The organism is Marinobacter halotolerans (assembly GCF_008795985.1).
Lineage (GTDB): Bacteria > Pseudomonadota > Gammaproteobacteria > Pseudomonadales > Oleiphilaceae > Marinobacter > Marinobacter halotolerans.
This window is the reverse complement of the sequence record NZ_VMHP01000001.1, coordinates 848,563-963,905: the sequence shown is the minus strand read 5'-3', so window position 1 is coordinate 963,905 and position 115,343 is coordinate 848,563. Positions and strand designations below refer to the sequence as shown.

The 115,343-nt window shown below is 57.9% G+C and carries 98 protein-coding genes, 1 tRNA gene and 1 other RNA gene (2 of these 100 only partly in view); 62 read left to right on the top strand and 38 right to left on the bottom strand.

Going from position 1 to position 115,343, the window contains the following annotated elements; genetic code table 11:
- From FPL19_RS04515 to msrB, 6 genes are all read left to right on the top strand, one after another.
- Positions 1 to 1,196, top strand: the 3' portion of a protein-coding gene (locus tag FPL19_RS04515) for a WS/DGAT domain-containing protein (RefSeq protein ID WP_150911010.1). It extends 211 nt beyond the left edge of the window; only the last 1,196 of its 1,407 coding nucleotides appear in the window; its start codon lies off the left edge, out of view; it ends in the stop codon at positions 1,194 to 1,196.
- A gap of 96 nt (positions 1,197 to 1,292) precedes the next feature.
- The gene (gene exaC, locus FPL19_RS04510) at positions 1,293 to 2,813 is read left to right on the top strand and encodes an acetaldehyde dehydrogenase ExaC (RefSeq protein WP_150911008.1); all 1,521 of its coding nucleotides are present in this window, start codon (positions 1,293 to 1,295) and stop codon (positions 2,811 to 2,813) included.
- Positions 2,814 to 2,967: 154 nt separating this feature from the next.
- Positions 2,968 to 4,341 carry a class II fumarate hydratase gene (locus FPL19_RS04505; RefSeq protein ID WP_150911006.1) on the top strand — a complete coding sequence of 458 codons (1,374 nt, stop codon included), beginning with the start codon at positions 2,968 to 2,970 and terminating at the stop codon, positions 4,339 to 4,341.
- A gap of 6 nt (positions 4,342 to 4,347) precedes the next feature.
- A complete protein-coding gene (chrA, locus tag FPL19_RS04500; RefSeq protein ID WP_150911004.1) occupies positions 4,348 to 5,520 on the top strand; it encodes a chromate efflux transporter in 1,173 nt (390 codons plus the stop codon).
- A gap of 22 nt (positions 5,521 to 5,542) precedes the next feature.
- Complete coding sequence (gene msrA / locus FPL19_RS04495) at positions 5,543 to 6,187, top strand: peptide-methionine (S)-S-oxide reductase MsrA (RefSeq protein WP_150911002.1); 645 nt, start codon at positions 5,543 to 5,545, stop codon at positions 6,185 to 6,187.
- 10 nt (positions 6,188 to 6,197) lie between these two features.
- Positions 6,198 to 6,626 (top strand): peptide-methionine (R)-S-oxide reductase MsrB, encoded by a 429-nt coding sequence (msrB, locus tag FPL19_RS04490; RefSeq protein WP_150911000.1) that lies wholly within the window; start codon positions 6,198 to 6,200, stop codon positions 6,624 to 6,626.
- 6 nt (positions 6,627 to 6,632) lie between these two features.
- Here the strand turns inward: msrB and FPL19_RS04485 are convergent, their stop codons facing one another.
- On the bottom strand, positions 6,633 to 7,604 hold the full coding sequence (locus tag FPL19_RS04485; RefSeq protein ID WP_191965214.1) for a calcium/sodium antiporter: 972 nt from the start codon (positions 7,602 to 7,604) through the stop codon (positions 6,633 to 6,635).
- A 220-nt stretch (positions 7,605 to 7,824) separates the two neighbouring features.
- Here FPL19_RS04485 and mqo point away from each other — a divergent pair, with 220 nt between their 5' ends.
- The 5 genes from mqo (at position 7,825) to FPL19_RS04460 (ending at position 15,192) form a co-directional block, all read left to right on the top strand.
- Positions 7,825 to 9,315 carry a malate dehydrogenase (quinone) gene (mqo, locus tag FPL19_RS04480; protein ID WP_150910998.1) on the top strand — a complete coding sequence of 497 codons (1,491 nt, stop codon included), beginning with the start codon at positions 7,825 to 7,827 and terminating at the stop codon, positions 9,313 to 9,315.
- Between the two features lie 145 nt (positions 9,316 to 9,460).
- On the top strand, positions 9,461 to 10,693 hold the full coding sequence (locus tag FPL19_RS04475; protein ID WP_150910996.1) for an ATP-grasp domain-containing protein: 1,233 nt from the start codon (positions 9,461 to 9,463) through the stop codon (positions 10,691 to 10,693).
- A 53-nt stretch (positions 10,694 to 10,746) separates the two neighbouring features.
- Positions 10,747 to 12,777 (top strand): hypothetical protein, encoded by a 2,031-nt coding sequence (locus FPL19_RS04470; protein WP_150910994.1) that lies wholly within the window; start codon positions 10,747 to 10,749, stop codon positions 12,775 to 12,777.
- Positions 12,778 to 12,807: 30 nt separating this feature from the next.
- A complete protein-coding gene (locus FPL19_RS04465) occupies positions 12,808 to 14,490 on the top strand; it encodes an acetolactate synthase large subunit (RefSeq protein ID WP_150910992.1) in 1,683 nt (560 codons plus the stop codon).
- Between the two features lie 45 nt (positions 14,491 to 14,535).
- Entirely contained in the window at positions 14,536 to 15,192 is a 657-nt protein-coding gene (locus FPL19_RS04460; RefSeq protein ID WP_150910990.1) for a hypothetical protein, read from the top strand.
- 65 nt (positions 15,193 to 15,257) lie between these two features.
- Here FPL19_RS04460 and FPL19_RS04455 read toward each other — a convergent pair whose 3' ends face one another.
- Both FPL19_RS04455 and FPL19_RS04450 read right to left on the bottom strand, forming a co-directional pair.
- On the bottom strand, positions 15,258 to 15,701 hold the full coding sequence (locus tag FPL19_RS04455) for a pseudoazurin (protein ID WP_150910989.1): 444 nt from the start codon (positions 15,699 to 15,701) through the stop codon (positions 15,258 to 15,260).
- 178 nt (positions 15,702 to 15,879) lie between these two features.
- Positions 15,880 to 16,833: an MBL fold metallo-hydrolase gene (locus FPL19_RS04450; protein WP_150910987.1), complete on the bottom strand. Its 954-nt coding sequence runs from the start codon at positions 16,831 to 16,833 to the stop codon at positions 15,880 to 15,882.
- A gap of 178 nt (positions 16,834 to 17,011) precedes the next feature.
- Between FPL19_RS04450 and FPL19_RS04445 the strand changes: the two genes are divergently transcribed.
- The gene (locus FPL19_RS04445) at positions 17,012 to 18,622 is read left to right on the top strand and encodes a GMC family oxidoreductase (protein ID WP_150910985.1); all 1,611 of its coding nucleotides are present in this window, start codon (positions 17,012 to 17,014) and stop codon (positions 18,620 to 18,622) included.
- A gap of 9 nt (positions 18,623 to 18,631) precedes the next feature.
- On the opposite strand, the gene FPL19_RS04440 is transcribed toward FPL19_RS04445, so the two are convergent.
- The 3 genes from FPL19_RS04440 to FPL19_RS04430 are packed head-to-tail and all read right to left on the bottom strand — an operon-like array spanning position 18,632 to position 20,925.
- On the bottom strand, positions 18,632 to 19,435 hold the full coding sequence (locus FPL19_RS04440) for a substrate-binding domain-containing protein (protein WP_150910983.1): 804 nt from the start codon (positions 19,433 to 19,435) through the stop codon (positions 18,632 to 18,634).
- Between the two features lie 51 nt (positions 19,436 to 19,486).
- Positions 19,487 to 20,227 carry an ATP-binding cassette domain-containing protein gene (locus FPL19_RS04435; protein WP_225314285.1) on the bottom strand — a complete coding sequence of 247 codons (741 nt, stop codon included), beginning with the start codon at positions 20,225 to 20,227 and terminating at the stop codon, positions 19,487 to 19,489.
- The gene (locus tag FPL19_RS04430) at positions 20,224 to 20,925 is read right to left on the bottom strand and encodes an ABC transporter permease (RefSeq protein WP_150910981.1); all 702 of its coding nucleotides are present in this window, start codon (positions 20,923 to 20,925) and stop codon (positions 20,224 to 20,226) included. Before FPL19_RS04430 ends, FPL19_RS04435 begins: the two co-directional genes overlap by 4 nt.
- Positions 20,926 to 21,043: 118 nt before the next feature.
- Here FPL19_RS04430 and FPL19_RS04425 point away from each other — a divergent pair, with 118 nt between their 5' ends.
- Together FPL19_RS04425 and FPL19_RS04420 are read left to right on the top strand one after the other, a co-directional pair.
- Positions 21,044 to 21,949, top strand: coding sequence for a helix-turn-helix transcriptional regulator (locus tag FPL19_RS04425; protein WP_150910979.1), 906 nt, complete (start codon positions 21,044 to 21,046; stop codon positions 21,947 to 21,949).
- A 166-nt stretch (positions 21,950 to 22,115) separates the two neighbouring features.
- Entirely contained in the window at positions 22,116 to 23,243 is a 1,128-nt protein-coding gene (locus FPL19_RS04420; protein WP_150910977.1) for a putative sulfate/molybdate transporter, read from the top strand.
- On the opposite strand, the gene FPL19_RS04415 is transcribed toward FPL19_RS04420, so the two are convergent.
- The 4 genes from FPL19_RS04415 to smpB all read right to left on the bottom strand — a co-directional run bounded on the left by FPL19_RS04415 (position 23,236) and on the right by smpB (position 26,705).
- Complete coding sequence (locus tag FPL19_RS04415) at positions 23,236 to 24,102, bottom strand: PA4780 family RIO1-like protein kinase (RefSeq protein WP_150910975.1); 867 nt, start codon at positions 24,100 to 24,102, stop codon at positions 23,236 to 23,238. The genes FPL19_RS04420 and FPL19_RS04415 overlap by 8 nt on opposite strands.
- A 146-nt stretch (positions 24,103 to 24,248) precedes the next feature.
- Positions 24,249 to 24,613, bottom strand: a transfer-messenger RNA (tmRNA) gene (gene ssrA, locus FPL19_RS04410).
- Between the two features lie 24 nt (positions 24,614 to 24,637).
- Positions 24,638 to 26,104 carry a wax ester/triacylglycerol synthase family O-acyltransferase gene (locus tag FPL19_RS04405; protein WP_150910974.1) on the bottom strand — a complete coding sequence of 489 codons (1,467 nt, stop codon included), beginning with the start codon at positions 26,102 to 26,104 and terminating at the stop codon, positions 24,638 to 24,640.
- Between the two features lie 121 nt (positions 26,105 to 26,225).
- Positions 26,226 to 26,705, bottom strand: coding sequence for an SsrA-binding protein SmpB (gene smpB / locus FPL19_RS04400; protein ID WP_150910972.1), 480 nt, complete (start codon positions 26,703 to 26,705; stop codon positions 26,226 to 26,228).
- A 180-nt stretch (positions 26,706 to 26,885) separates the two neighbouring features.
- On the opposite strand from smpB, the gene FPL19_RS04395 reads away from it, so the two are divergent.
- The 3 genes from FPL19_RS04395 (at position 26,886) to FPL19_RS04385 (ending at position 29,353) form a co-directional block, all read left to right on the top strand.
- Positions 26,886 to 28,556 carry a sodium-dependent transporter gene (locus FPL19_RS04395; protein ID WP_150910970.1) on the top strand — a complete coding sequence of 557 codons (1,671 nt, stop codon included), beginning with the start codon at positions 26,886 to 26,888 and terminating at the stop codon, positions 28,554 to 28,556.
- A gap of 72 nt (positions 28,557 to 28,628) precedes the next feature.
- Complete coding sequence (locus FPL19_RS04390; RefSeq protein ID WP_150910968.1) at positions 28,629 to 29,075, top strand: type II toxin-antitoxin system RatA family toxin; 447 nt, start codon at positions 28,629 to 28,631, stop codon at positions 29,073 to 29,075.
- Positions 29,072 to 29,353 (top strand): RnfH family protein, encoded by a 282-nt coding sequence (locus tag FPL19_RS04385; protein WP_150910966.1) that lies wholly within the window; start codon positions 29,072 to 29,074, stop codon positions 29,351 to 29,353. The genes FPL19_RS04390 and FPL19_RS04385 overlap by 4 nt, the downstream gene beginning before the upstream one ends.
- Positions 29,354 to 29,362: 9 nt before the next feature.
- On the opposite strand, the gene FPL19_RS04380 is transcribed toward FPL19_RS04385, so the two are convergent.
- Positions 29,363 to 29,689: an outer membrane protein assembly factor BamE gene (locus tag FPL19_RS04380; protein WP_150910964.1), complete on the bottom strand. Its 327-nt coding sequence runs from the start codon at positions 29,687 to 29,689 to the stop codon at positions 29,363 to 29,365.
- Between the two features lie 131 nt (positions 29,690 to 29,820).
- Between FPL19_RS04380 and fur the strand changes: the two genes are divergently transcribed.
- The gene (gene fur, locus FPL19_RS04375) at positions 29,821 to 30,237 is read left to right on the top strand and encodes a ferric iron uptake transcriptional regulator (protein WP_150912392.1); all 417 of its coding nucleotides are present in this window, start codon (positions 29,821 to 29,823) and stop codon (positions 30,235 to 30,237) included.
- Positions 30,238 to 30,318: 81 nt separating this feature from the next.
- On the opposite strand, the gene recN is transcribed toward fur, so the two are convergent.
- The gene (recN, locus tag FPL19_RS04370) at positions 30,319 to 31,998 is read right to left on the bottom strand and encodes a DNA repair protein RecN (RefSeq protein ID WP_150910962.1); all 1,680 of its coding nucleotides are present in this window, start codon (positions 31,996 to 31,998) and stop codon (positions 30,319 to 30,321) included.
- Positions 31,999 to 32,241: 243 nt separating this feature from the next.
- On the opposite strand from recN, the gene grpE reads away from it, so the two are divergent.
- The 7 genes from grpE to greA all read left to right on the top strand — a co-directional run bounded on the left by grpE (position 32,242) and on the right by greA (position 42,142).
- Positions 32,242 to 32,844 (top strand): nucleotide exchange factor GrpE, encoded by a 603-nt coding sequence (gene grpE / locus FPL19_RS04365; RefSeq protein WP_150910960.1) that lies wholly within the window; start codon positions 32,242 to 32,244, stop codon positions 32,842 to 32,844.
- A gap of 120 nt (positions 32,845 to 32,964) precedes the next feature.
- A complete protein-coding gene (gene dnaK / locus FPL19_RS04360; protein ID WP_150910958.1) occupies positions 32,965 to 34,893 on the top strand; it encodes a molecular chaperone DnaK in 1,929 nt (642 codons plus the stop codon).
- A 77-nt stretch (positions 34,894 to 34,970) separates the two neighbouring features.
- On the top strand, positions 34,971 to 36,098 hold the full coding sequence (gene dnaJ / locus FPL19_RS04355; RefSeq protein ID WP_150910956.1) for a molecular chaperone DnaJ: 1,128 nt from the start codon (positions 34,971 to 34,973) through the stop codon (positions 36,096 to 36,098).
- An 11-nt stretch (positions 36,099 to 36,109) separates the two neighbouring features.
- Positions 36,110 to 36,910 (top strand): 4-hydroxy-tetrahydrodipicolinate reductase, encoded by an 801-nt coding sequence (gene dapB / locus FPL19_RS04350; RefSeq protein WP_150910954.1) that lies wholly within the window; start codon positions 36,110 to 36,112, stop codon positions 36,908 to 36,910.
- Between the two features lie 408 nt (positions 36,911 to 37,318).
- Positions 37,319 to 38,443 (top strand): glutamine-hydrolyzing carbamoyl-phosphate synthase small subunit, encoded by a 1,125-nt coding sequence (carA, locus tag FPL19_RS04345; RefSeq protein ID WP_150910952.1) that lies wholly within the window; start codon positions 37,319 to 37,321, stop codon positions 38,441 to 38,443.
- Positions 38,443 to 41,658, top strand: a complete 3,216-nt coding sequence (gene carB / locus FPL19_RS04340; protein WP_150910950.1) for a carbamoyl-phosphate synthase large subunit — start codon at positions 38,443 to 38,445, stop codon at positions 41,656 to 41,658. The genes carA and carB overlap by 1 nt, the downstream gene beginning before the upstream one ends.
- Positions 41,659 to 41,662: 4 nt before the next feature.
- Positions 41,663 to 42,142 (top strand): transcription elongation factor GreA, encoded by a 480-nt coding sequence (gene greA, locus FPL19_RS04335; RefSeq protein ID WP_150910948.1) that lies wholly within the window; start codon positions 41,663 to 41,665, stop codon positions 42,140 to 42,142.
- 75 nt (positions 42,143 to 42,217) lie between these two features.
- Here greA and yhbY read toward each other — a convergent pair whose 3' ends face one another.
- Positions 42,218 to 42,538, bottom strand: a complete 321-nt coding sequence (yhbY, locus tag FPL19_RS04330) for a ribosome assembly RNA-binding protein YhbY (protein ID WP_150910946.1) — start codon at positions 42,536 to 42,538, stop codon at positions 42,218 to 42,220.
- 114 nt (positions 42,539 to 42,652) lie between these two features.
- Here yhbY and rlmE point away from each other — a divergent pair, with 114 nt between their 5' ends.
- The 14 genes from rlmE (at position 42,653) to pnp (ending at position 58,056) form a co-directional block, all read left to right on the top strand.
- The gene (gene rlmE / locus FPL19_RS04325; protein ID WP_150910944.1) at positions 42,653 to 43,273 is read left to right on the top strand and encodes a 23S rRNA (uridine(2552)-2'-O)-methyltransferase RlmE; all 621 of its coding nucleotides are present in this window, start codon (positions 42,653 to 42,655) and stop codon (positions 43,271 to 43,273) included.
- Between the two features lie 112 nt (positions 43,274 to 43,385).
- Positions 43,386 to 45,320 carry an ATP-dependent zinc metalloprotease FtsH gene (ftsH, locus tag FPL19_RS04320; protein ID WP_263656783.1) on the top strand — a complete coding sequence of 645 codons (1,935 nt, stop codon included), beginning with the start codon at positions 43,386 to 43,388 and terminating at the stop codon, positions 45,318 to 45,320.
- A 113-nt stretch (positions 45,321 to 45,433) separates the two neighbouring features.
- On the top strand, positions 45,434 to 46,267 hold the full coding sequence (gene folP / locus FPL19_RS04315) for a dihydropteroate synthase (protein WP_150910942.1): 834 nt from the start codon (positions 45,434 to 45,436) through the stop codon (positions 46,265 to 46,267).
- Positions 46,264 to 47,607, top strand: coding sequence for a phosphoglucosamine mutase (gene glmM, locus FPL19_RS04310; protein ID WP_150910940.1), 1,344 nt, complete (start codon positions 46,264 to 46,266; stop codon positions 47,605 to 47,607). Before folP ends, glmM begins: the two co-directional genes overlap by 4 nt.
- Before the next feature lie 105 nt (positions 47,608 to 47,712).
- Positions 47,713 to 48,471 carry a triose-phosphate isomerase gene (gene tpiA / locus FPL19_RS04305; protein ID WP_150910938.1) on the top strand — a complete coding sequence of 253 codons (759 nt, stop codon included), beginning with the start codon at positions 47,713 to 47,715 and terminating at the stop codon, positions 48,469 to 48,471.
- Positions 48,472 to 48,507: 36 nt separating this feature from the next.
- Positions 48,508 to 48,885 (top strand): preprotein translocase subunit SecG, encoded by a 378-nt coding sequence (secG, locus tag FPL19_RS04300; RefSeq protein ID WP_150910936.1) that lies wholly within the window; start codon positions 48,508 to 48,510, stop codon positions 48,883 to 48,885.
- A gap of 7 nt (positions 48,886 to 48,892) precedes the next feature.
- Positions 48,893 to 48,977: transfer RNA gene (locus FPL19_RS04295), tRNA-Leu, on the top strand.
- Between the two features lie 352 nt (positions 48,978 to 49,329).
- The gene (gene rimP, locus FPL19_RS04290; RefSeq protein WP_150910934.1) at positions 49,330 to 49,791 is read left to right on the top strand and encodes a ribosome maturation factor RimP; all 462 of its coding nucleotides are present in this window, start codon (positions 49,330 to 49,332) and stop codon (positions 49,789 to 49,791) included.
- Between the two features lie 65 nt (positions 49,792 to 49,856).
- On the top strand, positions 49,857 to 51,350 hold the full coding sequence (gene nusA / locus FPL19_RS04285; protein ID WP_150910932.1) for a transcription termination factor NusA: 1,494 nt from the start codon (positions 49,857 to 49,859) through the stop codon (positions 51,348 to 51,350).
- A 17-nt stretch (positions 51,351 to 51,367) separates the two neighbouring features.
- Complete coding sequence (gene infB / locus FPL19_RS04280; protein WP_150910930.1) at positions 51,368 to 53,926, top strand: translation initiation factor IF-2; 2,559 nt, start codon at positions 51,368 to 51,370, stop codon at positions 53,924 to 53,926.
- Positions 53,927 to 54,349, top strand: coding sequence for a 30S ribosome-binding factor RbfA (rbfA, locus tag FPL19_RS04275; RefSeq protein ID WP_150910928.1), 423 nt, complete (start codon positions 53,927 to 53,929; stop codon positions 54,347 to 54,349). It abuts the gene before it with no gap.
- Positions 54,346 to 55,266 carry a tRNA pseudouridine(55) synthase TruB gene (truB, locus tag FPL19_RS04270; protein WP_150910926.1) on the top strand — a complete coding sequence of 307 codons (921 nt, stop codon included), beginning with the start codon at positions 54,346 to 54,348 and terminating at the stop codon, positions 55,264 to 55,266. The genes rbfA and truB overlap by 4 nt, the downstream gene beginning before the upstream one ends.
- A 90-nt stretch (positions 55,267 to 55,356) precedes the next feature.
- Positions 55,357 to 55,626 (top strand): 30S ribosomal protein S15, encoded by a 270-nt coding sequence (rpsO, locus tag FPL19_RS04265; RefSeq protein WP_150910924.1) that lies wholly within the window; start codon positions 55,357 to 55,359, stop codon positions 55,624 to 55,626.
- A gap of 312 nt (positions 55,627 to 55,938) precedes the next feature.
- The gene (gene pnp, locus FPL19_RS04260) at positions 55,939 to 58,056 is read left to right on the top strand and encodes a polyribonucleotide nucleotidyltransferase (protein WP_191965253.1); all 2,118 of its coding nucleotides are present in this window, start codon (positions 55,939 to 55,941) and stop codon (positions 58,054 to 58,056) included.
- Between the two features lie 215 nt (positions 58,057 to 58,271).
- Here the strand turns inward: pnp and FPL19_RS04255 are convergent, their stop codons facing one another.
- The 3 genes from FPL19_RS04255 to FPL19_RS04245 all read right to left on the bottom strand — a co-directional run bounded on the left by FPL19_RS04255 (position 58,272) and on the right by FPL19_RS04245 (position 61,573).
- Positions 58,272 to 59,138, bottom strand: a complete 867-nt coding sequence (locus FPL19_RS04255; protein WP_150910921.1) for an alpha/beta hydrolase — start codon at positions 59,136 to 59,138, stop codon at positions 58,272 to 58,274.
- Complete coding sequence (locus tag FPL19_RS04250; protein ID WP_150910919.1) at positions 59,108 to 60,979, bottom strand: Lnb N-terminal periplasmic domain-containing protein; 1,872 nt, start codon at positions 60,977 to 60,979, stop codon at positions 59,108 to 59,110. Before FPL19_RS04250 ends, FPL19_RS04255 begins: the two co-directional genes overlap by 31 nt.
- Positions 60,980 to 61,105: 126 nt before the next feature.
- Positions 61,106 to 61,573 (bottom strand): DUF3015 domain-containing protein, encoded by a 468-nt coding sequence (locus tag FPL19_RS04245; protein ID WP_225314284.1) that lies wholly within the window; start codon positions 61,571 to 61,573, stop codon positions 61,106 to 61,108.
- Positions 61,574 to 61,847: 274 nt separating this feature from the next.
- Between FPL19_RS04245 and FPL19_RS04240 the strand changes: the two genes are divergently transcribed.
- Positions 61,848 to 62,300, top strand: a complete 453-nt coding sequence (locus FPL19_RS04240; protein ID WP_150910917.1) for a hypothetical protein — start codon at positions 61,848 to 61,850, stop codon at positions 62,298 to 62,300.
- Between the two features lie 93 nt (positions 62,301 to 62,393).
- On the opposite strand, the gene FPL19_RS04235 is transcribed toward FPL19_RS04240, so the two are convergent.
- The 6 genes from FPL19_RS04235 to FPL19_RS04210 all read right to left on the bottom strand — a co-directional run bounded on the left by FPL19_RS04235 (position 62,394) and on the right by FPL19_RS04210 (position 68,383).
- A complete protein-coding gene (locus tag FPL19_RS04235) occupies positions 62,394 to 63,095 on the bottom strand; it encodes an ABC transporter ATP-binding protein (RefSeq protein WP_150910915.1) in 702 nt (233 codons plus the stop codon).
- A 9-nt stretch (positions 63,096 to 63,104) separates the two neighbouring features.
- Positions 63,105 to 63,860 (bottom strand): high-affinity branched-chain amino acid ABC transporter ATP-binding protein LivG, encoded by a 756-nt coding sequence (gene livG, locus FPL19_RS04230; RefSeq protein WP_150910913.1) that lies wholly within the window; start codon positions 63,858 to 63,860, stop codon positions 63,105 to 63,107.
- A gap of 6 nt (positions 63,861 to 63,866) precedes the next feature.
- Positions 63,867 to 65,138 (bottom strand): high-affinity branched-chain amino acid ABC transporter permease LivM, encoded by a 1,272-nt coding sequence (locus tag FPL19_RS04225; protein ID WP_150910911.1) that lies wholly within the window; start codon positions 65,136 to 65,138, stop codon positions 63,867 to 63,869.
- The gene (gene livH / locus FPL19_RS04220; RefSeq protein ID WP_150910909.1) at positions 65,138 to 66,064 is read right to left on the bottom strand and encodes a high-affinity branched-chain amino acid ABC transporter permease LivH; all 927 of its coding nucleotides are present in this window, start codon (positions 66,062 to 66,064) and stop codon (positions 65,138 to 65,140) included. Before livH ends, FPL19_RS04225 begins: the two co-directional genes overlap by 1 nt.
- A gap of 162 nt (positions 66,065 to 66,226) precedes the next feature.
- A complete protein-coding gene (locus tag FPL19_RS04215) occupies positions 66,227 to 67,339 on the bottom strand; it encodes a branched-chain amino acid ABC transporter substrate-binding protein (protein ID WP_150910907.1) in 1,113 nt (370 codons plus the stop codon).
- Between the two features lie 78 nt (positions 67,340 to 67,417).
- Complete coding sequence (locus tag FPL19_RS04210) at positions 67,418 to 68,383, bottom strand: tetratricopeptide repeat protein (protein ID WP_150910905.1); 966 nt, start codon at positions 68,381 to 68,383, stop codon at positions 67,418 to 67,420.
- A gap of 150 nt (positions 68,384 to 68,533) precedes the next feature.
- Between FPL19_RS04210 and FPL19_RS04205 the strand changes: the two genes are divergently transcribed.
- The gene (locus FPL19_RS04205) at positions 68,534 to 69,028 is read left to right on the top strand and encodes a MarR family winged helix-turn-helix transcriptional regulator (protein WP_150910903.1); all 495 of its coding nucleotides are present in this window, start codon (positions 68,534 to 68,536) and stop codon (positions 69,026 to 69,028) included.
- Between the two features lie 47 nt (positions 69,029 to 69,075).
- Here FPL19_RS04205 and lon read toward each other — a convergent pair whose 3' ends face one another.
- Positions 69,076 to 71,526 (bottom strand): endopeptidase La, encoded by a 2,451-nt coding sequence (gene lon / locus FPL19_RS04200; RefSeq protein ID WP_150910901.1) that lies wholly within the window; start codon positions 71,524 to 71,526, stop codon positions 69,076 to 69,078.
- Between the two features lie 187 nt (positions 71,527 to 71,713).
- Here lon and trxA point away from each other — a divergent pair, with 187 nt between their 5' ends.
- From trxA to FPL19_RS04180, 3 genes are all read left to right on the top strand, one after another.
- Positions 71,714 to 72,583 carry a thioredoxin gene (trxA, locus tag FPL19_RS04190; protein WP_150910897.1) on the top strand — a complete coding sequence of 290 codons (870 nt, stop codon included), beginning with the start codon at positions 71,714 to 71,716 and terminating at the stop codon, positions 72,581 to 72,583.
- Between the two features lie 66 nt (positions 72,584 to 72,649).
- A complete protein-coding gene (locus FPL19_RS04185) occupies positions 72,650 to 72,874 on the top strand; it encodes a hypothetical protein (protein ID WP_150910895.1) in 225 nt (74 codons plus the stop codon).
- A 10-nt stretch (positions 72,875 to 72,884) separates the two neighbouring features.
- On the top strand, positions 72,885 to 73,208 hold the full coding sequence (locus FPL19_RS04180; RefSeq protein ID WP_150910893.1) for a hypothetical protein: 324 nt from the start codon (positions 72,885 to 72,887) through the stop codon (positions 73,206 to 73,208).
- Between the two features lie 22 nt (positions 73,209 to 73,230).
- On the opposite strand, the gene FPL19_RS04175 is transcribed toward FPL19_RS04180, so the two are convergent.
- From FPL19_RS04175 to FPL19_RS04160, 4 genes are all read right to left on the bottom strand, one after another.
- A complete protein-coding gene (locus FPL19_RS04175; protein ID WP_150910891.1) occupies positions 73,231 to 74,094 on the bottom strand; it encodes an alpha/beta fold hydrolase in 864 nt (287 codons plus the stop codon).
- Positions 74,087 to 75,217: a helix-turn-helix transcriptional regulator gene (locus FPL19_RS04170; RefSeq protein WP_150910889.1), complete on the bottom strand. Its 1,131-nt coding sequence runs from the start codon at positions 75,215 to 75,217 to the stop codon at positions 74,087 to 74,089. Before FPL19_RS04170 ends, FPL19_RS04175 begins: the two co-directional genes overlap by 8 nt.
- A gap of 133 nt (positions 75,218 to 75,350) precedes the next feature.
- Positions 75,351 to 79,181 (bottom strand): hypothetical protein, encoded by a 3,831-nt coding sequence (locus FPL19_RS04165; RefSeq protein ID WP_150910887.1) that lies wholly within the window; start codon positions 79,179 to 79,181, stop codon positions 75,351 to 75,353.
- Positions 79,182 to 79,293: 112 nt separating this feature from the next.
- A complete protein-coding gene (locus FPL19_RS04160) occupies positions 79,294 to 80,658 on the bottom strand; it encodes a KamA family radical SAM protein (RefSeq protein WP_150910885.1) in 1,365 nt (454 codons plus the stop codon).
- A gap of 583 nt (positions 80,659 to 81,241) precedes the next feature.
- Between FPL19_RS04160 and aceE the strand changes: the two genes are divergently transcribed.
- Both aceE and aceF read left to right on the top strand, forming a co-directional pair.
- Positions 81,242 to 83,911, top strand: a complete 2,670-nt coding sequence (gene aceE / locus FPL19_RS04155; protein WP_150910883.1) for a pyruvate dehydrogenase (acetyl-transferring), homodimeric type — start codon at positions 81,242 to 81,244, stop codon at positions 83,909 to 83,911.
- Between the two features lie 10 nt (positions 83,912 to 83,921).
- Entirely contained in the window at positions 83,922 to 85,649 is a 1,728-nt protein-coding gene (aceF, locus tag FPL19_RS04150; RefSeq protein WP_150910881.1) for a dihydrolipoyllysine-residue acetyltransferase, read from the top strand.
- Positions 85,650 to 85,780: 131 nt separating this feature from the next.
- Here aceF and FPL19_RS04145 read toward each other — a convergent pair whose 3' ends face one another.
- The gene (locus FPL19_RS04145) at positions 85,781 to 86,929 is read right to left on the bottom strand and encodes a DcaP family trimeric outer membrane transporter (protein WP_225314283.1); all 1,149 of its coding nucleotides are present in this window, start codon (positions 86,927 to 86,929) and stop codon (positions 85,781 to 85,783) included.
- 160 nt (positions 86,930 to 87,089) lie between these two features.
- Here FPL19_RS04145 and FPL19_RS04140 point away from each other — a divergent pair, with 160 nt between their 5' ends.
- Genes FPL19_RS04140 through astB form a run of 6 tightly spaced genes read left to right on the top strand, consistent with a single transcriptional unit; the run spans position 87,090 to position 94,869 of the window.
- A complete protein-coding gene (locus FPL19_RS04140) occupies positions 87,090 to 88,544 on the top strand; it encodes an exonuclease domain-containing protein (protein ID WP_150910879.1) in 1,455 nt (484 codons plus the stop codon).
- Between the two features lie 50 nt (positions 88,545 to 88,594).
- Positions 88,595 to 89,812, top strand: coding sequence for an aspartate aminotransferase family protein (locus FPL19_RS04135; protein WP_150910877.1), 1,218 nt, complete (start codon positions 88,595 to 88,597; stop codon positions 89,810 to 89,812).
- A 32-nt stretch (positions 89,813 to 89,844) separates the two neighbouring features.
- Positions 89,845 to 90,861 (top strand): arginine N-succinyltransferase, encoded by a 1,017-nt coding sequence (locus tag FPL19_RS04130; RefSeq protein WP_150910875.1) that lies wholly within the window; start codon positions 89,845 to 89,847, stop codon positions 90,859 to 90,861.
- A 28-nt stretch (positions 90,862 to 90,889) separates the two neighbouring features.
- Positions 90,890 to 92,005, top strand: a complete 1,116-nt coding sequence (gene astA / locus FPL19_RS04125) for an arginine N-succinyltransferase (RefSeq protein ID WP_150910873.1) — start codon at positions 90,890 to 90,892, stop codon at positions 92,003 to 92,005.
- A 36-nt stretch (positions 92,006 to 92,041) separates the two neighbouring features.
- A complete protein-coding gene (gene astD, locus FPL19_RS04120) occupies positions 92,042 to 93,517 on the top strand; it encodes a succinylglutamate-semialdehyde dehydrogenase (protein ID WP_150910871.1) in 1,476 nt (491 codons plus the stop codon).
- An 11-nt stretch (positions 93,518 to 93,528) separates the two neighbouring features.
- Positions 93,529 to 94,869 carry an N-succinylarginine dihydrolase gene (gene astB, locus FPL19_RS04115; protein WP_150910869.1) on the top strand — a complete coding sequence of 447 codons (1,341 nt, stop codon included), beginning with the start codon at positions 93,529 to 93,531 and terminating at the stop codon, positions 94,867 to 94,869.
- A 16-nt stretch (positions 94,870 to 94,885) separates the two neighbouring features.
- On the opposite strand, the gene FPL19_RS04110 is transcribed toward astB, so the two are convergent.
- On the bottom strand, positions 94,886 to 95,536 hold the full coding sequence (locus FPL19_RS04110) for a TetR/AcrR family transcriptional regulator (RefSeq protein WP_150910867.1): 651 nt from the start codon (positions 95,534 to 95,536) through the stop codon (positions 94,886 to 94,888).
- Positions 95,537 to 95,696: 160 nt separating this feature from the next.
- Here FPL19_RS04110 and FPL19_RS04105 point away from each other — a divergent pair, with 160 nt between their 5' ends.
- Positions 95,697 to 96,773 carry an efflux RND transporter periplasmic adaptor subunit gene (locus FPL19_RS04105; protein ID WP_150910865.1) on the top strand — a complete coding sequence of 359 codons (1,077 nt, stop codon included), beginning with the start codon at positions 95,697 to 95,699 and terminating at the stop codon, positions 96,771 to 96,773.
- Positions 96,773 to 99,838 (top strand): efflux RND transporter permease subunit, encoded by a 3,066-nt coding sequence (locus FPL19_RS04100; RefSeq protein WP_150910863.1) that lies wholly within the window; start codon positions 96,773 to 96,775, stop codon positions 99,836 to 99,838. The genes FPL19_RS04105 and FPL19_RS04100 overlap by 1 nt, the downstream gene beginning before the upstream one ends.
- Here FPL19_RS04100 and FPL19_RS04095 read toward each other — a convergent pair.
- The 6 genes from FPL19_RS04095 to FPL19_RS04070 form a co-directional block, all read right to left on the bottom strand.
- Entirely contained in the window at positions 99,822 to 100,853 is a 1,032-nt protein-coding gene (locus tag FPL19_RS04095; protein ID WP_150910861.1) for a succinylglutamate desuccinylase, read from the bottom strand. The two genes, FPL19_RS04100 and FPL19_RS04095, sit on opposite strands and share 17 nt — an antisense overlap.
- A gap of 12 nt (positions 100,854 to 100,865) precedes the next feature.
- A complete protein-coding gene (locus FPL19_RS04090) occupies positions 100,866 to 101,588 on the bottom strand; it encodes an ABC transporter permease (RefSeq protein ID WP_150910859.1) in 723 nt (240 codons plus the stop codon).
- 3 nt (positions 101,589 to 101,591) lie between these two features.
- On the bottom strand, positions 101,592 to 102,296 hold the full coding sequence (locus FPL19_RS04085) for an ABC transporter permease (RefSeq protein ID WP_150910857.1): 705 nt from the start codon (positions 102,294 to 102,296) through the stop codon (positions 101,592 to 101,594).
- 51 nt (positions 102,297 to 102,347) lie between these two features.
- A complete protein-coding gene (locus tag FPL19_RS04080) occupies positions 102,348 to 103,109 on the bottom strand; it encodes a transporter substrate-binding domain-containing protein (RefSeq protein WP_150910855.1) in 762 nt (253 codons plus the stop codon).
- A 98-nt stretch (positions 103,110 to 103,207) separates the two neighbouring features.
- Positions 103,208 to 103,978, bottom strand: coding sequence for an ABC transporter ATP-binding protein (locus FPL19_RS04075; RefSeq protein ID WP_150910853.1), 771 nt, complete (start codon positions 103,976 to 103,978; stop codon positions 103,208 to 103,210).
- A gap of 108 nt (positions 103,979 to 104,086) precedes the next feature.
- Positions 104,087 to 104,860, bottom strand: coding sequence for an FCD domain-containing protein (locus FPL19_RS04070; RefSeq protein ID WP_150910851.1), 774 nt, complete (start codon positions 104,858 to 104,860; stop codon positions 104,087 to 104,089).
- 250 nt (positions 104,861 to 105,110) lie between these two features.
- Here FPL19_RS04070 and dctP point away from each other — a divergent pair, with 250 nt between their 5' ends.
- The 8 genes from dctP to FPL19_RS04030 all read left to right on the top strand — a co-directional run bounded on the left by dctP (position 105,111) and on the right by FPL19_RS04030 (position 113,465).
- Entirely contained in the window at positions 105,111 to 106,244 is a 1,134-nt protein-coding gene (gene dctP, locus FPL19_RS04065; RefSeq protein ID WP_150910849.1) for a TRAP transporter substrate-binding protein DctP, read from the top strand.
- A 98-nt stretch (positions 106,245 to 106,342) separates the two neighbouring features.
- Positions 106,343 to 107,056: a TRAP transporter small permease subunit gene (locus FPL19_RS04060; protein WP_150910847.1), complete on the top strand. Its 714-nt coding sequence runs from the start codon at positions 106,343 to 106,345 to the stop codon at positions 107,054 to 107,056.
- Positions 107,053 to 108,603 carry a TRAP transporter large permease gene (locus tag FPL19_RS04055; RefSeq protein WP_150910845.1) on the top strand — a complete coding sequence of 517 codons (1,551 nt, stop codon included), beginning with the start codon at positions 107,053 to 107,055 and terminating at the stop codon, positions 108,601 to 108,603. The genes FPL19_RS04060 and FPL19_RS04055 overlap by 4 nt, the downstream gene beginning before the upstream one ends.
- 16 nt (positions 108,604 to 108,619) lie before the next feature.
- Complete coding sequence (locus FPL19_RS04050) at positions 108,620 to 109,045, top strand: GlcG/HbpS family heme-binding protein (protein ID WP_150910843.1); 426 nt, start codon at positions 108,620 to 108,622, stop codon at positions 109,043 to 109,045.
- 50 nt (positions 109,046 to 109,095) lie between these two features.
- Entirely contained in the window at positions 109,096 to 110,568 is a 1,473-nt protein-coding gene (locus FPL19_RS04045; RefSeq protein WP_150910841.1) for an FAD-linked oxidase C-terminal domain-containing protein, read from the top strand.
- Positions 110,561 to 111,625, top strand: coding sequence for a glycolate oxidase subunit GlcE (gene glcE, locus FPL19_RS04040; protein ID WP_150910839.1), 1,065 nt, complete (start codon positions 110,561 to 110,563; stop codon positions 111,623 to 111,625). Before FPL19_RS04045 ends, glcE begins: the two co-directional genes overlap by 8 nt.
- Before the next feature lie 163 nt (positions 111,626 to 111,788).
- Complete coding sequence (gene glcF / locus FPL19_RS04035) at positions 111,789 to 112,997, top strand: glycolate oxidase subunit GlcF (RefSeq protein WP_150910837.1); 1,209 nt, start codon at positions 111,789 to 111,791, stop codon at positions 112,995 to 112,997.
- Between the two features lie 30 nt (positions 112,998 to 113,027).
- A complete protein-coding gene (locus FPL19_RS04030; RefSeq protein ID WP_150910835.1) occupies positions 113,028 to 113,465 on the top strand; it encodes a DUF4124 domain-containing protein in 438 nt (145 codons plus the stop codon).
- A 6-nt stretch (positions 113,466 to 113,471) separates the two neighbouring features.
- Here the strand turns inward: FPL19_RS04030 and FPL19_RS04025 are convergent, their stop codons facing one another.
- The 3 genes from FPL19_RS04025 to FPL19_RS04015 form a co-directional block, all read right to left on the bottom strand.
- Positions 113,472 to 114,437 (bottom strand): calcium/sodium antiporter, encoded by a 966-nt coding sequence (locus tag FPL19_RS04025; protein ID WP_150910833.1) that lies wholly within the window; start codon positions 114,435 to 114,437, stop codon positions 113,472 to 113,474.
- 138 nt (positions 114,438 to 114,575) lie between these two features.
- Positions 114,576 to 114,944: a ribbon-helix-helix domain-containing protein gene (locus FPL19_RS04020; protein ID WP_150910831.1), complete on the bottom strand. Its 369-nt coding sequence runs from the start codon at positions 114,942 to 114,944 to the stop codon at positions 114,576 to 114,578.
- A gap of 46 nt (positions 114,945 to 114,990) precedes the next feature.
- On the bottom strand, positions 114,991 to 115,343 hold the 3' portion of the coding sequence (locus tag FPL19_RS04015; RefSeq protein ID WP_150910829.1) for a DJ-1/PfpI family protein. Its footprint extends 217 nt past the window's final position; only the last 353 of its 570 coding nucleotides appear in the window; its start codon lies off the right edge, out of view — the gene reads right to left on this strand; the stop codon is at positions 114,991 to 114,993.

Sequence of the window (115,343 nt, the reverse complement as noted above, 5' to 3'; positions counted from 1 at the left end):
AAGACCCGGTGTTTTCCCTGAACCACCATCTTACCGTGGTGCACGGCCATTTTAACGAGTCGGCGCTGCAATCCTGGATGTCCGCACGGCTGAACCAACCCCTGCCGGACTATCGGCCGCTCTGGAAGTTCTGGTTGGTACCGGATGCCGAAGGCGGCGCAGCGCTGCTACTGCGAGTGCATCACTGCTATGCCGACGGCCTGTCCCTGATGGGCGTGTTCGAGCGGTTGTGCCCGCCGTCGCCGCGACAGGCGCCGGCTATCTATGGCGCGCCTGAGCGCGGGGATCTGGGGCGCTGGAAGCAGGCGGCCGGTGCCTGGCTGAACGAACTGGTGTCCTCGGATGGAGACCGCGCTCCGGATTCCGGCCAGATCCCGGGTAACGGGGCCACGCCGGCCCGCAGCGCCCTGGAAACCGCCGCCTGGAAAAGCGCGAAACTGGTTAACGAGTTGAGCCAGTTCCTGGTCGAGCCGGAAGATACTCCATCCAGCCTCAAACGGGCGTTGCTCGGGCGCCGGCAGTGTCGCTGGTCCGCGCCGGTGGAGCTGAACAGGTTCCGGCGGATTGCCGCCATGACCGGCGTCAAAATCAACGACGTGCTGCTCAGTTGCGTTGCCGCCGCGGTGCGCCGGCACCTTCAGACCGCCCCGTCCCCTCTCGATCCCGCACAGCTTGAAGACGCAGTCCTGCATGCGGCAGTGCCGGTGGATATCCGCAGCCGTCTGCCGGATGACATCAAACCGGGCGCCGACGCGCTGGGCAACTACTTTGGCACGGTGTTTGTGCCCTTGCCGGTGGATGGGGAAAGCGCTTTGGAGCGCCTTTACCGAATCAAGCACGAAACCCGTAGACTCAAGAAAAGCTGGCAGCCGGGCCTGGCCTGGGCTCTGACCGGCTCGGCGGCTATGGTCCCCGAAAGCTGGCGCCAGCCTCTGGCAGACCTGTTCTACCGCAAGGCCAGCGCCGTCGTTTCAAACGTGCCCGGTACCCCTGAAACCCGCTATCTGGCGGGTTGCCGGATAACCGAGCAGATGTTCTGGGTGCCCCAGGCCGGGGATATCGGGTTGGGTGTGAGCGTGGTCAGTTACGCCGGGCAAGTGCAGTTCGGGGTGGTGGCGGACGAGGCGATCATGGCCGAGCCCGAACAGTTCCTGTCGGACTGTCTGCACGAACTGAACGCCTTTTCGGATCCTTAGACCAATGGACGGGTTTTCGCCGCGATAGAGTCATTCTTTTCATTGGGGCGCAGGTTTAAAGTGAAGTGACCAATAACCACAAAAAAGGTCATCCCCATGATTTATGCGAATCCCGGTAAAGAAGGTTCCGTTGTCTCTTTCAAATCCCGTTACGAAAACTACATCGGCGGCGAATGGGTTGCCCCGGTTAAAGGCCAGTACTTCGAAAACATCACTCCGGTCACTGGCGAGGTCATCTGTGAGATTCCGCGCTCCGGCCAGGAAGATATTGATCTTGCTCTCGACGCAGCCCACAAGGCGGCGCCTGCCTGGGGTGGGATGTCCACCACCGAACGCTCCAACATTCTGCTGAAAATCGCTGACCGCATGGAGCAGAATCTGGAGATGCTGGCAGTCGCCGAGACCTGGGACAACGGCAAGGCGGTGCGGGAAACCATCAATGCCGATCTGCCGCTGGCGGTGGACCATTTCCGTTATTTCGCGGCCTGTATCCGGGCGCAGGAAGACACCTCCAGCGCCATTGATGCCAACACCGTGGCCTATCATTACCACGAGCCGCTGGGCGTTGTTGGCCAGATCATACCCTGGAACTTTCCGATACTGATGGCCACCTGGAAGCTGGCGCCCTGCCTTGCGGCGGGCAACTGCACGGTCATGAAGCCAGCCGAACAGACGCCGGCCAGCATTCTGGTACTGATGGAGCTGATTGGCGACTTGCTGCCTGCGGGGGTTATTAACATCGTCAACGGCTATGGCGTTGAGGCCGGCCAGGCGCTGGCAACCAGCAAGCGTATCGCCAAGATCGCCTTCACCGGCTCCACCCCGGTAGGCTCCCATATCCTCAAATGCGCGGCGGAGAACATCATTCCCTCCACCGTGGAGCTGGGTGGCAAATCCCCGAACATTTATTTCTCCGACGTGATGAAGGCCGAGCCGGAATTCATCGACAAGTGTGTGGAGGGACTGGTTCTGGCGTTCTTTAACCAGGGCGAGGTGTGCACCTGTCCGTCCCGCGCTCTGGTGCAGGAAGATATGTATGAGGAGTTCATGGCGAAGGTGGTTGAACGCACCAAGTCCATCAAGCGCGGAAACCCGCTGGATACCGATGTTCAGGTAGGCGCCCAGGCCAGCAAGGAACAGTTCGACAAGATCATGTCCTACCTCGAGATCGGCAAGCAGGAAGGGGCGGAAGTGCTTACCGGCGGCGGTCGCCAGGAAATGGAGGGCGAGTACAACAATGGCTTCTATGTTCAGCCAACCCTGTTTAAGGGGCGGAACGACATGCGCGTGTTCCAGGAAGAGATCTTCGGCCCGGTGGTGGGCGTGACCACTTTCAAGGACGAGGAGGAAGCCCTGGCCATCGCCAACGACACCGAATTCGGGCTGGGAGCCGGGCTATGGACCCGGGACATCAACCGCGCCTTCCGGGTTGGCCGTGGCATCCAGGCTGGCAGGGTGTGGACCAACTGCTATCACCAGTACCCTGCTCACGCCGCCTTCGGTGGTTACAAGAAATCCGGCGTTGGCCGCGAGAACCACAAAATGGCGCTGGACCACTACCAGCAGACCAAGAATTTGCTGGTTAGCTACGACATCAATCCTCTCGGTTTTTTCTGATCGGGAAAGTGAGGATCCGGCACAGGGACGTGCCTCTTTGCGTTACGCGATCGGCGTCAGCTACCGTTATATGGAACGGTTGTCATGGCAGCGGCTGGTAGGCGTAAACTGGTGACAGGCGAACATGCCAACGCCCGAAAGCAAGGAGGACTCAATGATGGACTACCGAATCGAAAAAGACAGCCTGGGTGACGTTCATGTGCCAAAAGATGCGCTCTGGGGCGCCCAGACCCAGCGCGCCGTCGAGAATTTCCCGGTCAGCGGGCTTCCCATGCCCACGGAATTCATCCGGGCCGTCGTACGTATCAAGCAGGCGGCCGCTGATGCCAATACCAGCCTGGGGTTGATGGAAACCCGATTGCGGGATGGTATTTCAGAAGCCGGTGATCGGATTCTGGACGGCGAGTTTGATGACCAGTTTCCGGTGGACAGATACCAGACCGGTTCTGGCACCAGCACCAATATGAACGTCAATGAGGTGATTTCCGCCCTGGCCAACCAGTCGGGGCTGGAAGTGCACCCCAACGATCACGTCAATATGAGCCAGAGCTCCAATGATGTCATTCCCACGGCGATCCACGTCAGTGCGGTGGCGGGTGTTCAGGAGCGACTGTTACCGGCACTTACGCATCTGTGCGGCATGATCTACGAGCGTGAGGGGGTGTTGAATGAGCAGGTAAAAACCGGCCGTACACACCTGATGGATGCCATGCCGGTTACCCTTGGCCAGGAACTCCGAACCTGGCGGGAGCAACTGTTGGCGACCGAAAAGCGCCTTGATGCCGCCGCCAATGACTTGCTGGCGGTTCCCCAGGGTGGAACTGCCGTGGGCACGGGAGTTAACGCGCCCGAGGAATTTACCGAGCAGTTTGTAAAATCCCTGAAAGATAAGACCGGTTATGCTTTCCGCTCAATGGACCACAAGTTTGTGGGCCAGAGTGCGATTGATGCGCCGGTGAATTTGTCTGCCCAGCTCCGAGGGCTGGCGGTGGTGCTGACCAAAATTGCCAACGATCTTCGCTGGATGAACAGCGGCCCCATCCACGGCCTGGCGGAAATCAGCCTGCCGGCGTTGCAGCCGGGCAGCAGCATCATGCCGGGCAAGGTGAACCCGGTTATACCGGAGTCAGTGGCCATGGCGACCGCCCAGGTCATGGGGCTGGACAGCACTAACGCCATTGCGGGGCAGTCCGGCAACTTCCAGTTGAACGTGATGCTGCCACTGGTAGGGGCCAATCTGCTGGATATGATCGAGCTATTGGGCAACTCAATGACCAATCTGGCGGACCGGGCCATCCGTGGCTTTACGGTCAATAGCGACACGCTTGATGCTGCAGTCGGCAAGAACCCGGTTCTGGTAACCGCGCTCAACCCGGAAATCGGCTACGCCCTGGCGTCCGATATTGCCAAGGAAGCGTATAAAACCGGACGAGCCGTTATTGATGTGGCCGAGGAGCGCAGCGGGCTGAGCCGTTCCCAGCTGGAAGATCTGATGGACCCGCTGAAACTGACCCGCGGAGGGGGCTGACATCCCATGCAGAAGCCCAGGGAGGCAGGATCGACGCTAGCAATTTTTCTGTTGTTCCTGCGCCTGGGGCTGACGTCATTCGGTGGGCCTGTTGCCCACCTGGGTTTCTTCTACGATGAGTTTGTGAAGCGCCGGCAATGGGTGACGGAGCAGGCCTACGCGGAAGTTGTGGCCTTATGTCAGATGCTGCCGGGCCCGGCGTCAAGCCAGGTGGGGCTCACCGTTGGCTACCTGCGGGGCGGCTACCCGGGGGCAGCAGCTGCCTGGGTCGGATTTACCCTGCCGTCGGCGCTGATCATGGCGCTTTTTGCCTCGGGAATGGTGCTCTGGCCCGAGGCCGGGTCCGGCGGCTGGGTAACGGGCCTCAAGCTCTTTGTTGTTGCGGTGGTGGCCCAGGCGGTCTGGCAGATGGGCACCAAGCTTTGCCCGGATCGTCCCCGCCGCACTATTGCGGTACTGGTAGCGGCGGCGCTGCTGGTCGCCGGGAGTGTCTGGATACAGGCGCTGGCGCTGGTGGTTGCGGGTATCACCGGCGCCTGGCTCGGGCTGCCTTCCGACAAGGCCGGTGGTGCACTGGATATTCCGGTAAGAACTCGCAAGCCGATGGTGTTCTTCTCTCTGTTCCTCGGGCTGCTGTTGTTAACTTTCCTGCCCTGGGGTGCCGGCGCCCATACCGCGATTGCCGCGGAACTATACCGTGCCGGTGCACTGGTATTTGGTGGCGGCCACGTGGTGTTGCCATGGCTGGAAGAGAGCTTTGTGGCTTCGGGCGCGATACCGGCGGATACCTTTCTGGCGGGTTATGGCGTCGCCCAGGCCATGCCGGGGCCGCTCTTCTCCTTCTCTGCGTTTCTGGGTGGAGTGGAACAGGGCTGGTCCGGTGCTGCAGTGGGTGTGGCAGCGGTGTTCCTGCCCGGCGCCCTGCTGGTGTTTGCAGGCCTGCCACTGTGGCAGTATGTGAGGAATCACGCCGGGGCAAGGTCCGCCCTGGCAGGCGTGAATGCCGGAGTGGTTGGGCTGCTGCTGTCTGCGCTCTACGATCCGGTATGGACATCCGGCGTGGTGTCGCCGGCGTCGGTCGGTTTTGTGCTGTTGGTCTGGGCGGCGCTGTCGCTCTGGCAGGTGCCCGTATGGCTGCTGGCGTTTTTAAGCGGGCTGGTGGGCTTTTGGCTGTTTTAACAAACCGGAACCAGAGGTAGATATGACAACATCTTGCGATATACCGGGAATGAATGTGCCCCGAAGCCGTTTTCCGGATCCGGAGCATGATCTGACTGGCGAAACCGGCGAGCAGCGGGTGGTCCTGGGAGGCGGCTGCTTCTGGTGCGTGGAAGCGGTATTTCTTGCCGTTGACGGGGTTACCGGCGTCATTTCCGGCTATGCTGGCGGCAGCCCGGAAACCGCCAACTACGAAGCGGTCTGTTCCGGTCAGACCGGTCACGCTGAAGTGGTGGCCGTTCAGTACGATTCGGCAAAGGTCAGTTTTGGCGAACTGCTGAAGATATTCTTCTCGGTTGCCCATGACCCTACCCAGTTGAACCGCCAGGGCAATGACCGGGGTACCCAGTACCGCTCTGTGGTTTTCTATGAGACCGAAGATCAGAAGCAGGTGGCCCAGGCCTACGTTAATCTTCTGAACGAGGCGGGCGTTTACAAGGAGCCGCTGGTGACAACGCTGGAGCCGCTGGAAGCGTTTCATCCGGCCGAGTCCTACCACCAGAACTTTGCGGCGAAGAATCCCTATCAGCCCTATGTGATGGCGGTAGCGGCGCCGAAAATGGAGAAGCTTGCGAGCAGCTTTCCTGAGCGCCTGAAGCCTGAATACACCAACGACGACAACGATTGAGGAACCACCCATGAGTACATCTGCTGCCGGGTACGACCTGACCCCGCTCACGCGGGAACAAATTGAAGAAAAGGCAGCCCACCTGTCGGAAGAGGAGCGGCGGGTGCTGCTGGATCACGGCACCGAAAGGCCTTTTTGTGGCACTCTGCTGGATAACAAGAACGCGGGTGTCTACGACTGTCGGCTCTGCGGGCTGCCTCTGTTCAGTTCCGATTCAAAGTTTGATTCGGGAACCGGCTGGCCCAGCTTTTTCCAGCCTTTTGACAAGGAGCACATCCGCTACATCGAGGACAACAGCCTGGGGATGCAGCGAACCGAAGTCCGCTGTCCCCGGTGCGACAGTCATCTGGGGCATGTTTTTCCCGATGGTCCTGCACCCACCGGCCAGCGTTACTGCCTTAACTCGGTTGCCATGGAATTCCGTGAAACCGGCAACTGAGGCCGGTCAGCCAAGCACGGTGGAAATCAGGAAGCCGGCATAGCCCACATAAACCAGGCTGAGGATGGCGCCGTCCAGACGGGTGATGATGCGGGGTTTGCCGCTGAGGCCAAACCCCATAAGCATGAGCCCGAGCGTCAGGGCGGTCATCAGCGTCCAGTCGCGATAGAGGACCTCCATCTCAACCGACAGGGGCTCGATGGTTGCGGCTAGACCCACAACAGCAAGGGTGTTGAAAATACCCGAGCCGATAATATTGCCCAGTATAAGGTCGTGCTCATTCTTTTTGACCGCTGCCAGAGCGGATGCCAGCTCTGGCAGTGACGTTCCGATGGCCACGATGGTCAGGCCGATGACCAGATCACTGACGCCCAGGCTTTGGGCAATGAATACCGCGCCCCAGACCAGCATTCGCGAACTGACCAGCAGCAGGACCAGACCAATGACCAGCCACATAAGGGCTTTGTTCAGGGGCATGGGATGCTGGATGATTTCGGCCTCGGCGTCTCCTGCCAGGGGGTCAGCCTTGCCACGGATTCCCTGGAAGATTGACCAGCCCATCACCGCAGTGAAAACCACCAGCAGGAGCCAGCCGTCGAGGCGGCTGAGCTCACCATCGATCAGCTGATAGCCGGCAAATACCGTCAGGGCCAGCAGCAGGGGCAACTCTTTGCGAAGTACCTGTGAATGCACCGCAATGGGCGCAATCATGGCGGTAATGCCCACAATCACCGCAATATTGGTAATGTTCGAGCCGTAGGCATTGCCCAGTGCCAGCCCGGGGTTGCCGTCCAGTGCCGCCATGGCGGAGACGGCCAGTTCAGGAGCCGAGGTACCAAAGCCGATGATCACCATCCCGATCAGCAGCGAGGGCATGCCCAGATGTTTCGCGGTAGCGGCTGCACCCTCAATGAATCGGTCGGCACTCCAGACCAGGAGAATAAGACCAAACAGGATTGCGAGACCGGCCAAAAGCATAGTAGCGCCCTAGTAGTTGCGAGTCCGCGCATTCTAAACATTTGACCCACTCCCGGCCAGTGCACGTAAAGCCGGGCAGGGTGCGACTGGTTTGGTAACACATTTTATTATTGGTGGAAAAATCGGGATAATCGCGCCACCGAACACAGACAGGCCCGCTGCTGATCGTGGCTGGGCCGCGGTATTCATATAACACCTCACACGATTAGGGTGATTAGCAATGGCCGTTAGACAGGCAGATGTAGTGCTGGTCGGCGGGGGCGTCATGAGCGCTACCCTCGGCATGATGCTCCGGCAACTCGACCCGTCCCTGGACATCGTCATGGTGGAACGTCTTGATCACGTGGCCCATGAAAGCACGGATGGTTGGAACAATGCCGGTACCGGCCACGCCGGATACTGCGAGCTCAATTACACGCCGGAAACGGAAGACGGCGACGTATCCATTGATCGGGCGCTGCAGATCAACGCGTCCTTCGAGGTATCGCTGCAGTTCTGGTCTTACCTGGTGGAGCAGGGCATCCTGCCGGAACCGGAATCCTTCATTAACCGCACCCCGCACCAGAGCTTTGTCTGGGGCGAGAAGAACGTGGAATACCTGAGGCGCCGGCACGAGAAGCTTAGCGCCCACCACCTGTTCCGGGAAATGCAGTTCACCGAATCCCCCCGGGAGCTGGAAGAGTGGATGCCGCTGGTGGTCCAGAACCGTGACCCCATGGAGCGGGTGGCCGCCACGCGCGTTAACCACGGCGCCGACGTGGATTTCGGCTCCCTGACCCGCAATATGGTGGAGTTTCTGGAGACCACGCCCAATTTTGAGCTGATGCTCAATAGCCCGGTGCATTACCTGGCCCAGAGAGATAACGGCCGCTGGAAAGTGCGGGTCAAGAACCAGCTCAGCGGCGAAGTGCAAAAGCTCGAGGCCGGTTTTGTATTCCTGGGGGCCGGCGGTGGTGCACTGCCGATGTTGCAGAAATCCAATATCCAGGAGTCCAAGGGTTATGGTGGCTTCCCGGTCAGCGGGCAGTGGCTGGTCTGTCAGAAGCCGGAGATTGTGAAGCAGCACAATTCCAAGGTGTACGGCAAAGCACCCATGGGCGCGCCACCCATGTCTGTACCGCATCTGGATACCCGTATCATCAACGGCGAACCGGCCCTGTTGTTCGGACCCTTTGCCGGCTTTACAACCCGCTTCCTGAAGCAGGGGTCGGTCTTCGACCTGTTTGGCTCGGTCCGTTCCACCAATCTCCGGCCGATGTTGTCGGTCAGCCGCACCAATATGGACCTTACCCGCTATCTGATCGGCGAGGTGTTCCAGTCCCACAGTGAGCGCGTGGCGTCCCTGCGCAACTACTTTCCCGATGCCCGGGAAGAGGACTGGCGCCTGCAGAATGCCGGGCAGCGCGTGCAGATCATCAAGAAGTCTAAAGACGGGCGCGGCAAGCTGGAATTCGGCACCGAGATTGTGGCGGCCGGCGATGGCTCGCTGGCCGCGCTACTGGGTGCTTCGCCCGGGGCGTCTACTGCGGTTCACGCAATGATTGATGTGATCCAGCGTTGCTTTGGTCAACGTATGCAGTCGCCCGAGTGGCAGGAGAGAATGAAAACCATGGTGGATTCCTATGGTCAGTCTCTGGTGGATGATGAGCAGTTGCTCAACAAGGTTCGTGAGCGGACACTGGAAACACTGAAACTGCAGTCATATTCTTAATTGTTCTAATCGGTCGCGAAGCGCTGGCATCAGGGGCTCAACAGCCTGAGGTGCCGGCGCTTTATTGTTTCTGGAGCCGCCGCGCCGGTTGCCATTTAGTGTCAAAGTATTAGGTTTATAGGTACATGCAACAAGGAGAACGCATATGAGCAAGCAAAAGTACGATCCGAATAAAGGTTACGTTGCACTCCTGGGTTGGAGTCTCAATGCGGTTGAAGCTGCGGACAAATTTGACAGGCGTTACGTTGTAGTAGCCCCGGACTGGGCCGAAACCTATTGCAAGGAACACGACATTCCCTACGTACCCTGGAACTTCGAGCGTCTTAACGACCGTTCCGTGGAAATCGCCCAGACCCTCAAGGAAATGGGCGTGGACGTTGCCATCCCCCTGTTTGAGGAAACCGTGGAATGGGCCGGTGCTATCAACTCGGTACTGATGGATCAGCCCAAGCTGTTTGGCCAGTCCATGCTGTTGCGCGACAAGGCCCTGATGAAGCGCCGTGCCCAGTTAGGTGGCATTCGCGTGGGGATTTTCGAAGAGGCGCACGACCGGGACGACGTCATTCGCTTCCTCAAGCGCGTGAACCAGACGCTGCTGAAGCTGGACGGTGACCCCAACGACCCGATTCACCTCAAGGCCTTCGACAAGGCGGGCTGCCTTGGCCACCGGGTCATCCGCACGCCGGACGAGGTGGATACCATTCCGGAGGAAGAATTCCCGGTACTGATGGAATCGCACCTGGACGGCTGGGAATTCGCGGTGGAAGCCTGGATTCATAATGGCAAGGTGGCGTTCCTGAACATTTCCGAGTATGTGACCCTCGGCTATTCCGTGTTCGTACCAGCAACGCCGGACCTGGAGAAATACCGCGAGCAGATTACCCGGGAAATCGAAAAGCTGATCAAAACCTTCGACATCGAGTTCGGCTTTATCCATCCCGAGTACTTTGTCACCAGCGACGGCACTATGTACTTCGGCGAGGTGGCCTATCGTCCACCCGGCTTCAAGGTGTTCGAGCTGCTTGAGAAAGCCTATGGCTTTAACGCCTATCAGGGCATGATCATGACCTTTGATCCCAAGACCACCGAAGAAGAAGTGAAAGCCTTTTTCCCGAAAGAGGTGGTGGACGCGAAGGGTTACGCCGGATGCTTCGGTGTGTATCCACGTCGCCGCGTGGTCAGCAGGCTGGAAATGCCGGAAGAGACCGAGAATCATCCTTACTTCGAGTCTCACGAGCTGACCCCGCCGCTGGAGGAAACCGTCACCAAACGGACCGCCTTTGGTACCCATTGGGGTCTGGTGTATTTCTTCGGGGACGACGCCTACACCATGCGTGATTTGCTGAAGCATCAGGAAGAACTGGATTTCTATGTATAATCCCGGAAGGGATATACAACAACGGGCCTGGTACAGGCCCTGAGGAAAACAGTTTGAGCACTCCCGACGCTGGAAATCCGGCACCTGTTGTTGATTTCGAAAAGCTGGTTCAGCGACTGGATGACGCAATAGCGGCTCTCGCCGAGAGCCGCTCCTTCGCAAAAGCTGGCAAGCTGCCCCGCGTGTTCGATACCGTTCGCCGGGTGCTGCTTCAGCCCGGAGGTTGCCAAGCCATTCAGGACCGTTCGGAACACCTGGAAAAAGCCGGCGTCTTTCTGGGCACAGACTGGGCCGAGCCGTCCATTCTGTTACCCCAGTTAACCACTTATGCCCTCCAGAGCACGGAACCGGACACCGTCATTGTGGAAGCGATGAGCGAACTGCGCCTGCTTTCAGTGGCTCGGGGTGACTACCTTCACGACTCGGTTTCCGCAGAACAGGCCCACCATTACCTGACCCAGGTTCTGGCGATCAATCTGCCGATGCTTTTCGGCGAGGCCGGTGAAACCGAGCGGGAACAGGGTAAACTGGCGGTGATCAGCCGCACCCTGGTTCAGCACGTTGCTTCCCAGATCGGTTACGAGCATGTGATTGATCGCCTGATTGATGAAATCTGGCGCATCCTGAAACAGCGACCCATCCAGGTGAACAGCGTTCGCCAGATGATCACCCAGATTGCCCTGTGCCGTGCCGACCCCAATGTGGATCTGGGCAGCGCCGGGCAGGGGGCCGAACGCCTGATTTCCAGCCTGTACGGGCCCACCCAGGCCTGCCGGGAAGATCCGGGTGTCGCGGTGTATGAAGAGCGTCTGAGTCATATGGACCAGAGCGCACTACAGGGCGAGGCCACCGGTTTCGCCCGTTCCATGCACGATACCGGGCTGGTGTCGCCCTATCATGCCGCTTTTATGCGGTTCATCCTGGAAAATCAGGATTCGCTGATAGCGGAATCCCTGGGCCTGTCAATGACCGGGCGGGATTGCCTTCTGCGCTATCGGGACCTGGTGCTGACCCTGATTCGCGAAGGGGTGTTCCCGGAGACCTCCCAGGGTATCTATGGGCTGTCGCTGCTGCTGGAGCGGGGAATCCTCTATCAGCCCCCAGTCGAGCCGGCACTGTGGCGACAGACAACGCTTTCGATCTGCCCGGAAGCCCGCTACCGCATCGAGATTGCCTTTGGCTATCAGCCCCAGCCAAAGGCCTGGCTGATACAGGGCGTTCTGAACATGCTGGGCCAGCCATTGGGAGTCGGGCAGGGCAATAATCCTACCTGCCAGTCTGCACGGGCCCTCTCCATGTGGGCGTACAACGATCCGGATTACCTGCTGCAGATGGTTGCCTGGGCCGCCCGGGACAATGAAATCATCATGCATTTCGAAGGTACGCCGGTGTCTTCCGCGACCAGTCGCGGGGGTGTGGCCTCCGAAGTGACCTTCGATCTGGATCCGGTGTCGCTGGTGGTAGTGCCGCATCTGGACCGTATCTACGCCGAGATGGGTCGCCTGTGTATTGGCCGGGAAGGCGATCCCCACCGGTGGGTGAACCCGGAATTTCACGGCTGGTCCGCCGGCCGCGGATTTCGTATCAACGTGGACGTGGCTACGGGTAAGCTGATGGATCTCGAGGAGTTCCTGCGGCACTTCTACGCAAGCTACCACCCGGTTTACAACGGCAATCAGCCGCTGGTCCATCCCCAGCCTGCGGGCGTGGCGGTGACAGACAGCGCGGCCCGGTTTATCGGCTGGCACGCCATCACCATTCTGCGGGTCACACGGGACCCGGAGGGCGTCATGCGGGTGTACTTCTATAACCCCAACAATGACAGCGGCCAGAATTGGGGCGGCGACCTGCAGGTCAGCACGGCCAGCAAGGGTGAGCGGTTCGGCGAGTCGTCTCTGCCGTTCGAGCAGTTTGCGTCGCGAGTCTATATTTTCCACTTTGATCCGCTGGAACGGGGCGAGCCTGCCGACGTCGCCGAAGAAGAGCTGGCGCGGGTCATCGATCGCGTTCACCAGAGCTGGGGCCGTGACAGGCTGCCCGCAGCGGCACTGCAGGCAGAGCCGCCGAGTACCGGGTCTGCCTGAAAGCGCATTTACAATGAGATAGGAGAAAGAATGTCGTCGCAAGCCAGCACGAGTCAGTCAGGCGGTGAAAGTGGCGCGGAACTGTTTATCCGTGCCCTGGAAAACGAGGGCGTTCGCTACATCTTCGGGGTGCCGGGGGAAGAGAACCTCGATCTGCTTGAAGCGCTGCGTAAGTCACGCATTCAGTTGGTCCTGAATCGCCACGAGCAGGCGGCGGGCTTCATGGCCGCGACCTATGGCCGGCTGACCGGTCGGGTGGGCGTTTGCCTGTCTACTCTGGGGCCTGGCGCCACCAACCTGGTGACAGCGGCGGCCTACGCTCAGCTGGGCGGCATGCCGATGATGATGATCTCCGGGCAGAAGCCTATCAAATCCTCGAAACAGGGCCTGTTCCAGATACTGGATGTGGTGGATCTGATGCGACCACTGACCAAATATACCCGCCAGATCAGCAACGCCAATACCATTCCTGCGAAAGTGCGGGAGGCATTCAGGCTGGCTTCAGAGGAACGCCCCGGTGCGGTTCACCTGGAACTGCCTGAAGACATCGCCGCGGAAGTGGCTGATGGCGACACCCATATTTTCCAGCCCAGCGATGCCCGCAGACCCACGGCAAGTACCAAAAGCCTGGATACCGCCTGCGAGATGATCAATCAGGCGAAGCATCCGCTGATCATGATTGGTGCAGGCGCCAACCGGAAGCGGGTCTCCCAGGCGCTGATCCATCTGGTGAACGCCACCGGCATTCCGTTTTTTACTACCCAGATGGGCAAGGGCGTGGTAGACGAACGCCACCCACGCTATCTCGGCAACGCCGCGCTGTCCTCCGGTGACTTTGTTCATTGCGCCATTGACCATGCCGATCTGGTGATCAACGTCGGGCACGACGTGGTGGAGAAGCCTCCTTTCTTTATGAAGCCCGGTGGCAAACAGGTGATTCATGTGAACTTCTCCGGCGCAGACGTGGACCCGGTCTACTTTCCGCAACACGAAGTTGTAGGCGATATCGCCAATAGCGTGGACTACCTGGCCGAGCGCTGCGGGCAGTGCCCGACCCACGATTTCAGCCAGTTTATGGAAGTAAAAGCCTCGGTAGATGAGCACCTGGCCGAGAAGGCGGATGACGAGCGCTATCCCATCATTCCCCAGCGCATCGTCAGTGATGTGCGCAAGGTCATGCCCGAGGACGGCATCATTGCCTTGGACAACGGCATGTACAAGCTCTGGTTCGCCCGCAATTACCCGGCCTACGACAACAACACCGTGCTGCTGGATAACGCCTTGGCGTCCATGGGTGCCGGGCTGCCCAGTGCCATGATGGCCGCTATGCTCTATCCGGAACTGAAAGTGATGGCCGTGTGTGGTGATGGCGGCTTCATGATGAACAGCCAGGAACTGGAAACCGCCGTGCGGCTGAAGCTGAACCTGGTGGTGCTGATCATCAACGACAATGCCTACGGCATGATTAAATGGAAGCAAGGTCAGGAAGGTTTTGAAGATTTCGGGCTGGACTACGGCAATCCCGATTTCCTGAAATACGCCGATGCCTATGGAGCCAAGGGGCACCTTGTTTCACGCACCGAAGACCTCAGGCCGACGCTGGAATCGGCGCTGTCGGAGGGTGGCGTTCACCTGGTGGAAGTGCCGGTGGACTACAGTGAGAACCGTCGGGTGTTTGATGAAGAATTGGTAAAGCTGACCTGCAACCTCTGAACAATGGCGTACAATTGCCGGAAATGGCAGTCGCAGGAAGGCAGAATGGTGAAAAAAAGATGGTTTGCAGTAGTCGTCGTCGCAGCACTGGCGGTTTTATTTGCCGGATGCAGCCGGCCGGAATCTCCGCAACAGGTGGCCGCTGAATTCTGGCAGGCGGTGACTGAAGGCGATGCCGGTGCGGTAACCGACCTGTCCACCCTGACCGATGCGGGCTCATTTAACGGCTTTGGCAGCAACTGGGCGGGAACCCTTCCTGATTTCGGGCGGATCGTGATTGATGCTGATCAGGCAACGATCGTTACCCGGGTAACCACTGAAAATGGTGCCGCGGCAGAGAGACGGGAACTGCTTACTCATCTGGTGCGGATCAATGACCAGTGGCTGGTGGATTACCAGAGTACCCGCGACGCGGTCATGGACCGCCCGGCTTTGAGCGGCCTGATGAACGATATTGAGCGGCTCGGTCAGCAACTGGATCAGGCGGTTGGTGAGACCTCCGACAAGCTGTCGAAACAGGTCGACGAAATGGCCAAAGAGTTCCGAACCTATTCTGAGGAAACCGGCCAGAAGGCCGAAGAAGCTCTTGACGATTTCGGCAAATCCCTGGAGGAACTCAGGCAGAAGATCAAGAAATCGCTGCAAGAAGCGGAGAAGAAACGGCAGGAGACCGGTCAATCCGATCAACTTGAGCAGGTTTAATATCAAAACACAAAAATGCCGGCACTCTGGTTAGGACTGCCGGCATTTTTTTCCCCGAAGGTACTTTATTTTACATTACTGAAGTAGCCAGTCAGACGTTCCTTGTTGGTGGCCGCCGAGGCCGTGAGCTTTTCAACAGCCGCCTTGGCCTGGTCGTAGTTTACCGGCTCGCCTACCTTGATCACGCCCGCCATATTCAGCGGCGCATGGGGTGTGCACTTGTATACGTAAACGCCCTCAGCACCAAGCGTAACGGTGATCTCTTTGTTCATCTCCCCGGCCCAGCTTTCGGTGCCCTCCGGCACTGCAACCGATACCGAGTTATGGGCCGGGTCTACCAGCACAAATTTCACTGTGTCGCCCTTTTCAGCCTCCAAGTATCCTGGTTCGAACACCATCGCGCCGTCCGCGCCGGAATTTTTCATCTTCACAATGTGCTCTGCGGCGAACGCTCCTGTGGAAAGCGCTGCGGCAAGCAAGCCCGCGGTTAATCTGGCAGTCAATTTCATCGCGTTATCTCCTGCGAGTGTGTAAGTTCATGAGGTATTACGGGGGGTGTCAGGGGGTAGACCGCTGTTAAAGGTCGGGGGATGTACTCATGGGAATTGAGAATCCGCGGCTTAGTAAGGGGCTCCAAGCCGCGGAAGAGCAGCCCCTGGACGTCATGGCAACGGCCGGGGCGCGGTGTTAAAGCTCGCTGTCGTAGTTCACGGGAATAAACTCATAGCCCTTGTCCGCACCTTTCAGGCGGCCAAGGCCCGGGAATGACAGGTGGGAGGAACCGATCAGGTAGCCTTGCTCCTGTGCATCGGCAAAGACTTCCGCGCGGGTTTTCACCGCGGTCTCACTGTTTACATCAAACTGGATGGCAACGTCAGGCTCTGGGAACTGCACCGCTGCCACGTGGATCAGATCGCCCCAGAGCATCATGGTCTGCCCCTGGCTTTGCACTTCGTAAATGCTGTGACCCGGTGTGTGGCCCACCGCTGCAATCGAAGAAATGCCCAGAGCCAGTTCCTGGTTCTTTTTGAAGGGCTTGAACTGGCCAGCCTTTATGTACGGGTTGACCGATGCCATGGCGCCCTTGAAAAAGCCCTTGGCATCTTCCGATGCCGCTTCCAGATTGGCTTCGCTCAGCCAGTAATCTGCATCCTGCTGGTGGGCCCGGACTGTGGCGTTGGGAAAAACGATTTTGCCCTCAGACACGAGGCCACCGACGTGGTCCGGATGCATGTGGGTAATGTAGATTTCGTCCACCTGGTCGGGGGTGTAGCCCGCCGCCTTCATGTTCTCGATCAGGAAACCCAAAGTTGGGCCGAACAGGCTGCCAGCGCCGGCGTCGATCAACACCAGCCTGTCGCCGGTATTGATCAGGTAACTGTTCACCGAGGTGGCCAGTGGCGCGGAGAGAAAGTTTTCCGCCAGTGTTTCATGTACATGCTGTTTAGTGGTGTTCAGCAGCAGGTCATCCACCGGCAGCTCAACCGTGCCGTCAGACAGGGCGGTAACGACAAATTCACCCACCATGATTCGGTGATAGCCCGGTGCCTGCTCTTTCTTCAGCGGGGCTTCCGCCTGGGCGCCACTGGCCATCGTTAACGCGGTCAGTACGGCAAGAAACCATTTGATCGTCAAAGGCATAGTGTTCGCTCCGTTTACTTGTTGTGGCAAAGATGCATGATTGATCAGGAGTGTATCATTCGTAAGAGAATCTGGTTTGGACTTGTCCAGAGCCTTTGGGGAAACATTATGGCTGGACGTGATAGCGTGATCAGTCCTTAGCGTAACAACGCAATAACAACAAATAAGGGAGCGGCGAATGATCTTTGATTACGTAATTGTTGGTGGCGGGTCCGCAGGCGCGGTGATGGCTGCCAGGTTGAGTGAGGATCCGGAAGTGAGCGTTTGCCTGTTGGAGGCGGGAGGCAAGGGGGATCATCTTCTGATCCGCGCGCCGGCCGGAGTGGTAGCGCTGATGCCCGGCCACGGCAAAATCAACAACTGGGCCCTGCTGACTGAGCCCCAGCAAGCACTGAACGGTCGCCGGGGATTTCAGCCGCGGGGGCGGGGTCTCGGTGGCTCGAGCCTGATCAATGCCATGCTCTACGTGCGGGGGCACAAAGACGACTACAATGCCTGGGCCCAGCAGGGTTGCGAGGGTTGGAGCTGGGATGATGTGCTGCCTTATTTCCGCAAGGCCGAATGCCATGAGAAAGGTGCCAGTGAATTCCACGGTGGCGACGGCCCGCTTCACGTCAGCAAGCAGAAATCTCCCAGACCTATTTCCAACGCCTTTGTTGATGCCGTCAAAGAACGGGGATATCCGCTGTCCGACGATTTCAACACGGGCGAAAACGAAGGTGCGGGCCTCTACGAGGTGACCCAGTTCCACGACAGTCAACGCAATGGTGAGCGCTGTTCAACGGCGTCGGCCTATCTGCATCCGGTGATGGGGCAGCGGGACAACCTCAAGGTGGTTACCGGTGCTCTGGCCACACGGGTTCTTTTTGAGGGCAAGCGGGCCGTGGGCGTTGAATACCGCGTAAAAGGGCAGACACTTGTTGTCTCAGCCCACCGAGAGGTCATTCTGGCCGCGGGGGCCTTCGGTTCTCCGCAGCTGCTCCAGCTGTCCGGCGTGGGCCGTCGGGAAGACATCGAACCCCACGGGATCGACATGGTTCACGAGCTGTCCGGCGTGGGCCAGAATCTTCAGGACCATCTGGATTTCATCCTGGCCTACAAATCCGGCGACAAGGACAACTTCGGTTTCAGCCTGAAGGGTATGGGCAATATGCTCAGCCATGTCCTGCGCTGGCGCAAGGATGGCACCGGCATGGTGGCGTCGCCTTTTGCCGAGGGCGCGGCGTTTATCAAATCAGACCCGGCTCTGGACCGGGCAGACCTGCAGCTTCATTTCGTGGTGTCCATTGTCGAAGACCATGCCCGTAAACTGCACTGGGGCCACGGTTTCAGCTGCCACGTGTGCAATCTAAGGCCGAAATCCCGGGGGCGCGTCTTCCTTCGAAGTGGCGACCCTATGGCCGAGCCCGCCATTGACCCCGGATACCTGTCGGATCAGCAGGACCTTGAACTGACCATCAAGGGCGCGAAAATCACCCGGGAGATTCTGAAAGCCGAAGCGCTCAAGCCCTTCCGTCAGTCGGAAATGTTCGGCATTCACGATGGCATGAGTGATGAAGAGTGGGCGCAGCATATCCGCGAACGGGCGGACACCATCTACCATCCGGTAGGCACCTGCAAGATGGGTGTGGACGACCTGGCAGTGGTTGATCTGGAGCTGAAGGTTCGGGGTGTTGAGGGGCTTCGTGTGGTTGACGCGTCGGTTATGCCCACCCTGGTGGGCGGCAATACCAACGCGCCAACGATCATGATTGCCGAGAAAATCGCGGACGTGATGCGCCTCGGCTAGCGCAGTAATTTATTTCGCGTTGGGGAAGAACAGTTGCTGACCATCGATCGTGTGTCCGGCAATCGCCGCCTGGCCCTCATCTGACAGCAGCCACTGGTGCCACTGGTTGGCCAGGTCATGTTTGAGCCCCGGATGACGCTCAGGGTTGATGAGAACGCTGCCGTACTGGTTGAACAGCACCCTGTCACCCTCGAACAGGACCTTCAGATCCTGCCGGTTCGAGAAGTTGAGCCAGGTGGCGCGGTCTGCCATTACATAGGCATTCATCCCTGCGGCGGTGTTCAGTGTCGCACCCATACCGCTGCCCAATTCCCGATACCAGCTGCCATCCGGCTCGACGCCAGCGTTTGACCAGAGACGCTGCTCGGCGCGGTGGGTTCCGCTGTCGTCACCGCGGGACGCAAACGGTGCTTCGGCATTGGCGATGCGGGTCATGGCATCCGCCGCCGATTTGGCATTCGCTATTCCTGCCGGGTCGCTGGACGGCCCTATCAGCACGAAGTCGTTGTACATGACATCCTTCCGTTCGGTGCCATAACCCTCGGCCACAAACTTTTTCTCCCCGGCGGTGTCGTGCACCATCAGGCTGTCAGCGTCGCCGGCCCGGGCAATCGCAAAGGCCTGGCCGGTGCCGACAGCGACGACGCGAACATTGATGCCTGTCTTTTCACGAAACTCAGGGATGATATGTCCGAAGAGGCCGGATGCCTCGGTAGAGGTGGTCGATGCCAGGGTAATGTACGGATCGCCTGCCTGCGCCGGTGCGGCGAGGGCCAGCGTCATCAGTGCAATTGCAAACAGTCGGATTGTCATTGTTGTTCTCCTTCCGGTTGATAGTGGATCTATGTGAATCGTGCCGAGCTCCTACCAGATAAGCTCTCCACGAATAAAAGCAGCCGCCTCAGCCGTCTGCGGCGACTCAAAAAAAGCAGGGGCCGGCGTGTGTTCATGTACCCGACCGCGAAGAATAAACACCACGTCATCCGCCATTCGCCGGGCCTGGTTCATGTCGTGGGTGCTCATGACGATACGGGTGCCCAGCGCCTGGAACGCAGTGACTGCCTCTTCCACGGATTTGACCGCAGCCGGGTCCAGCGCCGAGGTGGGCTCATCAAGAAACAGGATCTCTGGTTTCAGTGCCCAGGCCCGCGCCAGGGCGAGGCGCTGTTGTTCCCCGCCGGAGAGCACCCGCGCCGGTCGGGCATGAAGTTCCGCCAATCCGAAACGTTCCAGCGCGTCCATTGCCGGGCCGATTCGCTGCGAGCGTTTGATCCCATGAAGCGCCAACGCGTGACAGATATTGGCCAACGCCGAACGACGCAGCAGTACCGGACGCTGAAACACCATGGCCTGTCGCTGACGAATGGAAGCAATCGAGGTGTCATTCAGAGCCCAGCGAACGTTACCCGAGGTGGGTTGCAACAGTCCGTGGCAGAGCCGCATCAACAGGCTTTTTCCGGCCCCATTCGGGCCAAGGATCACTGTTCTGCCAGAAACGCCGAGATTCAGGTTGATGTCCTGCAACAGCGTCTGGTTGCGATGACGGAAGCAGACATTGTCCAGTTGCAGTGGCAGCAGCCCCCGGGTGACGCTCATATCGTTCATCCGAGCCTCCGTTTGGCGGATTCACCCATTAGATAAGCGCCGCCGTTGATCAACGCCACCAGCAGCAACAGTACAATGCCCAGCCCCAGAGCCAGTGGCAGGTTGCCTTTACTGGTCTCCAGTGCGATGGCTGTGGTCATCATCCGCGTCACGCCGTCGATATTGCCGCCGACAATCAGCACGGCGCCAACTTCCGCGCTGGCACGCCCAAAACCTGCAAGCACACCGGTGATCAGCGAAAAGCGTGCATCCCAGAGCAGGGTCGGAATTGCCCTGAGACGGTTGCAGCCGAGGGATTGCAGTTGTTCCCGATATTCTTCCCACAGATCTTCGACCACCTGGCGGGACAGCGCCGCAACAATAGGGAACACCAGCAGTGTCTGGGCCACCACCATGGCAGTGGGAGTGAACAGCAGGCCCCAGGAGCCCAGCGGCCCGGCACGCGAGAGCATTAGATAAACCATCAGCCCTGCGACTACTGGCGGCAGCCCCATCAGCGCATTGAGCGCGGTCACCAGAACGCCGCGACCCGGGAACCGGAACAGGGCAACGGCAGCGCCCACTGGCAAAGCGAGTGCGGCCGCCAATAGCACGGCGGTCAGGCTCACCTGCAAAGACAGGGAAATAATCTGGGTCAGTGTCGGATCCAGGGAAAGAATCAGGTTCAACGCCTGGTCAAAAGGGCCACTACTGCTCATTTCAGATCGCTTTTAACGGGTCAGTACTGCATATTCTGTGGTTGCTCGCGGAAATGCACGTAGCGCTGTAATATATGCAACTTAAAACAAGATAAGTGCACACCCAGAAGCGGCCGTCATGAAAACAAACGGAAATAGCACCACGCGCCATGATCTTCTGACGACTTCGGAAGTTGCCGACTACCTGCGCCTTAAGCAGCGCAAGGTCTACGAGTTGGTTCGTGAGCATCAGATTCCCTGCACAAAAGTCACTGGAAAGCTGCTTTTCCCGCGGCAGGCGGTGGATCGCTGGATCATGAGCCATTTAGAGGGCGACACGGGCAGTGGCGCCACCATCGCGCCCATCCTCGCTGGCAGCAACGATCCCTTGCTGGAATGGGCTGTACGCGAGGCCGGCAGTGATCTGGCTCTGCTTTGTCATGGCAGTGGCGATGGCGTCACACGCCTGCTGGATGGGCGCGCGATGCTGATTGGCATGCATCTGACCGACCCGGAGACCGGCGCCGGAAATGATCCGCTGCATTGCGGGTTGGGCGGGCTGCGCGACCTGGTGATGATTCACTGGGCACGACGACGGCAGGGCCTGCTATTGTCACCGGGTAATCCCAAAGGCATCGGCAGCCTAAAGGATCTGTTTTCTCCCCAGGTTACGATGGTTAGGCGACAGCCCGGTGCCGGCGCTGACTCGGTGCTGACCTGGCTGCTGGAAAAAGAACACCTGGATGCCCGCAAGCTCAAGACCTCACCGCACCCCGCTCTTGGCGAAGATGATCTTGCGCTGGATGTGCGCGAAGGACGCGCGGATTGCGGTCTTGGTGTTGAAACCTCAGCCCGACGACACGGTCTGGATTTCATCCCGCTGCATACGGAATCCTTTGATCTGGCCATGCGGCGTCGCAGTTATTTCGAGCCTCAGTTTCAGGCTCTGCTTGCCTTTTGCCGTGGCCAGCATTTCCGCGAACGGGCCGAAAGCATGGGGGGGTATGACATCGATCAGCTAGGCAGCGTTTGCCACAACGCCTGATCACCGGGCCGGCAACTTGCCGCCCCGATGATCTTGGTCTAGGACTTTATTGGAAATCCCGTCGTATAGATTGGGGTTGTTCATTACAAACCCGTGATGGAACAGCAGGTTTTCTCAATGAGTGATTCCCCGCCGGGTACAGGCGCGGAATGCAGAGTCAGTTTTCATGGTTTCATCGCACAATCGTTTACTGAAAGAGGCCAACGGGGCGCTGGGTGACCTGGGTACCCTTTTGCCGCTCAGCCTGGGGGCTATCGGAGTGGCGGGATTGGCCCCCATACCCGTGTTGTTAGGGTTTGCCCTGTTCTACATCGCAACCGGGCTGTATTACCGCCTGCCAATTCCGGTCCAGCCGATGAAAGCGGTGACGGCAGTGCTGCTTACAAGCCAGATAAGCGCCGAGAGCCTGGTGGCCAGTGGCGTGATGATCGGGGTTGTTCTGTTGCTGTTGGGATTTACCGGCTGGATAAACAGTCTGGGCCGGCTTATACCAAGATCCGTGTTGAGTGGCCTTCAGCTGGGGCTGGGGATTCTGCTGGCTGGCATGAGCGTGGGGCTGCTTGCTACCTCCCCAACCGTGGGTATCGCCACCCTGGCTGTGCTATTGGTTGTCCCATTGCTTAGGCCGCAGTTGCCCTCGGCGCTTCTGGGCCTCTGTGCGGCAATCGCCGTCGGCCTGGTGGTGGGAGCCCCGGGGCTCGCCTTTGATGCAGCGGATTCTTCCATTTTCTCTCTGCCCGGATTACCAAGCCCGGATGCCATCCAGCAGGGCTTTGCCCTGGTAACCCTGCCCCAGCTGGCGCTGACGCTGACCAATGCCATCGTGCTGACCGCGTTAATTGCAGAGGATTATTTTGGCGACAAATCCCATCGCGTGACCCCGGCCCGGCTGTCGGTAAGCAGCGGCCTGGCCAACGTGCTGATGGTTCCATTGGGCGCGCTGCCCATGTGCCACGGAGCTGGCGGCCTGGCGGCCCACTATCGCTACGGTGCGCGCACGGGCGTGGCCCCGGTATTGCTTGGCGTGGTTCTGTTTATTGTTGTCCTGGCACCGGGCGGCCTTGCCCTGATTGCAGCGATTCCCACTGCCGGGCTCGGCGCCCTGCTGTTACTGGCAGCCACCGAGTTGGCTTTCAGCCGGCGCCTGACAACTGCAAAACCATCCTGCTGGCCGGTTATCGCGATAACGGCGCTGGTTACTGTCCTGGCCAACCCGTTTACCGGGTTGCTGGCCGGGGTGGCGGCCGAAACCTTCAGGGCAGCCTGGGTACGCAGCCAACAGACGGCTACCTGAGCCCGTCATCGTCCTCGTCGTCACGCATGCGTTCCTGGCGCTCAGACTCTTCTTCTTTGGCGGCCTCTATCACCGCCATCAGCTCATCTACATCAGCGCTTTGGGTATCGTGTTCGAAGCAGCCTGTCAGCTCAGTGTCCGGGTGCAGATCACCACTTTCGTAAAGTGCCCAGATTTCCTTGCCGTAGTCGGTAATCAACAGTTCCGGGGCGTATTTGCCAAAATAGCGGCGCATGTTGTCCACATCCCGCTCCAACATGCGCCCGGCGTTATTGTTGCCAGAGGCATTCACCGCCTGTGGCAGATCTATGATGACCGGACCCTCCGGTTCCACCAGCACGTTGAACTCGGAAAGGTCACCATGAATCAGCCCGGCACTGAGCATCCGGACCACCTCGCCAATTATCATGTCGTGATATTCCAGGGCCTGCTCCGGTGTAAACATGACATCATCAAGCCGCGGCGCGGCTTTGCCATCGTCATCGGTCACCAGTTCCATCAGCAGCACGCCGTCAACAAACCCGAAGGGCTCCGGCACGCGCACACCGGCCGCTGCCAGCCGATAAAGGGCGTCCACTTCGGCATTCAGCCAGGCGTCTTCCTGCTCTTTCTGGCCATAGCGGGTTTTCTTGCTCATGGCGCGGGCGCGGCGGGTGTTACGCACCTTCCGGCCCTCCTGATATTCCACCGCCTGCTTGAAGCTCCGCTTCTGGGACTCCTTGAATACCTTGGCACAACGAGCTTGATCACCGCAGCGAACCACATACACCTGAGCCTCTTTACCACTCATCAGTTGGTAAAGCACTTCGTCCACCATGCCGTCGTCGACAAGGGGCTGCAATCTCTTCGGTACTTTCATAATGCCTTTTTGGGAAATACTGGATGCGATAGGGGAGAGCTTACATGAAAACCCCGTTCGCTCATGCCTTTGATTGCATGCAGGTGCGAAGATGGATGTTGGTCCTGAAACGAAAAAGCCCCGGAAGTCCGGGGCTTTTTGCTGTTTGGTGGAGACGGCGGGAATTGAACCCGCGTCCGCCAGTACTCAGCCTTGAGCTCTACATGTTTAGCGTCTCTCTATTGATTTAAGTCCAAGCGACCCGAGAGCCAGGGTGCAAGGACCGATCTCTTTAAATCTTAGCCTTTAACCAGTGAGATCTGGTTAAAGGAGCATCCCGTAAGCGATGACGTCCTGAGATGTAGCTTCTGGGCTACGGGCGACCCAGTCAGGACGACTAGCAGCTTACGCTGCTAGTGCGTAGTTATCGTCGTTTGCGACTATTGCGTTGCAGCTTTGGATTAACGAGATTGGCTGCCATCTCGACATGCACTCAAGGGTTCGCCACCGGCGTCGAAGCCATGTCGTCCCCTTAACTGCAGTATATGTGGGCGGGTCAGCCGACTTCAAGGGCTTTCGCCGTCTGGTCTTCGCTTAATTGGTCGACCTGATCCTGTTTTTCCAGTGCGTGGGTATAGAGTTCGGTAAAACTGTCGCGGAAATATTCCATGGCCGCTTCCGGGTCGACGGAAATACTTCTGTCGATTGTGATGCCGAACTGCACCGTGCCCGCGTAGCTGAAGATGCTCATGCCGATGCCGATATTCCCGTTCTGGGGCACCCAGAACATAGGCTGTTTGAGCTTGGCGCCAGCCAGGTAAACGTGTTCCTTGGGGCCGGGCACGTTGGTCAGAACCGCCGATGCTTTCTCGCTCAGGAGGGATAGTGCCCGTCTTTCCAGAACATCCGGGCCCCGGCCGAAAAGATCAAGCAGGCTGTAGGTGACCTGTGCCTGGTAGGAGCGTTTCAGGCGGTTCATGTTGTCCTGAATCTGGCGGAACCGCATGATCGGATTGACGACCTCAACCGGTAGGCTGACGAGCACCAGCCCGAACTGGTTGCCCAGGGTGTCGATTGGCTGATTCAGGGGGCGCAGGTTGAACGGCACCGCCACCCGTATGCCGCATTCTGGCGGTATTTCTCCGGTGTTGTTGAAATGCTTCTGGATGGCTCCGGCGGCGGCGCATAACAGTACGTCATTGGCGGTGCCTTTTAATGCCCGGGCGCATACTTTTACTTCGGCGAGGCTGAGCGGGTCGGCCCAGGCCACCTGTTTGCGACCACTGAGGGCAGGATTGAGGCAGGTTTTGGGTTCCGCCGGGGCCAGGCTGAGTTTCAACAGGTCGAGAGAAACGCTTCCTGCCGTTGAGGCAAGTTTCATGGGATAGCCGGGCTCGGACCGCAGGGATTTCATAAACAGGCTTGCCTGCTCTCTGGCGGTCTGGCCGGTTTCAAACAGCCTTCGGGCGTAGCGACTGACGACGCTTCCCGGGCGTGCTGGCAGGCCCGGCGCCCCGGCAGACCGAATTTTGCGGAGGGTGGGTTCTGCCTGTTTGTCGGTTAGCGATAGCAGCACCCGCACCAGCGATATGCCATCGGCAATGCAGTGGTGAATCCTCACCAGCAGAGCGCAGCCACCGTCATACTGGTCAATGTAATGGATTTGCCAGAGCGGGCGCCGAAAATCGAGCGCTGTGCTGTTCATGTCGCTGACCAGCGCCTGCAGTTCGCGCTTGCCGGCATCCCCGGCGAGGGCAATGCGGTGGACGTGGTTGTCGATGTGAAACAGGGGGTCGTCCTGCCAGTAGGTCCGGTCGCCCTGCTGGATAACGCGCTGCTGAAAGCGCCGGAAAGTGAGAAAGCGCTCATCAAGAGTCCGCTTCAGTTGGCTGACGGACAGGGGCTGTTCGAATATCAGCACCGCTGAGATCATCATCGGGTTTTCCGGGCTTTCCATTCTGAACCATGACCGGTCAACCGAAGACATGGGTGTTCTTCGGGCGAGTGTCTGCGCCTGCGCCATAACCTGCTCCCTGAGTGTCGTTATCCTGTTTACCGCCCGAGGGGCGGCTACGACTAAAGTCCAGTATAGGCTGGTCAAACACTGATCGAAAGAGGGTGCAGATGCTACACAATTTCGCAGGCTAGAGGTTGGTGTCCCGCAGAATACGCTGCTTCTGGCGGTTCCAGTCACGTTCTTTCTCGGTGGCACGCTTGTCGAACAGCTTCTTGCCTTTCACCAGCGCGATCTCGCACTTCACTTTGTTTTTCTTCCAGTAGAGCGCCAGCGGGATGCAGGTGTATCCTGCCTGATTGACCTTGCCGACAATCTTGGCAATTTCCTTGGCGTGAAGCAGCAGTTTGCGGGTACGGGTAGGGTCTGCAATCACGTGAGTGGAGGCGGTGATCAAAGGTGTGAAATGGGAGCCCAGAAGCCAGGCCTCGCCGCCCTTCAGAAGAACATAGGCGTCGGTGAGCTGGGCCTTGCCAGCGCGCAGGGACTTTACTTCCCAACCAAGCAGGGACAGGCCGGCCTCGAAGCGTTCCTCGATATGGTATTCGTGTTTCGCCTTTTTGTTCAGGGCAATGGTGGCGCTCGGGGCGCCGGGTTTCTTCTTGCTCATGAAGCGATGATCCGGAGTCGGATAAGAATTTGCCGGCCAGTTTGGTCGCCGGAAAAGCGGGCATTGTAGCTCAGGACTGCCAGACCGGTCACGAAATTGAGGCGATCGGCCCGGGTTCGGGTCGTGCGGCTGACAGATGATCCGCTACAATGTGTGCTTCGGACGTTGTAAAGGTTTGGAATGCCAGCCCCCTACGGAACTCACCACGAAGCCCGCTACGACACTCGCTATGAAACCCCTATCGGTTCCTGGCGGCGGCCTGCCACCTTTTTCTGGGCGGCGCTGGGTGCCACTTTCGGGCTGGCCAACGTTTGGCAGTTTCCCTACCTGGCAAGTCAGAACGGTGGTGGCCTGTTCATTCTGCTTTACCTGTTCTGCCTCTTGCTGATTACCCTGCCATTGATGGTGACTGAGGCCACCTTCGGTCGCTACGCCCGCCACGGCCTGGTTCTGGCGATGGACGGGTTTGTGAGTGCTGCGCGAGCGTCCCGTTGGTGGATATGGGCCGGGCGCCTGGGCATTCTGGCCGCGTTTCTGGTGCTTTCCTTTACCGCGGTATTCGGCGCTATTGCGCTTGCCTATGTGTTCTATGGGGCCATTGGCCGTTTCATTGGTGCCGATCAGCCTGAAGCCGCTGAGATTCTGGCTGGTTTCGTATCTTCCCCGGATGAATACCGGGCGTTCATGGCCTGGCATGGTTTCTTTCTGCTGCTGGTGGTCTGGGTGTCCATGCAGGGCGTGGTTCATGGTGTCGAGCGGGCTGTTCGTGCAGTCACGCCCATCATGCTCTTGCTGGTTGCATCTTTCTGCGGGCTGGCGGCCTGGCGCGGTGAGTTTAATCAGGCCGTCGACACGGTGCTGAGATTCGATCCCGGGTCGCTGACGCTTCAAAGCCTGCAATCTGCGCTGTTTCATGCCTTCTTTACGCTCGGGCTGGGGATGGGTGTATGGACCCTTTTTGGCGCCTATACACCGGTCGGAACCCGGCTGAAGCGGTCAATTCTGGCGGTGGTTCTGATGGATACGCTGGTTGCTATTGGGGCCGGGCTGGCGATCTATTCCATCGTGCCCGGCGGACCGGAGATGGCCGGGGAGCGTGGATTCAATCTGCTATTTCTGTCGTTACCGGTCGCCATCGCCGATTTCCCCGGTAGTCAGTTCCTGTTGGCGTCGGTGTACCTTCTGATCGTGATGGTGGTCTGGAGTACATCATTGGCGCTGCTTGAGCCGGTGGTTGGCTGGTTCCGTGAGTGGATTGGCGCGCCCCGTGAATTGTCGGTTCTGCTTGTCGGGCTGGCGGTGTGGCTGCTGGGCCTGGGGTCGCTCTTCTCGTTCAACATATGGGCGGGGCTGGATCTGGTCGGTGGCAGCTTTTTCCGCTGGCTTGAGCTGTTCGCCGGGGGAATTCTGGTGCCGCTGGTGAGTGTGTTGATCGCGCTGTTTGCCGGATGGTACCTCACCCGGACTCTGGCACTCCGGATACTGGGCGATACGCCGGGATTGTTCGGCAGGATCTGGCTCTGGGTAATGCGGCTGGTGTTGCCTGTGGTGGTCGCCTATATCGGACTGCAGTACAGCGTTACCGGTGTTCTCAGTATGTGTGACCGCTCTACCAAGGCCATCTGGTGTCAATATGTGGCTGGCGCGCCGCAACCGACCCCGGCACCGATTGAGGGGCAGTCAGGTAAGCCTGGCGATGACGAAGCGCTGGGCGGCCCGGGCGCTAAGGAACCGCCAAAAAGCGATGGTGACGGCTCGCCGGGTTCATCCCGGGATAAAACGCCAGAGAATGGCAGCCCGGGTAAAGATGCCCCGGCGACCACTGAAGATGTGCTTTTCCAGAGCGCGTAATCCGATATCGCTGATTTACGGCAGATTGCGTATCATTGGTCTCCCAAGACAGTCAGCAGGACCCCGGTTTCAATGCCCCATCAGATCGATAAAACAGCGCTGGTAATGCACTCCGCGGAGCGTATGTTTAACCTGGTTAACGACGTTGCCCGCTATCCCGAGTTTCTGCCCTGGTGTGACCGCACGGAAATCCACGACCAGTCCGAACAGCAGATTACCGCATCCATGGATATCGCCAAAGGCGGTATCCGCCACCGGCTGGTAACCCGTAACCAGCTTCAGTCACCGGAAATCATCGAGATCACGCTGGTCGATGGGCCGTTTCGCAAGCTTGCCGGGCGCTGGCACTTCAAGCCGTTGGACTCCAATGCCTGCAAAGTGATGCTGACACTGGATTTCGAGTTTTCCGGGTCACTGTCACGTATGGCGTTTGGTCAGATTTTCAGCCATGCGGCGAATACGATGGTGGATGCCTTCTGTCGCCGCGCCGACGAGCTATACCGGGAGAGTGCGGGATGATCCGGGTGGAAGTGGCCTTTGCGCGACCGGACAAGCAGGAAATCCTCGCCCTGGAAGTGGAGGAAGGAACATCGGCAATCGAGGCTGTAAAACGCTCGGGTATTGTCACCCTGTTTCCCGAAATTGATCCGGATAGCAGCAATATGGGTATTTTCGGGAAGGCGATCAAGAACCCTTCGAGCCATGAGCTGCGCGACGGTGACCGGGTGGAAATCTATCGGCCGCTGAAGATCGATCCCAAGCAGGCCCGTTTGAACCGCGCCCGCAAGAAAGGGTGAAAGCGAGGTTCAATAGGCGGGCGTTTCTTCCAGCAGCTGCGCCTCGTAATGAGAGAACTGCTCGTTATAATAATAGACGATTACCCGTTGTTCCTTGATGTCGCCCCCGCTGCGCTGGAAGGTATAGACATAATATTCCCGGGAAAGATCAACCGGGTTAACCATCAGGGGCGTTCCCAGCACCGAATGAACCTGGCTTCTCGACATGCCTTCTGACAGGGCAGTGAGCTCTTCATCGGTGACAATATTGCCCTGCTGAACGTTGATCTTGTAGACGCCAGGGAAAGCGCAGCCTGCAATCAGAAGGGTAAGTACAAGCGCTGTGAGCTTTTGCATCGCCGGGGGAAATCCTCTATCTTGGAAACGCCTGCCCGAAGCAGGTTTCACACGGGTTGAGCACGGAACGAATCAAGTGCGGCACCACTATACCGGAAGCCGCTGAGCACACCAAAGAGCGAATCGTAAACATGGCATCCGAAAACTCCGAATTGCGAAAAGTTGGCCTGAAAGTGACGCTCCCGCGAGTGAAAATCTTCAATATTCTGCAAAACGCAGAAGATGAACATCATTTGAGCGCGGAAGATGTCTACAAGAAGTTGCTTGATCAGGGTGACGATGTCGGGCTTGCCACCGTTTACCGGGTGTTAACGCAGTTTGAGGCCGCCGGCCTAGTGCTTCGGCACAATTTTGAAGGCGGGCACGCTGTCTTTGAGATGGCCGGTGATGATCACCACGACCACATGGTGTGCCTGCAGTCGGGCGAGGTTGTGGAGTTTGTGGATGACGTGATTGAGGAGCGTCAGCAGAAAATCGCTGAGGAGCACGGTTTTGAGCTGGTGGACCACAGCCTGATTCTTTACGTGAAGCCGCTGAATTCAAAATAGGATAAAAAAAGGGGCGGATGATTTATCCGCCCCATGAAGCTCTCAGGATCGAGAGGGGAATAGGTTAAGTCGGTTCAATTATCAGTGATGGGTGGCCTGTCCCTTGCTGAACATTTCCCGAGCGTGGGCAATGGTGTGTTCCGTCATATCTACACCGCCAAGCATTCTGGCCACTTCTGAAATTCTTCCTGTGTCATCAAGGCTTTCAATTTTCGAATAGGTGGCGTCGGATTCGGTGAATTTGCTCACGAACAGATGCTGATGGCACTGGGCTGCCACTTGTGCAAGGTGGGTTACGCACAGCACCTGCCCGTTATCGCCCAGACTGCGCAGCAGTCGGCCGACCACTTCTGCGGTACCGCCACCGATGCCCACGTCTACTTCATCGAACACCAGCGTTGGCGTTGTTGATGTCTGGGCAACAACAACCTGAATCGCCAGGCTGATGCGCGACAGCTCACCACCAGAAGCAACTTTCGCCAGCGGTCGTGCCGGCTGGCCGGGGTTGGCGCTGACCAGAAATTCGATTTCTTCACTACCGTGGGCGGCCGGCTGATTGTCCTTGTTGCGGCTCAGGTGAGTGACAAACTGCACCGAGGGCATGCTCAGCTGGGATAGCTCTTCAGCGATGCGCTGATCAAGGTTGGCTGCCGCCGCCTGCCGCGCTTCCGACAGTTCGCCCGCCAGCCTGTCGAACTCTGCCCGCTGCGCTTCCAGTTCCGCTTCCAGTTTTTCAACGCTGCCTTCTCCGTCGTCCAGTGACGCCAGTTCATCGGTCAGTGACTGGTGCAGTTCCGGCAGGTTTTCCGGCGCAATCCGGTGTTTTCTCGCCATCTGGTAAATCGCACTCAGGCGTTCGTCCACCTCCGCCAGCCTTGCCGGGTCGGCATCGTAGTCGTCCACAAAGTGGCGCAGATTGTCGCCGGCTTCGCTGATCTGGATCTGAGCTTCGTTCAGCATCTGGATGGTATCTGCCAGGGCTGGCACCTCTACGGGAAGTTGTTCCAGCTGCTGTAGCGCCTGGCGAACCAGTGCCGCGGCGCTGGTGTCATCTTCGGTGCATAACATGGTCGCGTTGTGGCAGTTGTGCAGTACCGCTTCGGCGTGGCTGAGTTGTGACTGTTCTTCCTCGAGGGTTTGCTGTTCGTTTTCTTCCAGCGCCAGCCGGTCCAGTTCCTCGACCTGATAGCGCAGCAACTGAATTCTGGCTTCAGCCTCGTCGGCGTTCTGCTGGCGTTCGTGAAGGCGCAGTCGGGTGCTGCTCCAGGTTTTCCAGGCCTGACGGGTGCTTTCGGCCAGGGTTTCAGCGCCGGCGAATTCGTCCAGCAATTTACGGTGGGTGTCTTTCCGCAACAGGGACTGGTGCTGATGCTGGCTGTGAATGTCCATCAGGGTGCTGCCCAGGTCTTTCAGGTGCGTAAGCGGGCAGGGCTGACCGTTGATGTAGGCCCGCGAGCGACCGTCCTTGCTGATCACCCGGCGCAGGATGCAGTCGTTTTCGTCGTCCAGCTCGTGCTCTTCCAGCCATTGGCGGGCTTCGGCAATTCGCGATACGTCGAAGGTGGCGGTGATATCGGCTCGCTTGGCACCATGACGAACCGCACCCGCGTCGGCACGCCCACCCATTGCCAGCCCCAGAGCATCCAGCACGATCGACTTGCCTGCGCCGGTTTCGCCGGTCAGTGCGGTCATGCCGTGGTTGAACTGCAATTCCACCCGCTCTGCGATGGCGTAATTGGATACGGTGAGCTGTGTGAGCATGTGATTGACCTCCGCCCGATGCTAACTACTGGTCGTGTATACAGTACATGTGAATATATACAGTGTTTTTCAGGTTTGCAAATTTAGGGGTCAATTTGTGAAGGAATGAATCTCCTAAAGGTTGAAACCAGAGATAGGGGCCCCATATCGGTTCGCAAACGGTTTTCCCCTGTCCTATTTGCGCAGGGTTCACAGTTATTGCGGCGGGCCGGTTGCCCGCCGATTGAACATTCAGGAGTAGCCATGAGCGCTGACGAGAATCGCAACGAGCAGGTTGACGAAGAGCTGAACGAAGCGGCGGAAGCCGCAGCCGAAGATCAAACCGATGCAGAGGCGGAGAAAAAGGGAGCCGGCAGTGAAGTGGAAGCGCTTCAGGCCAAGGTTGCTGAGTATCAGGAGCAGATGCTTCGCTCCCAGGCCGAAATGCAGAACGTTCGGCGCCGCTCTGAAATTGATGTGGAGAAAGCGCACAAGTTCGCGCTGGAAAAGTTTGTGAAAGAACTTCTGCCTGTTGCCGACAGCCTCGAAAAAGCGGTGGAAAGCACCGAGGGTCATGAGGAAGCAGGGGAAGTGGTTGCCAATATTCGCGAAGGCGTCGAGATGACGCTGACCCTTTTCATGAACAGCCTGAAAAAGTTCAACGTCAAGCAGCTGGACCCGGTGGGCGAGCCGTTTGACCCCCAGCAGCACGAAGCCATGTCGATGGTGTCTGCGCCTGATGCCGAGCCCAACAGCGTGGTGGTCGTGGTGCAGAAGGGCTACACCCTGAACGATCGCCTGGTGCGTCCGGCGATGGTGGTGATTGCAAAAGCCGAGAATGGTCCAAAAGTTGACGAACAGGCTTGAAAAGCTGACTAACGCGCCAATATAGCCATTAAACGGCGGCGCACCGGAATTCCGAGAAATCCCGGAAACGCTTAAGGCCAAGCAGGAATTGAACTGAACAGACGAATTGGAGTGGTTTAGATGAGTAAAATTATTGGTATCGACCTGGGAACGACAAACTCCTGTGTAGCCATCATGGATGGCGACAAGGTCAAGGTTATTGAAAACGCCGAGGGTGATCGCACGACCCCGTCCATTGTGGCGTATACCGAAGACGGTGAAACGCTGGTAGGGCAATCTGCCAAGCGCCAGGCGGTCACCAACCCGAACAACACCCTTTACGCCATCAAGCGTCTGATCGGTCGTCGCTTTGAAGACGACGTGGTCCAGAAAGACATCAAGATGGTGCCCTACAAGATCGCCAAGGCCGACAACGGCGATGCGTGGGTCGAAGTGAAGGGCGAGAAGATGGCGCCGCCGCAGGTGTCTGCGGAAATCATCAAGAAGATGAAGAAGACCGCAGAAGATTATCTGGGCGAGAAAGTCACCGAAGCGGTCATCACCGTTCCGGCCTACTTTAACGATAGCCAGCGTCAGGCCACCAAAGACGCGGGCAAGATCGCCGGTCTGGATGTGAAGCGCATCATCAACGAGCCGACTGCAGCTGCCCTTGCCTATGGCCTGGACAAGAAAAGCGGCGATCGCACCGTAGCCGTATATGACCTGGGCGGTGGTACCTTCGACATCTCCATCATCGAAATTGCCGATGTTGACGGCGAGCACCAGTTCGAAGTGCTGGCGACCAACGGTGACACGTTCCTTGGTGGTGAAGACTTCGACATGAAGCTGATCGAATATCTGGCTGATCAGTTCAAGAAAGACAGCGGCATTGACCTGCGCGGCGATTCACTGGCCATGCAGCGCCTGAAAGAAGCGGCCGAGAAAGCCAAAATCGAGCTTTCCAGCAGCCAGCAGACTGACGTGAATCTGCCCTATGTAACGGCAGATGCCAGCGGTCCCAAGCACATGAATGTGAAAGTGACCCGCGCCAAGCTGGAGTCGCTGGTGGAAGATCTGGTCGAGCGCAGTCTGGCGCCGTGCCGCACCGCGCTGGAAGATTCCGGTGCCAAGATCGGTGAAATCGACGAGGTTATCCTGGTCGGCGGTCAGACCCGCATGCCGATGGTTCAGGAGAAGGTGAAGAACTTCTTCGGTAAAGAAGCACGTAAAGACGTGAACCCGGACGAAGCCGTAGCAATGGGCGCCGCGATTCAGGCAGCCGTTCTGTCCGGCGATGTAAAAGACGTTCTGCTTCTGGACGTAACGCCGCTGACCCTGGGTATCGAAACCATGGGTGGCGTGGCTACACCGCTGATCGACAAGAACACCACGATTCCGACCAAGAAGTCGCAGACCTTCTCGACTGCGGATGATAACCAGTCCGCCGTAACCATCCACGTGGTTCAGGGCGAGCGCAAACAGGCAGCGCAGAACAAGTCACTGGGTCGCTTCGACCTGGCAGACATTCCGCCGGCGCCGCGCGGCACACCGCAGATTGAAGTCACCTTCGACATCGACGCCAACGGTATTCTCAACGTCGCGGCCAAGGACAAGGCAACCGGCAAAGAGCAGTCCATCGTGATCAAGGCGTCTTCAGGTCTGAACGAGGACGAAATCGAGAAGATGGTCCAGGACGCTGAAGCCAACGCCGATGAGGACCGCAAGTTCGAAGAACTGGTTCAGGCCCGCAACCAGGGCGATGCGATGGTCCACACCGTTCGCAAGACCCTGAAAGATGCCGGTGACAAGGTGACCGACAGCGAGAAAGAGTCCATCGAGGCTTCTATCAAGGAGCTCGAAGAGGCGCTGGCCGGGTCCGACAAGGAAGATATCGAAGCCAAGACCCAGAAGCTGACGGAAGCATCTTCCGAGCTGGCCCAGAAGATGTACGCGGATCAGGGCGAACAGGCAGGTGGAGCCGGAGCTGAAGAAGCTCAGGGCGAAGCCGGCAAGAGCGATGATGCCGTGGACGCTGAGTTCGAAGAAGTCAAAGACGACGACAAGCGATAAAAGCTCAGTACATCAGGTAGTTGGAAAACGCGGGGTCGCTCCCGCGTTTTCCTCGTTTTAAAAACAGGGTTTGAAACATGGCCAAGCGCGATTATTACGAGATTCTCGGGGTCGCCCGGGACGCGGATGAAAAAGAGATCAAGCGAGCCTACCGCAAGCTTGCAATGAAGTATCATCCTGACCGGAATCCGGATGACGAAGACGCTGACCACAAGTTCAAGGAAGCCAGCGAAGCCTACGAAGTACTATCCGATTCGTCCAAACGCGGGGCCTACGACCAGTTCGGTCACGCCGGCGTTGATGGCCAGGCCGGCGGCGGCTTCGGCGGTGGTGGTGGAGCCAGCTTCTCCGACATCTTCGGTGACGTGTTTGGTGATATCTTCGGTGGGGGTGGCCGCGGTCGCAACACCCGTGGCGCAGACCTTCGCTACACGCTTGAGCTGGACCTGGAAGAAGCCGTTAAAGGCAAAACCGTGCAGATCCGCATTCCTGGTCACAAGGAATGCGACACCTGCAATGGCAGTGGCGCCGAAAAAGGCTCCACCCCTGAAAACTGCGGCACCTGTGCTGGCATGGGCCAGGTCCGGATGCAGCAGGGCTTCTTTACCGTACAGCAGGCCTGTCCGACCTGCCGTGGTTCTGGCCAGATCATCAAGAATCCGTGTAAAACCTGCCGCGGTGCAGGCCGGGTCACGGAAGAGAAAACGCTTTCCGTTAAAGTACCGCCAGGCGTGGATACCGGCGACCGTATCCGTCTGTCCGGCGAAGGCGAAATGGGCATTGATGGCGGACCGCCCGGGGATCTGTATGTGCAGGTCGCTGTGCGCGAGCACTCCATCTTCACCCGCGATGGTCGCAACCTTTATTGCGAAGTACCTATCAGCATCGTTGACGCGGCACTGGGCGGCGAACTGGAAGTGCCGACCCTGGACGGCCGGGTCAAGCTCAAGATCCCACCGGAAACCCAGACCGGCAAGCTCTTCCGTCTGCGTAACAAGGGCGTCAGCCCGGTGCGTGGCGGTCCGTCCGGCGATCTGTTGTGCCGCGTGATGGTAGAAACCCCGGTCAACCTCACCAAGCGCCAGAAGGAATTGCTTGAAGAGTTCCAGGAGACGCTGGACGGTGGCGACGGCAACCACCACGGACCAAAGAAAAGCTCCTGGTTTGAAGGCGTGAAAAACTTCTTCGACGAAATGAAGTTCTGAGGGAAGACACCATGAGGGTAGCAATCATCGGCGCCGCCGGGCGCATGGGTAAAGTGCTGATCGAAGCCGTTGACGGCACCGAAGGGCTTGAGCTTGGCGCGGCTATTGTTGAGCCGGGCAGCAGCCTCGTCGGTGCTGACGCCGGCGAAATGACCGGCATTGGCAAAACTGGCGTCACCATGGCCGCAAGCCTGGCGGATGTGAAAGATGACTTCGACGTACTGATCGACTTCACCTTTCCGGACCTGACCCTGGAAAATGCCGAATTCTGCAAAACCAATGGCAAGATGATCGTGATCGGCACCACCGGCCTGACCGACGCCGAAAAAGAGCAACTGGCCGTGGCTGCAGAATCCACCCCCGTGGTGTTTGCGCCCAACATGAGCGTTGGCGTCAACGTCACCCTCAACCTGCTGCGCACCGCCGCAGCGGCGTTGGGTGACGACTACGACGTGGAAATCATCGAAGCCCACCACCGCCACAAGAAAGACGCGCCGTCCGGCACGGCGCTGCGCATGGGCGAAGTGGTTGCGGATGCCCTGGGCCGTGATCTGAAAGAATGCGCGGTCTATGGCCGCGAAGGCTTTACCGGTGAGCGCACCCGCAAGGAGATTGGTTTTGAAACCATTCGTGCAGGGGACGTGGTCGGTGATCACACCGTTCTGTTCGCCACTGAAGGCGAGCGTATCGAGATTACCCATAAGGCTAGTAGTCGGATGACGTTTGCCAAGGGCGCCATGCGGGCCGCTTTGTGGCTTGAGGGTAAGGCTGCGGGGCTTTATGACATGCAGGATGTTTTGAGTCTGAAGTAGGTTTTCTTGCTTGAGGTGCCGGATTACGCGGCTGGTGCCGCTAATCCGACCTACAGGAAGGCAACTCGGAGGCGGGTGGGTGAGATCTTCTTCCGGGAATGTCGGAGGCCATGGATGGCCGGAGATCAAGCGCACATGGACCTGCTTGTAGCGTTTCCCGGAAGAAGATCTCGCCCACCTGCCGGTGTATCGGCCACCACCAGGCCCAGGCGTTAAACCCAATTCAGCGTGGACACAAACTGCCGTATTTCGTACAATAAGGCGGTTTAACTGCACCAAGCGTATCATCGAAAAGTTTTTAAAAAGCGGGACCGGGTTTTCACTCAGTCTCGCTTTTTTGCAACCTGAATTTGCGCTTGCGTTCCCGTTCGTGACGAACCTGTACGCCACTCGATGAGGATACAAGCCTTGAGTACACCAGCCATTCTAGCGCTCGAAGACGGAAGCCTGTTTTACGGCACCGCCATCGGAGCTGAAGGGGAGACCAGTGGAGAGGTGGTATTCAATACCGCCATGACCGGTTACCAGGAAATCCTGACCGACCCCTCCTATTCCCGCCAGATCGTAACCCTCACCTACCCGCACATCGGCAACACCGGCGTCAACGAAGAAGATATTGAGTCAGACCGGGTACAGGCCGCGGGCCTGGTGATTCGCGACCTGCCGCTGATGGTCAGCAGCTGGCGCAGTAAGGGTTCCCTGAAAGATTACCTCCAGCGCAACAACATCGTCGGCATTGCCGACATCGACACCCGCCGCCTGACCCGCATTCTGCGGGATAAAGGCTCCCAGAACGGTGCGGTTGTTGCGGGCGAGGGCGTAACCGCCGAACGGGCCCTGGAGCTGGCAAAGGCTTTCCCCGGCCTGAAAGGTATGGACCTGGCAAAAGAGGTCACCAGCAACAAAACCTGGACCTGGAGCCAGAGCGAGTGGAGCATTGAGAACGGTTACGGCGAACGAACCGAAGCAAAGTTCAAGGTCGTGGCATGGGACTATGGCGTCAAGCTGAACATCCTGCGGATGCTGGCTGGGCGCAATTGCGACATCACTGTCGTGCCGGCCCAGACCCCCGCGTCCGAAGTGCTGGCGATGAAACCGGACGGCATCTTTCTGTCCAATGGCCCGGGTGATCCCGAACCCTGCGATTACGCCATTACCGCCATTCGTGAAGTGTTGGAAACCGACATCCCGGTGTTCGGCATCTGCCTGGGTCATCAGTTGCTGGCGCTGGCCAGCGGCGCGAAATCCGTAAAGATGGGGCACGGCCACCACGGCGCCAACCACCCGGTGCAGGACCTGGCGGACGGAACCGTCATGATTACCAGCCAGAACCACGGTTTCGCGGTTGATGAAGACAGCTTGCCAGACAACCTGGTGGCAACCCACAAATCGCTGTTTGATGGCTCGCTGCAGGGTATTCGCCGCACCGACAAGCCGGCCTACAGTTTTCAGGGTCACCCGGAAGCCAGTCCCGGTCCCCATGATGTGGCGCCACTGTTTGATGAATTTATCCGCCTGATGGAGGCACGTTGATGCCAAAGCGTACCGACATTAAAAGCATTCTGATCCTGGGCGCGGGTCCCATTGTGATCGGGCAGGCGTGCGAGTTTGACTACTCTGGGGCTCAGGCCTGCAAGGCCCTGCGGGAAGAGGGCTACCGGGTGATTCTGGTGAACTCCAACCCGGCCACCATCATGACCGACCCGGTCATGGCCGACGCCACCTATATTGAGCCCATTACCTGGAAGACCGTTGCCAAGATCATCGAGAAAGAAAAGCCGGATGCCCTGCTGCCCACGATGGGCGGCCAGACCGCACTGAACTGCGCGCTGGAGCTGGAAAAGCAGGGCGTGCTGGAAAAGCACGGTGTGGAAATGATCGGAGCCAACGCCGACACCATCGATAAAGCCGAGGACCGCGACCGCTTCGACAAGGCCATGAAGAAAATAGGGCTGGAGTGTCCCAAGGCCAACTTCGCCCATTCCATGGCGGAAGCCTGGAAGGTTGCTGACGAGATCGGTTTCCCCTGTATTATCCGCCCGTCCTTCACCATGGGCGGCTCCGGCGGTGGTATCGCTTATAACCGCGACGAGTTCGAGGAAATCTGTACCCGCGGTCTGGACCTGTCGCCTTCCAATGAGCTGTTGATCGACGAGTCGCTGATCGGCTGGAAAGAATACGAGATGGAAGTTGTTCGGGATAAGAACGACAACTGCATCATTGTCTGCGCCATCGAAAACTTCGACGCCATGGGCGTGCATACCGGTGATTCCATCACCGTAGCCCCGGCTCAGACCCTGACCGACAAGGAATACCAGATCATGCGGAACGCCTCCCTGGCGGTTCTGCGTGAAATCGGTGTGGAAACCGGCGGCTCCAACGTCCAGTTTGGTGTGAACCCGGACAACGGCCGCGTGGTGGTCATCGAGATGAATCCGCGGGTGTCCCGCTCGTCCGCTCTGGCCTCCAAGGCCACCGGTTTCCCGATTGCCAAGGTCGCCGCCAAGCTGGCGGTGGGCTATACCCTGGATGAGTTGCGCAACGAAATTACCGGCGGCGTTACCCCGGCCTCGTTCGAGCCCAGCATCGACTATGTAGTCACCAAGATCCCCAGGTTCACCTTCGAGAAATTCCCTCAGGCCGACGCCCGCCTGACCACCCAGATGAAATCGGTGGGCGAGGTGATGGCCATTGGTCGCACCTTCCAGGAATCCCTTCAGAAAGCCATGCGTGGCCTGGAAGTGGGCTCCGACGGGTTCGAGGAAAAGGTAGACCTGAACACCACGGACGGCCAGGAAACCCTGATACAGGAAATGAATGTGCCGGGTGCCGAGCGCCTCTGGTACATCGGGGACGCCTTCCGCTCCGGCATGACCGTGGACGAAGTTTTTCGCAATACCCACGTGGACCCCTGGTACCTGGTGCAGATCGAGGATCTGATCAAGGAAGAGCAGGCGCTGAAATCCGCGGGTAAAGCGGATATCGATCGCGATACCCTGTTCCGCCTCAAGCGTAAGGGCTTTTCTGACGCTCGCCTGGCGAAGCTGCTGGGCATTTCCGAAGTAAGCATGCGTAAGCTGCGGCACGACCTGGATATTCGTCCGGTCTACAAGCGGGTGGATACCTGTGCGGCAGAGTTCGCATCCTCTACGGCCTATATGTACTCCTCCTACGAGGAAGAGTGCGAGGCTGATGTGTCTGATCGCGAGAAGATCGTAGTGATTGGCGGCGGCCCTAACCGTATCGGCCAGGGCATCGAGTTCGACTACTGCTGTGTGCATGCCGCGCTCGCCATGCGCGACGATGGTTACGAAACCATCATGATCAACTGTAACCCGGAAACCGTCTCGACCGACTACGACACCTCGGACCGTCTCTATTTTGAGCCGATCACCCTGGAAGACGTGCTGGAAATCATCCACATCGAGAAGCCTAAAGGGGTGATCGTGCAGTACGGTGGCCAGACCCCGCTGAAACTGGCCCGGGGCCTGGAAGCGGCGGGGGTGCCCATCATCGGTACCAGCCCAGACGCCATTGACCGTGCCGAAGACCGTGAGCGGTTCCAGCAGATGATCACCCGCCTGGGCCTGTTGCAGCCGGATAACGCGACTGTTCGCAGCCACGAGGAAGGCATTGTCGCGGCTCGGGAGATCGGCTACCCGCTGGTGGTTCGTCCGTCCTACGTGCTGGGCGGCCGGGCCATGGAAATCGTTTACGACGAGGAAGAACTGGTGCGCTACATGCGCAGCGCTGTCCTTGTCTCCAATGACAGTCCGGTGCTGCTGGATCACTTCCTCAACGCGGCCATCGAGGTGGATATCGACGCTATCAGCGACGGTGAAACCGTGGTGATTGGTGGCATCATGCAGCACATTGAACAGGCCGGTGTGCATTCCGGTGACTCCGCCTGCTCGCTGCCGCCCTACAGTCTGCCCAAGGCGGTACAGGACGAGATGCGCGAGGCCGTGAAGAAAATGGCCATCGAGCTTGAGGTTGTCGGCCTGATGAACGTCCAGCTGGCCTGGCAGGGTGACAAGATCTACGTAATCGAGGTGAACCCGCGGGCCTCGCGCACGGTGCCGTTTGTGTCCAAGGCCATCGGTGTGTCCCTGGCCAAGGTTGCCGCACGGGCCATGGCGGGGAAATCCCTCGTCGAGCAAGGATTCACGGAAGAAGTCGTGCCGACCTACTATTCTGTTAAAGAGTCGGTCTTCCCGTTCAACAAGTTCCCGGCGGTGGACCCGATTCTGGGGCCGGAAATGAAATCCACCGGCGAGGTCATGGGTATTGGCGACAGCTTCGACGAAGCCTTTGCCAAGGCGGCACTGGCCTCCGGTGAGCGTCTGCCGGCCCAGGGCACAGCGTTCATGTCCGTCCGGGATGTGGACAAGCCCGGCGCGGCCAGCGTTGCCCAGGATCTGGTGGATGCCGGCTTCAGGCTGATTGCCACCACCGGAACGGCGAAAGCGCTGCGGGATGCGGGTATCGAAGTCCAGCGGGTGAACAAAGTCCGTGAGGGCAGGCCGCATATTGTGGATGCCATCAAGAATGGCCAGGTCCAGCTGATTATCAACACCACTGAAGGTCGCAAGGCCATTGCCGATTCGGCACAGATCCGTCAGTCGGCGTTGCAGACCAAAGTAACCTATACAACCACACTGGCAGGCGGTGAAGCTTTCTGCCGGGCCATCAAGTTCGGCCCCGAGCGCACTGTACGCCGCCTCCAGGACCTTCATTCAGGGAAGTAATATCATGGCTGACAGAGTACCAATGACCGTCGAAGGCGAAGCGAGCCTTCGCGCAGAGCTGAAGAAGCTGAAATCCGAAGACCGTCCTCGTGTGATTGCGGCGATTTCCGATGCCCGCGAGCACGGCGATCTGAAAGAGAACGCCGAATACCATGCCGCGCGGGAGCAGCAGAGCTTTATCGAAGGCCGTATTCAGGAAATCGAAAGCAAGCTGTCGGCGGCCCAGGTGATCGACGTGCATACCATCGAAAACACCGGCAAGGTGATTTTTGGTACCACGGTTCATCTGCTGAACGTGGAAACGGACGAGCAGGTGGTCTACAAGATCGTTGGCGAAGATGAGGCGGATATCAAGGCGGGAAAACTGTCGATCGCCTCGCCGATTGCCCGGGCGCTGGTCGGCAAAAGCGAAGACGACGTGGTTGCTATCCGCATACCCTCCGGCACGGTTGAGTATGAGATTGAGAAGGTGGAGCACATCTGAGGCGGCAGCCCGGGTGTGTCATTCTGAAAAGCCGGCCGGGTGTCCCGCCGGCTTTTTGTTTGATCAGGCGTCGGATTATGCCCGCCCGCTTTTCTCGCGCAGCAGGTTGGACAGTTTTGGATTGGGCTTCTTGGCCCGGCGCATGATGACGGCAATCTTGCCGATGGTCTGGATGAGTTCCGCTCCTGAAGCCTCGCACAGTGCGTTGATTGCCTCCTGGCGGACTTCCCGGTCCTGGCTTGCCACCTTGACCTTGATGAGCTCATGATCGTTCAGCGCACGCTCAAGCTCTTCCTGCAGCCCTTCGGTCAGACCTTTGTCGCCGACGATAATGACCGGTTTCAGATTATGGGCAATGCCCCGGTATTCCCGGCGCTGTTCCGGTGAAAGGCTCATGATGGGCTCTCTTGGATGGGTTCTTTCAATGAATGCGATTAAAAAATCGTCAGCGGCTTTATCGCTGCCGATTCGGTAAACTGCAATTGTATCAGATCAATCAGGAGGTGACATTTGGCCCGCTCCAAAACCAGTGACCGCTGGCTCAAGGAACATTTTGACGATGTGTGGGTCAAAAAGTCGCGGGAGGATGGCTATCGTTCCCGGGCGAGTTACAAGCTGATCGAGCTGGACAAAAAAGACAGGATCTTCCGTCCAGGCCAGGTTGTAGTGGATCTGGGTGCCGCGCCGGGGGGCTGGTCGCAGGTCGCCGTTGAGCGGGTAGGAGACCAGGGTGCTGTCATTGCCAGCGACATACTGGGAATGGACGCCATCGCCGGTGTGGACTTCGTTCGGGGTGATTTCACCGAGCAGGCAGTGCTTGATGAGTTGCTTGGTTTGCTGGGCGATCGCCAGGCAGACGTTGTAATTTCAGATATGGCGCCCAATATGAGTGGTATGGCGGCGGTGGATATTCCCACTGCCATGGGGCTGGTGGAACTGGCGCTGGATATGGCGTGTCAGGTACTGAAGCCCGGTGGTGTTTTTGCTGCCAAAGTGTTTCAGGGTGAGGGGTTTGAAAGCCTGCTTTCTGAGATGCGCAAGAGCTTTACAACCGTTGTTAGCAGAAAACCGGATTCGTCCCGGGCCCGTTCCCGCGAGATCTATCAGGTTTGTAAGGGATTCAAAGGCTGACGTCCTTCCCAAGGGTTGGGCCAGTTGTGGTGAGCAGACGTATATTTGGTGTATGGTGACAACAAAGGGTTTCTTCTCTCGAAGCGGCTCTTCAATTCACAGGTGATGATCCTTGAACGATATGGCAAAAAATCTGGTTCTTTGGCTAATTATAGCTGCTGTACTATTGATGGTTTTTCAGAACTTTACTCCGACCACCAATGCCCAGCAGGTCAACTATTCGCAGTTCGTTCAAATGGTGCAGGACGGCCAGGTAAGCCGTGTCACCATCGACGGACTTGAAATTCAGGGCACGCGTGGCGATGGCTCGCAGTTCCAGACGGTGCGTCCGCAAGTGTCGGACAACAAGCTGATGGACGATCTGCTGGCCAACAACGTCGAGGTGATCGGTAAGGAGCCAGAGCGTCAGTCGTTATGGACCCAGTTGCTGGTTGCTGCCTTCCCGATACTGATCATCATTGCGCTGTTCGTATTCTTCATGCGGCAGATGCAGGGCGGTGGCGGCGGCAAAGGCCCCATGTCCTTTGGCAAGAGCAAAGCCAAGCTGATGAGCGAGGACCAGATCAAGACCACCTTCGGTGACGTGGCCGGTGTTGATGAGGCCAAGGAAGACGTCAAGGAGCTGGTGGATTTCCTTCGGGATCCCAGCAAGTTCCAGCGTCTTGGCGGCAGCATTCCCAAGGGGGTGCTGATGGTGGGTCAGCCCGGTACTGGTAAGACCCTGCTGGCGAAAGCCATTGCCGGCGAAGCCAAGGTGCCCTTCTTTTCCATTTCCGGCTCCGATTTCGTCGAGATGTTCGTGGGCGTGGGCGCTTCCCGGGTTCGCGATATGTTCGAGCAGGCCAAGAAGCAGAGCCCCTGTATCATCTTCATAGACGAGATTGACGCTGTTGGCGGCCGTCGTGGAAACGGTATGGGCGGCGGTCATGATGAGCGTGAGCAGACGCTGAATGCGCTGCTGGTGGAAATGGACGGGTTTGAAGGCAACGAGGGCGTTATCGTCATCGCGGCCACCAACCGCCCGGATGTTCTTGACCCTGCGCTGCTGCGCCCTGGCCGTTTCGACCGTCAGGTTGTCGTTGGTCTGCCGGACATCATCGGCCGTGAGCAGATTCTGAAAGTACACATGAAGAAAGTGCCGCTGGCCGATGGCGTTGAGCCAAAGCTGATTGCCCGCGGTACGCCCGGCTTCTCCGGCGCCGATCTGGCAAACCTGGTAAACGAGGCTGCCCTGTTTGCGGCCCGTCGTAACCAGCGCCTGGTCTCCATGGAAGAGTTTGAGCTCGCCAAAGACAAGATCATGATGGGCGCCGAGCGCAAGTCCATGGTCATGAGCGAAAAAGAGAAGCGCAACACCGCTTATCATGAGTCCGGCCACGCGATCGTGGGCCGTCTGGTCCCAGAACATGATCCTGTCTATAAGGTCAGCATCATTCCCAGGGGGCGTGCGCTGGGTGTCACTATGTTCCTCCCTGAAGAGGACAAGTATAGTCATAGCAAGCGCTTCCTGATCAGCTCGATCTGCAGTCTGTTCGGTGGCCGTATCGCTGAAGAACTGACCCTTGGCGTTGACGGCGTGACCACCGGTGCCTCCAACGACATCGAAAGGGCCACCAGCCTGGCCCGTAACATGGTGACCAAGTGGGGCCTGTCCGAAAAGCTGGGGCCGTTGCAGTACGACAACGAAGAACAGGGTGGGTATTTTGGTGCTCCGCAAGCGCCGACTCACTCACCGGAAACGGCCCAGCTGATCGATGAGGAAATTCGGGACATCATCGACAGCTGCTATGAGAAAGCCAAACAGCTGTTGATCGATAACCGCGACAAGCTCGATATGATGGCCGAGGCCCTGATGAAGTACGAAACCATCGACCGTCACCAGATTGATGACATCATGGAAGGTCGTGTCCCGAGACCGCCGAAAGGCTGGGGTGACAATGGTCCGTCAGGTGGTGTGACCTCTGATCAGCCGGAGCAGGAATCGGCTCCGAAAAGCTCGGACGACGGGCGTCAGCCTGACATCGGCCGCCCGGCTGGCGAGCACTGATCGAGCGCTGATGAGTGGCGCGGTGACCTTTAAAAGGCCGCGCCCGGAAGCTTGTAGAAACTACGCCGTCCCTCCCGGGGCAGCGTTTCTTTTTGTATCAGACGGACAATAAGATGCGCATGAATTTTGCCGGTAGAACCCTGGATATGGCCGCCTGCCATGTGATGGGCGTGCTGAACGTAACACCGGATTCGTTTTCCGATGGCGGCCGGTTTAACCAGATCGATTCCGCATTGGCCCGGGCCAGGGAAATCGTGGCCGATGGCGCCGCGTTTATTGATGTCGGGGGCGAGTCAACCCGGCCTGGCGCTACACCGGTGCCCCTGCAGGAAGAGCTGGACCGGGTGTGTCCGGTGGTAGAGGCTATCGCCCGGGAACTGGATGTCGTTGTGTCGGTGGATACCAGCGCGCCGGAAGTCATGAGAGAAGCCGTCGCCCTTGGTGCCGGGCTGATCAATGACGTGCGGGCGCTGCAGCGCCCTGGTGCGCCGGAAGAGATGGGCCGCACGGATGTGCCGGTGTGTATCATGCACATCCAGGGCGAGCCGGAACACATGCAGGATAATCCCAGTTACCGCAACGTCCTGCAGGATGTTTCGTCCTTTCTGACTGAGCGTCTGCGGGTTGTAGAGGCGGCGGGTGTCCGGTCAGACCGGATCATACTGGATCCGGGGTTCGGGTTTGGTAAGACGGTTCAGCACAATTTTCAGCTGTTGAGCGCACTGGAACAGCTCAAGCAGCTGGGCCACCCGATACTGGCCGGGATGTCCAGAAAAAGCATGCTGGGTCACGTGACCGGACGCGATGTCGGTGAGCGCTTGTCCGCAAGCGTCGCAGCCGCGACAATAGCAGCATTAAAAGGGGTATCGATTGTTCGTGCCCATGATGTCAGGGAAACGGTTGATGCCGTGAAAGTGGTTGCGGCAATGGAGGAGGCCGGTCGATGAGCGACAAGAAATATTTTGGTACAGACGGAATTCGTGGACGGGTCGGGACATATCCGATCACGCCGGAATTTATGCTACGTCTGGGGTGGGCCGCCGGGCAGGCGTTCAAACGTGACGGTCAGCGCAACAGTGTGCTGATCGGAAAGGACACACGGTTGTCGGGGTATATGTTTGAGTCGGCGCTGGAGTCGGGGCTGTCGGCCGCGGGCGTAGACGTGAAGCTGCTCGGCCCGATGCCGACGCCGGCCATCGCCTACCTGACGCGAACTTTCCGGGCCTCGGCCGGTATTGTCATTAGTGCGTCGCACAATCCCCACGAAGACAATGGCATCAAGTTTTTCTCGCCGGAAGGTACCAAGCTTGACGATGCGCTGGAGCTGGAGATCGAGCGCTGGCTGGATCAGCCAATGGAGGTTTGCGATGCCGAGGAGCTGGGTAAGGCATCACGAATCGACGATGCGCCCGGGCGTTACGTTGAGTTCTGCAAAAGCACCGTCCCTAATTCGTTTTCACTGGAAGGACTGCACCTGGTGCTCGATTGTGCCCATGGCGCCACTTACCATGTAGCTCCCAAGGTGTTCCGTGAACTTGGCGCCCGCATCTCCCTGGTGGGGTCCGATCCGGACGGGCTGAATATCAATCTCAATGTCGGCTCCACCCATATGGAGTCCCTGAGCAAGGCGGTGGTGGCAAAAGGCGCCGACATGGGCATTGCTTTCGACGGCGACGGCGACCGGGTGCTGATGGTGGACCGCGACGGTTCGGAAGTGGATGGCGACGAGCTGCTGTATATCATCGCGTCACAGCGCCATGCGGCGGGCACGCTGAACGGTGGCGTGGTGGGAACACTGATGACCAACCTGGGGGTTGAGTTGGCGCTGCTTGAGCAGGGTATCGAGTTCGAGCGTGCCAAAGTGGGCGATCGCTATGTCATGGAGCAGCTGGTCCAGCGCAACTGGCTGGTAGGCGGCGAAGGTTCCGGTCATATGGTGATTCGCGATTGCACCAGCACCGGTGACGGCATTGTCTCTGCGCTACAGGTTTTGCTGGCACTTGACCGCGCTGGCAAGTCCCTTTCAGATGTGCGCGCTGGCATGAGCAAACTGCCACAGAAAATGATCAATGTGCGGGTGGATACCCGCTTTGATCCGCTTCAGCGCAGCGATATCCAGTTGGCGATTCGCAAAGCCGAGGAGAAACTCGGTGGCAGTGGCCGGATACTTTTGAGGGCATCCGGTACCGAGCCGCTGATCCGGGTGATGGCGGAAGGCCAGGACGAGTCAGAAATTACGCAAGTGGCTGAAGCCCTTGCCATTGTTGTGGAAAATTCCAGGGCCTGAGGTGAAGGCGCCGCAGTTGTCTGCATCAGGTGTCTGCTGTATAGTTCGCCATCCTTTGGGCTCCCCCTGATTCCCTGTTAGCGCAGGACAGTTGCAGAGGTCGGTATGCGCCAGAAGATCGTAGCTGGAAACTGGAAAATGAACGGGTCCAAGGCGCTGGTTCAGCAGCTGACGTCCCGGATCGGGTCAGAGATGGCCTCGCTTGAAAACGGTGTCGGGCTTGTTATTATTCCGCCTGCGCTTTACGTGCCGGGAGTGGTTGAATCCTCCAGCGCCGGTTTCGGGGTCGGTGTCCAGAATATTGCCTGCTGGGAGTCCGGTGCTTACACCGGTGAAATCTCTGCCGCCATGGCGATCGATATCGGCTGTGCCTATACCCTGGTTGGCCATTCCGAGCGCCGTCAGCTGTTCGCAGAGACAGACGAGCAGATTGCCGCGAAGGTGGAGCAGGCTGTGAATGCCGGGTTGACCGTTATTCTCTGTGTTGGCGAAACCCTGGAGCAAAGGGATGCCGGCACCGCCGAGCGGGTAGTCTCGGCGCAGGTCAGAGCCGGGCTGGCGAATGTGTCTGACGATCAGTGGCCAAATGTCGTGGTCGCTTATGAGCCAGTATGGGCCATTGGCACGGGCAAGACAGCGACCGCAGAGGATGCTCAGGCCATGCACGTTGCCATCAGGCGGGAGCTGAAATCGATAGGTGCGCCCGCGGATAACGTATCGATACTTTACGGCGGCAGTGTAAAAGCGGATAATGCGCCCGCTCTGTTTGCACAGCCCGATATCGACGGTGGTCTGATTGGCGGTGCGTCGTTGAAAGCAGATGAATTTATGAGTATTTGCCGGGCGGTGCCGGGCGGGTACTGAAGCCTTGAAGATATCAAGAATGATTCGAGAGTCGTTATGGATTGGGTAGAAACACTGGTTGTCGTAGTACACGTAGTGATCGCCGTTGCACTGGTGGGTCTTGTTCTGATCCAGCAGGGTAAAGGTGCGGACGCTGGCGCGGCATTTGGTGGCGGCGCCTCTCAAACTGTGTTTGGCAGCCAGGGCAGTGGCAGTTTTCTGACCCGCGCCACAACGCTGCTGGCCATTGTGTTTTTTGTAACAAGTTTTTCGCTCGCGCTTTTCGCCAAGCAGCGTGCCGAGGTAGCTGGTGAAGCCGGCATTCCTCAGGTGCAGCAGCCGGCAGCGCAAGAGTCGGCCCCGGCAGACGCCGGAGCGGAAGGCGAGAGTGAGTCCGAGGGCGGGGAAGGCAATGCGCTCCCCGACCTTGAGTAAGGTTGCTGCCCGGGTGGTGGAACTGGTAGACACGCTATCTTGAGGGGGTAGTGGCGAAAGCCGTGCCGGTTCGAGTCCGGCCCCGGGCACCATTTTTGAAGTAAGTTTTGAAGAAAGCGGCCTGGATCTTCCAGGCCGTTTTTCTGTGGTCAGTCCTTGACCAGAAAGGCGGTCATCTCTATACTCCGCCGATTATTGGAGTGGGTTAGACGCAGTTGTTTGCGCCCCATTTCTGACAGGCCAGGTGTCTGTCAGCAGAAGACGTTGTTTGAGGGTTTGTCTTCTGCGAGTTCTTGCAACAAAGAGCCCCGGTTTTATGGGGCTTTTTGATTAAGGGGCCTGGCGCATCAGGTCCTGGTGCATAAAAAGGGCTGATAAACAGCCCTTTTTTTGTTTTTGGGTTTCAAAAAAGTTTCGAAAATACGCAGCGGAGACGTCAAAGCCTTGTCAGCAAAGTTGAAACAGCTGGAAGAAATGCTCAGGCCGGTCGTGGAAGGGCTCGGGTACGAATTCTGGGGCATTGAATATCGCTCCCAGGGGCAACATTCATTATTGAGACTGTTTATCGACCATGCCGAAAACGGCATAGGCATCGAGGACTGCGAATCCGTCAGTCGTCAGGCCAGTGGTGTGATGGATGTCGAAGATCCGATCCAGACCGAGTACACCCTTGAGGTGTCGTCACCGGGCATGGATCGTCCGCTGTTTCGTCTTGATCAGTACGAGGCATTTGCTGGTCACCAGGTTCAGCTCAGGCTGAGAATGGCCTTTGAGGGGCGTCGCAAGTTTCAGGGCCTGATCAAGGGAATCGAAGGTGACGATGTTGTTCTGTTGGTGGATGACCACGAGTATCTGCTTCCATTCGACAGCATTGAAAAAGCCAACATAGTTCCCGTTTTTGAATAGGGTCGCAGACGCATTTCGAACAAGTCAGAAGACGCAATGTATACATTTAAGGGCAGGGCAATCCGATGAGTAAAGAGATTTTGCTGGTGGTTGAATCCGTCTCGAACGAGAAGGGAGTCGAGAAGGATGTCATCTTTGAAGCCATTGAGCTGGCACTAGCCACCGCTGCCAAAAAACGCTACGACGACGAGGAAGCGGATATCCGCGTGTCGATTGATCGTCGTACCGGCGAATACGAGACGTTCCGTCGCTGGCTGGTGGTTGATAACGACGCGGTTCCGGCTCTGGGTACCGAGTTGACGCTGCAGGAAGCGGAAGAGATCGATCCCGCTCTGAAGCCGGGTGACATGTATGAGGAAAAGGTCGAATCCGTGTCGTTCGGGCGCATTGGCGCCCAGGCTGCCAAGCAGATTATTTTTCAGAAGGTCCGCGAGGCTGAGCGCACCAAGATTGTCGACAGCTATCGTGACCGGGTTGGCGAGCTGGTATCCGGTACCGTAAAGAAAGTGACACGGGATAACGTCATCGTGGATCTGGGTGCCAATGCCGAAGCGCTGCTGCCCCGTGAACACCTGATCCCGCGGGAAACCTTCCGCATGGGCGACCGGGTTCGCTCCCTGCTGCAGGAAATTCGCACGGATCATCGTGGCCCACAGTTGATCCTCAGCCGTACCGACTCGCAGATGCTGATCGAGCTGTTCCGCATCGAGGTTCCAGAAATTGCCGAGGAGCTGATCGAGATCCGTGGCGCTGCCCGTGACCCGGGCTCCCGCGCAAAGATTGCGGTCAAGACCAACGATCGCCGGATTGATCCAGTGGGTGCCTGTGTGGGTATGCGCGGTTCACGGGTTCAGGCAGTATCCAACGAACTCGGCGGTGAGCGTGTTGACATCGTGCTGTGGGACGACAATCCCGCCCAGCTGGTCATCAACGCCATGGCACCTGCCGAAGTGGCGTCCATCGTGATGGACGAAGACCGTCACACCATGGAAGTGGCGGTTGCCGAGGATAATCTGGCCCAGGCTATCGGCCGCAACGGCCAGAACGTGCGTCTGGCAACAGAGCTGACTGGCTGGACCCTGAACGTGATGACCGAGGAAGAAGCCGGTGAGCGTCAGGAGCAGGAATACAATTCATTGCTGGAGCATTTCACCGGCAATCTGGACGTGGACGAGGAATTCGCCGGCGTTCTGATCGAGGAAGGCTTCACTTCCATTGAGGAGGTGGCGTACATCCCCATGGATGAGATGCTCGCAATCGAAGGCTTTGACGAAGAGACCGTGACCGAACTGCGCCGCCGCGCCAAGGATGCCCTGTTGAACCAGGCCCTGGCCAGCGAAGAGGCGCTTGAGGGTGCCGAGCCAGCCGAAGATCTTCTGGCAATGGACGGCATGGAGCGTGGCCTGGCATTCAAGCTTGCCGGGATGGGAGTTCGTACCATGGAAGATCTCGCCGAGCAGTCGGTGGATGATCTGATGGACATTGAAGGTATGGAAGAAGAACGCGCCGGACAGCTGATTATGACGGCGCGCGCACCCTGGTTTGAAGACCAGGCCTAATCGGGAGGAGGACCAGTATGGCTGATGTAACGGTAAAACAACTGGCCGCAGATATAGACGCTCCCGTGGATCGTTTGCTGCGACAGATCGTGGAGGCTGGCCTGAAAGCCCGCTCCGAGGCAGATTCTGTCACAAGTGATGAAAAGCAACAGTTGCTGACTTATCTGAGAAAGAACCACGGAGAGAGTGAGGCTGAGCCGAAAAAGATCACTCTCAAGCGCAAAACGACCACCACGCTGAAAGCGGGTCGTGCCAAGACAGTGAACGTAGAGGTGCGCAAGCGTCGCACCTACGTCAAGCGTGCCGAAGTCGAGCCGGAAGCCGCCAAGCCGGAAGAAACACCGGTTCCGGAAGCGCCGGAAGAAGAGGTAAAACCGGTTGCGGCCGAGGCGCCACAGGACGAAGCTCCGAAGCAGGAAGCGGCCGAGCCGCAAACACCGGTAGCCGAAGAAAAACCTGCGGCAGAGGAAAAAACCGAGGCGAAGCCGTCGAAGAAGGCTGCCGAGCCGGAGCCGTCCATTCCGGCGCCGGAAGATATGCCGATACCGCCACCTGAAGAAGGTGAAGGTAAAGACCGCAAGGCCAAGAAGAAGAAAGAGAAAGAAAAGGCCCGCAGCCGTGGCGACGAGCCGGAAGAAGGCAAGCCGAAGAAGAAGTCTGCAGGCCATCGCGGTCCGCGCAACCGTCCGGTGGACGAGCCCCTCGTTATCAATGAGGAAGAGGAAGACACCACGCTGCGCAAGCCGCTTCGCGCCAAAAAGAAACCCAAAGAAAAGCGTCATGCTTTCGAGAGGCCGACCAAGCCAATGGTACGAGAAGTCGATATTCCTGAAACGATCACTGTTGGTGATCTTGCCCAGCGGATGGCAGTCAAGTCCGCAGACGTCATCAAGAAACTGATGGGCATGGGGGTAATGGCGACAATCAACCAGGCGCTCGACCAGGAAACCGCCGTACTGGTGACCGAAGAACTGGGCCACAAGCCCAACACGGTCAGCGAAGATGCGTTCGAGGAAGAGGTTCTGAGCGAGTTTGTCTTCGAAGGCAAAGAAAGAACCAAGCGTGCGCCGGTCGTCAGTGTGATGGGTCACGTTGACCATGGTAAGACGTCACTGCTGGATTACATTCGCCGCACCAAAGTAGCGTCTGGCGAGTCGGGTGGTATTACCCAGCACATCGGCGCCTATCACGTGAAAACCGACCACGGCATGGTGTCATTCCTGGATACCCCGGGCCACGCGGCCTTTACGGCGATGCGTGCCCGTGGTGCCCAATGCACCGATATCGTCATCCTGGTTGTGGCAGCCGATGACGGTGTAATGCCGCAGACCAAAGAGGCGGTCGAGCATGCCCGCTCTGCTGGCGTCCCCATCGTTGTTGCCATCAACAAGATAGACAAGGAAGGTGCTGACCCTGAGAAGATCAAGGGCGAGCTGGCGGGTCTTGAAGTGATTCCGGAAGAATACGGCGGTGATGTTCAGTTTATTCCGGTGTCGGCTCATACCGGTGAAGGCATCGATAACTTGATTGAGGCATTGCTGCTGCAGGCCGAAATCCTTGAACTTGAAGCGTCTCCTGATGCACCTGCCAAGGGTGTGGTTGTGGAATCCAGCCTGGAACGCGGTCGTGGCTCTGTAGCGACGGTACTGGTTCAGAACGGTACCCTGCGCCAGGGCGAGATGGTCGTTGCCGGTGGTTTCTTCGGCAAGATCCGCGCGATGACTGACGAGGCAGGCAAGCAGGTCAAAGAAGCCGGGCCGTCCATTCCGGTGGAGATCCTCGGTCTGAACGGCACACCGAACGCCGGAGACGAGTTCTTTGCGGTGGCTGACGAGAAGAAGGCCAAAGAGCTGGCGGAATTCCGTCAGGCCCGTGAACGGGAGCAGCGTCTGCACCGTCAGCAGGCGGCCAAGCTCGAGAACCTGTTCGAGAATATGGGCAAGGACGAGGTCAAGACCCTCAACGTGGTTCTGAAAACCGACGTTCGCGGTTCTCTGGAAGCCATCACCAAGTCGCTCAAGGATCTGGGCAACGACGAGGTACAGGTGAAGATCGTGTCCTCCGGTGTTGGCGGTATTGCCGAAACCGACGTCAGCCTGGCGATGGCAACCAACGCGGTTATCTTCGGCTTCAATGTGCGGGCCGATACCGCTTCCAAGCGTCTGGTGGAACAGGAAGGTCTGGATTTGCGCTACTACAGCATCATCTACAACCTGATTGATGATGTGAAGGCCGCCCTGACCGGCATGCTGGCACCCGAGTTCCGCGAGGATATCGTGGGTATTGCCGATGTGCGTGACGTGTTCCGTTCGCCGAAATTCGGCCAGGTGGCCGGTTGTATGGTGATTGAGGGTAATGTCTACCGTAACAAGCCCATCCGTGTTCTGCGGGACAACGTGGTGATCTTTGAAGGCGAGCTGGAATCCCTGCGTCGCTTCAAGGACGACGTACCGGAAGTCCGTAACGGCATGGAGTGTGGTATCGGCGTTAAAGGCTACGACGTGAAGGTCGGTGACCAGATCGAAGTATTCGACCGCGTCCGGGTTGAGCGCAAGCTCGAATCGACGGGGGCGTAAATGCCAAAAGAGTTTAGCCGTATTGATCGCATCGGCGATCAGATGCAGCGGGAGCTGGCCCAGCTCATCCAGCGGGAAGTCAAAGACCCGCGGGTGGGTATGGTCACGGTCAATGCCGTCAAGGTGAGCCGTGATCTGGGCTATGCAGACGTCTACGTGTCGCTGCTGACCACTGAAGAACTGACCGAGAGTTCGCCACAGGTGCAGGACTCGCTGTCGGTGCTGAACAAGGCCGCCGGTTTCCTGAAAGGGCAGGTCGGCCGTGCCATGAAGCTGCGGGTAACCCCGCAGCTCAGGTTTCATTTCGATGCACTGCTTAACCATAGCCGGCATATGGACAATCTGATCCGGGAAGCGGTGGGCGACAAGCCCGCCGTCTCCGGTGAAGACAGTGACCAGAACGATCCGGAGAAAGACGTTTGAGCCGTCGTCGCAAGGGACGGGACGTCAACGGTATCCTGGTGATCGACAAACCCATGGATATCACCTCCAACGGTATCCTGCAGCAGGTCAAGCGTCTGTTTGGTGCCGCCAAGGCGGGCCACACCGGTGCGCTGGACCCCCTGGCAACCGGTGTTCTTCCGTTGTGTTTTGGGGAGGCCACCAAGTTTTCCCAGATGATGCTGGACAGCGACAAGTCCTACATCGCCACGGCAAAGTTGGGAGTGCGCACGGAAACCGGAGACAGTGAAGGCGCTGTCGTCGAGGAAAAGCCGGTACCCGCCGGCCTCACGCCCGAGAATCTTGAACCTGTGCTGGAGCGCTTTCGCGGCGATATCCAGCAGGTTCCCTCCATGTATTCCGCGCTCAAGCACAAAGGCCGTCCGCTCTATGAGTACGCGCGGGAAGGTATTGAAGTGGAGCGTCCTGCCCGGCCGGTAACCATCTATGAGCTGTCCCTGGTTGAACTGCGCGACGACGAGATGGACATCGCGGTCAGTTGTACCAAAGGCACCTATATTCGTTCGCTGGTCGAGGATATTGGCGAGGCGCTGGGTTGTGGTGCCCATGTGACGGCATTGCGCCGCACCATGGCGTCCGGGTTCACTTTGGCGGACGCCCGTCAGGTACCGGATCTGGAGCAGATGCGTGAACAGGGCGAGAGCCTGGATGGCTTGCTGGTAGCGCCCGATGCGGCCCTTTCCATGTTTCCGGAGCAGCGCCTGGAGGGCCAGTCACTGGTGTCGATATTGAACGGACAACCAGTTAGAATAGCCGGTCAGCTTGATGAAGGTTTTATTCGTCTGTATGGCGATAAAGGCTTTGTCGGGCTGGCGGAAAAATTCCCGGAAGGCGAGGCCACCAAACTGGTGCCGCGCCGACTGGTGAAGAGCGGCTGACAGTGTGGAGAACGCTGTTGCCTATTAGCCGGGCTGTAGAGATGCGCGGTTCGGCTGGACATTTATAGCATCGCGACAATGAGGTGAGTTATGGCTCTTTCGGCCGAAGAAAAAGCACAGATTGTTAAGGACTTTCAGCAAGGTGAAGGCGATACAGGTTCCCCTGAAGTTCAGGTTGCCCTGTTGAGCCACAACATCAACAAGCTGCAGGATCACTTCAAGACCAATAAGCAGGATCACCATTCCCGCCGCGGTCTGATCCGGATGGTAAACCAGCGTCGTAAGCTGCTTGATTACCTGAAGCGCAAGAACGCAGACCGCTACCTGGAGCTGATCCAGCGTCTGAGCCTGCGTCGCTAGTTTGATTGTTCTTGACGACCGGTGGGGCATTAGCCTCGCCGGTTGTGCTTTTCTGCATCGTGTCTGTCAGTGAACTCTGGAAGTACTCCCTGTCGTATTGGAAAGTTGAAATTGATAGCAGGTTGTTGAAAAGCCCGGCTGGCAAAGTATAAAACGGCCAGTGCCCGGGGTTTTGCAACAGCCTGTTAGCTTTCGGACAGGTTGCTCTCTGGTTCATCTGGGACGGATGCAAAAACAGACAGTCCGCATGGGCGGCTGCTCTGAGTCTACTGGACAGTTGAAATCAAGATTAAATCAGGAGTAATCGTGGATCTGAAGCCCGTAAAAAAATCATTTGAACTCGGCGGCAAGACCGTCACCATCGAAACCGGCCGCATCGCGCGCCAGGCGACTGGCTCTGTGCTGGTCACCGTCGATGATATCTCGGTACTGGGTACCGTGGTCGCGGCGAAAGAAGCCAAGCCGGGCCAGCCGTTTTTCCCGCTGACCGTCAACTACTTCGAGAAGACCTACGCCGTGGGCAAAATCCCCGGTGGCTTCTTCAAGCGTGAAGGCCGTCCGTCCGAGAAAGAAACCCTGACATCCCGTCTGATCGACCGTCCGATCCGTCCGCTGTTTCCGAAAGGATTCATGAACGAGACCCAGGTCATCACCACGGTCATGTCTTCCAGTAAGAATCAGGATCCGGATATTGCCGCGATGCTGGCTGCCTCTGCAGCGCTGTCCATTTCCGGTATTCCGTTCGACGGCCCCATTGGTGCATCACGGGTTGCTTATACCAACGAGCGCGGCTATTTCCTGAACCCAACGTTCGAGGAGCTGGAAACGTCTTTGCTGGACATGGTGGTTGCCGGTACAGACGACGCCGTCCTGATGGTTGAGTCCGAAGCCAAAGGCCTGACCGAAGATCAGATGCTGGGTGCCGTACTTTACGGCCACGAAGAAATGCAGACGGCCATTACCGCGATCAGGGAACTGGCGGCAGAAGTCGGTAAGCCTCGCTGGGAATGGCAGCCTGAAGCCGAGAACACTGAGCTTTTGAACGCTGTTAACGCCGAAGCGGCGACCGCTATCGAAGAAGCCTACAGCATCCGTGACAAGATGGAGCGTTATGGTCGTCTGAGCGAAATCAAGAGCGCGCTGGTTGAGAAACTGGCGGGTGAAGAGGAAGGCCAGCCTTCCGCGGATGACGTGAAGAAATACTTCGGCAAGGTCGAGAAGACCATTGTTCGCAAGCAGGTTATCGACGGTAAGCCCCGTATCGACGGACGTGATAACAAGACCGTTCGCCCGATCGAAGTGGAAGTGGGCGTTCTGCCCAGCACTCACGGTTCGGCCCTGTTCACCCGTGGCGAAACCCAGGCCATCGTGACCACCACGCTGGGCACTGCCCGCGATATGCAGATCATCGATGCCCTGGAAGGCGAGCGTAAAGACCCCTTCCTGTTCCACTACAACTTTCCTCCTTACTCTGTCGGCGAAGCCGGCCGTGTAGGTACCCCGGGTCGTCGTGAAGTTGGTCATGGCCGTCTGGCGAAGCGTGGTGTGGCTGCGGTTATGCCGACCATGGAAGAATTCCCGTACACCATTCGTGCGGTATCCGAGATCACGGAATCCAACGGTTCCAGCTCCATGGCGTCTGTCTGTGGTTCTTCCCTGGCGCTGATGGACGCCGGTGTGCCGATCAAGGCGCCGGTTGCCGGTATCGCCATGGGTCTGGTCAAAGAAGGCGACAAGTTCGCGGTTCTGACCGATATCCTGGGTGACGAGGATCACCTCGGCGATATGGACTTCAAGGTGGCCGGTACCTCTGAAGGTATCACTGCGCTGCAGATGGATATCAAGATTCAGGGCATTACCGACGAAATCATGGAAATCGCTCTGGAGCAGGCCAACGCTGCACGTCTGCACATTCTGGGCGAGATGGCGAAGGTAATCTCTGCGCCGCGCAAGGAACTGTCCAGCCGCGCGCCGAGCATCACCACCATCAAGATAAACCCGGAGAAGATCCGCGATGTCATCGGTAAGGGCGGTTCTGTGATCCGTTCTATCTGTGACGAGACCGGTGCATCTATCGATCTGGATGATGACGGCAACGTGAAGATCTACGCCGATAACCAGGAAGCGGCCAATGCGGCGATGAAGCGGGTGATGGAAATCACTGCTGAAATCGAAGTGGGCGCTATCTACAGTGGCCGCGTTGAGCGCATTGTGGACTTCGGTGCTTTCGTTAACATCCTGCCTGGCAAGGATGGTCTGGTGCACATTTCCCAGATCTCCGAGCGTCGCATCGAGAACGTCACTGACGAGCTGAGCGAAGGTCAGGAAGTTCTGGTGAAGGTTCTGGATGTGGACAACCGTGGTCGCGTGAAGCTGTCCATGAAAGAAGTGAAGGAAGGTGAGCAGCCGACGGATCTTTCCGCCTTGTAATTCTGCGCTGCAAGCTGTAGTCCGACAAAAAACCCGCCACTCGTTTGAGTCTGGCGGGTTTTTTTATGTCTGATCGTTTTGGCGCCAGAGCACGCCGGGCAAGGCTGTTCAGGAAACGCCACAAGCACGTCCCTGTGGGCTCGGGCTCCGCCATCCATGGCTCCGCACGTTCCTGAACAGCCTTGCCCGGCGCGCGCTCCGGAACTGGTTCGCGCCTACTGTCTCATGAACTCCAGCACTTCTTGCTTGTACCCCGGAATCACGAATGTCGAAGCATGCCCCGTATCTGTCTGCAAAAACCGCTTTGGTTCTGCCGCCGCATCATATAACCGCTGCCCGTGGTGAAACGGGATAATCCCGTCCCGAACACTGTGAATCACCATCACCGGCACTGGGCTAATATCGCCAATCTGGTCAGTAGCCTCGTATTCGTCTGTAATGGTCCAGCTCAGGGGAATCTGTAACGGCCAGGTGAGCCAGAAGTCGCCGAGTTTTTCCCGGGCGATGGCGCGGAAGCCAGAGAAGGTGCCGTCGACGATGACGCCGTCCAGGGGTGGTTGTTCGCCGCGTTTGACCCATTCGCTGGCCAGGGTGGTGCCCAGGGCGCCGCCGAGGCTCTGGCCGAGGAGGAACAGGGGTTGGTTCTGGGCGTCCGGGTGTTCTGTCAGCCATCTCAGGCCGGCTTCTGAGTCATGCAGGGTGCCTTCTATGTCCGGTGCGCCGGTGGAACGCCCGTATCCCCGGTAGTCGATCAAAAAGACGTTGTAGCGCTCCTCAGGCAGCCAGGCGACGTTCATTACGTGGCTGCTGATGTTCTGGGCGTTGCCGTGGAGGAAGTAGACGGTGCCTTTGGGGTCGGATTGGGCGGGTAGCCACCAGCCGTGGAGGGTTTCGCCGTCCGGGGTTTCGATGAAGACGTTTTCGTATTCAAGGTTCAGGCGGTCCGGGGTCACATAGGTGACCTGGTCCGGGTAGAAAAAGACGCTGCTGCAACCGGTCAGCAACATGAGTGTCAGCGTTGCGGCCAGGCCGGTCAGTGTTTTCCGGGTGTTTAAAAGTACGCGTGGAGTCCGAGTTGCCATTCGCTGCGGTACCTGTCGTAGTGGTCTTCACGGCTGAATTTTCCGAACAGGCTGAAGTCCCGCCCGATGTGCCAGTTGGCTTCCAGGTAGGCCAGGTCCTGGCGGTGCTGGCTACTGACGATCCAGGCTTTGGTTTTCACGCCCCCTAACAGGCTGAAGCGGTTGTTCTGGTGGAGGATGCCCAGGTCGGCGCCGGGGGCAGCGTCGTAACCTCGGCGCAGGTCGTCGTCGATTTCCAGGTCGGCGGTGGCAATGGCGAAAGCCCGTGTGCCGCCGGCAAGCCACCAGCTTCCTCCTGCGCCGCCATCCAGATAGGGTGTAAACACCCGGTCTGTTTCAGTGTCGGTGCGGCGGCCGCCAAAGCCTACCTGCCAGGACAGGGGCGAGAAGAACTGGTCGCGAGGGGAGAGGGAGCGGATCTCCACGCCGGTCAGCTGTTCTATCTGTACTTCGTTGTTATCCATATACAGTCGCGCATCCAGGCGCAGGAACTGGAGCTGGGCGCCTTTGCGGTAGCCGGCCGGTGGGTCGAGTATGTCGTGGTAGGCGGGGCGCAGGGTGAGTTCAGTAAAATTGCGGTCTCCCAGTTGGCCGCCGCTGATACTGGCCCGAAAGGTATCGTGGCCTTGATCGTCACGCACGCGTGGTGTTGGCGGTTCGGGTACTGTCGGGGCGTTGTCGATTTCGCTGCGCTCACGCAGCAGTTCGTAGGACAGCGGTGCGGCAATGTCCCTGGGCCAGTCATCGGCTTCGCTTTTGTAACGCACGTAATCGTAAGTGGTGTCCAGCACCCGGGCCCGCTCGGCGTCCGGCAGGGCCTTTACTTCCTGAGCGTCGGGCTTGACGTAACCATTGGCTATGGCGGCAGCCAGGGTCTGATGGTCTTGCGGCAGCTGGCCGATGGCGTAACTGACTTCTGTGGCAGCTGACGGGCGATAGTGAACATCACTCACCAGGTCCTTGTCGAACACCCAGCGAACGGTATCCGACGGTATGGCGTGAGTGCTTACTTCGCCCAGAAGGTCAGTTCCGGGGCGCGCCACGTCAATGAGTGCCAGCAAGCGGTAGGCGCAGTTCTCGTCAAAGAAATAGTAATCGAAATTGTGGCTGCGAATTTCCCAGGTGTGGGCCAACAGCATGTCGACTTCTTCTGGCGTGAGGTTAAGGCGGTATTCCCAGAGGTCCCGGTGTTCAATGTCGGAATAGAGCCGGATTTTCTCATAGTAGGGCTGAATGGTTGTGATGCCCGGGTAGCCGCCAAAAATACCCTTGTAGGCAAACAGGATTTCACTGTCATGGGCGGCGGCGTCCGCCGCGTAAGAGATGGTGCTGGCCAGCAACAGGTTTGTCTCGGCGTCTTCCTGGGGCGGGTCCAGCCGCAGGAAGGTGTGGCCGAACATGGACGACGGGCTGTTCAGATAGGAGGCTGCAAACACCAGTGTGACGGTTTCCGTATTCAGTGTTTCTGACCACTGCTCAAAATCGGGGCAGTTGATCGGTGTCTGGGGCAGATCGAGTTGTTTTCGCAGCCAGCGGTCGCGGGCGGGAAACCGGCAGCGTGCATGGTCTTCCCCTCCACCCGGTGCGGTTATCGCGTCAACGGTCGCCTGTAGTTCCGCTCTTGGAGACGTTTTGCCCTGGTCGCTGAGATAGAACCCCTGATCATCGGCCTGGCCTTTATATCCGGACCCGAATTTTTCTGGCTGATAATGAACCAGTGTTAGCCAGGCGGGGTCTTCGTGGAGATCATCCGGAATGTCTGGCGCCGCATTAACCAGGGCAGGGACCAGCCCGGCAATGGTCAGCGCAAGGTAGAGCGCGAGGTGAAGAGGGTGGCGCATGGAAGAACGTTCGATCCCCGTGGCAAAAACTGCTGAAAGATTAACGGATGTCCGGAGGGAAAGGAAAGTGTGCCGTCCGTGGCATTGGCCTTCGTCCCTGAACAGGCCCGAATTCGGGCCGGGTTGTTAAGCCGCTATGTACTTGCTCAAGTTCTTGTCCTGCTCAAGTAGCGCTACAATGCTATCAACCGCTTCGCCAGAGGTGGTCTCTGAGGTCGGGAAGATGGTGGCAAAGTTGTCGTGGAGCAGCGTGCGGAAAGATTCACGATCCGCTTCGTCTACGCCCAGCAGCACCGCCAGTGTGTCGAGGTTTTCCCCGGTGCCTCTGGACATGTCCCTTGCCACTTTATCGATGTTGCTGTTCATGTACATCGCCATGGACCGGACAGATTCGTTGGTCTGGCATCCCAGGGTGCCGGTTGTCATGCCGAAGGTCTGGTTACCAAAGGTTCCGTTCGTGGTGGCGGCCAGAACGTGGGGCGCAATACCTGACTGGCCCTTCCAGATCATGGCTCCGACACCGCAACCCGGCTGGGCGAAGGCGAGTGTGGAAGCGCCCATCAGCAATGCACCTGCGATCAGTTTTTTCATCATTATCAACTCCTTGTTTGATTTTAGCTGTCGTCGCACTAACGGCCCTGACTGGCTACTGCATGAAGACAAATCGACCGTTGCCTCTGAGTATAGTTCATATGCAGTGAAGGCAAGCGCCGAAAGACTGAACAGCGGTAACGGCAACAAACTGCAATCTGGTTAATTCTTAATTGCATAAAAATTACACAATATTGGCGATATTGTTATATAGGAGCGGTTTGGGTATAGTGCGCGCGGCCAAGAAGGCTCACAACCAACACATGGAGACACCGTTTTGAAAAAACTACTTATTGCTTCCTCACTGGTTTTCGCTGGCGCACTGTCCGGCTGCAGCTCACTGAATACAAGCGCACCCTCGCTGCCGCTGACCGGTTCTGTCCAGACTGAAGTCAAGGCAGATATCGAAGTTGGTGAGAAGATCACTGGCGAATCCTCAGTTACCCAGCTGTTCGGTCTTCTGACCCTGGGCGCTGAGAAAGAGTACGCCGATGGTATCGCATACGGTGTCAGCCCGGCCGGCGGCGCAGGGCTTCTGCCACTGCCGATCGGCGGTGCCAGCCTGGTTGAGAAGGTCAAGGCTGCTGCGGCCTACAACGCGGTTACCGAATCCGGTGCTGACGTGATCATTGCTCCGCGTTACACCGTGAAGCAGGAAGGCTATGGTTTCTTCGGTACCATCGATGTAACCGTTGAAGGCTACAAAGGCACCATCAAGAGCATCAAGTAAGATTCTCTTCGCCTGAGTAAATAAATAAGGGCCGGAGCATGGCAGCATGCTCCGGCCCTTTCTGTTTGCAGGCCTGAATGTTCGGCCGTAGGTTCAGCCGCCCAGGTAGGCGTTCTGAACTTCCGGGTTTTCCAGCAGGTTCTTGCCGGTATCGTGAAGGCGAATGCGCCCGGTTTCCAGAACGTAGCCCCGATCAGCAAGGTTTAGCGCCTGATGGGCATTCTGCTCCACCAGAAACACGGTAATGCCTTCTTCCCGCAGCTTGCCGATGATCTCGAAGATCTGCTTGATCACCAGTGGCGCCAGCCCCAGGGAGGGCTCGTCCAGGATAATCATGTTGGGCTTGCTCATCAGTGCCCGGCCAATGGCCAGCATCTGCTGCTCGCCGCCGGACATAGTGCCTGCGCGCTGCTGCTCACGTTCCTTGAGTCGGGGGAAGAGCTCGTACACGTGCTCGATGCTTTTGCGGATTTCGGACTTGGTGTTGAAGAAACCGCCCATGTGCAGGTTTTCTTCAACGGTCAGCCCGGAAAAGACCCGGCGACCTTCCGGCACGATGGAAATGCCCGACCGCATGATTGTCGCGGTCGGATCGCGGGTAATGTCCCGGCCTTCCAGGATCACCCGGCCCGAGCTTGCCTGGGGGTTGCCGCAGACAGTCATCAGCAAGGTGGTTTTACCGGCACCGTTGGCGCCGATCAGCGACACGATCTCACCCTTCTTTACTTCCACCGATACGCCGTGAAGCGCTTCAATCTTGCCGTAGTGGGTATGGACGTCTTCTAGTACAAGCATGATATTTCCTCAGGCCTCACCCAGATAGGCTTTGATTACATCGTCGTTCTGACGGATTTCGTCCGGCGTACCGCTGGCTAGCGGCCGCCCCTGATTGATCACGTTGATCCGGTCGGAGATGTCCATGACCAGGCTCATATCGTGTTCAATCAGCACCACAGACACGTTGTAGTCTTCCTTCAGGCTAATGATCAGCTGGTTGAGGTCCTTGGTTTCCGCCGGGTTCAGGCCGGCAGCCGGCTCGTCCAGCATCAGCAGTTTGGGCTCGGTGACCATGCACCGGGCAATTTCCAGCCTGCGCTGCTGGCCATAGGCCAGGTTGCCTGCCTCGCGGTTGGCCATATCGGTCAGCCCGACACGGTCCAGCCAGTAAGAGGCGCGGTCCAGGGATTTCTGCTCGCGGGCCTTGTAGTCCGGCGTCTTGAACAGGCCTGCAATCAGGTTGGTGTTCAGGTGCCGGTGTTGGGCCACCAGCAGGTTCTCCACCACCGTCATCTGGCTGAACAGCCGCACGTGCTGGAAGGTGCGAACCATGCCCAGCCGGGAAATCCTGAAGTCCGGTTTGCCCTGAACTTCGGCCCCTTCAAACAGGATCTTGCCGCCGGTGGGCTTGTAGAAACCACTCATACAATTAAATACGGTGGTTTTGCCGGCCCCGTTGGGGCCGATGATGGACACGATTTCGTGTTCCTGTACGTCCAGAGACACCTGGTCTACCGCCAGCAGGCCGCCAAAGCGCATGGACAGATTCTGTACTTCAAGCATCGTCCGTCACTCCTGCTTTTTCAGTTCGATGTGAATGCGGCGCATGGGGACCAGTCCCTGGGGTCGCCAGACCATCATCAGCACCATGGCGGCACCGAAGATCAGCATGCGGTATTCGGAAAACTCACGGGCCAGCTCCGGCAGGATGGTCACGGCAATGGCCGCCAGGATGACGCCCAGCTGTGAACCCATGCCGCCGAGTACCACAATGGCCAGAATGATCGCTGATTCCAGGAACACAAAGGATTCTGGGCTGATAAAGCCCTGCTTGGAGGCGAACACCGTGCCGGCAAAACCGGCGAAGAAGGCGCCGATGGTAAAGGCGGTCAGCTTGACGGCGGTGCGGCTCAGGCCCAGTGAGCGAGCGGCGATCTCGTCTTCCCGCAGTGCTTCCCAGGCCCGGCCCACCGGCATGCGCATAAGCCGGCGAATGATCAGGGCAGTAATGACCGCCAGCACCAGGGAAATCAGATAGAGGAAAATCACCTTGTCCTCGCCACTGTAGGCAATGCCAAAGGTCTCGTGGAAGGACGTATTGCCTTCCTCTTTGACCCGCCGGCCGAATTCCATTCCGAACAGGGTGGGCTCGGGGATGCCGCCAATGCCGTTGGGTCCACCGGTGAGGGTGGTCCAGTTATTGAGCAGGATACGGATGATTTCGCCGAACCCCAGCGTCACGATTGCCAGGTAATCCCCCCTGAGCCGGAGTACTGGAAAACCGAGTACAAGGCCAAACAGGGCAGCCAGCAGTGCCCCGATGGGCAGGGCCATCCAGAAGGAGATACCGTAATAATTGGACAGTAGGGCGAATGTATAGGCACCAACGGCGTAGAACGCCACATAGCCCAGGTCCAAAAGGCCTGCCAGACCCACCACCACGTTCAGGCCCAGGGCCAGCATGACGTAAATCAGCACCAGCGTTGCCAGGTCCACTGCCCCGCGAGAAGCGAAGAAGGGCCAGAACAGTGCGAGCACAAGACCCGCGGTCAGTATCCAGGATTCGATCTTCGCCCGCCGGTTTTCCGCCATGGGCGGTTTTTTGGTGTCTGGCAGCGGATTGGGAATGCCTCTAAGCCCCGCCATGATGTGGTCACGGAACAGCTGGAACAGGAATACCACCACTGCGGCCAGAAAAACCATGGCGATGGTCGAGCCCTGGGCGCCGGTTAGTGTGATATCGATGCCCCGGGCCTCGAGGTTGAATCCGAGAATCGGGTAGGAAATCACCAGCGTAATAAAGGCGCAGAAAAGCGCGTGTTTCAGATTTTGAGCAACCATCAGATCTTCTCAACCTCCGGTTTGCCGAGCAGGCCGGTGGGTTTGAACAGCAGAATCAGGATGAGCAGGCCGAAGGACACCACGTCCTTGTATTCGCCGCTGAGGTAGCCGGAGGTCATGCTTTCGGAAATACCGAGAATGATGCCGCCCAGCATGGCGCCGGGGATACTGCCGATGCCGCCAAGTACCGCAGCGGTGAATGCTTTGAGACCCGCAATGAAGCCGAACAGCGGATCGATGGAGCCGTAGTACATGCCCAGCAGCAATCCGGCAACGGCGGCCAGGGCAGCGCCGATCACGAAGGTTGCAGCAATGATGCGGTTGGTGTCGATGCCCAGCAGGCTGGCCATGCCAAGGTCCTGGGAAACGGCGCGGCAAGCCCGGCCAATACGGGAGCGGGAAATAAACAGGGAGAGTGCCGTCATACAGACGAATGTGGTTGCGAACACCATCATCTGCATATAGGAAATAGACGCCTGGAAGGTATCCGATGATCCGAAATCGAAGCCACCCTCAATCAGCAGAGGGAAGCCGACGTTGCGGGATCCCTGCGCAAGATGCACATAGTTCTGGAGAAAAATGGACATGCCGATGGCGGAAATCAGCGGGATCAGACGGTGACGGCCCCGGACCGGTCGGTAAGCGACCCGTTCCACTGCCCAGCCCATACCGCTGGAAACGATCACAGCGCATATCAGGGCAACCAGCAGAATGAGCGGTAGCCACGCAACCCCAAGAGTCGCGAGGCCGGTAATCGCGATCAGTGAGGTGTAGGCCCCGATCATGTAGATTTCACCATGGGCAAAGTTGATCATGCCGATGATGCCGTAAACCATGGTGTAACCGATGGCGATCAGCGCATACGCGCTGCCTATCGTCAGCCCGTTCACGAGCTGCTGAAGGAAATACAGAAAAGCTTCTGACATTGTTTGTAACTCCGAAAACCTGCTCCCTCAACGACCGCATTTGCCAGCACGGGATATCCGGCTAGCCAACGGGGAAGGATCAACAGGAGCCTAGAAAAACACCTTCTCCCGGATCGCGGTGAGAAGGTGCTCTCAGTATTACCGTTTTTTAACGATTTCGGCTTAGTTTACCGGAGTTTTGGTTCCATCTGAATGCCATTCGTACACAACAAACTCGAATGACTCCATATCACCGGCCTGATCGTACTCCACGGTGCCGATCGGCGTCTGGAAGGTGCCGGCACGGAGGGCTTCGGCTACTTCAAACGGATCCATGGATCCGGCTTCACGCATGCCTTCTGCGATCAACTGTACTGCGGTGTAAGAAGTCAGCACGAATGGGCCTGAAGGGTCTTCGCCTTTCTCTTCAAAAGCTTCAACCAATGCCTGGTTCTCGGCTTTTTGGTCGAATGCCGGTGGCAGGGTAACCAGCAGGCCTTCAGCCGCTTCGCCGGCGATGGTGTTGATGTCTTTGTTGCCCACGCCTTCCGGGCCCATGAAGGTGGCGTCCAGGTTAGCCTGGTCAGCCTGACGCAGAATCAGGCCCAGTTCCGGGTGATAGCCGCCATAGTAGACATAATCGACGTCAGCCTGCTTGAGCTTGCTGACCAGCGCGGAGAAGTCCTTGCTGCCGGCGGTGATGCCTTCAAACATGGCGATTTCCACGCCCTTGTCCTTGAGGGTGTCACGAACCGCAGTGGCAATGCCTTCGCCGTACTGCTGCTTGTCGTGAATGATCGCGACACGCTCGGGATTCAGGCTGGCCAGGTAGTTGGCCGCAACCGGGCCCTGCATGCTGTCCAGGCCGATGGTACGGAATACCAGTTCATAGCCGCGCTCGGTAATCGCCGGGCTGGTGGATGCAGGTGTGATCATCAGGATGCCTTCATCCTCATAGATGTCCGATGCCGGCTGAGTGGAACTGGAACACAGGTGACCCACAACAAAGCGTACACCGTCGTTGACCAGGTTGTTGGCAACGGTAACCGCCTGCTTCGGATCGCAAACGTCGTCGTATTCTACGGCGACGAGCTCTTCGCCCATTACGCCGCCGTTGGCATTGATCTGTTCGATTGCCATGCGTGCACCGGAGAACTGCATGTCGCCGTACTGAGCAACTGGGCCGGTCTGTGGGCCGGCAATACCGATCTGGATTTCAGCAGCAGCCTGGCCGGCACCCATAAGGGCAACGGACGCGCCAACCGCGGTAACGAGTTTTTTGACGGGTGTTTTCATTAGTTATGTGTCCTGTAAGGTTTCAGGGTTTCTTATAAGTTCTCAGCGGTTTAAACAAACACTACAGCCGATTCCTTGTCAAGATTCGGGCCGGTCTTCATCGTCCTGAGATACCAGTTTCCGGAAGCTTTCATGCTCATGCAGCCCGGAGAAACTGGGGTCAACTGAAGCATCATCCCTGTACGCCTCGGAGATTGTAACGGCTTTTCGCAGTGTAGTAACAGCATCCTCCCAACGACCGATTTCGGCATAGGCGCAGGCTAGCTGGTACAGCGCATGGCCATTGCCCGGAGAAAGCTTCAGCGCACGCTGGCACAGGCTGATGGCCCAGAGTGGTTCTTGTATTTCCAATACTGCGTCTGCCTTGTAACTCAGGGCCTCAACGTCGTCGGGACGCAGGTCCAGAATAGCATCGTAGGCGGCAATCTTGTTTTGCTGGGAGGTTTCCTGGCTGGCCTGTAGCCAGAGAGAGTGCACTTCGTTGGTGCGTTCAATTTCTTTCTGGTTTTGCTGAATGATATCCGATTTCTGCCTCAGCTGGTCCTCGATGAATTCCAGTCGGGTCTCGTATTCCACCACCAGTTCGTTCACGCGCTTCTCGGCAAGGGTCGTCAGCTGGTTGCGCATATCGCGGATGGAGTTCCAGCCGATCAGCACCAGAATCGAGGTGGCGCCGGCAATAAGATAAAAGAAGTAGGTCACCGTGTCGGTTGCATAGGACATGGTCTTGTCGGCGACAGAGAGTTCCTTGTCCACCACCTTTTCAATCAGCTCGGCGCGGGTATTCATCATTTCCTTGCGCAGCGCCTTGGTTTCTTCCAACAGATACAATTCGATGAAAGGCGTGTACATCGGCTTTTTCAGGTCGGGCAGCGCGGCCTGCACGTCTTGAGCGGTAACGTCTTTGGGAGGCTGCTGAGCCGCTGCACCAGCGGCGTTAAAGAAAGTGGCGAACACCAGCAAGATCAGGGCGATTCCGGGTTTGATCTGGAGCTTCGGGGTTATCGCTTTTAGCAGGTGTAGGGCGAGCAGGGACGTATTCATCGGACGGTCTTCCGGTTGCTGTGTCACAAAATGGTGCAGACTTTATCACAGCGGGTTGGTAAAAAAATGCCGGTTGCATTGGAGGGAACAAAGACCTCTAATACTTAGGGGTATAAATAAATTGTTCACAAGCAATCCTGGAGTGAATCTTTGGACAACTACGAAGGTGTTTTGGTGGCGCTCCGCCGCGTAATTCGCGCGACTGATCTACATTCGAAGCGGTTGAGCAAACATGCTGGGCTGACTGGCCCGCAGCTTCTGATCATGCGTAGCATTCGCGATCTGGGCGAGGTGACTATCGGCACCATTGCCGACAAGGTCAGTCTGAGCCAGGCCACGGTTACGACCATTCTGGACCGGCTGGAACACCGGAAGCTGGTGTATCGGGTTCGTAGCACCCAGGATAAACGGAAGGTTCATGCACATTTGACCGAAGAAGGCGCGGACATTCTGGCCCGTGCGCCCCAGCCGCTGCAGGAGGATTTCATCAAGAAGTTCCAGAGCCTGGCGGAGTGGGAGCAGACGATGATTCTGGCCTCCCTTCAACGGGTGGCCAATATGATGGATGCGGACGATATTGACGCGTCACCGGTGCTGGATGTGGGGCCGGTGCTGAGGGAGGATGGCTGGAAGGCCAAAGTCTGAGGTTTTGTCGGATTAGGCCCTCCGGGCCGTAATCCGACAACCTCGGATCAATGCACAGAAGACCCCTTCTTCGGTTTGTTGCCAAAGCACACCTGATAAACATCGCTGTACTGTTTTGCGAAGCTCACGGTAATACCTTCCTTCAGATAATCCGGCAATTCCTCGTAATCCCCCCGATTGCCCTCGGGCAATATCAGGTTGCCGATTTTCTGCCGTCTTGCCGCAATGACTTTCTCGCGAATGCCGCCCACCGGGAAGACCTGGCCGGTCAGGGTCAGCTCGCCGGTCATGGCGATGTTCTGCTGGGGCGCTTCGCCGCGGGCGATGGACAGCAGGGCGGTAGCCATGGTCACGCCGGCGCTGGGGCCGTCCTTGGGGGTGGCGCCTTCGGGTACGTGCAGGTGCACGAAGGATTTGTCGAAGAAACTCGGGTCGCCTTTGAACCGTTTCAGGTTGGAAGACACATAGCTGTGGGCGATTTCCGCGGATTCCTTCATCACGTCCCCCAGCTGACCTGTCAGCTTGAAGCCGCGCTGGCTGCTGTGCACCCGCGACGCCTCGATGCTCAGGGTCGCACCGCCCATGGCGGTCCAGGCCAGGCCGGTGACTACACCTATGCCTTTCATGGCTTTTTCCTTGCGGAACGCAGGCTGGCCGAGCAGGTCGGTCAGGTCTGAGACCCCCACCTTTACAGGCTGGTCCGGGTTGTCCAGAAGCCGCACGATGCCCTTGCGGATAACTTTGTGCAGCAGTTTTTCCAGGCTGCGGACACCGGCTTCCCGGGCATAGCCTTCAATGATCTGGCGGATCGCTGCATCGGTAACGTTCATCTGCTTTTTCAGAAGGCCTGCCCGTTTAAGCAGTTTCGGCAGCAGGTAGTGCTTGGCGATGGCGACCTTTTCCTCCGCGATGTACCCGGACAGCCGGATAACGTCCATGCGGTCCAGCAGTGGCCGGGGAATGGTGTCCAACTGGTTGGCGGTGCAGATGAAAAGTACCTTGGACAGATCCATGCGCACGTCCAGGTAATGATCCAGGAATTCCCGGTTCTGTTCCGGGTCCAGCGTTTCCAGCAGTGCTGACGCCGGATCGCCCTGGAAGGACGCACCAATCTTGTCGATTTCATCCAGCATGATGACCGGGTTCGAGACCTTGGCGTCTTTCAGCGCCTGGACGAATTTGCCCGGCATGGCGCCGATGTAGGTGCGGCGGTGGCCCTTGATCTCGGCTTCGTCTCGCATGCCGCCAACGCTGAAGCGGTAGAATTCCCGGCCCAACGCGTCTGCCACGGAATGACCAATGGAGGTTTTGCCCACGCCGGGCGGGCCCACCAGGAGCAGGATGGAGCCGCTGACTTCGCCCTTGAAAGTACCTTCGGCCAGAAATTCGACGATTCGGTCTTTCACATCGTCAAGCCCGTCGTGGTCCCGGTCCAGGATTTTACGGGCGGCCGCCAGATCGAAATGATCTTCCGAGGTTTTGCCCCAGGGCACCTGGGTCAGCCAGTCCAGGTAGTTGCGGGTGACGCCATATTCCGGGGATCCCTGTTCCAGGATCTGCATCTTCTGAAGTTCGTCGTCGAAACGTTTTTTGACTTCCTCGGGTGGTTCCAGCTCTTCCATGCGTGCCTGGAAACGTTCGGCATCGGCGGTTTTGTCATCCTTGGCCATGCCCAGTTCGCGCTGGATAACCTTCAACTGCTCTTTCAGGAAGAACTCGCGCTGATGCTTCTGCACCTTGTCATTCACTTCCTCGCTGATTTCCGCCTGCAGGCGCGCGACTTCCTGTTCCTTGGCCATCAACAGCAGGACTTTTTCCATGCGCCTCAGCAGGGGCACCGTGTCCAGTATTTCTTGCAGTTCGGGCCCTTTGGCGCTGGTCATGGAGGCGCCGAAGTCGGCCAGCGGTGAACTGTCTTCAGGGCCGAAGCGGGAGAGATATTGCTTGACCTCTTCGCCATACAGAGGGTTGCTTCTCAACAGTTCCTTGATGGCGCTGATGATGGCCAGGGTGTACGCCTTGAGTTCGTCGGCTGCTTCATCCGGCTCTTCCGGGTAGTCTACTTCCACCAGATAGGGGGGCTTGCGGCGCAGCCACTGGGTGATGCGAAAGCGCTGAAGACCCTGGGCGATGAACTGCACCTTGCCGCCGTCCGCCTGGGCTTGATGAACCCGCACGGCACAGCCGATAGTCTCCAGCTCTTCACTGCCGGGAATCCCCTGTTCCGGGTCCGTGTCTTCGACAAAACAGATGCCCAGAACCCGATGGTCGGTTTCACTGACCCGCTTCAGGGTTTCCTGCCAGGGGTTCTGATTGACCACGATCGGCTGTACCTGTGCCGGGAAAAACGGCCGGTTGGATACCGGCAGCACATACATTCGCCGAGGCATCTGGTGCTTCGGTAGAACCAGGCTTTTGCTCTTCTCGTCCTTGCCGATGTATTCGGTGACGTCTTCATCAAGGGCTTCAAAGGAGTCGTTGGGGCTGTCGTCGTTCATGCGATGCTGGCATCCTCTGGTATCGATGTTGAGACAAAATCAATAGCGGCACTCAGGCTATCTGACGGCGCCTTTGCGTTTTTCAAGGTCCCCGTAGGCCGGTCCTGTGCCTTGAAATCTGCCCACCTGCCCCAAGGTTGAAAGGCAAATCCAAACCATTTATCAGAATCCAGCATCAGGTGTCCTAATGACGAATTCCCCTTACGTTTTTGAAGCCACCATGGAGAACTTCCAGCAGGACGTGATGGAGGCGTCAGCCCAGTCACCGGTACTGATTGACGTTTGGGCCGAGTGGTGCGCTCCCTGCAAGCAGCTGATGCCGATTCTGGAAAAGCTGGCAGACGAATACCGCGGCGCCTTCCGTCTGGCCAAGGTAAATGCCGACCAGCAGGAACAGCTGACCGCAAGCCTGGGTGTTCGCAGCCTGCCAACGGTGATACTGGTCAAGGACGGGCAGGCGGTCGACGGGTTCAACGGGGCCCTGCAGGAAAGCGAGATCCGCAAGGTTCTGGAGAAGCACATCGAAATCCCCGAAGACGAGGAAACGCCCTACGACAAGGCCCACCGGCTGTGGGAAGAGGGCGATGTGGAGGCTGCGCTGGCGGTGCTGTCCGAAATGAACCGCAAGGACCCGGAAGATCTGAAAGTACTGATAGATCTGGCGCAGCTCAAAGCCGAACTGGGGGATCTGGAGACTGCCGAGCAGGTGCTGGACAGCTTGCCGGCAGAGGAAAAGATGCAGCATCAGGCCAAGCAGCTGGCTGCACGCATCAAGTTCCTGAAGGCGTCGGCGGAACTGCCGCCCATCAAGGAGCTGGAGGATTCGCTGGACAAGGATCCGAATGATCCCAATGCGCTACACTTGTTGGCGCTGCATCACATCCTTAAGGAAAGCAATGCTGAAGCCATGGAGCTGCTGATTCGCCTGATGCAGGTGGACAGCAAATACAAAGATGAGGTGGCCAAAACCACGCTGATTGAACTGTTCGACAAGCTGGGTAACAACAACCCGGACGTAAGAACCTATCGGCGCAAGCTTTACACGCTGATGCACTGACTGCTGCTCAGGTGCCTGCATCGCAATGCGTTTCCGGGGGCTGGTCACCGCACAAAAGGAGGCAGTATGCGTAGCAAAAAAGATGATCACCGAATCTATCGTTTCATGGGCGGGATCTTCCTTCTGTTCTTCATCCCGGTGGTACTTGTTTCCGGTTTGAGGGCGCTACAGGCATTCCAGAGCGGTCTGCTGGACAGTTCTCAGCTGGTGCTTGTGCTGATTGGCGTAATGGGTGTTGCCGCCGGAATCCTCATGCGCTGGATCATTCCGGTCAGGAAATCGCGCCGCTGAATGCTGAACCGTGCTCAAACTTCCTCCTCAACCCCCGTGCTGTGAGCTCTGCGAACGCCCCGTTGGCAAGCTCACACGTCACCACCTGATCCCCAGGCACCTGCATCGCAAGAAGCGTTTTCAGAAGTTGTTTGCCAGAGAAGATCTGATTACCCGCACGCTGTGGGTTTGTCGACCATGCCATAACGCCATTCATAAGGCGCGTTCCGAATATGAGCTGGGGCTTTACTACAACACGCGGGAAACGTTGCTGGAAATTGAGGAAGTGCGGACGTTTGTGGATTGGCTGAAGGACAAGCCGGAAGGGTTTGTGCCGAAGTTCCGTAGAGGCTGAGTCTGCGAGAAAGGCCCCTACCTCACGCAGTATAATCAGCGACAAACATCCATGGGAGCACTTCAAAATGACCTTTTCCCTCAGGCGAAACCTGCTTTGATTGAGGTATTTGGTTGAACAAAGCACGGAAATGCTGTCTGTGTACAAGATGGTCGTCCGTTCCATGAATTATCCGAACGGGCAGTTTTAGCTCGGCGGGGTGAAAGGGCCAGGGTTGCGCCGTCAGGCGTGTATCACGGGCTAGCGCGCTGGCTGATTCTAATGCTCCCTGCTGAAGGGCTGTATTCATGCTTTGACGAAAGGCTGGTTGGATCCGTGCTGAACTCAAGTGCTGCTTCTCCTTCGCTCCAACTGCGTCCATCATGCCATCAGCAAGCGCATTGTCAGGCCCGGTCAGAGACTGTAGCTGGTCCGCAAACTGATGCATGTCAGCCAGGGCTGCGTGCCAACTCCCTGCAGTCAGCTCCGAGGCGTAATCGAAGGGGTTTTCCATTAACGGTACGGCCGGTGTTGCAGCAATAGAAAGTTGTTCCACGCGGGCGCCCAGACCATGGGCCAATGCCAGGGCAAATACGCCGCCACCCGAAAAGCCGGACACTGAGAAGCGCTTCAGCCCACTATGGTCAGCCAGCTGGCACAGGTCAGCCGTGTGTTGTCTGAAATCATAGCTCGGGCAGGGTGTGGAAGCGCCGTAGCCAGGTCGATCCGGAACGATAATCCGCAAACCCGCGGCAACCAACTCTTTATTGAGGTGGGTAAGCTCGTATCGCGAGCCCGGAATACCATGGCAGTGTATCCAGGTGCCATTATCGCCGGTCCCTATATCCGAATAGCTAAGTTGTCGCCCATCGGAAAGCTGGATTTTCCGGGTATCTGGTTCATTCATAATGATGTCTCAGGGCTCCCGCGCACAGCAGAAGTTTGCGTTGGAGCGACGCCTGATGATTTACGCCGGCCTTATTCATGATGGATTTCAGCTGCGTTCGCCCAGTGTGGGGAGAGATTTTCAGAAGCGCGCTGGCTTCATTCACGTCCAGGCCGCACACCAGCACATTGGCCAGCCGGTATTCGGCGGGGGTCAGTTGATACAAAGTGGTCAGCCGGTCCCTGTCCAGCCCTGACCTGCGTTCCGGGTCCAGCAGAAAACAGAGGATGCCGGGGTTCAAAGAGCGATCGATATGAAATCCATCGTTTGTCTGGCGGGCCCGTGTCATTACCAGGCAGGCGCCGGTTTGGTCCAGTTTCAGGGTCTCTGTGCGGGATTTATTCTTGACTATCCTGCGGGCCATGGTCCGCAGAGAGTTTAAATGATCGCCGGAAATAACATTGAGATGATTGCCGGTCAGCCCAAGCCCGTAGCTGTGAGTGGTCAATGCCTCCTCTGCCGTAGAGTTCATCCACTGCACTCCGAGCTTGTCGTCTGTGTGCCAGACCCCAAAAGGTAACTGGTTCAGGGCGTGGCGGGCCTCGCACAGTGCCTGATTGAGGTCTCTCATCAGACGCGCGAGGCTGCAGGCACGGCGCAGGTGAGGGCTGAACAGTTCCACTATCGCCTGTTCTTCCAGCTCGAAGGCGCCCGCCGCTTTTGGCCGGTGAACGCCAATGTGCATTGCCTGGCCGCCTTGCCGCTCAAACTGTGTGCCCAGTGCATAGAAATTACCATTGGGCCGGAAGATGTTCTGGTAATGCTCTGAGCGCTCAAAATCACGGTCGTTCATGATCGACGTGCTCACAACGGCTTTGCCGACGGGACTTGTGGACAGAATCTCCCGAAAAGGGTCATTTTCGACGGCGGCCGTTTCGTAAACCCGATTGATGCTTTGGCGAAAGCCGGTGGTGAAAGACTGGTAAACCACAGGCTCGTTCAGGTCTGTCAGCCGGATAGTAGCTGTGTCGGTGCGAAACAACGCTGCGAACTTCTCCAAAAAGCCGGGCCAGTGGCCTTGCGTCGTCGCGTGTTCGTAAAGGTCGTCCAGCAGTGGCGGCACTGCCAAAGCCAGGTCTTTCAAAACAGCAGGCTCCTGTTGCTTTTGAGTGCATATTGAATGCGTTATTCAAGTAAAGCATAGCGCCAAGTGATGCGCCAAAAATCCATAAAAAAGCCCCGCTCTGGGCGGGGCTGAAGTGCAACGAAGTGTCTGTTCAGTTGCAGTTATTGCAGATGGCGTAGGCAATGTAGGTGCCGGCCGGCCCCATCGGTGTGCCTCCAGAATTGTCGTAAAAGCGCGACACCAATACCAGCAACCGGTTGTCTGCTGAGGAATAACCGAACTGCTCACCAAAGGCGATATCACCGCCGGAGTAGGTGTATTGAGCCGACTCCATCCGGATCAGACCGGTTGAACCGTCAACCTGATACGTCCAGTTGTTGGCAGGAAGGCCAGCAGACGGCCGCGTCACATCCACAACCTCTGTGTCCAGACCAAAATTGGAATAGGCAAAGGTCAGGCCCCTCTGTGAGGTGGCGGTGCCACTGGCGCCAAAGTCCAGCGTCGCCCCGGGCAGGAAGATGTCGGATTCAAAATAATTCTGCCCGGCAAAGTAGCCTTTCAGCATCAGGTCATAGGACTTTCCGGCGAGGTCGGCGGCCTGAAAGTTCGGGTCCAGTTTGACCCCGATGAGGAACGACGACTCAGCGGTTTGCACGGTGTAAGGCGTGAACGGATTGGGAAGCGCCAGAGTCATCACATCGCTGCCCTGTGACACAAAACCTCCGATCTCCCCGTTTAAAAGGCTCAATGTGCCCTCAGGTGTGACGCTGAACGGTCCCAAACTATCGCTAAGACCGTTGAACTCAAAGTTCGTATCAACCGTTATACCGCTATTTACCTGGGGTTTCAGGCCCTGAAGAACCTCTGGCTGAACCTCGTCTGTCAAAGTTGCGTTGCCAGAAGCGTCAACGGTGATATTGAGTGCTCCGGCACCATAGCTCATCTCGTTTGGTAGTACCTGGTCAGAATCATTGACAACGTTCGTGATGCGCAACGTGGCAAAGCCCCAGTTACCCGCCAGCGAATCCACCGTTAGAGAGAGGTCTTTTTTGCTCAGTACATGAGTGTTCATGTCGCGACCATCGGTGAAGCTTCCGTCACTTTCTTCGTACTGGAAAGTATTTGCCTCACTGGCGATGAACAGGCTGCGCTCAGCATCCAGCGCGCGGAAATCGATCTCCGTTGCCCCGGAGATAATCTGTGAGCCGTCTTCCGGGTCAATCGTGGTGCTTTGTGGAACCGCTGCGAAAAGCCCGGTTTCGGTGAAATTCAGGTCAAAACTATTGCTTTGGCCGAAGCACTCACTGACGGAATCGAACACGGCGTCTCGACCGTCTTCGCTGGCTCCCGATTCGATAAACAGGTCGCCGACACAGCGATCTGTCCAGCTGATTGTGCCGGTACCGTCGGTGTTGTCCACAATACTGGCGCCAATGTGGGCGTAATGCGCCTGAAATAGCGTTGGCGGATTGTTCAGTCGTGAACTTTCAATGCCAGCGGCAGAGCGAATGTAGTGAAAATCACCGGTGACCGCGGGGCCGGGTGTCGGTCCGTCGTCAGGGCGGACGTAATTTACAGTGACCGTACCATCACTGGGCGCAACTCCAGGAGCCAGCTCGCTTAGTTGAGCCACATTGTCTTCGCCTTCATCAAAAATCAGCGATCCCTCCAAGACAGTGGAATAGTAGAAACTTTGCGGCAGTGGGTCTGAGAGGCCGGCTGTGCCGTTCTGGTCAAATATCGGCGTAGCGTCGAGCTCCAGTGTTGCACTGTTGTAAGTGTAGGTACCGAATTCAAGGCCCACTTCGGTATCGAACTCAGGCTCGGCGGGCGTTGTGCTTCCGACAAAGTAGAAGCCATCTGCAAGAAGTGTGGCAACCACGAAATCGGAAGGGTCCCCAGAGTTCTGATACACCCAGCTGCCTGTGATTCCAGACTCGTTCAAGGGTACTCGAGTGAACTCTGTGGATTCACTTAAGCCGACAGTCGGATCATAAGCGGATAGCGTGTCGCCATTGACGCGCAGGGCAAGACGCTCTAATCCGCTTTCAACGGAGGTCAGCCCCCATTCGCCATTGTCATCACGAAGGATCTGCGGAACGGTCAGTTCACCGGTTTGGTTGTCCCACTGATATTGACCGAATTCGAGGCCCGTCGTGCCATTCGTGTCCTCTTCCGGGCGATAGGGCAGGTCCAGCTCCTGATGCATGTAATAGCCGCTTTCCAGGAAGGTCAGCTGTACCCATGGCGCGTTGTCGCCTCGGTCCGGGTTGCGGGCAATCCAGCTGCCGATCAGGGCATCCTCTGCCATGGGTGGTGGCACCTGCCCCGCGAACGGGTTCATCAGGCTGGCCGCGACAAAAACGCCAAAGGGATCGCGAGCAATCAGACGGAGTTCATCGTCTGCACTGGGCACATAGGTTGCTGGAAGGGTGCCGGTGAAACTCGTTGCACCGTTGTCCAGAGGATTGCCGGTAAAGCCGTTACCTTCACCACCGGAAGTCTGACCGGTGAAATTGTTGCGCACCGAGATTGCGTCATAGCCCGGTGGCAGAGTCCACTGGAAGCTGTACTCATCGGCAGCAAGATCAGCGGACTGGCTGGTGATTTCCGGAGCGCCATTGCTGAGGTCCGGCGTGCCCCTCCTGATTGTGTAAGTGACTTGTGAAACCCCTTCCCAGTCGAATGTGACTTGGGCGGGAGACGGAATATCGTTTGGCCCGAGAGTTTCAAACTGTTCGAATCGGTTGAGATCAGAGTTGAAGGTCAGATTACCGTTGAAAAGCGTCAGGTCGCCTGAAACCGATACGAATGAAGGCGAGGCAGAAAGTGTGCTGGCAGGAAAACCGGCGTAAACCAGCGTCCCGATAGTGGTAACCTCTGGTGTAGAAGCTCCATTTTCAACCACATGGGTAGGCTCAACGAACGCAAAGAACTCAAGTTGGTTACCCTGAACCTGCCACTCGTTACTCTCATTGTCCTGAACGATATTCCAGGGGCCCTGGGCCGCGCCGATATTCAGTTGCGCAGTACCACCGGCAGTATCCAGGTTCACCAGGGACCAGTTGCGGATGTCGTCTGCCAGCTCGCCGGCATCTTCAATGCCCTCGGGAGAACCGAACAGTCTTGCTTGTAAGCCGGCAATACCTTCGCCGTTGTTCAGATAGTCGTTAGTGACCAGGCTTTCCAATGCTGGTCCGTCTTGATTATCGAGGGCTGCGGCAAAGGTGGTAGCGAGATCATCCAGAGCTCCCAGGGTATCTGCCTCGCTTTGAAGATTCTCACTGACGGTAATCACCTCTTCCTCAGGTGCCGCGAAGGTATTGGTTATCTCGCTGGTTGGGTCGACCCGGTTGCGGATTGTTGCAGTGCCGCCATCGATCGTGACTTCCAGCACATCCAGTACACCGTCAAAACCGCTGCGGTTAGCGACAAACGTGGAATTTCTCAGATCAAAGCCCTCTTCCACGCCCAATCCATCAAGTAAGGGCTTCAAACGGGTTCTGATTTCTATTTCCTCGGCTTCCACAGCTTCCTGGGTAAGCACTGTGAAATTGGGGTTGTTAAAGAAGTTCTGGGGGCTATCACTGACCGTATTGCCAATAATCAGGTCCGTGATGGGGGTGATGTTGACGGTGCCGTTTACATCGTCTTCAAACACAACAGAGAGCAACTGGTAGGCGTTGCCGCCCGCGATACCGCTTGCGTAGATCAGCACCGGTGGCGTCAGGTCGTTCATGTCGAGCTCGAAGGAGCCGTCGGGCATGATTTCCGTAGTCGCTGCCCCGCCGACTGAGTCTTTGGCGCCCACAAAGCCAACAATAGGCGCGCCAGCTGCGGCGGTACCGGAGACTGTTGAGTTGGTTTCGGGCTGTGTCGGAGCGGGGCTTCCGCCACCCCCTCCGCCACAACCGGTTAAAACAAGAGCCGCTGCTATTGCATAAAGCAGCAGCCAGAGACGATGTGTGTGATGCCTGATCATGGAGAACTCCTTGCGGTTTTTCTGGTTTCCGAGATCTCCAACCTAGAAAAACCGCCAGGAGCTGGCATCACCCATATGGTGTATGTCGGCTGAATTAGCCGATCTTTTTCACCTAGCCGTTACCCTTCTTCATCTGCTCGTACTCATCCTCAAAGAAGAATTTCTGCTCGCCGAGGGCGGGCTCCAGCTCATGCAGCCAGGTGGCTGTCTCGCTGTATTTGGCAAAGAACGGCCGCTGCACCCAATCGGGGTTGCGGGCCTGGATGAAGCGCAGGACGAACACTTTTTCACCGTGGATTTCGGCGATGCCCTGAACCTCGACCTTGCCGGGGCCGGCGCTCATGGACGGGCCACGGGCGGTGCGGGCCAGGCCGGATACCTGCTTGATGGCTTCCCGGTAGATGTGGAAAGCCTCTACCAGGGGCACTTCAAAGTAGTTCTTGGCGCCGGTGTCCCGCTCTACAAACATGTAGTAGGGGATGATGCCCAGTTGCACTTCCTTGTCCCACAGCTTCGCCCAGTCGTCAGCGTTATCGTTGACGTGCTTGATCAGCGGGCCCTGGGCGCGGATTTCGGCACCGGTAGCGCGAATGCGGCGGATGGCCTCTTCGGCGATGTCGGTGGTGATTTCCTGCCAGTGATTGTAGTGGGCCATGATGGCCACGTGCTTGCCAGCGTCTACCAGGCGGGCGAACAGGTCAATCAGCTCCTCGGCATCCTTGTCGGTCACGAAACGATACGGCCAGAAGGTCAGGGCCTTGGTGCCGATACGGATGGTCTGGATATGGTCGAATTCCGGCTGTAGCAGCGGCTCCAGGTACTGAACCAGGTTCTTGGTTTTCATCACCATGGGGTCGCCGCCGGTGACCAGCAGGTCACTCACCTCGGTGTGCTCCTGCAGATAACCGTGAAGCTTCTCGGCTTCGGTGCTGGCCATTTTCAGGTCTTTGTCACCAACAAACTGCGCCCAGCGGAAACAGAAGGTGCAGTAGGAGTGGCAGGTCTGTCCCTGGGCGGGGAAGAACAGCACGGTCTCGCGGTACTTGTGTTGCACGCCGTCCAGGATTTCCCCGTCCAGCGTCGGCATGTTCATTTCCATCTGGCCTGCCGGGTGCGGGTTCAGGTCGTCGCGGATTTCCTTGGCGACAGCCTGAATCTCTTTCTTGTCGGCGCCGTCGCGGTGAAGTTTTGCCATGCGCTCAAAGTGTTCTTCCTTGAGCATGCCTTTCTGAGGGAAAACCAGCTGATAGATCGGGTCATTGGGAACCTTGTCCCAGTTGATGAGTTCATTCATCACGTATTCGTTGACCCGGAAAGGCAGAACGCTGGCTACCACTTTCATTTCGAACAGCGTCTCTTCCGGCAGGTTCTGAATAACCTCGATCTTGTCCAGCTGCTTGTCTGTGTAGACCTTGAAGCGCCGCTCTTCGAACTCGGTGGTGGGGATGCGGTTCGGGAACGTGACGATAGAGTTCATAGGTCGCCCTCTTTGTTGGATGCCTAAACGGAATGTCTGAATGTCTGGTTAAAAGCAGCGTGGAAACGCCACGAACTCCGTTGGTTAAAAAACGGGCAGGCGAGTATACATAATTAGGAAGTCATTTTCAGGTCTAATTAAAATGCGTCGACATCGAGCGATAAAGTCGCCTAAAAGCTGGGAAAAGGTAGCGAAAGATAGGAAAACGGATGTTATCTCGGCCGCATCTCCGGCGCTTTCCTTTAGCGCGGTAAGGTTTTGGGGCCGGTAGTTTAAATACTACCTTGGTCTCATACCTCTTGTTTAGGCACGTCCATTTCGACAATATTGCGTAATTAAACTAACTTTCAATGCTTTTCGGTTAGATTTCTGGGCATATCAGTCCAGCTGAATCGCATTTCTGTAATTAAGTTACGAGTCACCCGAAGCTGGGCGTCTGTCCCGTCTGTCCTCCGACATACCCTTCTGGACAAAGGTCTTGTGTTCATGGGCAGTCAAAACCGTGATCGTGTTCTATGCTTTGGAGATTCGATGCTGCACTTTTTATTCAAGCTTATGTTGAGCGCGTATAGCGGAGGTTTTGATGTACCAGGACGATGATCCCACAGAAACCAGTGAATGGCTGGATGCGCTGGAGTCGCTGATCGAACAGGAAGGTGTCGATCGTGCCAAATACATTCTTGAGCGGCTGTCAGAAAGAGCCAGTCGCGATGGCACCGAGTTGCCCTACTCGATCACCACACCTTTCCGGAACAGTATTCCCGTTACCCAGGAAGCCATGATGCCGGGCGACCTTTTCATGGAGCGCCGAATCCGGTCACTGATCCGCTGGAATGCCATGGCGATGGTCATGCGCGCCAATACGCGCCCGGGGGACCTTGGTGGTCATGTCTCTTCCTTTTCTTCCGCTGCCACCCTTTACGACGTGGGCTTCAACTACTTTTTCCACGGTGGCGATGACAAGCGCGAGGCTGATTGTGTCTATTTCCAGGGCCACTCGTCTCCGGGTATTTATGCGCGCTCCTTCCTGGAAGGGCGTTTTGAAGAAGAACAGTTGGACAAGTACCGCGAAGAAGTCGACGGTGGAGGGCTTTCCTCTTATCCCCATCCCTGGCTGATGCCGGATTATTGGCAGTTCCCCACTGTGTCGATGGGCCTTGGTCCGATCCAGGCGATTTATCAGGCCCATGTGATGAAGTACCTGCATAACCGTGAGCTCATCGATATGGGCGAGCGCAAGGTGTGGTGTTTCGTGGGTGATGGCGAATGTGACGAACCGGAAACTCTGGGCTCGATTTCCATGGCGGGCCGGGAGCATCTCAGCAACCTGATTTTCGTGGTGAACTGCAACCTGCAGCGCCTGGACGGCCCGGTGCGTGGTAACGGCAAGATCATCCAGGAACTCGAGGGTATCTTCCGCGGCGCTGGCTGGAACGTTCTCAAAGTGGTCTGGGGCCGCATGTGGGATCCGCTGTTTGAGAAAGACAAAGACGGTCTGATGCAGCGCGTGATGGACGAGGCGGTCGACGGCGAATTGCAGAACTTCAAGAGCAATGGCCCGGCCTATACCCGCAAAAACTTCTTCGGCAAGTACCCGGAGCTGTCCAAGCTGGTCGAGCATATGTCGGATGACGACATCAACCGGCTTAACCGGGGCGGTCACGACCCTTACAAAATCTATGCGGCTTATCACAAGGCGGTTAACGATCATGGCAACCGCCCGACCGTCATTCTGGCGCATACCGTGAAGGGCTATGGCTTCGGTTCCGCCGGTGAGGCGCAGAACACGGCGCACTCGCTCAAGAAGATGGATGTGGAGCAGCTGAAGGCTTTCCGTGACCGGTTTGCCATTCCCCTGAAAGACGATGAACTCAAGGATGTACCTTATTACCGGCCTGCGCCGGACAGCCCTGAGATGGTTTATATGAAGAAGCGTCGCCAGGAGCTGGGCGGGTTCTATCCCAAGCGTCGCAAGGATTGTCAGCCTTTGGAAACACCGCCGCTGGAGACCTTCAAGACGCTGCTGGAAGGCTCCAACGATCGTAAAATTTCCACCACCATGGCCTTTGTGCGGCTGTTGACTGCCTTGACCAAAGACAAGCGTATCGGCAAGCGGGTCGTCCCGATCGTGCCGGACGAGGCCCGTACGTTCGGTATGGAAGGCATGTTCCGGCAGTTGGGTATCTACACCTCGGAAGGCCAGAAGTACGTGCCGGAAGATCGTGATCAGATCATGTATTACAAGGAAGACAAAAAGGGTCAGGTGCTGGAAGAGGGCATCAATGAGGACGGTTCCATGGCGGCCTGGATTGCGGCAGCTACGTCCTACAGCACCAACAACTTTCCGCTGATTCCTTTCTACATTTTCTACTCGATGTTCGGGTTCCAGCGGGTGGGCGACCTTGCCTGGGCTGCCGGTGACATCCAGGCCAGAGGCTTCCTGATTGGCGGCACGGCCGGGCGCACGACGCTCAACGGTGAAGGCCTGCAGCACCAGGACGGTCACAGCCATGTGCTGGCGCATACCATTCCCAGCTGCCGCGCCTACGATCCGGCCTACGGCTATGAAATGGCCGTGGTGGTTCAGCGTGGTATCAAGGAAATGTTCGAAGACAACCAGAACGTTTACTACTACCTGACCATCGAGAATGAAAACTACGAGCAGCCTGCGATGCCGAAAACCAAGGGCATTGAAGACAGCATTATCAAGGGCATGTACCTGCTCGAGTCGGTGGAAACCAAAGGCAAGAAAAAGACGCCCCGTGTTCAGCTGATGGGGGCCGGTTCGATTCTCAACGAGGTTCGCGCCGCTGCCCGGTTGCTGAAGGATGATTTTGACGTGGCTAGTGATGTCTGGAGTGTGACCAGTTACAACGAACTGGCCCGCGACGGTCTGCACATCGAACGTTGGAACCGTCTGCATCCGGACGATACAGCCAAGAAGCCGTTCATTACCCAGTGTCTTGAGAAACAGCAGGGGCCGGTGGTGTCCTCTACCGACTACATCAAGCTGCTATCGGAGCAGGTCCGCGCCTACATTCCCAAGACCTACCTGACCCTGGGCACAGACGGGTACGGCCGCAGTGATACCCGCGAGAAACTCCGCAGCCACTTTGAGGTTGACCGCTACTACGTTGCGGTAACCGCACTGGCGGCACTTGCTCGCGATGAGGAGATTAAACAGGACGTGGTTCTCGACGCTATGCGCAAGTACGGAATCGATCGTAACAAAACGAACCCGGTGCTGGCTTAAGGAGACCGTCATGAGTGAACAGGAAATCAAGGTTCCGGATCTCGGCGGTGCGGATGAGGTCGAGGTTATAGAGATACTTGTCAGCAAGGGGGACTCGGTTGAGGAAGAAGATCCGATACTGACCGTCGAGTCTGACAAGGCATCGGTCGAGCTGCCTTCGCCTGGCGCCGGCAAGATCACCAAAATTACCGTGAAGGTTGGCGACAAGGTCAAAGAAGGCGATGTCGTCGGCATGATGGAAGCATCCGGCGGCGGCTCTGCTGATTCTGGTGAAGAGGCCAGCAGTGACGAGGGCGACGAAAAGGAGAAGAAATCCGAGGACGAAAAGTCAGCCGACAAAGAGGCCGAGGCTGACAAGTCGGAAGAGAAGAAGTCCGCTCCCAAGAAAAAGTCCGGCGGGTCGCGAACGGAGACGATCAAAGTCCCCGCGCTTGACGGTTTCGACAATGTGCCGGTTATCGAGATCAATGTCAGTGAGGGCGACGAGGTGCAGGCGGACGACCCGCTGGTCACCGTGGAGTCAGACAAGGCCACGATGGAGATTCCATCTCCTTACGCCGGCAAGATTGGCAAGGTACTGGTGTCTGAAGGGGACAAGATTTCCGAGGGCCATGACCTCGCCGAAATGACCATAACGGAAGAAGGCTCGGACAGTGATGACGAGTCTGAACCTGCCGCTGAAAAAGGCGAAGACAAGCCTGAGCAGTCTGGGTCTGACTCTGGGGCCGATAAGGGGGCGAAAAAGTCCTCCGATGAGCAGGCTGGCGATGGCGAGGCGAAGCCCGAACCGGCCTCTTCGACCTATGAGCCACCCTCGCCTGGCACCAAGGTGCATGCCGGCCCGGCGGTGCGCAAACTGGCACGGGAATTCGGCGCCGACCTGGCCCGGATCAAGGGCTCTGGCCCGAAAAGCCGGATTCTGAAAGACGACGTTCAGGCCTATGTTAAAGGTCAGCTTCAACAAACCCAGCAGGGCAGTGCCGTGGCAGGTGGCGGGGGCGCGGGTATTCCCGGCGTCAAGCTGCCGGACTTCAGCCAGTTCGGTGAGATCGAGCGGGAGTCCATGTCCCGCATGATGTTTGCCACGGCCAACAATATGCAGCGCAGCTGGCTGAATGTGCCCCATGTGACCCAGTTCGAGGATGCGGACATCACCGACATGGAGGATTTCCGCAAGGCGCAGAAGGCGGCAGGCGAGAAGAAGGGCGTGAAGATGACGCCGTTGCCTTTCCTGCTGAAGGCCTGTGCCACGGCGCTGGCAGAGTTGCCGCAGTTCAATGTGTCGCTGGACATGGAGCGCAAGGAGGTTATCCGCAAGAAGTTCATTCACATCGGTATTGCGGTGGATACGCCCAACGGATTGATGGTGCCGGTGATCAAGAATGTGGATCAGAAGGGTCTGTGGGAACTGGCGGCTGAAAGCGCGGAACTGGCGCAGAAGGCGCGGGACAAGCAGTTGAAGCCGGCAGAGATGCAGGGTGCCTGTTTTACCATTACCAGTCTGGGTGGCATTGGCGGTACGGCGTTTACGCCGATCGTGAATACGCCGGAGGTGGCGATTCTGGGTGTTTCCAAGGCGGCGATGAAGCCGGTTTGGGATGGCAAGGAGTTCCAGCCGCGGCTGATGTGTCCGCTGTCGCTGTCCTACGATCACCGGGCGGTGAATGGTGCCGATGCAGCGCGGTTTACTACCTTGCTCAGTCAGCTGCTGGGGGATATTCGCTCGCTACTGCTGTGATGCCTGTGAGTTTGGCCCCAGCCTTTTGGTTGGGTGCCGCGAAAAGCGTGCAGGACCCGGTTGAGAGCCGGTGAGCCATAAAAAAGCCCTGGCATGAAGCCAGGGCTTTTCCTGAGTTAACTTCTAGTCCGTTAGAAGTTGTATTGCCCTACAAACATCAGGCGGTTGGCATCGCCGTCGTCACCGTTCTGGTTCTCGGTGGACAGACGGGCGAATTCAACACCCATGTTTACCTTGCTAACAGGCGACCACTGGTAGTTCACAGCCAGCATGGAGTTGCTTTCTGCGGTAGTCGCGGGAGCTGCGTTGGCTGCAACAGCATCATCCAGGTCCTTCATGGTTGTGCCGTAGCCCAGGTTAATGGAGCGACCGCCGCCCAGGGACAGTTTGGCACCAATGTTGGCGCCATAAGTGGTGATGGTTTCCAGATCGCCGTTGGCGTCTGCATAAGCCTCAAAACCGCCGAAGTTCTCGCCGGAACGGTAGATGTAGTTCGCGGCACCATCCGAGTAGCTGACTGAGCCCATTACGCTGAACATATCGGTCAGTGCAATGTTGCCGGCCAAGAAAGTCGCGAAGCCAAGTGCGCTGTCGTCGTTGCCTGTTCCTGTTGCATCGTCGTAGGAGACTTGCTTGAGGAGAGCGCCGACAGAATACTTCATTCCACCTGCGCCATCTTCAAGACGCGCCGTGAAGACCGGGAGCCCGACCTTGTCACCGGCAGCGTTAGCGATGTTGTTAGAGCCGCGGCTGGTGTCGTCTTCAACCGAGAATGACAGCGGGCCGGTGGTGTAGCGTGCCTGAGTTATACGGCTCTGCAGCCCGGCACGGCCTGGCAGGTTGTCCCAGTCCAGAATCGATGGGTTACCCACGAAGCTGTGGAAGTTGGACCATTCCTGCCCCATCAGAACGCCGTTGTATTCGCCGTAGGCGCGACGCAGTCTTGGGGTAATCGTGCCGTCACGGTCAAAGTCCATCTCGACGCGAACCGTTACGCCTTCAGGACTGGTGGTGACCAGGCCCAGGCGGCTGCCTGTTGCATCCGCACCAAAGTGGCCGTCTGAGGTGTTGCCATTACCGACGGTAATGGCGTTGAACTGACCGGCGCGACCACCGGCAGAGATGTCTTCATCCATGTCGTATGCGGCTGCAAAGCGGGCGAAGCCGTAAAGGCTGGTCTTGTAATCACCGGTGCTTAGTTCTACCGCCATGGCCTGGCTTGCCATTGAACCACTGAGGACGAGGCCAATCGCAAACCCGAGTTTGTTGCGTGTCATCATTGCATTCTCCAAAATCTTGTTATTGTTGTGACGCATGTCAAATGTATGACGATTCAGCCACAAAGCAAGTGAATTATGTGACTGATAATACCAATGTCTAGGGCGAACAAAGCCCGTCACAGGGCCATCTACAGCGTCCAGAATGACGTATGATGTTGTTATGACAAAGCCTTCTGACTTGCTGCAAAAACAAACCTTCGCTTTTCTCGATATCGAAACGACCGGCGGAAATTCCTCACGGGACCGTATTACAGAAATCGGTATCCGGTTCTGGCAGGGCGGAGAAGTTGTCGGCGAGTGGCAGACACTGCTCAATCCGGAAGCCCGGATTTCGCCTTTCATCGAGCGGTTCACCGGCATTTCCAACGAAATGGTTGCTGATGCCCCCAGGTTCGAGGAAATCGCGGACGACCTGGAAGCGCAGCTCGAGGGCAAGGTCTTCGTTGCCCACAATGCACGCTTTGACTATGGCTTTATCAAGTCCGAGTTCCGCCGTCTTGGCCGGCTGTTTTCGGCGAAGGTACTCTGCACCGTCAAACTGTCCCGCAAGCTTTATCCGGAGTTCCGGCGCCACAATATGGATGCGTTGATTGCCCGCCACAACCTGGCCCAGGTGCAGCGCCATCGGGCCATGGGGGATGTGGCTGCCATGCTGGCCTTTTTCGAGCGGGCGCTGGCGGATCATGGGGCAGACTCCATGACCACAGCCCTGAATACACTGTTGCAGCGCCCCAGCATTCCGTCCCACCTTCCCACGGACATTCTCCATGATCTGCCCCGGGCGCCGGGGGTCTATCGTTTTTATGGCGAAAACGATGCGCTGCTTTACGTAGGCAAGAGCACCAACATTGCCCAACGCGTGGCGTCGCATTTCTCCGGCGACCACAACACCAGTCGCGGGGTGAGGATGTCGGAAAGTCTGCGGCGGGTGGACTGGACTGAAACCGCCGGCGAGCTGGGCGCGCTGCTGCTGGAGCTGAAGCAGATCAAGCAGATGAAACCGCTGTTCAACCGTCGTTCCCGGGCCGCCAAGAATCTTGTGAGCATTGAATTGACAGAGAACAGCGAGGGTTATCTTCAGGCTCGCCTGGTCCGGGAAATCGAGCCGCATCGGCTGGGGGACTATTTTGGCCTGTTCCGCAGCAAGAGGGACGCCGAGAACGCACTCAGTGGTATTGCGGCCAAAAACGACCTTTGCAACAAGCTGCTCGGGCTTGAGCCGGACCAGGCGGGTCCCTGTTTCCAGCGTACGCTCGGGCGCTGCAGGGGTGCCTGCGACGGTGGCGAGGACCGGGTGAAGTATAACCTGCGAATGCAGATTGCCTTTCACAACCTGCGTCTGAGAACCTGGCCCTGGAAGGGGCCGGTCGGGGTCGTCGAACGCAATCCGGAAAACGATCGGACGGATATCCTCATAGTCTACAATTGGATGCATGTGGCCACCGTGCATGACTATCAGGAGCTCGAGGATCTGTCACTGCGTAGCCAGGCGGTCACGTTTGATCTGGATTCCTACAGGCTGATCGCAAAAACCCTGATGGCTGGATCCAGGGAGCGTTCGCTGCAAATCATTGAGCTGGATGCTGTGGGTTCCCCGGATGTGATGATGCCCTGAGTGGCGTACTATAGTGTCAATGTTCCAGTTTCCTGTTCTGAGAGAATCCGATGAATAAACAGCCGGTCAGTCGCGAACTATTTGATGAAGTCATGGTGCCCAACTACGCCCCCGGGGCGGTGATTCCGGTCCGCGGGGAAGGTTCCCGGATCTGGGACCAGGAAGACCGCGAATTCATTGATCTTGCCGGTGGCATTGCGGTGACCTGCCTCGGGCATTCGCATCCGGGCCTGGTAGGCGCGTTGATGGAGCAGGCTGAGAAGCTCTGGCACCTGTCCAACGTGATGACGAACGAGCCCGCTTTGCGTCTGGCCAAGACACTTTGTGACCTGACTTTCGCGGAAAGGGTGTTTTTCGCAAACTCAGGTGGCGAAGCCAACGAGGCGGCCTTCAAACTGGCCCGGCGTTACAGTTGGCAGCATCACGGACCAGAGAAGCACGAGATCATTGCCTTCAAGAATGCTTTCCACGGGCGCACCCTGTTTACCGTCAGTGTGGGCGGGCAGCCCAAGTACCTGGAAGGCTTCGAGCCTGCTCCCGGCGGTATCCATCATGCGGACTTCAATGATCTGGAGTCTGTAAAGAAACTGATTTCCAAAGAGAAAACCTGCGCCGTGGTCGTGGAGCCGATTCAGGGTGAGGGCGGCGTCATGCCCGCCGATGAGGATTTCCTGAAGGGCCTGCGCGAGCTGTGTGACCAGCACAACGCCCTGCTGGTATTTGATGAAGTCCAGTCCGGTGTCGGGCGCACCGGTCATTTCTATGCCTATCAGAAATACGGTGTAACACCGGATATCCTGTCCACCGCAAAAAGCCTCGGTGGCGGGTTCCCGGTGGCTGCCATGCTGACAACCGCGGCGATCGCAGAGAGTCTGGGCGTGGGTACCCATGGCAGCACCTATGGCGGCAACGCGCTGGCTTGTGCCGTTGCCCAGCGGGTGGTTGATACCGTAAGCCAGGCCGACATCCTCAAGGGGGTGGCTGCCCGTTCCGACAAGCTGCGCAAGGGCATGATGGACATTGGTGAACGTTACGGGGTGTTCAGCGAGGTCCGCGGTGCCGGCCTGCTGCTGGGTTGTGTGATGACAGAAAAATGGCAGGGCAGGGCCAAGGAGTTTCTGGCGGCCGGCATCAAAGAAGGCGTTATGGTGCTTATTGCCGGTCCAAACGTCATCCGTCTGGCACCGTCCCTGATCATTCCTGAACCTGATATCGATGAGGCGCTGACCCGCTTTGAAGCGGCTGTGAAAACCGTTTGCAGTCAATAAGCCGATCATCCGATAACAAAAGGGAGCTGCCTATGTGGCTGGTGCGACCGGCTCAGCCGGGCGACCTTAAGGCAATTCTGGAGCTGGCCGGGGGTGTTGGACCCCGGCTGTCTTCAACCCTGCCCAGAAAAGACGAGGCGCTGGCGGAAAAGATTGAGCAGTCTGTCCGCGCCTTCGAAGGAACTGCTGACCCCGACGAAACCCTGCGTTTTCTGTTTGTACTGGAAGACACTGAAACCGGCGCGGTGCGCGGCGTTGCCGGCATCGATTCACGGGCAGGGCACGGGCAGCCTTTCTACAACTACCGACAGGATGCGCTGATCCATGCGTCCCACGAGCTTGGGGTCTCGCACCGGGTGGACGTTCTCTATCCGTCCCATGCCCTGACGGACCACACCCTGCTTTGCGCATTTACCATCGACCCGGAACTGCGGGGCACCGATGCATTCGAGCTGCTGTCCCGGGCCCGAATGATGTTTATTGCCAGCCACCGGGATCTGTTTACCGATCAGATCGTGGTGGAGATTCAGGGTGTGCAGACGGAGAACGGCGACGTTCCCTTCTGGGACAGCCTGGGGCGGCATTTTTTCAATATGGATTTTGAAACCGCCGACCAGCATTCCGGAGCCCTGAGCAAAACCTTTATTGCCGAGCTGATGCCGCCGAATCCCATCTACGTCACGCTGCTGACACCAGAGGCGCAGGCAGCCCTGGGCCAGGCCCATGAGAAAACCCGGGCAACCTATGAGCTGCTGCAGCGTGAGGGGTTCCGTGCGGGCGCCTACCTGGATATTTTTGATGCCGGGCCGGTACTGGAAGCCCGGACAGACAGCCTCAAGACAGTGGTTTCCAGCCTGCCTGGCACACTGCACGGTAGCGCTTCAAAAGAGGGCGACCTGTACCTGATTTGCGGGAATTCCCAGGCGCAGTTCCGGTGCACGATCAGTCCCATGACCGAAACCCTCTCCGGCGACGTCAAGGTGCCGGTCAGAACCTGGCATTGTCTTGGCCTGGACGCCGGTGGGCAGGTACGGGTGTCGCCGCTATGAACAGGACACCAGAACTCGGGAGATCGCCATGCTGTTAATTCGCCCTCTCCAGGAAAATGACCTGGAGGCGCTCTACGCCATGGCGCAATCGGCAGGCAAGGGTCTGACAACCCTGCCGGCAGATCGCGACCTTCTGCTGCGCAAGATCCGTCATGCCCGCGACACCTTTGATCAGCGTTGCGCCCCGGAAGCGGGGCTGTACCTGTTTGCGCTGGAAGATACCGAGCTGGAGCAGTGTGTGGGTATCAGTGGCATCCAGGCCCGGGTGGGTCTGGATGAGGTTTTCTATAATTACCGGTTGAGCGTGACCGTGAATGCCTCGCGGGAGTTGGGCGTGCATGTGCGGACCCCCACGCTGCATCTGTCCAACGATATGACCGACACCTCGGAGATCTGCTCGCTGCTGCTGTCCGATTCCCATCGCGGCGGTGGTAACGGTCTGCTGCTGTCCCGCTGCCGGTTCATGTTCCTGGACCATTTCCGCAAGCATTTTTCCGAAAAGGTGTTTGCCGAGATGCGCGGGGTGTCGGACAAGGATGGGCGTAGCCCGCTCTGGGATGCTCTGGGCCGTCGGTTTTTCGATATGGACTTTACCCAGGCGGATACCCTGTCGGGGCTGGGCAACAAATCCTTCATTGCCGAACTGATGCCCAAGTTCCCCATCTATCTGCCGATGCTGCCAGACGAGGCGCGGTCGGTGATCGGGCGGGTGCACGACAACACCGCCCCGGCCCTGAAAATGCTGCAGGCAGAGGGGTTCAACTTTAACGGGATGGTGGATATTTTTGACGGTGGACCGGTGGTTGAGGCGTTTGTTCACAACATTCGCACAGTGCGTGAATCCACTGACCGCATCGTGATGATCCGGTCCGGAAAATCCAGGGCAACAGCGGCACAACCGGCTGATTTGCCGAGGGGCGAAGAGGTTATGGTATGTAATGGTTCGTTCCGGAATTTCCGTGTTACCACCGTTCCGGCTGATTGCGTCAACATCGACACCATCTCCCTGACTGAGCCAGTGGCCCGGGCGCTGGAAGTCGAAGCTGGCGATAGGGTTCGGCTTGCACCCTTGAAGGATGCGGGGACGAATCCCAACAAGCATCATAGAGACATCAATCACGTCGGCAGGTCCTCCAAGGCCTGAATATCAGCAACCGGCAAGAGCAATAGGAGAATCTGTATGGGTAACCTCTCGGGTGACTTGTACATCGACGGACTGTGGATGCAGGGGCACGGTGAAGAATTTGAATCGGTGCAGCCGGTCACTGGGGAAGTGGTCTGGTCCGGTGTGGGTGCCAATTTCGAAGATATTGACGCGGCGGTACGGGAAGCCCGTGGTGCTTTCCCCCAGTGGCGGCGGACGCCGTTTAAAGACCGGCAGGCCATTATCGAGGCCTTCGGTAAACAGCTGGACGCCAACAAGGAAGAGCTGGCCCATCAGATAGGCCTCGAGACCGGAAAACCCCTGTGGGAATCCCGCACTGAAGTGGCGGCGATGATTGGCAAGATCGCAATTTCCATCAATGCCTATCACGACCGCACCGGTCACAGCGAGTCCGATGTTGCTGGCGGTCATGCTGTGCTCAGGCACCGGCCTCATGGCGTGGTCGCCATTTTCGGCCCCTATAATTTTCCGGGACACTTGCCGAACGGGCACATTGTCCCTGCGTTGCTGGCAGGCAATACGGTGGTTTTCAAACCCAGTGAGCTGACACCCGGCGTGGCAGAGATGACCGTGAAACTATGGGAGAAGGCGGGCCTGCCAGGCGGAGTGATCAATCTGATTCAGGGTGGCGCGGATACCGGTAAGGGGTTGTCGGGGCATCCCGGTGTCGACGGGCTGTTCTTTACCGGCAGTTCCACCGTTGGCCATCTGCTGCACAAACAGTTTGGCGGCCAGCCGGAGAAAATTCTCGCCCTTGAAATGGGTGGCAACAACCCGCTGATTGTTCAGGATGTGGCGGATATCGATGGTGCCGTGCATCATGCCCTGCAGTCGGCTTATCTTTCTGCCGGACAGCGCTGCACCTGCGCACGGCGCCTTCTGATTCCAGAGGGTGATCAGGGGGATCATTTCCTTCACCGGTTTGTCAGTGTGGTCAGCCAGATCACCGTGGGAGAGTTCGATGCAGACCCACAACCGTTTATGGGTTCGGTGATCTCTTCCGAGGCGGCGGATAAATTGCTGGATTCCCAGCAGAGCTTGCTTCAGAAAGGCGGCGAATTCCTGCTGGAAATGAAACGCCTGAAGGAAGACACGGGCCTGCTGTCGCCGGGTATTGTGGATGTGACCGGGCTTGAAATGGTCGACGAGGAATTTTTCGGTCCGTTGCTGACGGTTCACCGCTACCGGGATTTTGATCACGCGCTGGAGCTGGCCAACGACACCCGTTTTGGTCTGTCTGCGGGAATACTGACCGACGACCGGTTGCTCTATGAACGGCTGACCGAGGAGGTTCGCGCCGGCATCGTCAACTGGAACCGGCCGCTGACCGGTGCCAGCAGTGCCGCACCCTTTGGCGGCGTCGGTGCCAGTGGCAACCACCGGCCCAGCGCCTATTACGCGGCGGATTACTGTGCATGGCCGATGGCATCGCTTGAAGCCGAAAAAAGTGAAATGCCGGATTCCCTCGCACCGGGACTGAACTTCGACTAACGGAACCGATCATGGCCACACGCGCAGTAGAAGCCAATTTTGATGGCCTGGTAGGGCCGACCCACAACTACGCCGGATTGTCCTGGGGCAATGTGGCTTCCAAGTCCAATGTCCATGCGGTGTCCAATCCCAAAGAGGCGGCGTTGCAGGGTTTGGCCAAAATGAAGCAACTGGCGGACCGTGGCTATGTTCAGGGTGTGCTGCCCCCGCACGAGCGGCCGCACCTGCCCACACTCCGGTCGCTGGGTTTCAGGGGCACGGATGAAGAGGTGCTGCGCAAGGTTGCGAAAGAGCATCCTTCGCTACTGGCGGCGGTGTCCTCTGCCTCCACCATGTGGACAGCGAACGCGGCGACCGTATCCCCCAGCGCCGACACGGCGGATCACCGGGTGCATTTCACGCCCGCAAATCTCAGTGCCAAATTCCACCGGTCTATCGAGCATGCGGTCACCGGTCGGGCCCTGAGAGCCATGTTTGCGGATGACGCCTTCTTTGCACATCACCCGGCGCTGCCTTCGGTCAGCCAGTTCGGTGATGAAGGTGCGGCTAACCATACGCGGTTGTGCAATGGCTACGGCGACCCGGGCGTGGAGCTGTTCGTCTATGGCCAGGTGGCTTTCAACGAACGGGCTCCGGCACCGAAGCTCTATCCGGCACGGCAGACCCTTGAAGCCTCACAGGCCGTTGCTCGGCTCCATGGTCTGGATGACCGCAATGTCGTCTTTGCCCAGCAGAATCCGGAAGCCATCGATGCCGGCGTTTTTCACAATGACGTGATTGCCGTGGGTAATGGCAATACGCTTTTCTATCATGAGCTGGCCTTTTTGGATGAAGACCGGGTGCTGTCGGATATTCGCAGCCGTCTGAGCGGTGCCGAACTTGAAGCGGTTCGGGTCAGTCGACAGCAGGTGCCGCTGGATGATGCGGTGGCGTCCTATCTGTTCAACAGTCAGCTGTTGAACACCCCGGATGGCATGATGCTGGCGGTGCCCGGCGAATGCCGCGAAAACCGGACCGTCAGCCGCTACCTTGATGAACTGGTCGGCAGTGGTGGGCCGATTACCTCGGTGGAGGTGTTCGACGTCAAGCAGTCCATGCGCAATGGCGGCGGGCCTGCGTGCCTCAGGCTGCGGGTAGTGCTGAACGAAGAGGAACTGGGTGCCATGCATCGGGGCGTTTTGATGACGGACGCGCTCTATCAGCGCCTGATCACCTGGGTTGAAGCCCATTACCGTGACCGGCTGAGTCAGGAAGACCTGGGTGACCCCATGTTGCTGGAAGAGGTTCGCAAGGCGCTGGATGAGTTGAGCGGTATTCTCGGGCTGGGCTCGATCTACGACTTCCAGCTCTAGCACTTTCGCCCGTCCGCTAGGAAGCGATGGATGTGGTCAGCATATGCATGGTGTGGCGGATCAGTGATTCCGCGGGAATGTGGCTCTGGCTGCCGGTTGCATCCAGGGCCGCCTGCTCGCTCTGGCATAGCATGATGACCCCGTGCAGCGCCCCTCGGAGGTAGAGTGCGGTTTCAAGCGGATCATGAATCCTGTCGGCATTAATGGTGCCGTCTTCAATACCCAAGCGGATCGCGCCCACCATCAACCCCATCATCTCCGATTTTGAACACATCATGGCGTCCGCCTGCTCCTCATCGGCGCTGGCCATCGCGGTTGACGCGGTGGTCAGGTAGGTGAAGTAGTCCGGCTCTTCCCGGTAAAACTGGTAATAGGCATGGCCCATGGCGGTGATCTGTGCCAGCCCGGAGCCAGCGGTCGCCCTGGCTTCCTCGAAACGGCGGCACAGGCTCTGACCTGCCCTCAGCATGATTCCCCGCTGGATCGACGACTTGTCCTTGAAATAGACATACAGTAGCGCCCGGCTGAGATTGGCGGTACGGGCAATATCGTCCATGGACGTACGCTCGTAGCCCTTCTCGGAAAACACCAGTTCCGCTGCATCAAGAATAGCCTCGGCGCGGGCCTGTTTTTCTTTCTCTCTTCGGGTTTTCAGCGGTTCACTCATGGTTTTCCCGTGCTGGGTTGGCAAAAGTACTCGATAGAGTATAGCGGATAAGAACCGATTATTGACAATCTGTCAAAGAGTGACATGATGTCGATATCAAGGTTTTATTAAAGTGAAGAAAGGACTCTAAAAAAGCACTCTTTTAAAAGGAACCGACAGAATGACTATCCGGACCCCCCTGATTGCGTCATTGATGGCCGCGACGCTGGTACTGGTGGCGGGCTGTAAATCCACAGAGCCGCAGGCAGCACAGGGTAGCCAGGCGGTTGCGGTGCGTACGGCGGACGTGACCGGTGGTCAGACGGAGGGAATTCCTTTGCGGTTCTCGGGCATTGTGCAGGCGGCCCAGCGGGCGACGCTGACGTTTCAGGTCAGTGGCAATCTGGTAGAGCAGGCAGTGGAGCTGGGGCAGAAGGTCACCGCCGGTGATCTGCTGGCGCGAGTCTATAACCCCGGGCTTGAGCCCGCGCGGGATTCGGCGGCCGCCAGGCTGGACGAATTGCGCACGCAGTTCCAGCAGGCCCAGCGAGAGTGGGAACGCTCCCGCAGTCTGTACGAGCGCGGCGTTGTGTCGGAACAGACTCTGGAGCAGCTGGCCTCCCGCCGCGACAGTCTGCGGGCCAGCATGGCAACCGCGGAAGCCTCTCTGTCAGAGGCGACTCGTCTGCTTGAGGAAAGTGAACTGAGGGCACCGTTTGCCGGGCGGGTAGAGGCCTTGCTGGTCGAGCAGGACGAGTTCGTGGCTGCCGGCCAACCGGTGCTGAGACTTTCCTCACCCATGGGCCAGGAAGTGGAGGTCCGGGTTCCTGCCTACATTCTTGAACATGTCGCGGTGACCGACGAATTGCCGGTCTGGTCTGTTCAGGATCGCAACCGCGCAACAGTCACGGGGTCTGTGGTGGAAATCGCCCAGGCGGGCAGTGTAAGGGGCGAGCTGCACCCGATCCTGGTCAGTCTGCCGGCCAATACGCTGGAGCCGGGCGAGCCCGTTGAAGTGGGTATTACCCCGACTACCGTTACGGCCACCACCGTGCCCATACTGTCTGTGATGAAATCGAACGGCGGCGCCAGCGTGTTCCGCGTGGCAGACGGAATCGCGCTTCGGGTTCCGGTGACCGTCCAGCGGATCGTCGGGGAGCGGGTCGTGGTGGATTCCAGTGAACTCAGCGCCGGCGACCAGGTGATATACGCCGGCATGACCAAGGTGACCGACGGCGACGCCGTGGAGGTGCGCTGATGGCCTCCGACCCCTCGAAGACTCCGGACGAACGACAGACTTCCCGGCTGCTGAAATTCCAGCGACTGCTGGGCATGGTAGTGGTCATGATGTGCGTGCTGGGCATTGCCGCATACAGCACCATGCCCCGGCAGGAAGACCCTTCTTTCCCCTATCGGGCAGGACTGATTACCGTGAACTACCCCGGGGCCAGCGCCGAGGCGGTGAACCGTCTGGTGGTGGACCCGCTCTCTGAAGAGCTACTGCAGGTGGAAGAGCTGGACTGGACCCAGTCCACCGGCCGCACCGGTGTGGCGATATTCCGGCTGCGCCTGAACGACACCATTTATGAAACGGACGCCGCCTGGGACCGGGTTCGTCAGGCCATGGACCGTGCCCGCCTGGAGTTCCCGGATGATGTCGGGCAGATGGTACTGGATGATCGGCTTATCGATATTCCGGCCATTATTCTGGCCGTCAGCGGGGCCGCATCAATCTCGGAGCTCAGCGATGTGGCCGAGCGGCTCAAAGACAATCTTTCAGATCTCCGGGGTATGTCCCGGGTTGAACTGGAGGCAGACACCGAAGAGCAGGTGACCCTGGCGCTGGATGATGCGGCCATGTACCAGCTTGGCATCTCGCCGGCGCGGGTTCTGAACACTCTGGCCCAGCGTAACCAGACCATCCCCGGAGGGTATATTGTGTCTGAGGGGCGCCGGGTATCGGTGCTGCCCAACAGCGAATTCGTCAGTATCGACGCTATCCGTGCCACACCCATTGAGTTGCCCGATGGCTCCCAGGTGCCTCTGGCAGCCGCCGCCGATATCTGGCGTGGCCCTTCCGAGCCCCGCGAACCCGAAGCCTGGTATGACGGTGAGAGGGTCGTGCTGGTCTCGCTGTTCATGGAGGAAGGCTCAACCGACGCTATCCGTTTTGGTGAAAGGGTGCGGGAGCGCCTGGATCTGATTGAATCGGATTTCGCGCCCTATGAGATCCGGGAAATGTTCTTTCAGCCAGACAAGGTAGAGCAGCGCCTGGACAATCTGGCCTGGTCTCTGGTGTTTTCGGTGATCATCATCGTGGCGGTGGTGTTTACCGGTATGGGCATACGTATGGGGCTGCTGGTGGCGTCCATATTGCCGATGGTGGCGTTGATCAGCGTCGGGTTGTATGACCTGGGCGGCGGGGTACTCCATCAGATTGCCGTGATCGGTATGGTGATTTCGCTGGGTATCCTGATCGATAACGCCATCGTGATTGTTGAGAGCATTCAGGGCTACCTTGATGAAGGTATGAGACGGCTCGATGCCACTACGCGGGCGGTGAAGGAGTTGGCTGGCCCCCTCGGCGCTTCCACGGGCACCACGCTGGCGGCATTTGCGCCTCTGCTGCTTTCCAAGGGTGGCACCGCAGACTTCACCCGGGGTGTGCCGGTCATGGTGATGCTGACGCTGACGGTAAGCTACCTGCTGGCCATATCGGCGGTGCCCCTGTTGGCGGCCCGCTTCCTCAAACCCCGGCAGAGCGGCATGCGGGAAGACCGGCTGATTGGTTTTGCCCGTTCGTTGGGCACTCTGGTGGCAAAACGGCCGGGCCTGTTGATTCTGGCAGGCACACTGCTTGTGGGCATTAGTGTTGCCATGACGCCTTTCATGAAGAAACAGTTTTTCCCCAATGCCGACCGGCCCCAGGTCGTGGTTGAGCTCTATATGCCGGAGGGGACGGATCTGAAGCGTACTTCAGACGTGGCCGCCGATCTGGAGCGAGCCATCCGGAGCCGGGAGAACGCGCTGAAGATTCACCGGTTTACCGGTTTCACCGGGCCCAGCTTCTATTACAACCTGCAGCGGGAACCGAAAGCGCCCAATCGTGGCCGCATTGTGATTGAAACCCCTACGCTTGAAGACACCACCGAAATGGTGCGCTGGATTCGCGAACATGCCCGCACTGAGTTTCCGGAGCTGCAGGTGACGGTGGGCATTCTGGGGCAGGGGCCGCCGCGCCCGGCACCGGTAGAGATCCGGGTCTATCACGCCGATGATGAAACCCGGGCCAAAGCTGTAGAACAGGTCTTTTCTGCCTTGCGACGGGTAGAGGGCACGGTGGACGTTCGCCATAACCTGGATCCCGGGGTGCCCAGTATTTCGATCAACGTGGATGATGCTAGCGCGGCGCGTTTCGGGCTGAATCGTTCCGACGTGGCCCAGAGCCTATACGGCCAGAGCTTTGGCGTGGTGGCTGAACAGTATCGCCAGGAAAAGGACCCGATTCCGCTGGTGCTGCGCTCGCGGGAGGGTGTCAATCTGTCCTTGTCACGCCTGCTGTCGATCAATGTCTATAACGACCGTGGAGAGGCGGTTCCGCTATCTGCCATTGCCTCAGTGGATACTGCCTGGGAATCTGCCGCGCTCTATCAGCGCAACGGCACCCGGATGAATACGGTCTGGTCAAACCTGCTGGTGGGCTACAGCTTCAGTCAGGCCCTGGAAGGGCTGAATGCCTCGCTGGCGGACAATCCGCTGCCGCCGGGAACCCGGCTTGCAATGGGCGGTGATGCCGAAGGCTCGGGCGAGGCCAACGATGCCCTGATGACCACAGCGCCCATCGGCGTGCTGCTGTTGCTGTTCTTCCTGTTGCTGCAGTTCAATTCCTTCCGGAGGGTGGGCATTATTCTGTTGACCGTACCGCTGGCAACCGTGGGCATATTCCCTGGCCTGGTGCTGTCCGGCTCGCCCTTCGGCTTTCAGTCTTTGCTGGGGGTTATCGCGCTGGTGGGCATTGTGGTGAACAATGCCATTGTTTTGCTGGATGTGATGGACCGGAAGCTGGAGCAGGGCGATGCGATCCGGGATGCGGTCCGCAAGGCGGTGGAACAGCGTACGCGTCCGATTCTGCTGACCACGGCCACCACGGTTGCTGGTCTTTTGCCCCTGGCGTTCTCGAGCTCGACGCTCTGGCCGCCCATGGCCTGGGCCATTATTTCCGGGCTGCTGGCGTCCACGGTTCTTACGCTTCTGGTGGTGCCTTCCGTCTGCATTTACCTGATCAAGAGCAGGGTGGCCGATCCGGTCAACGCACCCGCCTGACCATCAGGCCGACGCGCTGGCCAACCGGCACCTGACGATTGGGGAAAATGATCGCCTCGGGAGTGTCGCCCACCGCGTAGTGGGTGGTGCTGTCTTCCCAGATCACGGTGCCGGGCTGGTAGTCGGTAAAGTTGGCGACATCGTCCGGCACGTGGAATCGGAAATCCTCACCGGTGTTGATGATCTCATGGACCACCTCAAACAGGGCTGGCTGCTCCGGGGTGACCGTATCCGGTGGCGGCTCGCCCTTGAAGCGGCGGCGAAGTGCATCGCGGATGCCGCTAAAACTCTGCAGGTCGTTCTGGCCAAAGGGCCTGACCTTGCCCAGCTCTACCGTAAAGCTCTCTGCCCCCAGTTCCGCTGACGAGAAGGCCGCAAAGGTTGTGCCTTCCCGGTGCTGTAGCAGCAGCGTTTTCACGTCGGCTTCCAGCAGAAATTTGGTTTGTGCATCTGGAAGCTGCCTGCCTGGCACAAACGGATAGAGCGCAAATTTCTCATGCAACGACGGACGAATGGCGGTATGCAGGTCATAGTGGCTAAGGCCGTCAGGATGTCGCTGGGCGAAAGCTTTGCAGGCGTCCTCAAGCCGCCGCGCGCGTTCGGCTTCGGGCAGGTTGGCGTATTCCGGTTTCTGGTGCGCGCCGCTGAAAAGGCGGTTCAGGTTAACGTCCATGAACCGATCGCCCAGATCAATCGCCAGCGGGTTGCCCAGAATCAACAATGCCGGGCAGGCCAGGTTCCAATGCCCCTCAAGCAGCTCATCAACCAGACCGTTGAGCACTTCAATGGGGGCGGTTTCGTTACCATGGATGCCGGCCGATACGATTAGCGCCTCGCCATTGGGGTTGGGGCGATCGGGTGGAGGGGTCAGGTATAGCAGACCGGCATCCTGCAACTGAACGCCGGTACCGTCGCTCATCACCACGATTTTCTCGTCGGTCACCCGAGTTGTGGACGAAGTCGTATGGGAGAGCCAGTCCAGGCTGGCACCGAAAAGCTGTTGTTTGACCGACATAATGCTCCGGTTCTAGCTGCTTACAGGGCGCTGATGGCGCAGCAGGTGGTTTTCCAGTTTGCGGAAGACAAACACCAGAATGAACGTCAGCACCATGTAGATCAGTGCCACGAATATGAAAGCGTCGAACGGTGCGTAGAACCGGGAATAGATAACCCGGGCGGCACCGGTGAGGTCCATCAGCGTCACCACGCTGGCGATGGCACTAGAGTGCAGCATGAAGATTACTTCGTTCGAATAGGCCTGCACAGCACGGCGGGCGGCGCTGGGCAGTACGATTCTGCGCATGCGCATGGCCCAGTTCATGCCGTAGGCCTTGGCCGCTTCGATTTCGCCGTTCGGTGTGGCCACAATGGCGCCGCGGATGATCTCCGTGGTGTAGGCGGCAGTGTTGAGGGTGAACGCCAGTAACGCCGGGTAGAAGGCCTCACGGAAAATATCCCACCAGAAGGTCTGCTGAATGCCGTGGATCTGCGCAATGCCGTAGTAAATGATGTACAGCTGAATCAGCAGCGGCGTGCCACGGAACACATAGGTAAACAGCCAGACGGGGCCGTTGATCAGCGGGTTTTTCGAGGTGCGCATAATCGCCAGGGGCACGGCCAGAAACAGCCCCAGAATCAGCGACAGGAACACCAGGTGCACGGTAGTCACCAAGCCATCCCAGTAGACCATCAGGGTTGTGGCGGTAAAAATCTCATTACTGCTAAACAGTTCCGTCAGAAATTCCGGCATGGCCTAGCTCCCCTGCACCACGCCGGCATTGGCGCGTTTGTTAAGCCAGCGAATGAAGAGCTCCGAGCAGGCTGTCAGGCTCAGATACACAAATGCGACAGGGATAAAGAAGTGGAAGGGCATGCGTTCCGCCTTGGCCGCCTCTTCGGCAACGCGCACCATATCCGTCAGCCCGATAATGGACACCAGGGCCGTGGTTTTGAGCAGAACCTGCCAGTTATTGCCAATACCCGGCAGCGCGTGGCGCAGCATCTGCGGGAAAATAATCCGGCGAAAGGTGTGCCAGCGGGTAAAGCCGTAGGCACGCGCCGCTTCTATCTGGCCGCTTTCGACTGCCAGAAAGGCGCCCCGGAAGGTTTCGGTCATATAGGCTCCGAAGATCAGGCCTATCGTGATCGTGCCGGAGATAAAAGGATCGAACTGGAAGAAAAAGTCGATTTCGTAGGCCTGCCAGATCATATCCGAGAGTGCGTTTACCGTTACCTGGCCGCCGTAGTAGAACAGCATCATCATGACCAGATCCGGTACACCACGTATCAGGGTGGTGTAAGTGGTCGCGATGCCGACGGCAACACGGCTGTTTGATAGTTTGGCAGAGGCGCCGATCAGACCCAGGGCCAGCGCCAGAGCCAGAGAGAGGAAGGCCAGTTCGATGGTAATAATGGCACCGTCCAGAAGTTCGGGGCCATAGCCTTTCAGGTCGATCATGAAAAGGGTCCGGTCGGTTGGGGTGGCCAGAATGGCCACCCCAGGCCTGATTTACATCTTGATGTCGTAGTTGAAGTATTCGTTCATGATGGCATCGTAAGTGCCATTGTCTTTCAGAGTCCGGAGCGCGGCATTCACTTCCTCGGCCAGCTCTTTGTCGCGCTTGCGCATGGCAACACCAACACCTTCGCCAAGTTTGACCGGCTCGCCGACTTCAATAAAACCTTCCTTCGACAGGATGGTCTGCTCACCCACCGGGTAGTCTACAAACACAACGTCTAGACGCTCGCCTTCCAGGTCCAGAACCATGTCGTCGGCGGTGGTGTAACGCTTGATGGTAACGACGCCGCCCATGTTTTCGGTGACGTAGGTGTCCATGGTGGTGCCGCGCTGAACGCCCACAACTTTGCCTTCCATCGCGTCCATATTGGTCACGTCGGTGTCGAAGCCTTCACGGGCGAACCAGCCGCCAGGGGTGTTGTAGTAGGGCTCTGAAAACAGAACTCGCTCGGCGCGTTCCGGAGTTATGGACATGGAAGACATGATCAGGTCGAACTTCCGTGCCAGAAGGCCGGGAATCATGCCGTCCCACGCCTGGATAACAAACTCGCAGTTGGCATCCATTTCCTTGCACATGGCTTCGGCCAGTTCCACTTCAAAGCCGGTCAGGTTGCCATTTTCGTCTTTGTATTCAAAAGGCGCGTAGGGCACATCAAAGGCGATGCGAAGATTCTGTTCCTGGGCCTGGGCAGCGCCTGTCATCATGGTAAGTGCTGCCAGGGCAACACCTGCTGCAAAAATCATTTTTCTCATGAGTCACTTCTCCAATCGTTATTGCCTTGTGGGCTTTATTATCGACAGTAGTCTGCCTTATTGCTTTTCGCTGTCTGCTTTCAAGATAGCACTGCAGATCAGAACTTGGGAGCGAGAAACTGCTTCATCCGTTCTGAGTCCGGATTGTCGAAGACCTTATCCGGCGTGCCTTGCTCCTCAATCACTCCCTGATGCAAGAACAGGACCTGAGACGACACATCCCTTGCAAAACCCATTTCATGGGTCACCACGATCATGGTGCGCCCCTCTTCTGCAAGATTCTGCATAACCCGCAGAACCTCGCCTACCAGCTCGGGGTCAAGAGCTGAAGTAGGTTCGTCGAACAGCATGACTTCCGGCTCCATGGCCAGTGCCCGGGCAATGGCTGCCCGCTGCTGCTGTCCGCCCGACATCTGCGCCGGGTAGTAGTCCTTGCGTTCATAGATGCCGACCTTGTTGAGATAGGCTTCCGCCCGCTCAATGGCTTCTTTTTTCGGTACGCCCAGAACATGAATCGGTGCTTCGGTAATGTTTTCCAGAACGGTCATGTGTGACCACAGGTTGAACCCCTGAAACACCATGGAAAGCTTGGCGCGAATCAGTTCCACCTGCTTGTTGTCTGCCGGAATGCGCTCGCCCTTGCGGTTGTTGGTGAACCGGATCGGGTCACCGTGCACAATAATGTCGCCTGACGTGGGGGTCTCGAGCATATTGATGCAGCGCAGAAACGTGCTCTTGCCAGAACCGGAACTTCCGATCAGCGAGACAACGTCACCCTTTCGGGTTTCCAGTGAAATGCCTTTGAGCACTTCAAGCTGGTCAAAGGTCTTGTGAATATCCCTGCAGATCAAAGGCGCTGATTCCGCCATGGGGAGCTCCTGCGGCTGTCTGTGAAAGGCCAATGTTTTACGGATTGCGATTTATGAAATCAAGACCCATTGTGGATGAGAACACCAGCTATGCAAGTCTTTTGCCGCTTATGCATGGCTGTGAGATTCCGCGGCTGTTTCGTCGTTCTCCGCAAGCGGCTGATCCATGGATACTCGGATAATCTTGGTGCCCTGGCGTTCTATTTCTCTCATGGAGTCGCTCACGAACCGCACATGGGCTGTCGCCAAGCGCTTGGCAGCTTCGGGTTTTCTGGCCATCACAGCCTGATAGATCCGGCGGTGCTGGCTGGTAATCTTGTTCCGCATGGATTCCCTGGGATTCAGGTTGGCAACCGATGCCTGCACGGTCATCAGCATCAGATTTTTCAGGCCGTTCAGTACGTGGACCAGCACCGGATTGTGGGACGCTTCCACAATCGCCTGATGGAAGTTGTGGTCGGGCCTGGCATTGGAAAGGGGGTCGGTCTGATCCAGTATTGAGAACGCCTTGGTGATTTTGTGCAGGTCTTGCGGTGTGGCCCGCGTAGCCGCCAGAAACGCCGCCTGACCTTCCAGCTGCTCACGGACTTCCAGCAGGTCGTAAAGCGTGCGAGGGTGGCCGGCGAACATCTGTAGCAGGGGGCCCTCTTCATCCCCCTCTTCATGGGACGATACGATCCGCGACACAAAGGAGCCCTTACCGTGGCGGGTTTCAATCACTCCCCGGCCCTGCAATTCATGCAGAGCCTCGCGAATAACCGACCGGGAAACGCCCAGGCGGGTCGCCAACTGACGCTCTGATGGCATTTTCTGTTCCGGGGCCAGGCCACCATCCAGTATAAGCTGTTCAAGTCTGAAGGAAATTTCCTGAACTATTGCCATTTTGGGTCCTGACATCCACCACTGGTCCGACCAGTGGCTTTTTATCGTTTTGTGAAATTGCGACTTGTCTCTGATCCGTTAAATATGGCCGATTTCAGGCGATTCGTCTAACAGGTAATTGTAAAACTGGTCTGACCAGCAACTAATCCTCTGGACTAAACCCCCGGCGCCGACGAATATCGTTGTTAATGTCGGTAGCTACCGACGTTTACCTGACGCAGATAAAAACAATGTCAACGGAGATGTGTCGATGATCACTAACAATAAATCCGAACAAACGATGGTTGAGCGCGCAGCGCCGAAACGGGGGCGGCTGAAGTCATTGGCTGTTGCCGCTGCCTTTGTCAGTATCGGCCTGCTGGCGTCCTTTCAGGCTCAGGCAGCCACGACCTGGAAGATTCAGTCTGTCTGGGACGCGGGCACCGTAGGCTATGACCTGTTCGAAGAATGGGCCAACAGCATGGAGGAGAAATCTGGCGGCGAGCTGATCATCAAGCCTTATCCGGCCAAATCGGTGGCTGCAGACAACAACGGTCTGTTCGAAGCGGTGCGTAATGGGGTGTTGCAGGGCATGAACCCGTTTACCCTCTACTGGTCTGGCAAGATTCCCGCGACGGTTTTCCTGTCTTCCTACCCGGCCGGTCCGGATCAGCCCCACCACTGGGACATCATGTTCTATTCCATGGGCATGCTGGAAAAAACCCGTGAAATCTATAAGAAGTACGGCCTGTTCTACGTTGGTCCGATTCAGCACGATGCCAACATCATTCACTCCAAGCGGCCGGTCAACAGCCTGGAAGACCTCAAAGGCATGAAGATGCGGGTACCCGGCGGTATGGTGGCCGAGGTGTTCCAGCAGTTTGGTGTATCGACCGTCAGCCTGCCGGGCTCGGATATTTTCCCGGCTCTGGAGAAAGGCACGATTGACGCGGCTGACTATGTGGGCCCTGCGGTGAACTACGAGTTGGGCTTCTCCCAGGTGACCGACTACATCATGTTCGGGCCTCCAGGTGTGATGTCTGTCTACCAGCCGGTGGACCTGATGGACCTCACCGTAAACCTGCGCGCGTGGAATGCGCTGGATCCGGAGCTGCAGCAACTGGTTGAAGATGAAGTGCGCAACTACTCGCAGAAGCACTATCTGACCATTCAGAAGCGCAACATCGAAGCGATGAAGAAGTTCGTGGCAGAGGGTGACACGGTCACGCGCCTTGGCCAGGACGACCTTGAGAAGTTCCGTCGCGCGGCCATCCCGATCTGGTTCAACTGGGCCAGCAAGGATGACGATGCCAAAGCGATTCTGGATATTCAGATTGAGTACATGATGAACCCGACCATGGGCTACATCACCGAGGAAGATCTCAAGGCTGCCAAAGGCATGTAAGCCTGTAAAACCATAACAAAACTGATCACGGGGAAGGGTAGGGAGTGCAGTAAGTGGGCACTCCTCCTTCCCCGCTCTGTGATTAAGGTGACAACAACATGTCTGATTTGAGTGCGTTCGGCTTTGTAATGCCTCATTGGTTCTATTGGGGCTGGCTGGCGGTTATGCCGCTGATCATGATGGCACTGGACCGCTGGTATGCCCAGCGTGGTGTGGAAGCTGTCGACAAGAATGCCGAGGCCAACGAAAAGCTTCAGCAAATTGAAGCAGAACTGAAAAAAAGTGTTGATTACAGCGATGTGAACAACTGGTTCACCAGAGCGGTGGACTGGATCAGTGAAAAATCCGGTGTATTTATTTCTTTCTGGACCGTGAACGCGGTGGTTTTCTACTTCTTCGAAGTGGTCATGCGCTACGCATTCAACCAGCCCACCATCTGGGTACACGAGGCCAGCTTTCTGCTATTCGGTATGCAATACCTTCTGGCCGGCGCGTTTGCGCTGCTCCACGGCGCCCATGTACGGGTGGACGTGGTCTACAACTTCTTGCCGACGCGCGGTCGTGTGGGCATGGATATCTTCACGTCCATGTTCTTCTTTATGTTCGCCATCGCGCTAATGATTACCTCCTGGACCTTCTTCCAGAACTCCTACTCGATGGATGAGCGGACCGTTGAAACCTGGGGGATACAGTACTGGCCGGTGAAAGGCGTGATGCTGTTCGGAGCCCTGCTGCTGTTCCTGGCGGGTCTGTCGAAGCTGATCAAGGACATCGCGATCTTCATTAAACTCGGCCGGGAGCAACACGCATGAGCTCAGATTCCATGACCAACTCCAATTCCAGCCCCGGCAATCCCCTGATCGGCAAGCTCGGCACCTGGCTGATGATTATTGCCACGGTGGCCCTTGCCTTTGTGATGCTGGTGGAAGTCATCAACATCCTGTTTTACGACCCGTTCAGCGACGAAAAATTTCTGTTCAAATTCTCGGGTTCCCTGTCCGACGTAAAAATAGGTCCGCTCACCTACATCATGTTCGGCTCTCTGGCCGTGTTGCTGATGATGGGGCTGCCTCTGGCGTTCGTAACCGGTGGCCTGGGCGTCATGTTCATCTATCTGGTGGGCGATTCGCTGATGCTGAACATCATTCCCAGCCGGATCTTCCCGATGATGACCAACTCGGATCTGGCGGCGATACCGCTGTTCATCTTCATGGCCTCCATGCTCGAACGGGCCGGGTTGATCGAAGAGATGTTCAACGTGGTCTACAAGTGGATGGGCGGCCTCGGCGGCGGCCTGGCGATTGCCACTATCATTGCCTCCACCATTCTTGCGGCCATGGTTGGCGTTATCGGCGCCGCTGTTGTCACCATGGGCATTATCGCCCTGCCGGCGATGCTGAAACGGGGGTATGACCAGAAAATTGCCCTGGGGTCGATCATGGCAGGCGGTACCCTGGGCATTCTGATTCCGCCGTCCATCCTGGCCATTCTCTACGCGGTGGTCGCCCAGCAGTCAGTGGGCGAGTTGTACCTCGGGTCGGTTATTCCCGGTCTTATCCTGTCCAGTCTCTACGTATTTTACGTGGGTTTCCGTTCCTGGCTGAACCCCAAGCTGGGGCCGCCGGTGCCGGAAGAAGAGCGAATCGGCTTCAAAGAAAAAATGCTGCTGCTGAAAGACCTGATTGCACCACTGGTGCTGGTGTTCCTGGTGTTGGGGCTGCTGTTCGGTGGCGTTGCCACGCCGGTTGAAGCGGCCGGTATAGGCTCCTTTGGCGCCATCCTGGTTGCGATGAAGCACAAGGTCTTTACCATTGCCACGCTGCGGGATGCGTCGGTCACCACGGCCAAGGCGTCAGCCATGGTGCTGTGGATCATGTTCGGTGCGTCCGTCTTCGTAGGATTCTATATCCTGCAGGGCGGCCAGGACTTCATCACTGAGACTATTCTGGGCATCGGCCTGTCTCCCTATGCGGTTCTGCTGCTGTTGATGGTGCTTCTGGTGGTGCTGGGCATGTTCCTCGACTGGGTGGGCATCCTGTTGCTGGCGGTGCCGATTTTCATCCCGATTGTAGAAGCGCTTGAATTCCCCGGCTTGCTGGGCTTCCCGGGTGTTGCGGGTGAGGACGTGGTGCTCTGGTTCGGTGTGCTTTATCTGGTGAATATGCAGATGTCGTTTCTCAGTCCGCCCTTCGGATACGCGTTGTTTTACATTCGCGGCGTCTGTCCGCCGGACATCACCATGGGCACGATTTTCAAGTCCTCGCTGGTGTTCCTGCTTATTCAGGCATTCGGGCTGTTTATCTGCGTACTCATTCCAAGTGCCGTTACCTGGCTTCCGAACCTGGTTTACGGCCAATAAATAGGAGAAATAACCAATGTTGACGATAAACCGGCTGGATCTGGCCGACGCGAAAATTCTGATCGAAGGTGCGGCTGCAAAGGCCCGCGAAATCGGCGTGCCTATGTGCATCGCCATTACCGATGAATCCGGCAACCTGATCGCGTTCGAGCGGATGGACGGCGGCAAGATCACCAGCGTGACTATTGCCCAGGACAAGTCGTTCACCGCCTCGGCGGCGAAAAAGGCCACCCACGACTACAACGCGGTAAACGTGCCGGGCAAGCTTGCCTTCGGCATCCACACCGAGGTGGGTGGGCGTATCAGTTCCGTAGGAGGCGGCCTGCCGGTCATCGTCGACGGTGAAGTGGTGGGCGGTATCGGTCTCAGCTCCGGCACACCCCAGCAGGACATGGACTGTGCCCAGGCTGGGCTGGATCACTTTGAAACTAAACGGGGTTAGTTGCTGTCTCAGTGGTTCTGAGTGAGGCAAATTCCCCAGCAGAGGCGGCTATGACAACCAGGCCAACCATCAGTAAAGCGGAACTGGCGGAGAAATTCCGGGCCTTTATTGACCCGGACTTCGTGATCACCGACAACGAGACCATGAAGCCCTACGAATGCGACGGCATGTCGATGTACTGCGAGATGCCGCTGCTGGTCGTGCTGCCGGAAACCCCGGCCCAGGTCCAGAGGGTGATGCGCATATGCAATGAACACAGTGTGCCGGTGGTCGCTCGTGGCGCCGGTACCGGCCTGAGTGCCGGCGCCATGCCTCACAAGGAAGGCGTGGTGCTGTCGCTGGCCAAGTTCAATCGCATTCTGGAGATTGATCCGCTGGCCCGCACCGCAAGGCTTCAGCCCGGTGTTCGCAACCTTGCCATCAGTGAGGAAGCGGCGCAGCACAACCTCTATTACGGGCCTGATCCATCCTCCCAGATTGCCTGCACCATCGGTGGCAACGTGGCGGAGAACTCCGGTGGTGTGCATTGCCTGAAGTACGGCCTTACGGTTCACAACATCCTCAGCGTGGAAATGGTTACTGCTGAAGGTGAGCGGGTAGTGGTCGGTAACGATGCTCTGGACGCCTGTGGCATGGATCTGCTGGCACTGATGACCGGCTCTGAAGGCCTGCTGGGCATCGTCACCGAAGTGAAGGTGAAGCTACTGCCCAAGCCTGAAATCGCCCGGGTGGTGATGGCCGGTTTCGACAGCGTTCAGAAAGCCGGCGATGCCGTTGGCGGCATCATCTCCGCCGGCATCATCCCCGGTGGCCTGGAAATGATGGACGGCTATGCCATTGTGGCGGCGGATGATTTTGCCCAGGCGGGCTATCCGCGAGACGCCAAAGCCCTGCTGCTATGTGAAGTGGACGGCACAGAAGAAGAGGTTCAGGAACACATCGAGCTGGCTGAAACGGTTTTCAAAAAGCTGGGTGCCACCTCGGTGAGAACTTCCCGGAGTGAAGAAGAACGGGCGCTGCTGTGGAAAGGCCGTAAATCCGCTTTCCCGGCGGTCGGCCGAATCTCGCCGGACTACTACTGCATGGACGGCACCATCCCGCGCCGCCAGCTGGCCCATGTGCTGCTGGAAATGGAAAAAATGTCCGAGAAGTTCGGACTTCGGGTGGCCAACGTATTCCACGCCGGCGACGGCAACCTGCATCCGCTGATCCTGTTTGATGCCAACGTGCCCGGTGAATTCGAGCGCACAGAGGCGTTCGGCGGCAGCATCCTCAACCTCTGTGTGGAGGTGGGCGGCTGCATCACCGGCGAACATGGCGTGGGCGTGGAAAAAATCCGCCAGATGGCGGTGCAGTTCAACGACGAGGAACTGCAGCAGTTCCACGACCTGAAAGCCGCGTTCGACCCCAATGGCATACTGAATCCGGGTAAGGGCGTCCCGGCGCTGAAATTCTGCCAGGAGTATCGCTCGCTCGAGTACAAACAACACAACCATGACACGGTGGAAGTAGCGCATGGCTGATGATTCCGAGGCGTTAAAAAAACAGATTCTGAACGCCCGCAAAAAACACCAGAAGCTCAACATTGTTGGCGGTGGCACTAAGGGCTTTATGGGCCGCACAGCCGACAGCGATGCCGAAGCCCTGAGCCTTGCCGAGCATACCGGTATTGTGGAATACCACCCGGTGGAGCTGATCATGACGGCCCGTGCGGGCACGCCGATATCCGTTATCGAAACTATTCTGGCGGAAGAAGGTCAGTGCCTGCATTTCGAGCCTCCACGTTTCGGCGACGCCTCAACCCTGGGCGGCACCCTGGCCTGCAACCTATCCGGCCCGGCCAGACCCTGGTCCGGCTCGGTTCGGGATCAGGTATTGGGTATCCGCCTGCTTAACGGTAAAGGCGAGCACCTACGCTTTGGCGGCCAGGTGATGAAAAACGTGGCCGGCTACGACGTCTCAAGGCTGCAGGCCGGCGCCATGGGGACTCTGGGTGCGATCACCGAGATAAGCCTGAAAGTTATGCCCATACCCGCCAGCTCAATGACGTTGGTTGAGGAGATGCCGATCGAAGACGTGATCAGATACATGAACCAGCGAGCCGGCGAATCCAAGCCCATCACCGGTGCCGCCTGGGTCGACGGCAAGGTCTACCTGCGGCTTTCCGGCGCGAAATCTGCTGTGGAAGCAACGGCGGAGAAATGGACCGGCGAGGTGATGGAGCAGGGCGAAGAATTCTGGCAGCAGCTTCAACACATGCAGCATGACTTTTTCGCCGGCGACGAGCCGCTATGGCGCTTTTCGGTCGGTTCAACGGCCGCGAATCCGGAACTGGATGGCCCCTGGCTGATCGACTGGGCGGGCTCCCAGCGTTGGTACCGCGGTGAAGCGGATATGGCCCAGATCGAAACCATGGCCCAGCGCGCTGGCGGACAGGTCAGCCTGTTCCGGGGCGGAGATCGCAGTGATGAAGTGATGCACCACCAGCCGCAGGCTTTGCAGACAATTCAGAAACGTTTGAAAGAGTCGTTCGACCCGGACGGAATCTTTAACCCGGGTAGACTCTACAGCTGGCTTTAAAGCAGGCAGTTCCGAGAGTCAGAAAAGCGGCTGGGTATGCTCTTCCGAAAATGTGCGGAGCCCTGGATGGCGGAGCCCAAGCGCCCATGGATGGGCTTGTAACGTTTTTCGGAGGAGCATACCCAGCCGCGAACACCCCCGAACCCAGCAGACCAGGTAAACCATGCAGACCAATCTAGTTCAACAATTTGCCAACACCGCCGAAGGCCAGGAAGCTGAATCCATCCTGCGGGCCTGTGTTCACTGTGGATTCTGCACCGCGACCTGCCCGACATACCAGGAACTGAACGACGAGCGGGATGGCCCCCGTGGTCGAATCTACCTGATGAAGATGTTCCTGGAAGGCGAAGAGGTTACCGAAAAGTCCCGGGAACACTTGGACCGCTGCCTGACCTGTCGAAGCTGTGAAACCACCTGCCCGTCCGGCGTGAAGTATGGCCGCCTGGTGGACATCAGCCGCAACTTCATGGAAAAGGAAATGCCACGGCCGCCACAGCAGCGCTGGATCCGCTGGGGCCTGGGCCGGGTTATCCCTAATCGGCAGCTGTTCGGTTTCCTGCTGCGAATGGGCCAGTTTTTCAAACCGGTTCTGCCAGGTGCTCTGGGCGCCAAAGTACCGCCCAGGAAGAAAGCCAGCCCCTGGCCGGTTTCCAGCCACGATCGCGTTGTGCTTGCCCTGGCGGGCTGCGCACAACCGTCCGCAACGCCCAATACCAACGCTGCGGCGGCCAGAGTTCTCGACCGGCTGGGCATAACCATGGTGGAAGCACCTGAGGCGGGATGCTGTGGCGCGGTGAATCATCACCTGTCCGAGCACGAAATTGCTCTGAACGCCATGCGCCGCAATATCGACGCCTGGTGGCCTGCCATTGATGCCGGCGCCGAAGCGATCGTAATGACCGCCTCCGGCTGTGGTGCCATGGTTCAGGATTACGGCCATCTGCTGAAGGACGATCCGGTCTATGCGCAGAAGGCCCAGAGAGTCAGCGAACTCTGCATCGACCTGGGTGCCTTCCTGCTTGAACAGGATCTGGACAAGCTGAAGGTGTCCACCAGCCCCGGCAAGGTCGCATTTCACTGCCCCTGCACCCTGCAGCACGCCATGCAACAGAATGGCGTGGTGGACCAGGTATTGCGCAAGGCTGGCATTGACCTGGCACAGACCAAAGACAAGCATATTTGCTGCGGCTCTGCCGGCACCTACTCGATTCTTCAGCCAGAACTGAGCCAGCGTTTGCTGAAAAATAAACTGGAAGCCCTTACCATTGATAAGCCGGATCGCATCGTCACGGCCAATATCGGCTGCCAGATGCATCTGGAAACCAAATCGCAGGTGCCGGTGCAGCACTGGATAGAGCTGCTGGACGCCTGACCGGAAAACAAAACCACAGGGAGCGTGGATATGATGCCAGGACGGCATTTTGTACTTTTGTGCCTGCCTTTGCTGGCCCAACCAGTCACCGCAGAAATGTATACCTGGACTGACGACCAGGGTATTACCCATTTTTCCGACACGGCGCCCTCCAGACATGAGACCAAAGCGGTCACACTGAAGGCGCCTTCTGTCATTCCCATGGCCGGTAATATTCGCCAGAGCGAAAAAGTCAGGGGCATCTACCGGCAGATTCGACAGAACCGGGAACGGGATAAATCGACCCGGGATTCAGTGCCGGACAAAAGCAAGTTAAAAGCTCAGAAGCAGTGCGACAAGCTGGAACGTCGGCTGGACAAGATCCAGAGTCAGCTGCGGGCCGGTTACGCCAACGATCGGGGAAACAGCCTCAGGCGCCAGCGCAGGGAGCTTAGCCAGCAGCACTCCTGGCAGTGCGTGCTGGGCTAGAACCGGTTAGAAACTGGTGGTTACCAGATAGGCCGTATAGCCGACAAAGCAGGCCAGCAACAGGCTGCCTTCAGCGCGGTTAATGCGGCCCGGTCCCCGGAAACCATAGCCGATCACAAACAGGGACAGAGTCAGCGCCGCCATCACCAGAATATCGCGGGACAGGATTTCCGGCGCCACTTGCATGGGGCTGATCACGCCCGCGATGCCGACCACGGCCAGGGTGTTGAACAGGTTGGAGCCCAGAATGTTGCCCAGGGCAATGTCGTGCTCACCCTTGCGGGCGGCGGCAATGGAAGAGGCCAGTTCGGGCAGGGACGTACCCACGGCCACAATGGTCAGGCCGATAATAAGATCACTGACGCCAAATGCCTGGGCAATATCCACGGCACCCCATACCAGAGCCCGGGAGCTCAGAATAAGCAGCAACAGGCCGGCCACCAGCCAGCCGATGGCGGCGCGCAGTGACATGGGCCGGATTTCCAGCTCGGCAGAAATTTCCGCCGCCAGCGCATCCGATTTGGCGGTCATGCCCTGATAGATCGACCAGCCCAGCAGAACCGCAAACACGCCCAGTAGTACCAGTGCATCTACCAGGGTCAGTTCACCATCCCACAGTTGCCATGCCGCAAGAGCGGTCACAGCGGCGAGTATCGGAAGCTCCTTACGCATCACTGCTGAATGCACGGCAATCGGGCTGATTACGGCCGTGATACCCAGAATCAGCGCGATGTTGGTGATGTTGGAACCATAGGCGTTACCCAGTGCCAGTCCCGGATTGCCCTGGGTAGCTGCCAGTGCCGACACCACCATTTCTGGCGCGGAGGTACCGAAGCCAACCACCACCATGCCAATCAGCAGCGGAGGCATGCCGAAATGGCCCGCGGTTATCGCAGAGCCCTCGACAAATTTGCCGGCACTCCACACCAGAAGTGCCAGGCCGAGGACAATAGCGAGCAGGGGTAGAAACATGAACATCTCCTGACTTTAGTAGTGGAGAAAGCCACTGAATGGATCGCATGTTAGAGAAAACGAACTGATTGTCTATCTCAGCATTTATGCGGATAACATCGGGTATGGCGGCAGGCAGGGCGGCTGGGTCTGTCCCGTTCAGTGGGTCGCTTCACTGGGTGGCTTTTGATCCATGTCTCTGGACAAGATGCTGTCCGCATCCAGTGAGGCGATCGGGATCCCGGTGTCACGGGGTATATCTCCGCTGAGCTGTAATGCCATATACCGCAAGGCACAGACCCGCAGGAAGGACGTGAAGTTGCCTAGATCGTGCCCTGCGTCGATGGATTCATGGTAAAGCCTGGTAATCATCTGGGGGAGATTCATGCCGTCTCTGGCAGCAAGTTCCGTGAGCGCATGCCAGAAGGCATTTTCCATGCGGATGCTGGTTACCATGCCGTCGATACGAAGGGAATGGGTGCGGCTGACCCAGAGATCGGAATCCGCGTGGACGAAGAGTTTGCACATGGCGCTATCCTCATGAATCCGGGGCCGCGTCACGGCCCCGCATCTGTCACTTGTCCAGCAGCTTGAAAAACTGTGCCAGCCATTGGGGATGGGCTGGCCATGCCGGTGCTGTCACCAGATTACCATCGGTCACTGCCGCGTCAACGTCGATGGCCGCGAAGCGACCTCCGGCCAGCTCCACTTCCGGCTGGCAGGCGGGGTAGGCAGAACACTCGCGGCCTTCAAGCACCCCGGCTGCAGCGAGCAACTGGGCACCGTGGCAAATGGCCGCCACAGGTTTTTTCGTTTCGAAAAAATGACGAACCAGCTTCTTCACGTCTTCGTTCAGGCGCAGGTACTCCGGTGCACGCCCGCCCGGAACCACCAGCGCGTCGTAGTCCGCGGGGTTGAGCCCGGCGA

Excerpts from the sequence above, each read along its gene's own strand:
- FPL19_RS04420 (WP_150910977.1), top strand. The coding sequence starts at position 22,116 with ATGGTTTCATCGCACAATCGTTTACTGAAAGAGGCCAACGGGGCGCTG.
- FPL19_RS04485 (WP_191965214.1), bottom strand. The coding sequence starts at position 7,604 with ATGCTTTTGGCCGGTCTCGCAATCCTGTTTGGTCTTATTCTCCTGGTC.
- secG (WP_150910936.1), top strand. The coding sequence starts at position 48,508 with ATGGATTGGGTAGAAACACTGGTTGTCGTAGTACACGTAGTGATCGCC.
- FPL19_RS04255 (WP_150910921.1), bottom strand. The coding sequence starts at position 59,138 with ATGGCAACTCGGACTCCACGCGTACTTTTAAACACCCGGAAAACACTG.
- FPL19_RS04175 (WP_150910891.1), bottom strand. The coding sequence starts at position 74,094 with ATGAATGAACCAGATACCCGGAAAATCCAGCTTTCCGATGGGCGACAA.
- FPL19_RS04145 (WP_225314283.1), bottom strand. The coding sequence starts at position 86,929 with ATGATGACACGCAACAAACTCGGGTTTGCGATTGGCCTCGTCCTCAGT.
- greA (WP_150910948.1), top strand. The coding sequence starts at position 41,663 with ATGGCTGACAGAGTACCAATGACCGTCGAAGGCGAAGCGAGCCTTCGC.
- dctP (WP_150910849.1), top strand. The coding sequence starts at position 105,111 with ATGATCACTAACAATAAATCCGAACAAACGATGGTTGAGCGCGCAGCG.
- FPL19_RS04185 (WP_150910895.1), top strand. The coding sequence starts at position 72,650 with ATGCGTAGCAAAAAAGATGATCACCGAATCTATCGTTTCATGGGCGGG.
- livH (WP_150910909.1), bottom strand. The coding sequence starts at position 66,064 with ATGTCAGAAGCTTTTCTGTATTTCCTTCAGCAGCTCGTGAACGGGCTG.
- FPL19_RS04080 (WP_150910855.1), bottom strand. The coding sequence starts at position 103,109 with ATGAGAAAAATGATTTTTGCAGCAGGTGTTGCCCTGGCAGCACTTACC.
- FPL19_RS04430 (WP_150910981.1), bottom strand. The coding sequence starts at position 20,925 with ATGAGCAGTAGTGGCCCTTTTGACCAGGCGTTGAACCTGATTCTTTCC.
- livG (WP_150910913.1), bottom strand. The coding sequence starts at position 63,860 with ATGCTTGAAGTACAGAATCTGTCCATGCGCTTTGGCGGCCTGCTGGCG.
- FPL19_RS04390 (WP_150910968.1), top strand. The coding sequence starts at position 28,629 with ATGCCCCATCAGATCGATAAAACAGCGCTGGTAATGCACTCCGCGGAG.
- exaC (WP_150911008.1), top strand. The coding sequence starts at position 1,293 with ATGATTTATGCGAATCCCGGTAAAGAAGGTTCCGTTGTCTCTTTCAAA.
- FPL19_RS04135 (WP_150910877.1), top strand. The coding sequence starts at position 88,595 with ATGAATAAACAGCCGGTCAGTCGCGAACTATTTGATGAAGTCATGGTG.
- FPL19_RS04085 (WP_150910857.1), bottom strand. The coding sequence starts at position 102,296 with ATGATCGACCTGAAAGGCTATGGCCCCGAACTTCTGGACGGTGCCATT.
- FPL19_RS04090 (WP_150910859.1), bottom strand. The coding sequence starts at position 101,588 with ATGCCGGAATTTCTGACGGAACTGTTTAGCAGTAATGAGATTTTTACC.
- msrA (WP_150911002.1), top strand. The coding sequence starts at position 5,543 with ATGACAACATCTTGCGATATACCGGGAATGAATGTGCCCCGAAGCCGT.
- aceF (WP_150910881.1), top strand. The coding sequence starts at position 83,922 with ATGAGTGAACAGGAAATCAAGGTTCCGGATCTCGGCGGTGCGGATGAG.
- FPL19_RS04105 (WP_150910865.1), top strand. The coding sequence starts at position 95,697 with ATGACTATCCGGACCCCCCTGATTGCGTCATTGATGGCCGCGACGCTG.
- FPL19_RS04055 (WP_150910845.1), top strand. The coding sequence starts at position 107,053 with ATGAGCTCAGATTCCATGACCAACTCCAATTCCAGCCCCGGCAATCCC.
- FPL19_RS04095 (WP_150910861.1), bottom strand. The coding sequence starts at position 100,853 with ATGTCGGTCAAACAACAGCTTTTCGGTGCCAGCCTGGACTGGCTCTCC.
- FPL19_RS04405 (WP_150910974.1), bottom strand. The coding sequence starts at position 26,104 with ATGGCGCAGGCGCAGACACTCGCCCGAAGAACACCCATGTCTTCGGTT.
- rpsO (WP_150910924.1), top strand. The coding sequence starts at position 55,357 with ATGGCTCTTTCGGCCGAAGAAAAAGCACAGATTGTTAAGGACTTTCAG.
- dnaK (WP_150910958.1), top strand. The coding sequence starts at position 32,965 with ATGAGTAAAATTATTGGTATCGACCTGGGAACGACAAACTCCTGTGTA.
- FPL19_RS04395 (WP_150910970.1), top strand. The coding sequence starts at position 26,886 with ATGCCAGCCCCCTACGGAACTCACCACGAAGCCCGCTACGACACTCGC.
- FPL19_RS04050 (WP_150910843.1), top strand. The coding sequence starts at position 108,620 with ATGTTGACGATAAACCGGCTGGATCTGGCCGACGCGAAAATTCTGATC.
- FPL19_RS04045 (WP_150910841.1), top strand. The coding sequence starts at position 109,096 with ATGACAACCAGGCCAACCATCAGTAAAGCGGAACTGGCGGAGAAATTC.
- glcE (WP_150910839.1), top strand. The coding sequence starts at position 110,561 with ATGGCTGATGATTCCGAGGCGTTAAAAAAACAGATTCTGAACGCCCGC.
- FPL19_RS04445 (WP_150910985.1), top strand. The coding sequence starts at position 17,012 with ATGATCTTTGATTACGTAATTGTTGGTGGCGGGTCCGCAGGCGCGGTG.
- FPL19_RS04210 (WP_150910905.1), bottom strand. The coding sequence starts at position 68,383 with ATGAATACGTCCCTGCTCGCCCTACACCTGCTAAAAGCGATAACCCCG.
- rbfA (WP_150910928.1), top strand. The coding sequence starts at position 53,927 with ATGCCAAAAGAGTTTAGCCGTATTGATCGCATCGGCGATCAGATGCAG.
- FPL19_RS04235 (WP_150910915.1), bottom strand. The coding sequence starts at position 63,095 with ATGCTTGTACTAGAAGACGTCCATACCCACTACGGCAAGATTGAAGCG.
- FPL19_RS04140 (WP_150910879.1), top strand. The coding sequence starts at position 87,090 with ATGACAAAGCCTTCTGACTTGCTGCAAAAACAAACCTTCGCTTTTCTC.
- FPL19_RS04215 (WP_150910907.1), bottom strand. The coding sequence starts at position 67,339 with ATGAAAACACCCGTCAAAAAACTCGTTACCGCGGTTGGCGCGTCCGTT.
- FPL19_RS04415 (WP_150910975.1), bottom strand. The coding sequence starts at position 24,102 with ATGAAAGTACCGAAGAGATTGCAGCCCCTTGTCGACGACGGCATGGTG.
- folP (WP_150910942.1), top strand. The coding sequence starts at position 45,434 with ATGCGCATGAATTTTGCCGGTAGAACCCTGGATATGGCCGCCTGCCAT.
- FPL19_RS04460 (WP_150910990.1), top strand. The coding sequence starts at position 14,536 with ATGGTGAAAAAAAGATGGTTTGCAGTAGTCGTCGTCGCAGCACTGGCG.
- lon (WP_150910901.1), bottom strand. The coding sequence starts at position 71,526 with ATGAACGACGACAGCCCCAACGACTCCTTTGAAGCCCTTGATGAAGAC.
- dnaJ (WP_150910956.1), top strand. The coding sequence starts at position 34,971 with ATGGCCAAGCGCGATTATTACGAGATTCTCGGGGTCGCCCGGGACGCG.
- infB (WP_150910930.1), top strand. The coding sequence starts at position 51,368 with ATGGCTGATGTAACGGTAAAACAACTGGCCGCAGATATAGACGCTCCC.
- FPL19_RS04225 (WP_150910911.1), bottom strand. The coding sequence starts at position 65,138 with ATGGTTGCTCAAAATCTGAAACACGCGCTTTTCTGCGCCTTTATTACG.
- grpE (WP_150910960.1), top strand. The coding sequence starts at position 32,242 with ATGAGCGCTGACGAGAATCGCAACGAGCAGGTTGACGAAGAGCTGAAC.
- FPL19_RS04440 (WP_150910983.1), bottom strand. The coding sequence starts at position 19,435 with ATGACAATCCGACTGTTTGCAATTGCACTGATGACGCTGGCCCTCGCC.
- tpiA (WP_150910938.1), top strand. The coding sequence starts at position 47,713 with ATGCGCCAGAAGATCGTAGCTGGAAACTGGAAAATGAACGGGTCCAAG.
- FPL19_RS04165 (WP_150910887.1), bottom strand. The coding sequence starts at position 79,181 with ATGATCAGGCATCACACACATCGTCTCTGGCTGCTGCTTTATGCAATA.
- FPL19_RS04425 (WP_150910979.1), top strand. The coding sequence starts at position 21,044 with ATGAAAACAAACGGAAATAGCACCACGCGCCATGATCTTCTGACGACT.
- chrA (WP_150911004.1), top strand. The coding sequence starts at position 4,348 with ATGCAGAAGCCCAGGGAGGCAGGATCGACGCTAGCAATTTTTCTGTTG.
- FPL19_RS04110 (WP_150910867.1), bottom strand. The coding sequence starts at position 95,536 with ATGAGTGAACCGCTGAAAACCCGAAGAGAGAAAGAAAAACAGGCCCGC.
- fur (WP_150912392.1), top strand. The coding sequence starts at position 29,821 with ATGGCATCCGAAAACTCCGAATTGCGAAAAGTTGGCCTGAAAGTGACG.
- astA (WP_150910873.1), top strand. The coding sequence starts at position 90,890 with ATGCTGTTAATTCGCCCTCTCCAGGAAAATGACCTGGAGGCGCTCTAC.
- recN (WP_150910962.1), bottom strand. The coding sequence starts at position 31,998 with ATGCTCACACAGCTCACCGTATCCAATTACGCCATCGCAGAGCGGGTG.
- carB (WP_150910950.1), top strand. The coding sequence starts at position 38,443 with ATGCCAAAGCGTACCGACATTAAAAGCATTCTGATCCTGGGCGCGGGT.
- FPL19_RS04060 (WP_150910847.1), top strand. The coding sequence starts at position 106,343 with ATGTCTGATTTGAGTGCGTTCGGCTTTGTAATGCCTCATTGGTTCTAT.
- FPL19_RS04475 (WP_150910996.1), top strand. The coding sequence starts at position 9,461 with ATGAGCAAGCAAAAGTACGATCCGAATAAAGGTTACGTTGCACTCCTG.
- yhbY (WP_150910946.1), bottom strand. The coding sequence starts at position 42,538 with ATGAGCCTTTCACCGGAACAGCGCCGGGAATACCGGGGCATTGCCCAT.
- msrB (WP_150911000.1), top strand. The coding sequence starts at position 6,198 with ATGAGTACATCTGCTGCCGGGTACGACCTGACCCCGCTCACGCGGGAA.
- astD (WP_150910871.1), top strand. The coding sequence starts at position 92,042 with ATGGGTAACCTCTCGGGTGACTTGTACATCGACGGACTGTGGATGCAG.
- nusA (WP_150910932.1), top strand. The coding sequence starts at position 49,857 with ATGAGTAAAGAGATTTTGCTGGTGGTTGAATCCGTCTCGAACGAGAAG.
- smpB (WP_150910972.1), bottom strand. The coding sequence starts at position 26,705 with ATGAGCAAGAAGAAACCCGGCGCCCCGAGCGCCACCATTGCCCTGAAC.
- FPL19_RS04455 (WP_150910989.1), bottom strand. The coding sequence starts at position 15,701 with ATGAAATTGACTGCCAGATTAACCGCGGGCTTGCTTGCCGCAGCGCTT.
- FPL19_RS04385 (WP_150910966.1), top strand. The coding sequence starts at position 29,072 with ATGATCCGGGTGGAAGTGGCCTTTGCGCGACCGGACAAGCAGGAAATC.
- FPL19_RS04025 (WP_150910833.1), bottom strand. The coding sequence starts at position 114,437 with ATGTTTCTACCCCTGCTCGCTATTGTCCTCGGCCTGGCACTTCTGGTG.
- FPL19_RS04380 (WP_150910964.1), bottom strand. The coding sequence starts at position 29,689 with ATGCAAAAGCTCACAGCGCTTGTACTTACCCTTCTGATTGCAGGCTGC.
- aceE (WP_150910883.1), top strand. The coding sequence starts at position 81,242 with ATGTACCAGGACGATGATCCCACAGAAACCAGTGAATGGCTGGATGCG.
- FPL19_RS04075 (WP_150910853.1), bottom strand. The coding sequence starts at position 103,978 with ATGGCGGAATCAGCGCCTTTGATCTGCAGGGATATTCACAAGACCTTT.
- FPL19_RS04130 (WP_150910875.1), top strand. The coding sequence starts at position 89,845 with ATGTGGCTGGTGCGACCGGCTCAGCCGGGCGACCTTAAGGCAATTCTG.
- dapB (WP_150910954.1), top strand. The coding sequence starts at position 36,110 with ATGAGGGTAGCAATCATCGGCGCCGCCGGGCGCATGGGTAAAGTGCTG.
- FPL19_RS04020 (WP_150910831.1), bottom strand. The coding sequence starts at position 114,944 with ATGTGCAAACTCTTCGTCCACGCGGATTCCGATCTCTGGGTCAGCCGC.
- FPL19_RS04505 (WP_150911006.1), top strand. The coding sequence starts at position 2,968 with ATGATGGACTACCGAATCGAAAAAGACAGCCTGGGTGACGTTCATGTG.
- FPL19_RS04465 (WP_150910992.1), top strand. The coding sequence starts at position 12,808 with ATGTCGTCGCAAGCCAGCACGAGTCAGTCAGGCGGTGAAAGTGGCGCG.
- mqo (WP_150910998.1), top strand. The coding sequence starts at position 7,825 with ATGGCCGTTAGACAGGCAGATGTAGTGCTGGTCGGCGGGGGCGTCATG.
- astB (WP_150910869.1), top strand. The coding sequence starts at position 93,529 with ATGGCCACACGCGCAGTAGAAGCCAATTTTGATGGCCTGGTAGGGCCG.
- FPL19_RS04435 (WP_225314285.1), bottom strand. The coding sequence starts at position 20,227 with ATGAACGATATGAGCGTCACCCGGGGGCTGCTGCCACTGCAACTGGAC.
- FPL19_RS04450 (WP_150910987.1), bottom strand. The coding sequence starts at position 16,833 with ATGCCTTTGACGATCAAATGGTTTCTTGCCGTACTGACCGCGTTAACG.
- FPL19_RS04100 (WP_150910863.1), top strand. The coding sequence starts at position 96,773 with ATGGCCTCCGACCCCTCGAAGACTCCGGACGAACGACAGACTTCCCGG.
- FPL19_RS04160 (WP_150910885.1), bottom strand. The coding sequence starts at position 80,658 with ATGAACTCTATCGTCACGTTCCCGAACCGCATCCCCACCACCGAGTTC.
- FPL19_RS04250 (WP_150910919.1), bottom strand. The coding sequence starts at position 60,979 with ATGCGCCACCCTCTTCACCTCGCGCTCTACCTTGCGCTGACCATTGCC.
- FPL19_RS04030 (WP_150910835.1), top strand. The coding sequence starts at position 113,028 with ATGATGCCAGGACGGCATTTTGTACTTTTGTGCCTGCCTTTGCTGGCC.
- glcF (WP_150910837.1), top strand. The coding sequence starts at position 111,789 with ATGCAGACCAATCTAGTTCAACAATTTGCCAACACCGCCGAAGGCCAG.
- FPL19_RS04070 (WP_150910851.1), bottom strand. The coding sequence starts at position 104,860 with ATGGCAATAGTTCAGGAAATTTCCTTCAGACTTGAACAGCTTATACTG.
- glmM (WP_150910940.1), top strand. The coding sequence starts at position 46,264 with ATGAGCGACAAGAAATATTTTGGTACAGACGGAATTCGTGGACGGGTC.
- FPL19_RS04245 (WP_225314284.1), bottom strand. The coding sequence starts at position 61,573 with ATGATGAAAAAACTGATCGCAGGTGCATTGCTGATGGGCGCTTCCACA.
- trxA (WP_150910897.1), top strand. The coding sequence starts at position 71,714 with ATGACGAATTCCCCTTACGTTTTTGAAGCCACCATGGAGAACTTCCAG.